The sequence below is a fragment of the Dehalobacter sp. DCM genome, from assembly GCF_024972775.1.
Classification (GTDB): Bacteria; Bacillota; Desulfitobacteriia; order Desulfitobacteriales; family Syntrophobotulaceae; genus Dehalobacter.
The window spans coordinates 3,450,491-3,565,833 of the sequence record NZ_CP092282.1; the positions used below are offsets into that span (position 1 = coordinate 3,450,491).

The 115,343-nt window shown below is 45.4% G+C and carries 112 protein-coding genes, 2 pseudogenes, 3 riboswitches and 1 other annotated feature (2 of these 118 running past the window's edge); of the genes and pseudogenes, 21 read left to right on the plus strand and 93 right to left on the minus strand.

Going from position 1 to position 115,343, the window contains the following annotated elements; translation table 11 throughout:
- From LPY66_RS16020 to LPY66_RS16080, 13 genes and pseudogenes are all read right to left on the minus strand, one after another.
- Nucleotides 1–243, minus strand: partial view of a hypothetical protein gene (locus tag LPY66_RS16020; RefSeq protein WP_337985255.1) — the 5' end (the start) only. 912 nt of this gene lie to the left of the window's left edge; only the first 243 of its 1,155 coding nucleotides appear in the window; it begins with the start codon at nucleotides 241–243; its stop codon lies beyond the left edge, outside the window.
- Nucleotides 244–444: 201 nt separating this feature from the next.
- Nucleotides 445–1,113 carry a response regulator transcription factor gene (locus LPY66_RS16025; RefSeq protein ID WP_337985256.1) on the minus strand — a complete coding sequence of 223 codons (669 nt, stop codon included), beginning with the start codon at nucleotides 1,111–1,113 and terminating at the stop codon, nucleotides 445–447.
- A gap of 63 nt (nucleotides 1,114–1,176) precedes the next feature.
- A complete protein-coding gene (locus tag LPY66_RS16030; RefSeq protein WP_337985257.1) occupies nucleotides 1,177–3,516 on the minus strand; it encodes an ATP-binding protein in 2,340 nt (779 codons plus the stop codon).
- 43 nt (nucleotides 3,517–3,559) lie between these two features.
- Nucleotides 3,560–4,465, minus strand: coding sequence for a polyprenyl synthetase family protein (locus tag LPY66_RS16035; RefSeq protein ID WP_337985258.1), 906 nt, complete (start codon nucleotides 4,463–4,465; stop codon nucleotides 3,560–3,562).
- A gap of 51 nt (nucleotides 4,466–4,516) precedes the next feature.
- Nucleotides 4,517–4,702, minus strand: a complete 186-nt coding sequence (locus LPY66_RS16040; RefSeq protein ID WP_337985259.1) for a hypothetical protein — start codon at nucleotides 4,700–4,702, stop codon at nucleotides 4,517–4,519.
- Nucleotides 4,703–4,882: 180 nt separating this feature from the next.
- Nucleotides 4,883–6,208, minus strand: a complete 1,326-nt coding sequence (locus LPY66_RS16045) for a glutathionylspermidine synthase family protein (protein WP_337985260.1) — start codon at nucleotides 6,206–6,208, stop codon at nucleotides 4,883–4,885.
- Nucleotides 6,209–6,237: 29 nt separating this feature from the next.
- Nucleotides 6,238–7,017, minus strand: a complete 780-nt coding sequence (locus LPY66_RS16050; protein ID WP_337985261.1) for an ABC transporter permease — start codon at nucleotides 7,015–7,017, stop codon at nucleotides 6,238–6,240.
- Nucleotides 6,998–7,933 carry an ABC transporter ATP-binding protein gene (locus tag LPY66_RS16055; RefSeq protein ID WP_337985262.1) on the minus strand — a complete coding sequence of 312 codons (936 nt, stop codon included), beginning with the start codon at nucleotides 7,931–7,933 and terminating at the stop codon, nucleotides 6,998–7,000. The genes LPY66_RS16050 and LPY66_RS16055 overlap by 20 nt, the downstream gene beginning before the upstream one ends.
- 116 nt (nucleotides 7,934–8,049) lie before the next feature.
- A pseudogene (locus LPY66_RS16060) lies at nucleotides 8,050–9,549 on the minus strand (glutamate--cysteine ligase); the annotation flags it as partial.
- Between the two features lie 2 nt (nucleotides 9,550–9,551).
- Nucleotides 9,552–9,779: a glutaredoxin family protein gene (locus LPY66_RS16065; RefSeq protein WP_337985263.1), complete on the minus strand. Its 228-nt coding sequence runs from the start codon at nucleotides 9,777–9,779 to the stop codon at nucleotides 9,552–9,554.
- Nucleotides 9,780–9,936: 157 nt separating this feature from the next.
- Complete coding sequence (locus LPY66_RS16070) at nucleotides 9,937–12,324, minus strand: cyclic nucleotide-binding domain-containing protein (protein ID WP_337985264.1); 2,388 nt, start codon at nucleotides 12,322–12,324, stop codon at nucleotides 9,937–9,939.
- A 142-nt stretch (nucleotides 12,325–12,466) separates the two neighbouring features.
- Entirely contained in the window at nucleotides 12,467–14,275 is a 1,809-nt protein-coding gene (locus tag LPY66_RS16075; protein ID WP_337985265.1) for a MutS family DNA mismatch repair protein, read from the minus strand.
- A gap of 25 nt (nucleotides 14,276–14,300) precedes the next feature.
- Entirely contained in the window at nucleotides 14,301–14,984 is a 684-nt protein-coding gene (locus LPY66_RS16080; protein ID WP_337985266.1) for a pentapeptide repeat-containing protein, read from the minus strand.
- A gap of 271 nt (nucleotides 14,985–15,255) precedes the next feature.
- Between LPY66_RS16080 and LPY66_RS16085 the strand changes: the two genes are divergently transcribed.
- Nucleotides 15,256–15,519, plus strand: coding sequence for an antibiotic biosynthesis monooxygenase (locus LPY66_RS16085; RefSeq protein ID WP_337985267.1), 264 nt, complete (start codon nucleotides 15,256–15,258; stop codon nucleotides 15,517–15,519).
- On the opposite strand, the gene LPY66_RS16090 is transcribed toward LPY66_RS16085, so the two are convergent.
- Nucleotides 15,516–16,286 carry a DUF3307 domain-containing protein gene (locus tag LPY66_RS16090; RefSeq protein ID WP_337985268.1) on the minus strand — a complete coding sequence of 257 codons (771 nt, stop codon included), beginning with the start codon at nucleotides 16,284–16,286 and terminating at the stop codon, nucleotides 15,516–15,518. The genes LPY66_RS16085 and LPY66_RS16090 overlap by 4 nt on opposite strands.
- Nucleotides 16,287–16,290: 4 nt before the next feature.
- Nucleotides 16,291–17,148: a SatD family protein gene (locus LPY66_RS16095; protein WP_337985269.1), complete on the minus strand. Its 858-nt coding sequence runs from the start codon at nucleotides 17,146–17,148 to the stop codon at nucleotides 16,291–16,293.
- Between the two features lie 333 nt (nucleotides 17,149–17,481).
- On the opposite strand from LPY66_RS16095, the gene LPY66_RS16100 reads away from it, so the two are divergent.
- Entirely contained in the window at nucleotides 17,482–17,970 is a 489-nt protein-coding gene (locus LPY66_RS16100; RefSeq protein WP_337985270.1) for an HD domain-containing protein, read from the plus strand.
- Here the strand turns inward: LPY66_RS16100 and LPY66_RS16105 are convergent.
- The 23 genes from LPY66_RS16105 to LPY66_RS16215 form a co-directional block, all read right to left on the minus strand.
- Complete coding sequence (locus tag LPY66_RS16105) at nucleotides 17,956–19,218, minus strand: O-acetylhomoserine aminocarboxypropyltransferase/cysteine synthase family protein (protein ID WP_337985271.1); 1,263 nt, start codon at nucleotides 19,216–19,218, stop codon at nucleotides 17,956–17,958. The genes LPY66_RS16100 and LPY66_RS16105 overlap by 15 nt on opposite strands.
- Nucleotides 19,219–19,314: 96 nt before the next feature.
- Nucleotides 19,315–20,538, minus strand: coding sequence for an MFS transporter (locus LPY66_RS16110; RefSeq protein ID WP_337988117.1), 1,224 nt, complete (start codon nucleotides 20,536–20,538; stop codon nucleotides 19,315–19,317).
- A 386-nt stretch (nucleotides 20,539–20,924) separates the two neighbouring features.
- Nucleotides 20,925–21,239, minus strand: a complete 315-nt coding sequence (locus LPY66_RS16115) for a hypothetical protein (protein WP_337985272.1) — start codon at nucleotides 21,237–21,239, stop codon at nucleotides 20,925–20,927.
- Nucleotides 21,240–21,290: 51 nt separating this feature from the next.
- Nucleotides 21,291–21,668, minus strand: coding sequence for a hypothetical protein (locus tag LPY66_RS16120; RefSeq protein ID WP_337985273.1), 378 nt, complete (start codon nucleotides 21,666–21,668; stop codon nucleotides 21,291–21,293).
- A 356-nt stretch (nucleotides 21,669–22,024) separates the two neighbouring features.
- The gene (locus LPY66_RS16125) at nucleotides 22,025–22,276 is read right to left on the minus strand and encodes a hypothetical protein (protein ID WP_337985274.1); all 252 of its coding nucleotides are present in this window, start codon (nucleotides 22,274–22,276) and stop codon (nucleotides 22,025–22,027) included.
- 89 nt (nucleotides 22,277–22,365) lie between these two features.
- Nucleotides 22,366–22,503 carry a hypothetical protein gene (locus tag LPY66_RS16130; protein WP_337985275.1) on the minus strand — a complete coding sequence of 46 codons (138 nt, stop codon included), beginning with the start codon at nucleotides 22,501–22,503 and terminating at the stop codon, nucleotides 22,366–22,368.
- Nucleotides 22,500–22,790 (minus strand): hypothetical protein, encoded by a 291-nt coding sequence (locus LPY66_RS16135; RefSeq protein WP_337985276.1) that lies wholly within the window; start codon nucleotides 22,788–22,790, stop codon nucleotides 22,500–22,502. Before LPY66_RS16135 ends, LPY66_RS16130 begins: the two co-directional genes overlap by 4 nt.
- A gap of 21 nt (nucleotides 22,791–22,811) precedes the next feature.
- Entirely contained in the window at nucleotides 22,812–24,626 is a 1,815-nt protein-coding gene (locus LPY66_RS16140) for a hypothetical protein (RefSeq protein ID WP_337985277.1), read from the minus strand.
- A 138-nt stretch (nucleotides 24,627–24,764) separates the two neighbouring features.
- Nucleotides 24,765–25,331: a putative phage tail protein gene (locus LPY66_RS16145; RefSeq protein ID WP_337985278.1), complete on the minus strand. Its 567-nt coding sequence runs from the start codon at nucleotides 25,329–25,331 to the stop codon at nucleotides 24,765–24,767.
- Entirely contained in the window at nucleotides 25,328–26,389 is a 1,062-nt protein-coding gene (locus tag LPY66_RS16150) for a baseplate J/gp47 family protein (protein WP_337985279.1), read from the minus strand. The genes LPY66_RS16145 and LPY66_RS16150 overlap by 4 nt, the downstream gene beginning before the upstream one ends.
- A complete protein-coding gene (locus tag LPY66_RS16155) occupies nucleotides 26,382–26,816 on the minus strand; it encodes a DUF2634 domain-containing protein (RefSeq protein WP_337985280.1) in 435 nt (144 codons plus the stop codon). Before LPY66_RS16155 ends, LPY66_RS16150 begins: the two co-directional genes overlap by 8 nt.
- Complete coding sequence (locus LPY66_RS16160; RefSeq protein ID WP_337985281.1) at nucleotides 26,816–27,217, minus strand: DUF2577 domain-containing protein; 402 nt, start codon at nucleotides 27,215–27,217, stop codon at nucleotides 26,816–26,818. Before LPY66_RS16160 ends, LPY66_RS16155 begins: the two co-directional genes overlap by 1 nt.
- Before the next feature lie 7 nt (nucleotides 27,218–27,224).
- Entirely contained in the window at nucleotides 27,225–28,181 is a 957-nt protein-coding gene (locus LPY66_RS16165; RefSeq protein ID WP_337985282.1) for an XkdQ/YqbQ family protein, read from the minus strand.
- Complete coding sequence (locus LPY66_RS16170) at nucleotides 28,178–28,804, minus strand: LysM peptidoglycan-binding domain-containing protein (RefSeq protein WP_337985283.1); 627 nt, start codon at nucleotides 28,802–28,804, stop codon at nucleotides 28,178–28,180. The genes LPY66_RS16165 and LPY66_RS16170 overlap by 4 nt, the downstream gene beginning before the upstream one ends.
- A 21-nt stretch (nucleotides 28,805–28,825) precedes the next feature.
- On the minus strand, nucleotides 28,826–29,920 hold the full coding sequence (locus tag LPY66_RS16175) for a hypothetical protein (protein ID WP_337985284.1): 1,095 nt from the start codon (nucleotides 29,918–29,920) through the stop codon (nucleotides 28,826–28,828).
- A gap of 166 nt (nucleotides 29,921–30,086) precedes the next feature.
- A complete protein-coding gene (locus LPY66_RS16180; RefSeq protein WP_337985285.1) occupies nucleotides 30,087–30,491 on the minus strand; it encodes a phage tail assembly chaperone in 405 nt (134 codons plus the stop codon).
- Nucleotides 30,492–30,746: 255 nt separating this feature from the next.
- On the minus strand, nucleotides 30,747–31,193 hold the full coding sequence (locus LPY66_RS16185) for a phage tail tube protein (RefSeq protein ID WP_337985286.1): 447 nt from the start codon (nucleotides 31,191–31,193) through the stop codon (nucleotides 30,747–30,749).
- 106 nt (nucleotides 31,194–31,299) lie between these two features.
- Nucleotides 31,300–32,364 carry a phage tail sheath subtilisin-like domain-containing protein gene (locus LPY66_RS16190; protein WP_337985287.1) on the minus strand — a complete coding sequence of 355 codons (1,065 nt, stop codon included), beginning with the start codon at nucleotides 32,362–32,364 and terminating at the stop codon, nucleotides 31,300–31,302.
- Between the two features lie 51 nt (nucleotides 32,365–32,415).
- Complete coding sequence (locus LPY66_RS16195) at nucleotides 32,416–32,853, minus strand: phage tail terminator family protein (protein ID WP_337988118.1); 438 nt, start codon at nucleotides 32,851–32,853, stop codon at nucleotides 32,416–32,418.
- Between the two features lie 330 nt (nucleotides 32,854–33,183).
- On the minus strand, nucleotides 33,184–33,588 hold the full coding sequence (locus LPY66_RS16200; RefSeq protein ID WP_337985288.1) for a hypothetical protein: 405 nt from the start codon (nucleotides 33,586–33,588) through the stop codon (nucleotides 33,184–33,186).
- 19 nt (nucleotides 33,589–33,607) lie between these two features.
- Nucleotides 33,608–34,303 (minus strand): M23 family metallopeptidase, encoded by a 696-nt coding sequence (locus LPY66_RS16205; protein ID WP_337985289.1) that lies wholly within the window; start codon nucleotides 34,301–34,303, stop codon nucleotides 33,608–33,610.
- Nucleotides 34,304–34,380: 77 nt separating this feature from the next.
- Complete coding sequence (locus LPY66_RS16210; RefSeq protein WP_337985290.1) at nucleotides 34,381–34,926, minus strand: hypothetical protein; 546 nt, start codon at nucleotides 34,924–34,926, stop codon at nucleotides 34,381–34,383.
- A gap of 116 nt (nucleotides 34,927–35,042) precedes the next feature.
- A complete protein-coding gene (locus LPY66_RS16215; RefSeq protein WP_337985291.1) occupies nucleotides 35,043–35,576 on the minus strand; it encodes a helix-turn-helix transcriptional regulator in 534 nt (177 codons plus the stop codon).
- Between the two features lie 187 nt (nucleotides 35,577–35,763).
- Here LPY66_RS16215 and lexA point away from each other — a divergent pair, with 187 nt between their 5' ends.
- Together lexA and LPY66_RS16225 are read left to right on the plus strand one after the other, a co-directional pair.
- A complete protein-coding gene (gene lexA, locus LPY66_RS16220; protein WP_337985292.1) occupies nucleotides 35,764–36,393 on the plus strand; it encodes a transcriptional repressor LexA in 630 nt (209 codons plus the stop codon).
- Between the two features lie 262 nt (nucleotides 36,394–36,655).
- Entirely contained in the window at nucleotides 36,656–37,234 is a 579-nt protein-coding gene (locus LPY66_RS16225; protein WP_337985293.1) for an HD-GYP domain-containing protein, read from the plus strand.
- Nucleotides 37,235–37,267: 33 nt separating this feature from the next.
- Here LPY66_RS16225 and LPY66_RS16230 read toward each other — a convergent pair whose 3' ends face one another.
- The 7 genes from LPY66_RS16230 to LPY66_RS16260 all read right to left on the minus strand — a co-directional run bounded on the left by LPY66_RS16230 (nucleotide 37,268) and on the right by LPY66_RS16260 (nucleotide 42,923).
- Entirely contained in the window at nucleotides 37,268–39,613 is a 2,346-nt protein-coding gene (locus LPY66_RS16230; RefSeq protein WP_337985294.1) for a hypothetical protein, read from the minus strand.
- A complete protein-coding gene (locus LPY66_RS16235; protein ID WP_337985295.1) occupies nucleotides 39,610–40,053 on the minus strand; it encodes a hypothetical protein in 444 nt (147 codons plus the stop codon). Before LPY66_RS16235 ends, LPY66_RS16230 begins: the two co-directional genes overlap by 4 nt.
- A complete protein-coding gene (locus LPY66_RS16240) occupies nucleotides 40,013–40,573 on the minus strand; it encodes a sigma-70 family RNA polymerase sigma factor (RefSeq protein ID WP_337985296.1) in 561 nt (186 codons plus the stop codon). Before LPY66_RS16240 ends, LPY66_RS16235 begins: the two co-directional genes overlap by 41 nt.
- 148 nt (nucleotides 40,574–40,721) lie before the next feature.
- Nucleotides 40,722–40,913 carry a hypothetical protein gene (locus tag LPY66_RS16245; RefSeq protein WP_337985297.1) on the minus strand — a complete coding sequence of 64 codons (192 nt, stop codon included), beginning with the start codon at nucleotides 40,911–40,913 and terminating at the stop codon, nucleotides 40,722–40,724.
- 64 nt (nucleotides 40,914–40,977) lie between these two features.
- Nucleotides 40,978–41,880, minus strand: a complete 903-nt coding sequence (gene metF / locus LPY66_RS16250) for a methylenetetrahydrofolate reductase [NAD(P)H] (protein ID WP_337985298.1) — start codon at nucleotides 41,878–41,880, stop codon at nucleotides 40,978–40,980.
- 344 nt (nucleotides 41,881–42,224) lie between these two features.
- On the minus strand, nucleotides 42,225–42,437 hold the full coding sequence (locus LPY66_RS16255) for a helix-turn-helix domain-containing protein (protein WP_337985299.1): 213 nt from the start codon (nucleotides 42,435–42,437) through the stop codon (nucleotides 42,225–42,227).
- Nucleotides 42,438–42,449: 12 nt separating this feature from the next.
- Complete coding sequence (locus LPY66_RS16260) at nucleotides 42,450–42,923, minus strand: DUF2975 domain-containing protein (protein WP_337985300.1); 474 nt, start codon at nucleotides 42,921–42,923, stop codon at nucleotides 42,450–42,452.
- A gap of 584 nt (nucleotides 42,924–43,507) precedes the next feature.
- Here LPY66_RS16260 and LPY66_RS16265 point away from each other — a divergent pair.
- Nucleotides 43,508–44,626 (plus strand): aldo/keto reductase, encoded by a 1,119-nt coding sequence (locus tag LPY66_RS16265; protein WP_337985301.1) that lies wholly within the window; start codon nucleotides 43,508–43,510, stop codon nucleotides 44,624–44,626.
- 320 nt (nucleotides 44,627–44,946) lie between these two features.
- On the opposite strand, the gene LPY66_RS16275 is transcribed toward LPY66_RS16265, so the two are convergent.
- Both LPY66_RS16275 and safA read right to left on the minus strand, forming a co-directional pair.
- Nucleotides 44,947–45,807, minus strand: a complete 861-nt coding sequence (locus tag LPY66_RS16275) for a methyl-accepting chemotaxis protein (RefSeq protein WP_337985302.1) — start codon at nucleotides 45,805–45,807, stop codon at nucleotides 44,947–44,949.
- A gap of 169 nt (nucleotides 45,808–45,976) precedes the next feature.
- A complete protein-coding gene (safA, locus tag LPY66_RS16280; RefSeq protein ID WP_443112439.1) occupies nucleotides 45,977–46,594 on the minus strand; it encodes a SafA/ExsA family spore coat assembly protein in 618 nt (205 codons plus the stop codon).
- A gap of 418 nt (nucleotides 46,595–47,012) precedes the next feature.
- Here safA and LPY66_RS16285 point away from each other — a divergent pair, with 418 nt between their 5' ends.
- On the plus strand, nucleotides 47,013–48,008 hold the full coding sequence (locus LPY66_RS16285) for an SPL family radical SAM protein (protein ID WP_337985303.1): 996 nt from the start codon (nucleotides 47,013–47,015) through the stop codon (nucleotides 48,006–48,008).
- Between the two features lie 20 nt (nucleotides 48,009–48,028).
- Here the strand turns inward: LPY66_RS16285 and LPY66_RS16290 are convergent, their stop codons facing one another.
- The 12 genes from LPY66_RS16290 to LPY66_RS16345 form a co-directional block, all read right to left on the minus strand.
- Nucleotides 48,029–48,781 (minus strand): radical SAM protein, encoded by a 753-nt coding sequence (locus LPY66_RS16290; RefSeq protein WP_337985304.1) that lies wholly within the window; start codon nucleotides 48,779–48,781, stop codon nucleotides 48,029–48,031.
- Nucleotides 48,782–48,859: 78 nt separating this feature from the next.
- Nucleotides 48,860–51,235 carry an ATP-binding protein gene (locus LPY66_RS16295; RefSeq protein ID WP_337985305.1) on the minus strand — a complete coding sequence of 792 codons (2,376 nt, stop codon included), beginning with the start codon at nucleotides 51,233–51,235 and terminating at the stop codon, nucleotides 48,860–48,862.
- 109 nt (nucleotides 51,236–51,344) lie between these two features.
- Nucleotides 51,345–53,717, minus strand: coding sequence for an ATP-binding protein (locus LPY66_RS16300; RefSeq protein WP_337985306.1), 2,373 nt, complete (start codon nucleotides 53,715–53,717; stop codon nucleotides 51,345–51,347).
- A 51-nt stretch (nucleotides 53,718–53,768) separates the two neighbouring features.
- Entirely contained in the window at nucleotides 53,769–53,957 is a 189-nt protein-coding gene (locus tag LPY66_RS16305; RefSeq protein WP_337985307.1) for a hypothetical protein, read from the minus strand.
- Between the two features lie 333 nt (nucleotides 53,958–54,290).
- Entirely contained in the window at nucleotides 54,291–56,036 is a 1,746-nt protein-coding gene (ade, locus tag LPY66_RS16310) for an adenine deaminase (protein WP_337985308.1), read from the minus strand.
- Nucleotides 56,037–56,100: 64 nt separating this feature from the next.
- Nucleotides 56,101–57,882: an adenine deaminase gene (locus LPY66_RS16315; RefSeq protein ID WP_337985309.1), complete on the minus strand. Its 1,782-nt coding sequence runs from the start codon at nucleotides 57,880–57,882 to the stop codon at nucleotides 56,101–56,103.
- 33 nt (nucleotides 57,883–57,915) lie between these two features.
- The gene (locus LPY66_RS16320; protein ID WP_337985310.1) at nucleotides 57,916–59,037 is read right to left on the minus strand and encodes a BMP family lipoprotein; all 1,122 of its coding nucleotides are present in this window, start codon (nucleotides 59,035–59,037) and stop codon (nucleotides 57,916–57,918) included.
- Between the two features lie 22 nt (nucleotides 59,038–59,059).
- Nucleotides 59,060–59,989, minus strand: a complete 930-nt coding sequence (locus LPY66_RS16325; protein ID WP_337985311.1) for an ABC transporter permease — start codon at nucleotides 59,987–59,989, stop codon at nucleotides 59,060–59,062.
- Nucleotides 59,986–61,065 (minus strand): ABC transporter permease, encoded by a 1,080-nt coding sequence (locus LPY66_RS16330; RefSeq protein ID WP_337985312.1) that lies wholly within the window; start codon nucleotides 61,063–61,065, stop codon nucleotides 59,986–59,988. The genes LPY66_RS16325 and LPY66_RS16330 overlap by 4 nt, the downstream gene beginning before the upstream one ends.
- 11 nt (nucleotides 61,066–61,076) lie before the next feature.
- On the minus strand, nucleotides 61,077–62,591 hold the full coding sequence (locus LPY66_RS16335; protein WP_337985313.1) for an ABC transporter ATP-binding protein: 1,515 nt from the start codon (nucleotides 62,589–62,591) through the stop codon (nucleotides 61,077–61,079).
- Between the two features lie 208 nt (nucleotides 62,592–62,799).
- Nucleotides 62,800–62,902, minus strand: a riboswitch (purine riboswitch).
- A gap of 146 nt (nucleotides 62,903–63,048) precedes the next feature.
- Nucleotides 63,049–64,116 (minus strand): hypothetical protein, encoded by a 1,068-nt coding sequence (locus LPY66_RS16340; RefSeq protein WP_337985314.1) that lies wholly within the window; start codon nucleotides 64,114–64,116, stop codon nucleotides 63,049–63,051.
- Between the two features lie 63 nt (nucleotides 64,117–64,179).
- Nucleotides 64,180–66,405: an HD domain-containing protein gene (locus LPY66_RS16345; RefSeq protein WP_337985315.1), complete on the minus strand. Its 2,226-nt coding sequence runs from the start codon at nucleotides 66,403–66,405 to the stop codon at nucleotides 64,180–64,182.
- Nucleotides 66,406–66,620: 215 nt separating this feature from the next.
- Here LPY66_RS16345 and LPY66_RS16350 point away from each other — a divergent pair, with 215 nt between their 5' ends.
- The gene (locus tag LPY66_RS16350) at nucleotides 66,621–67,220 is read left to right on the plus strand and encodes a superoxide dismutase (protein ID WP_337985316.1); all 600 of its coding nucleotides are present in this window, start codon (nucleotides 66,621–66,623) and stop codon (nucleotides 67,218–67,220) included.
- 187 nt (nucleotides 67,221–67,407) lie between these two features.
- Here the strand turns inward: LPY66_RS16350 and LPY66_RS16355 are convergent, their stop codons facing one another.
- The 6 genes from LPY66_RS16355 to LPY66_RS16380 form a co-directional block, all read right to left on the minus strand.
- The gene (locus LPY66_RS16355; protein WP_337985317.1) at nucleotides 67,408–68,700 is read right to left on the minus strand and encodes a glycine/sarcosine/betaine reductase component B subunit; all 1,293 of its coding nucleotides are present in this window, start codon (nucleotides 68,698–68,700) and stop codon (nucleotides 67,408–67,410) included.
- 10 nt (nucleotides 68,701–68,710) lie between these two features.
- Nucleotides 68,711–70,018, minus strand: coding sequence for a glycine/betaine/sarcosine/D-proline family reductase selenoprotein B (locus LPY66_RS16360; protein WP_337985318.1), 1,308 nt, complete (start codon nucleotides 70,016–70,018; stop codon nucleotides 68,711–68,713).
- A gap of 18 nt (nucleotides 70,019–70,036) precedes the next feature.
- Entirely contained in the window at nucleotides 70,037–71,497 is a 1,461-nt protein-coding gene (locus LPY66_RS16365) for a sodium:solute symporter family protein (RefSeq protein ID WP_337985319.1), read from the minus strand.
- Nucleotides 71,498–71,742: 245 nt separating this feature from the next.
- Nucleotides 71,743–71,918, minus strand: a riboswitch (cobalamin riboswitch).
- Nucleotides 71,919–71,981: 63 nt separating this feature from the next.
- Entirely contained in the window at nucleotides 71,982–73,421 is a 1,440-nt protein-coding gene (gene grdC, locus LPY66_RS16370; protein ID WP_337985320.1) for a glycine/sarcosine/betaine reductase complex component C subunit beta, read from the minus strand.
- An 11-nt stretch (nucleotides 73,422–73,432) separates the two neighbouring features.
- On the minus strand, nucleotides 73,433–73,888 hold the full coding sequence (gene grdA / locus LPY66_RS16375; protein ID WP_337985321.1) for a glycine/sarcosine/betaine reductase complex selenoprotein A: 456 nt from the start codon (nucleotides 73,886–73,888) through the stop codon (nucleotides 73,433–73,435).
- A gap of 173 nt (nucleotides 73,889–74,061) precedes the next feature.
- A riboswitch (cobalamin riboswitch) is annotated at nucleotides 74,062–74,257 on the minus strand.
- Between the two features lie 95 nt (nucleotides 74,258–74,352).
- Nucleotides 74,353–75,888: a cell wall-binding repeat-containing protein gene (locus LPY66_RS16380; RefSeq protein WP_337985322.1), complete on the minus strand. Its 1,536-nt coding sequence runs from the start codon at nucleotides 75,886–75,888 to the stop codon at nucleotides 74,353–74,355.
- Nucleotides 75,889–76,328: 440 nt separating this feature from the next.
- Here LPY66_RS16380 and LPY66_RS16385 point away from each other — a divergent pair, with 440 nt between their 5' ends.
- Complete coding sequence (locus tag LPY66_RS16385) at nucleotides 76,329–76,850, plus strand: metal-dependent hydrolase (protein WP_337985323.1); 522 nt, start codon at nucleotides 76,329–76,331, stop codon at nucleotides 76,848–76,850.
- A 97-nt stretch (nucleotides 76,851–76,947) separates the two neighbouring features.
- Nucleotides 76,948–78,588, plus strand: a complete 1,641-nt coding sequence (locus tag LPY66_RS16390) for a putative manganese-dependent inorganic diphosphatase (protein ID WP_337985324.1) — start codon at nucleotides 76,948–76,950, stop codon at nucleotides 78,586–78,588.
- A 64-nt stretch (nucleotides 78,589–78,652) separates the two neighbouring features.
- On the opposite strand, the gene LPY66_RS16395 is transcribed toward LPY66_RS16390, so the two are convergent.
- The 8 genes and pseudogenes from LPY66_RS16395 to LPY66_RS16430 all read right to left on the minus strand — a co-directional run.
- Complete coding sequence (locus LPY66_RS16395; protein ID WP_337985325.1) at nucleotides 78,653–79,837, minus strand: ABC transporter permease; 1,185 nt, start codon at nucleotides 79,835–79,837, stop codon at nucleotides 78,653–78,655.
- Nucleotides 79,834–80,568, minus strand: a complete 735-nt coding sequence (locus LPY66_RS16400; protein WP_337985326.1) for an ABC transporter ATP-binding protein — start codon at nucleotides 80,566–80,568, stop codon at nucleotides 79,834–79,836. Before LPY66_RS16400 ends, LPY66_RS16395 begins: the two co-directional genes overlap by 4 nt.
- Nucleotides 80,565–81,857: an efflux RND transporter periplasmic adaptor subunit gene (locus LPY66_RS16405; protein WP_337985327.1), complete on the minus strand. Its 1,293-nt coding sequence runs from the start codon at nucleotides 81,855–81,857 to the stop codon at nucleotides 80,565–80,567. The genes LPY66_RS16400 and LPY66_RS16405 overlap by 4 nt, the downstream gene beginning before the upstream one ends.
- 27 nt (nucleotides 81,858–81,884) lie before the next feature.
- A complete protein-coding gene (locus LPY66_RS16410; RefSeq protein WP_337985328.1) occupies nucleotides 81,885–82,625 on the minus strand; it encodes a Yip1 family protein in 741 nt (246 codons plus the stop codon).
- Nucleotides 82,626–83,034: 409 nt separating this feature from the next.
- Nucleotides 83,035–83,832, minus strand: a complete 798-nt coding sequence (locus tag LPY66_RS16415; protein ID WP_337985329.1) for an ABC transporter permease subunit — start codon at nucleotides 83,830–83,832, stop codon at nucleotides 83,035–83,037.
- Nucleotides 83,833–83,844: 12 nt separating this feature from the next.
- Nucleotides 83,845–84,636: an ABC transporter permease gene (locus LPY66_RS16420; RefSeq protein WP_337985330.1), complete on the minus strand. Its 792-nt coding sequence runs from the start codon at nucleotides 84,634–84,636 to the stop codon at nucleotides 83,845–83,847.
- Between the two features lie 5 nt (nucleotides 84,637–84,641).
- A complete protein-coding gene (locus LPY66_RS16425; protein ID WP_337985331.1) occupies nucleotides 84,642–85,526 on the minus strand; it encodes an ABC transporter ATP-binding protein in 885 nt (294 codons plus the stop codon).
- 96 nt (nucleotides 85,527–85,622) lie between these two features.
- Nucleotides 85,623–85,793 (minus strand): annotated as a pseudogene (locus tag LPY66_RS16430) (ArsC/Spx/MgsR family protein); the annotation flags it as partial.
- Between the two features lie 177 nt (nucleotides 85,794–85,970).
- Here LPY66_RS16430 and LPY66_RS16435 point away from each other — a divergent pair.
- Nucleotides 85,971–86,798 carry an endonuclease VIII gene (locus LPY66_RS16435; RefSeq protein ID WP_337985332.1) on the plus strand — a complete coding sequence of 276 codons (828 nt, stop codon included), beginning with the start codon at nucleotides 85,971–85,973 and terminating at the stop codon, nucleotides 86,796–86,798.
- Between the two features lie 78 nt (nucleotides 86,799–86,876).
- Here the strand turns inward: LPY66_RS16435 and LPY66_RS16440 are convergent, their stop codons facing one another.
- Nucleotides 86,877–87,617: a type II toxin-antitoxin system prevent-host-death family antitoxin gene (locus LPY66_RS16440; protein ID WP_337985333.1), complete on the minus strand. Its 741-nt coding sequence runs from the start codon at nucleotides 87,615–87,617 to the stop codon at nucleotides 86,877–86,879.
- Between the two features lie 191 nt (nucleotides 87,618–87,808).
- Between LPY66_RS16440 and LPY66_RS16445 the strand changes: the two genes are divergently transcribed.
- Nucleotides 87,809–88,735 carry an arginine deiminase family protein gene (locus tag LPY66_RS16445; RefSeq protein ID WP_337985334.1) on the plus strand — a complete coding sequence of 309 codons (927 nt, stop codon included), beginning with the start codon at nucleotides 87,809–87,811 and terminating at the stop codon, nucleotides 88,733–88,735.
- Nucleotides 88,736–88,791: 56 nt separating this feature from the next.
- Here LPY66_RS16445 and LPY66_RS16450 read toward each other — a convergent pair whose 3' ends face one another.
- Together LPY66_RS16450 and LPY66_RS16455 are read right to left on the minus strand one after the other, a co-directional pair.
- Nucleotides 88,792–89,982, minus strand: coding sequence for a transglutaminase-like domain-containing protein (locus tag LPY66_RS16450; protein WP_337985335.1), 1,191 nt, complete (start codon nucleotides 89,980–89,982; stop codon nucleotides 88,792–88,794).
- A gap of 39 nt (nucleotides 89,983–90,021) precedes the next feature.
- Entirely contained in the window at nucleotides 90,022–91,122 is a 1,101-nt protein-coding gene (locus tag LPY66_RS16455; RefSeq protein ID WP_337985336.1) for a GIY-YIG nuclease family protein, read from the minus strand.
- 78 nt (nucleotides 91,123–91,200) lie between these two features.
- Here LPY66_RS16455 and LPY66_RS16460 point away from each other — a divergent pair, with 78 nt between their 5' ends.
- Nucleotides 91,201–91,440 (plus strand): hypothetical protein, encoded by a 240-nt coding sequence (locus LPY66_RS16460; protein WP_337985337.1) that lies wholly within the window; start codon nucleotides 91,201–91,203, stop codon nucleotides 91,438–91,440.
- Nucleotides 91,441–91,464: 24 nt separating this feature from the next.
- Here LPY66_RS16460 and LPY66_RS16465 read toward each other — a convergent pair whose 3' ends face one another.
- Nucleotides 91,465–92,253: a MerR family transcriptional regulator gene (locus LPY66_RS16465; RefSeq protein ID WP_337985338.1), complete on the minus strand. Its 789-nt coding sequence runs from the start codon at nucleotides 92,251–92,253 to the stop codon at nucleotides 91,465–91,467.
- A gap of 277 nt (nucleotides 92,254–92,530) precedes the next feature.
- Here LPY66_RS16465 and LPY66_RS16470 point away from each other — a divergent pair, with 277 nt between their 5' ends.
- From LPY66_RS16470 to LPY66_RS16485, 4 genes are all read left to right on the plus strand, one after another.
- Entirely contained in the window at nucleotides 92,531–93,022 is a 492-nt protein-coding gene (locus tag LPY66_RS16470) for a MarR family winged helix-turn-helix transcriptional regulator (RefSeq protein ID WP_337985339.1), read from the plus strand.
- A 98-nt stretch (nucleotides 93,023–93,120) separates the two neighbouring features.
- Nucleotides 93,121–94,290 carry an ArsA family ATPase gene (locus tag LPY66_RS16475; protein ID WP_337985340.1) on the plus strand — a complete coding sequence of 390 codons (1,170 nt, stop codon included), beginning with the start codon at nucleotides 93,121–93,123 and terminating at the stop codon, nucleotides 94,288–94,290.
- Nucleotides 94,291–94,303: 13 nt separating this feature from the next.
- On the plus strand, nucleotides 94,304–94,534 hold the full coding sequence (locus LPY66_RS16480; RefSeq protein WP_337985341.1) for a hypothetical protein: 231 nt from the start codon (nucleotides 94,304–94,306) through the stop codon (nucleotides 94,532–94,534).
- A gap of 12 nt (nucleotides 94,535–94,546) precedes the next feature.
- A complete protein-coding gene (locus tag LPY66_RS16485; RefSeq protein ID WP_337985342.1) occupies nucleotides 94,547–95,701 on the plus strand; it encodes an ArsA family ATPase in 1,155 nt (384 codons plus the stop codon).
- A gap of 424 nt (nucleotides 95,702–96,125) precedes the next feature.
- On the opposite strand, the gene tyrS is transcribed toward LPY66_RS16485, so the two are convergent.
- From tyrS to LPY66_RS16510, 5 genes are all read right to left on the minus strand, one after another.
- Nucleotides 96,126–97,352, minus strand: coding sequence for a tyrosine--tRNA ligase (gene tyrS, locus LPY66_RS16490; RefSeq protein WP_337985343.1), 1,227 nt, complete (start codon nucleotides 97,350–97,352; stop codon nucleotides 96,126–96,128).
- A gap of 52 nt (nucleotides 97,353–97,404) precedes the next feature.
- Nucleotides 97,405–97,636: a binding site (T-box leader), on the minus strand.
- 70 nt (nucleotides 97,637–97,706) lie between these two features.
- Complete coding sequence (locus LPY66_RS16495) at nucleotides 97,707–99,461, minus strand: ATP-binding response regulator (protein ID WP_337985344.1); 1,755 nt, start codon at nucleotides 99,459–99,461, stop codon at nucleotides 97,707–97,709.
- 125 nt (nucleotides 99,462–99,586) lie between these two features.
- Nucleotides 99,587–100,135 (minus strand): DUF2284 domain-containing protein, encoded by a 549-nt coding sequence (locus LPY66_RS16500; RefSeq protein ID WP_337985345.1) that lies wholly within the window; start codon nucleotides 100,133–100,135, stop codon nucleotides 99,587–99,589.
- Nucleotides 100,136–100,407: 272 nt separating this feature from the next.
- Nucleotides 100,408–103,479: an FAD-binding and (Fe-S)-binding domain-containing protein gene (locus tag LPY66_RS16505; RefSeq protein WP_337985346.1), complete on the minus strand. Its 3,072-nt coding sequence runs from the start codon at nucleotides 103,477–103,479 to the stop codon at nucleotides 100,408–100,410.
- Nucleotides 103,480–103,805: 326 nt separating this feature from the next.
- Nucleotides 103,806–104,414: a hypothetical protein gene (locus LPY66_RS16510; protein WP_337985347.1), complete on the minus strand. Its 609-nt coding sequence runs from the start codon at nucleotides 104,412–104,414 to the stop codon at nucleotides 103,806–103,808.
- 73 nt (nucleotides 104,415–104,487) lie between these two features.
- Between LPY66_RS16510 and LPY66_RS16515 the strand changes: the two genes are divergently transcribed.
- On the plus strand, nucleotides 104,488–105,348 hold the full coding sequence (locus tag LPY66_RS16515) for a DUF6612 family protein (protein ID WP_443112440.1): 861 nt from the start codon (nucleotides 104,488–104,490) through the stop codon (nucleotides 105,346–105,348).
- A 144-nt stretch (nucleotides 105,349–105,492) separates the two neighbouring features.
- On the opposite strand, the gene LPY66_RS16520 is transcribed toward LPY66_RS16515, so the two are convergent.
- The 4 genes from LPY66_RS16520 to LPY66_RS16535 all read right to left on the minus strand — a co-directional run bounded on the left by LPY66_RS16520 (nucleotide 105,493) and on the right by LPY66_RS16535 (nucleotide 108,014).
- Nucleotides 105,493–106,317, minus strand: a complete 825-nt coding sequence (locus tag LPY66_RS16520) for a methyl-accepting chemotaxis protein (protein ID WP_337985349.1) — start codon at nucleotides 106,315–106,317, stop codon at nucleotides 105,493–105,495.
- Between the two features lie 148 nt (nucleotides 106,318–106,465).
- Nucleotides 106,466–107,401 (minus strand): DUF1848 domain-containing protein, encoded by a 936-nt coding sequence (locus LPY66_RS16525; protein ID WP_337985350.1) that lies wholly within the window; start codon nucleotides 107,399–107,401, stop codon nucleotides 106,466–106,468.
- Nucleotides 107,402–107,551: 150 nt separating this feature from the next.
- Complete coding sequence (locus tag LPY66_RS16530; protein ID WP_337985351.1) at nucleotides 107,552–107,761, minus strand: hypothetical protein; 210 nt, start codon at nucleotides 107,759–107,761, stop codon at nucleotides 107,552–107,554.
- The gene (locus LPY66_RS16535; protein ID WP_337988120.1) at nucleotides 107,724–108,014 is read right to left on the minus strand and encodes a radical SAM protein; all 291 of its coding nucleotides are present in this window, start codon (nucleotides 108,012–108,014) and stop codon (nucleotides 107,724–107,726) included. The genes LPY66_RS16530 and LPY66_RS16535 overlap by 38 nt, the downstream gene beginning before the upstream one ends.
- 170 nt (nucleotides 108,015–108,184) lie before the next feature.
- Here LPY66_RS16535 and LPY66_RS16540 point away from each other — a divergent pair, with 170 nt between their 5' ends.
- Nucleotides 108,185–108,316: a hypothetical protein gene (locus tag LPY66_RS16540; protein ID WP_337985352.1), complete on the plus strand. Its 132-nt coding sequence runs from the start codon at nucleotides 108,185–108,187 to the stop codon at nucleotides 108,314–108,316.
- Here LPY66_RS16540 and LPY66_RS16545 read toward each other — a convergent pair.
- The 5 genes from LPY66_RS16545 to LPY66_RS16565 all read right to left on the minus strand — a co-directional run bounded on the left by LPY66_RS16545 (nucleotide 108,313) and on the right by LPY66_RS16565 (nucleotide 112,866).
- Nucleotides 108,313–109,650 carry an MFS transporter gene (locus tag LPY66_RS16545; RefSeq protein ID WP_337985353.1) on the minus strand — a complete coding sequence of 446 codons (1,338 nt, stop codon included), beginning with the start codon at nucleotides 109,648–109,650 and terminating at the stop codon, nucleotides 108,313–108,315. The two genes, LPY66_RS16540 and LPY66_RS16545, sit on opposite strands and share 4 nt — an antisense overlap.
- A gap of 268 nt (nucleotides 109,651–109,918) precedes the next feature.
- Nucleotides 109,919–111,289, minus strand: a complete 1,371-nt coding sequence (locus LPY66_RS16550) for an MFS transporter (RefSeq protein WP_337985354.1) — start codon at nucleotides 111,287–111,289, stop codon at nucleotides 109,919–109,921.
- Nucleotides 111,290–111,628: 339 nt separating this feature from the next.
- Nucleotides 111,629–111,925, minus strand: coding sequence for a hypothetical protein (locus LPY66_RS16555; RefSeq protein ID WP_337985355.1), 297 nt, complete (start codon nucleotides 111,923–111,925; stop codon nucleotides 111,629–111,631).
- A complete protein-coding gene (locus LPY66_RS16560) occupies nucleotides 111,918–112,247 on the minus strand; it encodes a type II toxin-antitoxin system prevent-host-death family antitoxin (RefSeq protein ID WP_337985356.1) in 330 nt (109 codons plus the stop codon). Before LPY66_RS16560 ends, LPY66_RS16555 begins: the two co-directional genes overlap by 8 nt.
- Nucleotides 112,248–112,314: 67 nt before the next feature.
- On the minus strand, nucleotides 112,315–112,866 hold the full coding sequence (locus LPY66_RS16565) for a GNAT family N-acetyltransferase (protein ID WP_337985357.1): 552 nt from the start codon (nucleotides 112,864–112,866) through the stop codon (nucleotides 112,315–112,317).
- 65 nt (nucleotides 112,867–112,931) lie between these two features.
- Between LPY66_RS16565 and LPY66_RS16570 the strand changes: the two genes are divergently transcribed.
- From LPY66_RS16570 to LPY66_RS16580, 3 genes are all read left to right on the plus strand, one after another.
- The gene (locus tag LPY66_RS16570; RefSeq protein ID WP_337985358.1) at nucleotides 112,932–113,831 is read left to right on the plus strand and encodes a DUF3102 domain-containing protein; all 900 of its coding nucleotides are present in this window, start codon (nucleotides 112,932–112,934) and stop codon (nucleotides 113,829–113,831) included.
- A 92-nt stretch (nucleotides 113,832–113,923) separates the two neighbouring features.
- Nucleotides 113,924–114,148, plus strand: a complete 225-nt coding sequence (locus LPY66_RS16575; RefSeq protein WP_337985359.1) for a DUF1659 domain-containing protein — start codon at nucleotides 113,924–113,926, stop codon at nucleotides 114,146–114,148.
- 39 nt (nucleotides 114,149–114,187) lie between these two features.
- The gene (locus tag LPY66_RS16580; protein WP_337985360.1) at nucleotides 114,188–114,427 is read left to right on the plus strand and encodes a DUF2922 domain-containing protein; all 240 of its coding nucleotides are present in this window, start codon (nucleotides 114,188–114,190) and stop codon (nucleotides 114,425–114,427) included.
- 48 nt (nucleotides 114,428–114,475) lie between these two features.
- Here LPY66_RS16580 and LPY66_RS16585 read toward each other — a convergent pair whose 3' ends face one another.
- On the minus strand, nucleotides 114,476–114,946 hold the full coding sequence (locus tag LPY66_RS16585) for a DUF4825 domain-containing protein (protein WP_337985361.1): 471 nt from the start codon (nucleotides 114,944–114,946) through the stop codon (nucleotides 114,476–114,478).
- A 19-nt stretch (nucleotides 114,947–114,965) separates the two neighbouring features.
- Nucleotides 114,966–115,343, minus strand: the end of a protein-coding gene (locus tag LPY66_RS16590; RefSeq protein ID WP_337985362.1) for a sensor histidine kinase. It continues 1,002 nt past the right edge of the window; 378 of the gene's 1,380 nt are visible here — the last part of the coding sequence; the start codon falls outside the window, past its right edge; it ends in the stop codon at nucleotides 114,966–114,968.

The following is a 115,343-nucleotide window of genomic DNA, read 5'->3' on the forward strand; positions in this document are numbered from 1 at the left end:
CCCTCTAAACATGCCCCCGCCACCGCCGAAGGGGCTGCCGCCGGAGCCTCTGCCCGAGCCACCCCCGAAGAGACCGCCGCCACCGCCAAAGGAGCCCCTGCTGGGACCTCCGCCAAATATGCCTCCGCTGCGACCGCCGCCGCCTCTGCTGCCTCCAAAGGAGCCTCCGCCGATTCTGCCGCCGCCAAATCCGCCGCTGCGACCGCCACCGCCACCGCCTCCGAATCCACCGCTTCTGCCCAAGTCGACACCCCCTCGATGTATGGATATTCCCCTATATCTGATACCTGCTATGCTGTCCTTTTCGATGTGAAAAGTCATTTTCCTTTGTCATTGTTTGCGATAAATATAAAAATCTTCGGTGTGTGCCTTATAACATATCCCTCAATTCTTAAAGTATGTTTAAAAATATATTGATCATTCCATTACCCGTTGGTGAATTGATTATTTTTCGATCTCAGCCCATTTGACGATGGCTTCAAGGCGCGTGTCAACGCCCAACTTCAGGAATATGTTGCCGACCTGAAAATCAATCAGGCGGGTGCGTTTGCCCATAATCATCGCTATATCCTTGTTATGAAGACCTTGTGATATCAGATGCATGATCATGTTTTCTTTGGGTGTAAGGATCGAGTCTTCGTCTACCTTTGATTCTTTCTCCCTTTGAACATGGCTCTCGCCATCCTCATCATCCATAAGGACACCCGGTATCGGGGAGAAAAAAAGTCCGCCGTGATGGACGTCAATGATTCCATCAATCATATCTCTGGCGGAACAATCCTTGATCATAAAGCCATGAGCGCCCACCCGGATCGACCGGTTAATAAAACCATGCGGGTTCTGTCCAGTGAGCATAAGAATTTTTGTATTGGGGCTCACTTCCTTAATCTTCTCGACTAAATCCGTACCGTATGTATCCGGTAGGAAAATATCCAAGAGGATAACATCCGGTGGCGTTTGTGTAATAAAATTGATACATTCCTGTCCGCTTTTCGTGATCCCAAGGACTTGTATACGCTCATCTCCGGACAGTAAAGCGAGTGTACCCTCGGCGAAGAGAGTATGATCATCAACAATCAATACGTTAATTATTTCTTTTCTTTCTGCATCCATAGATCCTTAACCTCCACAGCGATAGATGATTGCCGGTGAAATGATGAGATAAATTACAGTAAATTAGAGTTTTGCAGCAGCCTCATCGCTATTCTCGATGGGGATAGCTGCAATCAAGGTCGTACCCTGGCCAAGTTCTGAATAAATATCCAAACTGCCCCCGATGCTTTCAACTCGCTCTTTCATCCCGACCAAACCCAAGTGGCCGCCTTTCAGCACCCAGTCATCAATGTGTTTTGTATTAAAGCCCTTTCCCGTGTCTGTAACCGTCATGACCAGCCGTTGATCGCTGCATACAATAGATAGTTGTATCTTATCCACATTGGCGTATTTCACAGCATTGGTCAAGCCTTCCTGCATAAAGCGATAAGCAACGATTTCTACATCTTCATGATAGCGCGCATCATGATCTATCCCATCCCACTTCAATGAGATAACCAGCGGTTCTTTGGACATTGTCGATTCACATAATGTTTCCACTGCCGATAACAAGCCGAGCTGACTCAACGTTGGCGGCCTCAGCGTATTACAGGTTTGGCGCAGTTCGTAGTTCAATTGTTCAGTAATTTTCTGCAAATGGGCTATGACCTGAGTGGCTTTTTCGTCCGCAGCCACATTCGAATCATCCGATAAGACTTTTAACCAGCGGCTGGCATCCAAGCCAAGCTGAAGCGGTCCTGCATGTATTTCCTCCGCAAGCAGCTTTCTTTCTTTCTCAAAATTATTAAAGAAGAATTTCGGCATCCATTGAAGTCGATCTCTAAGCATTTCCTGTTTGGCTTTTCTATCCAGCTCTTTGATTTCCTGCGACAAATTCGTAATCGTATGAATGGTCAAAACGCGTTGAGCCATTTGTTTGGCAATAAGTGTAATAAATACCAGTTCATTTTTCTCATACTTGATAAAGGATTCATGATGCCCCAAAAAAATTCCGCACAGAAAGAAATCGTAACAAAACGGTATAAATACTGCGGCTGGGCCATCCTCCAGTAAGATTGCCTCATGTCCCTCATCGGTTCCTTCAAAGACGTATTTACTTGCTTCAAAATACTCGGCAAATTGCTGCTGCACTGCGACATCATCTGTAAATATTCCCGCGGCTCTTTTCATGCAGCCGGTGCTCTTGTTCTCTGCAATAAAAAAAATACCCTGTATTTTCAGGTTTTTTATCATCTGCTCGAACAGATCGTTGTCAGCAAGCAGAGCAAGGCTATCGGTGAGTTGCAGCACCTTCTTATTTAAGGTCCGGTCCCCTTCATAGATGTTGTATTTCTCAAGTAACCGTTTACTCGTTTCACTCATGAGGATAAAGCAGAACATGACAATGAGCGTGACGCTCACCACCAATAAGAAAATGCTCATGCTCAACGTCTCAATGATATGAAGATAAATGAGTACAATTGTCAGCAGAACACTGGCGATTACCGCTGCGATAAAAAAAGAAAGAATTTCCCCGAAGAGCCTTCTGCTATCCGGCAGATATTCATTAATAATAACATAGTACCAGGTGACAGGGATAAAGGCCACGAACAGACTCCCGGCTTCAAAGTTCTGGAGAAACGGTCCACTGAATACGGTTGGAATAGTAATCAAAAGAATAGCCGGACAAAAACCCAGTATAGCGCCTCCTAACAGAATAACCGCCTGATTTCTGATTTTCCTGTTTCGATCGAACGCTTTAAGGATTAAATAGAACAAAACAAAAAGGATGCCTATAGTAACGTTTGCCAGCGTCAGTCTCCTGATTATTGAAGAAATGCGGATAATCTCAAATGACTGAAGCATAATCAGGATGACAATACCCATGTAGAATAACAAAAATATTTTCTTGGCATGGCGATAGAAGACGGATTTGTTTTCTACCGGAATCACCGAAAAAAAATTGAGCAAAAGCACGGGAATTGACGCAAACGCGATTGTTTCTGCCTCCGGTGCATAGGGAATACCGCAGCTCGAAGCAGGAGATAGATTGATCGCTAAACCGATAAACAGGTTAAGCCAGAAAAAAGCGCACGCTTGAATCAAAAAAGGACGTCGATGCCACGTAATGAAACCCACTATCCAAAACGTAAATCCGAGAATGTATAGCGGCAGTTTTGCTAATACATTCTTAACCGCATCACTCTTGGGGATGTTAACGACGCGGCTGTCTGATTGACCCGGCTTACGAAATTCAATCGCAGCAGCACCTTCCGCATGATTCCATTTCTTTATGTTGGAATAATCGCCAACAGCCCCGTGGTCAATACTGACAATGATGTCGCCGACCCGTATTCCGGAGCGATAGCCTTCATAGCTCTGGTCGCTGTTGACGACAATCCAGTTTCCATCTTTATAGGCTATCTCCAGCCCGATACACGATTGATCTTTCCAAAGGGAAATAAATATTAACGTAATAATCATCGAGATAATGAAAGCAATGTAATATATGTGTTTTTTGAATTGGTTACTCCACAACAAGTTTAATCATCTTTTCTTTTCTTACTGCGTCAGCCGGGAATTCTTCCATTACTCCCAGCACCTTTTGCTTAAATTTCTCATACATAACCTGACAATAAGGGGTAACCCCTTCTTCATGAAATAAACGCATCACGTCGTTTTGTTCTTTTTCACCAAACGCCCCTCGTCCTTGACGCGCTTTTGCCGCGAGATGACTGAAGCGAACGGCCTTTTCTTCTTGTAGAACGCTCAACAGATACGTAAACGGAAGTGTTTTTGTATTGTTAAAAAAATCTCTTTTCTTCGAGAAGTTTAAGAAATCCCGTAAATCATTCCGTATTTGATTCATTATTCCATAATATATACCGACTTGGCCAAAGCCGTTAAGCACCGAATCAGAGACGCCGGCAAACAGTGCCCCAAGCTGAAAAGCACAGGACATAAGGGCTCCTGATTTTTGCTCTACTAATTCGAAATATTGCTGCAGTGAAATACGACTGCTCTCTTCATATAAAGTCTCCCTGAATTGTCCGTCACACGCAACCAAACCTGTCTGATTCAGAACGTGTTTACTTAATCGATACAACTGGGGATCTTCAACAGCAGACAGTGCTTTATCACTGAGCATAAGAAAACAAAGGCCTAGATTCAATGCCTGGGCATTGGAGATTTTACGCCAAGGAAGCTCATCGTTATCCTGATCCTGAATATCATCAAAGATATCCGCAGCCGTTGCGAATAATTCCATTGCAATAGCTGCGGACAATGCACTCATTGTATTCCCTTTGGCATAGTCACAGGCTAACAGAGTGAAATTTGCCCACCGGAATGACTTTTCATCCGTGTATTCTGCGTTCAGGGAAGAGATGAGCAGCTGCTGCATCTCGGAATTGATTCCTGCTCCAGTGATCATGTCCATAATAGTTTGTGAGATCAGCCGATTAGTCTGAAGATCGCCCATCAATCACATCCAGGCGGTTAATTCGACACTTCCTGCCAGTGTGCCATTTCCCGATACCTTAAATTGCGGGGTATTGTTGATCATTCTGATTTCTTTTTCGATCAACTCTCTTTTGCTTTTCTCAGACATAAATTTTTGAGGATCTTTCACAAACTGGTTGACTTGGGATGCGATTTCTTGATAATTCATAGTGAAACGCTCCTTTCAAAAATATAACATATAATAATTGTTTGACATCAATTTCCATATTCCTTCTTTAAAACGAGAAATAATGTTAACTTTTTATCTTTTTTCCGACATAAGTTGAATAAATGTCGCATCATAATTCCGTCACCGAATAATTGCTGTATTCCTCATAAGCATTAGAAATTATCTAACCACAAAATTAGGTACGGTGAAGCATTCTACAATACTGCCGATGATGTTCTTCGTTCCGGCTCGGGTATAGATGCCCTGGAACTTGCCGTCATAGAGATATAAGCCAATGATATAGTTGCTGTCGATAAACCGGACGTTTTCCCGGTTGAAAAAGGCCATAGGGAGTTTCGGGACGATGCAGAATTCCTGCAATAGATAGTCCTGTCCGGCTTCTTCCCGTATGATCCCCTCCCACTGTTCCGATGTATAGTCCCGGCCAATCCGAACGCCGTGGGACGCATATTTATCCATTGGTTTTAACACCAGCTGATCTTTATTTTCTCTCGCTGCCATTACCATCTGCGGGTCACCGCTATCAAAAATCCGTGTATAGGGGATATGTTCCCGAATAAAATCCCGGTCTTCCTCTGAGAGGAAAGGGGTTTTCTCAACGTCATGAAGAAGCGCAAAAATAACTTTATTGTGCGCGATTTGTGAACGGAAAGGTCCAACCACACAGACATCGCCGTTCAAATAAGCGTCGAAAAACGGCTTACAGGCATCGGCATGAGCCATGGCTTCGGCGGTGACTAAGCGGCGATAAACACAATCGATGCGAAAATTCTCATGATAAAGTTTGCCGTCGCGATAATCCAATGATCGTACGTCAACGACCCGCGTCGGACAACCGGCCCGCTGAAATGCCTTCTGGTATTCAATAAATTCACTGGGGATCTTGCCCGAAAACCAATCGACGAGTGCCACCTGCGGCAGATCGTTGCTTCTGCTGAACTCGGCATATTTATTCTTGACGATTTGTACCCAGGAATCGAATAGCTCAAAATCCTGAAGCGTATGCGTTTTTTCTATCTCCTTGATCGCCGTCGAGGCTTTAAAGATTCGGGCTAATTCCTGCTGTTCAATCATACCGGAGGAGCCATCCGTATTTAATTCACAAAATTGAAATCTTCCGCTGTCAAAATTGTAGAATATATCAAACCGGCCAATCGGAATATCCGGTTCATAACCTGGATCCTTAAGGATCAATGCTTCTAAGAGCGGATCAAAACCAAAATGAACCCGAAAGTTTTCATCTTCGAGGTACTTGCAGATAACTTTCTCCAGAATACCGTATAATTGGTGGGTCAATTGGGTGAAACGCCGGATATCGGTCTCTGTTAAAAACATGGGCTGATACAGAAATTCGACCGGTTTATCCTTATATTCGGCAACGGAATGCGCGACTTCCTCGAAAACCTGCTTATAGGAAGCAATATAGGTGTCGGCGTTGGCTAGTACCCTTTGCTGGTATTTTTCAAATAATTGTTCGGTGGACATGATTTTACCTCCTGAATATTAATTTGCTGTCAGCGGATTTTTATGCCGACCCCTTTATTGAAAAGGATGATTGCGGCCAGGAAAGACGCCAGCATCATAACCGCGGTTAAGGCAATATGAACGACGATACTGCCTTCATACAGGCCTAAGTATGCGGCACGCGTGATGCTGACCAGGGGATAGATCGGGTTGATAAAACGGATGGCCGATAAGATACCAGGCAATTTCGCGATTTCAAAAAATACGCCGCCTAAATACGCCAGAGGCGTAATCACGATAGCCAAGACAAAATTCATCTTTTCAAAATTATCCAGAACCAATCCGCAAATGAGTCCCAAAGAAGCGAAAAAAAATGAGGTCGCAGCTAACGCCATGAGAAATAGCCACGGATGTTCTAACTGCATACCGATGAAAACGATCGTAGACACATAAGTCATAATACCGACTAAAATACCGCGAAACGTCCCCCCGAGAATAAACGCCAGTGATATTTCTGCATTTGAGATCGGATAGCTGTTCATGTCCTGGAGCGTATTCTGGAACTTTTGAGATACCAACGAAAACGACGGATTCTGAAAGGCAGCAAAGATGGCCCCCATGGAAGCCAGGCCCGGTACCAGAAACTGCAGATAATTGACACCCTCAATCCCCACCTGCTGGGTTCTGAGCATACCGCCGAAAATACCCAAATACAGGATATTGGAGATAAGCGGCGCCAGTATCGTTTGGATCGGAACCTTCATAAATCGCTGAATCTCTCTGCCCAGAAGGGTAATAAAACCCACTTTATTATAAAACAGTGTGCCCATTTCCAGTCTCCTCACGATGGATAAAACTTAAATAAATATCCTCCAGTTTAGGCTTCTCTATAGTCAGATCACTATATACGAGCTGATGCTGCGAGATACGCGCCATGACCGTGGCTAAATCCGTTTTCAGGGCTGTTAGCTGAACCCGGTTGTTATCGATGATGTGCGGATCAAATTCAGCTAAACATGCCATATCCCCCGGCGTTACGGCATGTTCAAATTGGAAGCTGACCGTCACGCGGCGGGAGAATTTCTCCATCAGCTGCACCTTGGGTTCATCGGCAACAATTTGGCCGCTGTCAATGATCACAATACGGTTGCAGAGTTTTTCCGCTTCCTCAATATAATGGGTGGTCAGGATAATTGTTGTCCCGGAGGCATGCAATCGAATCAAAAAATCATACAGCGTATGCCGCATCTCGATATCAACACCGGCCGTCGGCTCATCAAGAATGAGTATTTTGGGCCGGTGCACCAGAGCTTTTGCGATCAGAAAGCGTTTCTTCATCCCTCCGGAGAGTTCCCGGATGTTGGCGTTGCGTTTGTCCTGCAAATACAGCGCTTCCAACAATTCGTCAATGGTGTCCGTGTTCTTGCGGATGCCAAAATAGCCGGACTGTTTTTTCAGTGTTTCATAGAGGGGGAACGTCGAGTCATATCCCGTTTCCTGGGGGACGATGCCGATGATCCTTTTGGTCGCCAGCGCCTGGGTATCCAAATCATAACCGTCGATGATGACCTTACCGCCGGTTTTAAGCACATTGCCGCCCAAAATATTGATCAGCGTTGTTTTTCCGGCTCCGTTCTGACCCAGCAGCGCAGTAAATTCGCCTTTCTGGATATCGAGATTGATATGTTTTAATGCCTCTTTCTTCGCGGGCTGGTAGGTTTTGGACAGATCGTTGATTGTCAGCATCGTTTTTCTCCACAGGATACTTTTCTCGGATAGGGGTAAGTATTTCTCTCAAAACTCGGAGCGAATGCCGCTACCGAATTTTCATCTAAATTCTTATCTGGATACTTTTCCGTATGTGCAGCCGCCTGACGAAGACCAAACATAAGCAAGCTCTCCTCATGCGCCATCATTTCCCGGGCGATCCGGGATGACGGTAAACGTGTTATATCCGTAAGCTTAGCGTATTCCTTGCGGACACTTTGCCGGTATAGGCTGTTTCCCGTATTTTTATCCATCAGTCCGGCGATGGCTGCTAACTTTCCAAAGATCTTTTCGCCGAATTCCCTCAGTGAAATCATTTTACCATCATACCGGTGGAGCATCAGCCCGTTCTTCCTGCCGTAAAGAGCCGTCAAATGATGATTGGCATTGATTTGTTTAAGCTCGTCTGCTGTTATAGAGTCACTATGTTCAAATAGACAGTACATCATGAATACTTGAAGAAAGTGAAGCCCGCTCAGGCTAATCCCTACTTTCTCAAAGGGATCCAGATCCAGCATCCGGATTTCAATGTAGTCCACGCCTCTTTCTACCAGTGCCTTCAATTGGGTTTCACCCTTGCGGACATTCTGTTTAACACGGATCGAAGAGTAAAATTCGCTTTCTGTCTGCAGAATATTGCCGTTTAATTGTACCGGCAGGTTGTTTTCCCGAAAGCCAAGACGTGTATAATCCGGATTTTCCTGTTCAAGCATCTCCCGTACTTTTTCTGTATATTCCCCCAGGTTGTTAAAAAAAACACTGTAACGGTTTTGATAGGTATTGGAATAGCCAAACCGGCTGACGCGCAAGGATGTTGTATATTGATACAAATCCGGAATACCCTCGCGGCAGCAGGGACAATTCTTTTTGATGACCTCGAGCTCCTTTTTGATCACCGAAAGGTAGCTCGAATCACAATAAGGTGAAGCGCCAAACAGATAAATCAAAAGCCAGCGGCTGCGCAAAAAATTCCTGGCAAGCGCGAAATAAATCTGATCCACAAACTCACGCCGCCCACGATCTTTTTCCTGATCCACGGTGTTTTTATCCTCACAAGCATGACTATCTGAAAGCGTATTTGGATTGCCATATTCGCCATACAAATAATCCAGCAACTCATGACTCAATGAAAAATTATAATGTATACCAGAAATCATCTGCATTTTCTTACCATACCGCAGCGCCAATCCGCGTCGGTAAGTTTCTTTATCGCGCCCGTATGCTGTATCAGCAAAGCGGGCTATCGGTATGCGGTCTTCATCGGGAAGTCTGGGCGGCATACTTAGCGGCCAGAGCAGTTCATCTCCGATCCCCTCATCCACTTCCTTCCATATGGCCTGTAAAGCGGCATAAGCTTCCCGCACGGAGGGATATGGCGGCGTGATCATCTCCACCTGACTTTCGGCAAAGTCCGTCGTAATCCGTGAATTGATTGTTTTGTCACCAAATTGCGCCGGATGAGGCGTCAGCGCAAGTTGACCTGAAGCGGTTATCCTTTGCGACTCCAGCTCCAGTCCGAAATTCCCTTCTCTGAGCAATCGATTTTTATTGTTATAAGCAAATAGCTGTCTCACTTCATCAAAATTCCATAGCATTTTTAATTCGTCCTCAACCAGTTAATAATTTCGTTGGATTCATAGAGGGGCTTGCCGTCGATAAATAAACATGGAACCTGATTCTTGCCGCCAATCCGCATGAGTTCCTGATAGGCGTCCGGTTCTTTATGAATATTTTTATAGGTTATCGGGATATTTTTCTGCTCAATAAATCGAATCACTTTTTGGCAATAGATACATCCATCAAAATAATACAACTGTAACTGCATCTTAACCGACCTCTTTTTTATCGCATTGAATAAAACCCTAATAATGATTGTCGATCTCATCTCCACTCATTATAAATCTTTCTTTGTATCCGCACAAATTTACCCCAGACCGGCGGCAATATTCATGATGGTACTTTTACTTATTAGATTTTACTTATTATTTCTTCCTTCTATATAAGACGATCAAAATTGCAGGTACGCTAATAAGTAATCCAATCAATGCCGCACTGACTTGAAACACTTGAAGTACCGGGACAAACACTGACTGAAATCCATTAGCCGTTATACTGCCCAGCCCAAGAACAATTGTGTCAATTCCGGGAATGAAACGTGCCTGATAAATGATATGACCTGCTATAACCAATGGTATGACAGCAAAAACCAGTTTAATTCTGGTTGAGGCCCCTTTGGTTTTAAATGGTCTTCCGATCCACCAACCGCATACTCCCCCCAACAGAGCGCACGTTATGTACGCTGCACTGAACCACATAAGCCATTTATCTGCAGACCAAACTTCACGGAGAGATTCAAAATAATTCAGCGGGAATAAAATGAAAAGGATTACGCCGATAAAGACCACATACCCTTGGTTTATCCGTGTAAGATGCCATACTTCACGAGCGGGGATCCGAATATTCACTTGAACGGAATGATGGGGACAAATACGCAAGCAGTTAAAGCAAAGCTTACAATCGAGATTATTGTCCAGATAAGGAAGGTGTTGGGACATGGGACAGCCCTTGATATCGCCTTTGCCGACATAGCATTCCAAGGTGGTACATTTATTCAGACAGACTGTCGCGTCTGCTCTCACTTCCATAAAAGACCCAATGGATGCAACCCCGATAAAACCACCCAAGGGGCAGAAGTGTCGGCACCAGTTGTGCCTCGGATAAAGTATACTGACACATATCGCGGCCAGCTGAATGACGATGAGTAATATTCCCGTATAAAGCAGGTTATACCGCATATGGCTCACAACTTCGATCCAAAAAATAAGGACAAAGAGGATACTTACAATTAAGTAATCATATTTCACAATGACAGCAGGCAACGTACGTTTAGGATGAAACCTGTTTTGAAAAAAGTCCATAATGGTTGAAAACGGACATACCGTGCACCATATTCTGCCCAGAAAAGGCGATACAACAGCGATAATCGGCCACCATAGTCCCCAGATCAGGGCCAGCACTTTTAACTCAGGCGAAATAGGCAGAGGGGTGATCATCCCCACAATAATCACGATAAATAAGACGGCTGATATTCTCCGAAGCCACAGAATGCCGGAGCTTTCTTTAAAGAATTTATTAAAGAATGACCATTGCAGCAAGTTAATTTTTCGGCCGATTTTCTCTGATGTCGGTCCGAAAAAAATTTGTTCCAGACCAATAACATCTTCCAATGCAAGAAAGAAAGCCCTCTCAATCACTTGAATCAGTTCATTGACATTGCCTTGCCGATAGTGGTGCGAGAGTAACAGCTGCATTGCCTCCGGCGTCAGGGAAGGGAGAACGCGTTTGTTCCTTTGTGCCAGCATCTCCAGGATTCCCTGGGTTATAATCGGTATATCGCGTTTCCGTTCGCGCAGCGGTTTGACATAATGTGTATGCATAAAGCATGATTGTAATTCCGGAACGACTTGTCCTTCACCGGATGTTGTGGTTTGAATGCTTCCAATAATAAAATTCTTGTTCTTGTGGTACTGTAACAACTCTGCTAATTTAAGCTGCCCGGCAATAGAAATCTGATCAATATCATGAATAAATATGGTTCCACCTAAAGCGATATCAAATAGACTGTAATGCGGCATACCTGATGAATCCGCGCTATATGTCCCTGTCTTCGATAACAGTCCTTCCCATTGCTGCTCAAAGCGTCGGCCATCAACAACAACAAAAGGGGCAGTTTCACCGAAAAGCCGCTGATGCGCATGCCACGCAATCATTTGTCGCCCGGTTCCCCTTTCTCCCCGGATAAGTAAATTCCCTACCCGATTGACAAGCTTCTCTATTGTTTGTTCCACTTCGGACGTTGTCCGAACACTGCCCCATATACCGTAATATCTTTCTTGATGTTCGGTCAACTTGATAACGGAGCTTAATACTTCTTTATACTTCTTTTCAGAAAGCATTTGGTTTGCTTCGTTAAGATATTCACTTAGCTGAATGATGATCGTCTGATAAATCCGGGGCCAACGCAACAGCATCCGCGCGAAGTCTTCTGCGGTCATTCGCAGAAATCGGCATGGTTCAAGACAATGTGCGGTATAAAAAGAAGCACTGCCTGTTACCAGCGACAAATCACCAAACACCTGACCGGGCCCAAAGGTTTGCGGCGTGTTATAGTCCTGGTTCCGGCTATTTATTTCAACCTGGCCTTCCACAAGTAAATATAAAAACTGGGCTTTTTGACCTTCTTCAATAATAATAGCCTCTTTAGTAAAGGTCTCCCATTGAAAGTCTTTCTTCAACTCGAATAATTCGTGTGTAGATAATCCGTCGAGGATGGTAACCTTTGAAAGGGAACTGAGTATCTCGTCTTGCATTCATTCCACTCCCCTTTTTGCGAAGGCCTAATATCACTATACCGTATCCCATTTTTAATGCCAATAGGTTTTTTACGATATTGTTTTAAAACGATGTGCAACGGCCTTTGGTTAGAGGAAACGAACTTAAAATTGATACGAGTTATTCAGTGACATCGATTCCTGCCATCTTCATTAAGTAAGCAGCATTTCGCGTTTTGGAAACGCCGTCTCGGAGCTTATAGTCAAAACTGATTTGCCCATTCACATAGTACTCCTGAAAATGATAATTCTTGATCCGGCTGCTTTCCTTTTCCAGCTCGCCCAGCTCCAAATCATGGGTCGAGATCAGTCCCAGGATGTTTGCCTGGGCGAACTTCTTGATCAGCACCTTCGCTCCGGTATGGCGATCAATCGAGTTGGTCCCTTTAAAGATCTCATCCAGTAAAAAGAATATGGTTTTACCCTCTTCCACCGCCCGGACGATCTCCTTAATCCGCAATAGCTCCGCATAGAATGCGGATATATTCTTTTCCAGATTATCATTGACCCGCATACAGGTATAGATTTCCATCAACGAGCATTGAAACGTTTTGGCGCAGACAGCCGTTCCGGCATAAGCCAGCACCAGATTGATGCCGACTGTTCGAAGCAGTGTGCTTTTTCCGGACATATTGGAACCGGTAATCAACAGGATGCTTCTGGGGGGGGCAAACTCCAAATCGTTGGCAACCGAAGATTTCGTCAGCAAGGGATGCCCCATTGCTTCAGCAGCAAAAACCGGGGAAGGCATTCCCCTGGACACAATCGGCATCGCCCATTCCGGGTGATCATAGGGCAATACCGCCAGACTGGCTAACGCTTCACATTCGGCTATGGTTTCCAACCAATTCGTGATGCCGTTGCCGGACTCAGCTTTCCATTTTTCCAGCGCGAACATATACTCATAATCCAGCAGGAAGAGAACGTTGAGAACTAAGAAGAACATATTGTTTCTATTGCCGATTCTGTCGACAATACCGGCCAGCTTATCAATCTGGGCGCAGGCTGTTTGTCCTTTTTTGTCTTTCAAGCCGCTTATTAAGTTGGTCAAATAGGGTGAATGATAGTTTTGTTTTTCCAGCAGACCGATCATTTTGGAATAGACCCGGATATTCTCCATATACTGAGCGGCAACACCCAGGGCCTTTCCCCTTTTTCCTGCATTAATCCGGGTAATGACCAATTGAACAAGAAGCGCCACAATGAGGGGCAGGTAATTCCGCTCGGCCTTGAGATACGTCAAAACGCCGATAACGACCGTTAAAACGGGCAGAAATCGGCAAATAAAAATAATCCACGGTGTCCTGTAGAACGCATCGATCTCCCTTGCCCAGGAAATCAGCGCTGCCGGATTATGCATCTTTGCTGTCAGCATCGCTTCCGCTTGGTACTGCTGCCGGAATTCCAGCTTAGCGGCCAGCTCGCGCACCGCTTCCTGCTTCTCCGTAATAATCTCCACCGTTTTAGGCGTCGAGATCAATATCTCCCTCAGCCGTATTCTACCCAGATACGTTTTCGCTGTATTAATAAACTGAAATAATCCGCCTTGGCCAAACAGATCCAGATCCTGTGAATACGGATGGTTATCATCCAAAAACTCTTTGCCGTCATCCGCAAACGCATGCCATTCCCCGCGGATCCGTTGAATGGCCTCTTTATTGATCTGCAGCAACATCGTGGTATATTTCTTCTTTTTAAAGTAGGACTCATGAACCGTCATTAAATAGACAAACACAATCAGGAATAAACCGAGGCCAACCCCAAATAAACCATAGCTTTTCTTCACCAGCAAGACCATTCCCAAGACTGCCGCCAGCAAAAAAACAATCAGTCTGAGGTTGCTGATCCAGTTAATGCGCCGAGTCTGCTCGGCAATTTCGGATTGGTATTTTTCTTTGAGTTGGCTATATTTTTGTTCTGGTGTAGGCAATTGATCCGCTTCTTTCTATTAATTATTATTCGTTATCCTTGACGACCAGTCCGAATAAACCGGCCAGTTCTACCGCTTGCAGCCCTGTCACCACTGCGCCGCTGACATCGGCAATATTCACTCCGATACCTTCAATATCACATGTTGTGAAGTCTATGCCTTTTAACTTGGTAAAATTGAATTGCGCCTGCCGAAGATTGGTATCGCGGAAATCAACTTTCGAAAATACAGCGTTCTTAAAATCAGCGGAGACGAATTGGCTTTGCCCGATGGACACCTGCTTGCAATTAGTGAAACTGAAAAATCCATATTGGCCGTTGCACGCGTCAAAGGTCACGTCCCGCAATGTGGCTTCCGTTAAATTAATCCCTATCAGCTTGCAGTGAATAAACTCAACGCGATGGAGAATCGCCTGACTCAGATCCGCATTGGATAAATCACAATTTTGAAAACGTACATTCATCAGGTCAATACGCCTTAAGGCGGCCTCCGCGAAAGTGACCTTCTGAAAGATGACTTCCTTGAAAGTGATCTGGTCGGCCTCCACATGATCCAATGTACATTCACTGATCTTCACATATGAAAAAAATGCGTCATCCCCTATATTTTCTTTAGTCAGGGTTAACGATTCTAACTCCGTATCAAACATGGGACGGGTAGCGCAGCATTTGTGTATGGAAGTAGTAGTGCACGATTGCGTCTTTGACATAACAGACTCCCCGTGGATACGATTTTGGTTTTACTCAATGCGATTATTCCATTTTTATAAGGGATAATTGCTTCCGTAAGCTATTATTCCATAGTATACCATTTCTATTAGAAGAGAGGGTTTCCTTCCAATTATCAAAAAAAGTTGAGTGATTAATATGATCCATTATCAACTAGTGTAATCAAATTCTCTAAAGAAAATTGAGACGATGTAAAATAGCTCGTATTGGGCATACTATTTACAAATCTATTCATTTTAGGAGGATACAGTGATGATCAATGTCTTTCATACTTTTCAATCTCCGGATCTAAATACCGTCTTGCCCGAAATTCACAACAGCCTGCAGAGCATGGGAAACGTTTCAGGATTTAAATACGTATCACTGAATCAAAAGGAAAACACGCAGGATTATCTTCTGGTTTCCAAGTGGGATGATCATGCAGCGTACGAGAATTGGAAGAGGACAATTGGCTCAAATAACCCGATTGTTCAAGCCACTCCAGAATTCCTGAACGTGATGGAAGAAAGATATTAAAATAGGACCGCATTGCCGAGCATAATGCAAAATAATGAAACAGCAGAACTCAAGAGCGTGCCGACAAGATACTTCTCAGCAAAATCTTTATCCTCCAATTGTTTGAATCGGGCCAGGCTTTTTGCCGCGAGCACGAAGCCGAAGGCTGCCATCTGCCCATTCAACCCCAGCGTGAGGAGAATAATCCGCTCAAGCACACCGATCAGATAGCCATTACTGATCAATTCGTCTTTGCGCTTATCGTCATCGTTCTTATCTGTTATGCACTTATCGGCGCTGTCAGAATGGGTATCTGTCTGAAAGGAGAAAAAAACGAATACTTTCTTGATCAAAATCGCCGTCGGTGATAAACAGATCAGATAAAGCAGGAGGTACACCAGACCGTGGTAGACCTTGTCATTCCAGATCATCCAGCTTTCTGTAATCAGACACGCCGCGGCAAAAATAATAACGAGATGAACGACTTGGTCGGCAATAAAAACGATCAGGTCCGTTTTTTTGTGGTTCAAGCCTTTTTCTGATCTTTTTAGAATCTTGATCCGGAGCAGATCAACGACAGCATGGGTACCGACGATCATCACATAGGCCCCAACAGCAGTTAAATTGAGGGAAGCGAAATTGAATAGCGCTATCAGCATAATCCCCGCATAAATCAAGCAATGAATGGCAAAAAAGCGGATACTTTGCGTCTTTTTTTGGGCTATCGCAGCGGTTTGCAGGATAAAATCACCGATAAAATGAGCGACGAGCAGCAGTACAAATCCCAATCAATCACCCCCGAAAATGCCTGTGGATCCAAACGATGGCTGTAAGATCAATATGCCGGATTGTAAGTAATTTCGAATTCTTTATCACCATATCCATATTTTGTCGGGTCGTATTGGTAATATTTGATATTTTTTTCGATAATCCTTTTTTTAGAGTGGAACCAAAGGTCATTTTCGTATCCAGGATGGATTCGGATAAAATAAAAACCGGATCGCAGGACAGATCCTTTTTCTTCAGATCACGCCAGACATTTCCTGGCAGGGTATCGCGATTTATATAATAGTTTAAGGTATATTTTCCACTTACAAGATCAGATACCTCCACAAAATGAGCATCATCCATACTCCTTTTGTCATAGAATGGCTGCATCAATTCGGTCAAGACATAAACCTGATTCTGATACGCCCTTTGTTCTTGGATGAGTAACCACGATACGTTCAGCAGCGTATTGATATAGGCATCGTTTTCCGTATCGGAGTTGAATAAAACAGAGGATCCTGCCTGTTTGTGTGAAAGGGAAATTGCGTTTCTGGCTAAATGGTAGGCAGACCCGTCCTGCTCGGCTGATGTTCCGTCAACGATTTTCACATCCCAATCGCCGACCCCGATACCGCAGCGCAATGGGAGCGGTGACAGGATCATACTTATCAGACGGAAGTACATGAAAGCCGCGTGTGGCGCAGAAAATAGTCCCTGCACTTCATCGCCGGCACTAAAGATAACAGGAAAAACCAAGGAAGGTCGGAAAAGTCGATTTAAAACCGCTAAGCTTTGTTTAATAAAAACCTGTATCTCTTCCCTTGCGTTCGGACTCATTTTCTTTGAATTGACGATATCGATAATCATGGCCGTGTGGGGCATAATAACCACCTCACGCTTTATTATACGGCACTCACAACAAAATGCAATAGATTATTATTGCAAATAAAATAAGCAATATATTAACGTTGCATTTCTCGTGTGGACAAGTGTGACGGGGGACAGGGGACAAAAGGGACGTAGACCTTTGTCTCCCTTTGCAAGGAGACAAAGGTCTACGTCCCTTTTGTCCCCTGCGTCCCCCTTTTGCCTTTATGCTTCTCTTACAAGGGATACTCACGTATAATAAGATTCATATTCCGCTTGTCAAACCATACTTCTATGCGCGTGAACGGATTGAAAATGACCTATTGGATAAATCAGGAGGTGTGTAAAATGGATATAGGAAAGATAATTAATGCGATGATCGCCTACTATGAAGGCGATGTCCGGCGTATTAACCATTTTATAAAGGTATATGGATTTGCCAAGGCCATCGGTGCGATGGAAGGGCTGGATGCTGCCACTCAGGAAATTCTTGAAATAGCCGCTGTCACCCATGATATCGGGATAAAAAACAGCGAAAAAAAATACAACAGCGCCTCAGGAAGCTACCAACAAGTCGAAGGGCCTCCGGAAGCGCAGATGCTTTTAGGAAATTTAGGTTATAGTCCGTCCGTAATCGACCGGGTGTGCTGGCTGATCGCACATCATCATACCTATGATCATATTACGGAAATGGATTATCAGATACTGGTTGAAGCCGATTTTCTAGTGAATGCTTTTGAGGATCAACTTTCACTAACAGCGATCCAACAGGTTGCCAAGAAAATCTTTAAGACGCCGGCAGGTTTAGATTTTTTGAATAAACTATATCGCGGATAAGCTTTGTTCAATATCTTCAATAATATCTTCGATACTCTCCAGTCCCACTGAAAAACGGATCATACCGGGATTGATGCCCGCGGCGACTAATTGTTCTTCCGTTAATTGGCGATGGGTCGCGCTGGCCGGATGTAAAACACAGGTACGGATATCGGCGACATGAACTTCGATCGTGGCTAATTTTAAACTATCCATGAATTTCACCGCATTTTCTTTTCCGCCTTTAATGATAATGGAAATGACCCCGCTGGCACCCTTGAGATATTTTTGCGTCAGCGGATAGTATTTATCTCTTTCCAATCCAGGATAGGATACTTTTTCAATCTTATCCGAGGCTTCAAAATACTTGGCAACCTGAATGGCGTTGCTACAATATCTCTCCATTCTGACAGCCAGGGTTTCCAATCCTAAATTAAGGAGGAAAGCAGAATTCGCTGAAGGATATGCGCCATAATCACGCATTAACTGCATCCTCGCTTTGATAATATAGGGTGCCTCACTGTAATCGTTGACATAGGAAATGCCATGGTAGGATTCGTCAGGCTCAGTAAAATCCGGGAATTTGCCGTTTGCCCAATCAAAACGACCGCTGTCAACGATAACGCCGCCGACCTGGACAGCATGTCCATCCATATATTTTGACGTGGAGTGAACAACGATATCGGCACCAAAGGCAATCGGTTTGCATAAGATCGGTGTGGCAAAGGTGTTATCGACAATTAAGGGCACACCATGAGCGTGCGCAATTGTGGCAAATTTCTCGATATCGAATACACTTAATGCCGGGTTGGCGATTGTCTCGCCAAAAACTGCTTTTGTATTGGGTTTAAACGCACGGTTTATGGTTTCCTCGTCAGCATCACAATCAACAAAGATACATTCGATGCCAAGGTTCTTCAGGGATACGGCGAATAAATTGAAGGTACCGCCGTAGATCTGAGTCGTACTGATAAAGCTGTCCCCGGCTTTGCATAGGTTGAGTATGGATATGAGCGAAGCGGCTTGGCCGGAAGCTGTACATAGTGCGCCGACGCCGCCTTCAAGCTCAGCAATCTTCTTTTCCACAGCCATAACCGTTGGATTCGCAAAGCGCGAATAAATCAATGCTTTGGTCGGATCGTCAAATACGTCGCCCACATCTTCCGTGGAATCAAACACATACGTCGTACTTTGAACAATCGGAACTTGCTTTGGCTCCGTATTTTTCGGACTATATCCTGAATGGATGCATTTTGTCTCATCTCTCATGCAAATTGATCCTCCTGAAATAAGTTTTACATCTATAATACTCTAAATCCTGGATATAGGGTAGCCTAAAAAACGATTATTCCATCTTGTCCGCTCTTAGGTTGGCTTCCCGGCTTCGATCAGCACTTTGTTGAACCGCATCAGGATACTCACGACCATCATCAACGCGCCGGTACCAATCAACAGCCATTCGATTCTGACCATATCCGCAACGGGTCCGAACACAAGCATCCCCATGGGCATCATGACGCTGGATATCATCGTCAGGACACCAAATACCCGTCCCAGGAAATCCCCTTCTACTTTTTGCTGCAGTAAAACAATAAACGGCGTATTAAAGGCCGGCATGACGATTCCGATCACCGCCATAATAGCCAAATAAACCCAAAATATCGGTACCATACCAAGAGCCAGAGTACCTAACCCGGATATAAAGGACGCCAGTGCAATCGTATGAATCTTATTCTTAAAGCCCCCCCAGGCGGCGATCACAATACCACCCACCATCATCCCCCCTGAAAAGGCCACCTCAATGGCTGTGAGCCGCCAAACGTCACTGCCGAAACTCCGGGCAACTTGTAGCGGCGTTAAGAAAGCGGCGGGGGCTACCAGGAAAAAATAGGCGGCGCAAAAGATGAAGATAGTCAGAAGGAAATCGTGATTCTTGATATACTGATAACCCTCTTTTAGGTCATTGAAATAGCCTGTTTTCTGGTTTTGCTGCGCTTTGGCGTGAATTGGGACGTGTAAAAAGAAAAGCAGTGCCGTAATGGCCACCGCGGCCGTGGCAACATCGATGAAAAAAATGGACTCCATTGGGGCAAATGTAAGTAATACGCCGCTAAGCATCGGCGATACGAGCATGATCAGGGACTGGATACTGGAGTTGGTGGCATTCACCTGCGTGAGTTTATCCTCAGGCACCATTTGCGGAATTAATGCACTGACGGCTGGCGCTTGAACTGCCGTGCCCATGGCCCTGACGGCAGAGACGGCCAAGAGCAGCCATATTTCCTTATACCCAAGAAGAAAGATGATGGCGATCATCAGCGTCATCAAGGCTATGGCCGCATCGGCCAGGATGATCAGCATTTTCCGGTTATAGCGGTCCGCCCAGACCCCGGCAAAGGGTGAAAGGAAAAAAGTCGGCAGGAAGCCGCAGATAATGGCAATCGTCAACATGACACCCGACTGAGTCGTCAGGGTGATATACCAGCTGATGGCATATTGAACCAGCGACGACCCAAAAAGTGACAGCGTCTGGCTGGCCAGAAAGAGAATGATTTTCTTCTTCCAGTCGCTATCAGTGCTTTCCGGCATCGGGTTTTCTGCCACAGATCCGTTTATTTGGTTCTCAGTGTTTCCGTCTTCTTTTATTAAATCGTCAGTCATGCTTTAATCTTTCCTAACTTTTTCATAATCATATTCTTTGGCATTAAATGATTCTTAACTGAGCCTTCGATAGGCTAATCAATAATCATGGATCATTATACCACAAAAATGAACACGCTCCATCTTTTTACATATAGGATAGCCACAGACAGCGAGTTGACAAACAAAACAAGGGCTCACCCTATAAAGGATGAGCCCATTGTCAGCCCTGCGCAACAACCACGGTGCAGCAGTCAAATCGTAAATACTGTTCAGAATAAACTGCTCAGTACGGCACAGTAATTGGGAAATAATAATGATAGATACCGTTTCGATCAGACAAGATTGGCGATGGCGGCACCAAATCCGGCAGCGATTAACAGCGTGATAATCTGGGTGATCGCACTATCCCATCTCTTCGCCGGCATAGCTTCGATACTTCGGATCCTCATTTCATGGTCCTCGTCGGTCTCCGTATGTTTCTCCAAAAGGGCGGTTAATCTGACGATAGCCTCCTGAACATCTTTTATTTCGCAGTCATGTTTCTCTAATCGTGTCTTATCATTCCCCACATATTCTGCAAGTGCCTTATGTCGTTCATCGCAGAAGTCTTTTGAAACAGATGTTACAGGATTAGCGTTTTCTGCCATCGGTGTTCCTCCCTTCTGGCAATAAAAATAGCGTCTTTGGCTCCTATCTTTTTATTGCAGTACCTCACTGATCAGTTCATTATCTTGATCATAGGTTAATACATACGTCTTTGTCGCCTTAACGGTAATACCATCGTCTCCATAGTAAGTCTCTGTCTTATTCAAATAATTAGGTGGAGTGCCCCCGCTCAAGACTGACCTCTTGGCTAAAGTGCCGTTCTTTCGTTTCCACTGGATCTCTGTAAAAACGCTAAAGGCATCTTTATTAAGCTTATAGAGACTTAAGAACTCCGCATGCGCCATTTTTTCAGTTACATGTTCTTGAATCGCGCTGTCAATGGTATCTAAGTTGTCGTTATAGTCCTTAAAGTCCACCTGTTCTGTTTCAGTAGGTTTCTTTAAGAATAATTTTTGGGTGAAGAAGGGCATTTTTCTTAACCTCCATTTTGGATTTTACCCTTAGTTACAGGCGAGTAAGTATCCGGCCAAATATTTCGCTTTTCTTGGCCTCTATTACTGCTTACGGTCCGCTTGTAAGTCCTTCATTACACGGTACCGCCTTTCAGAGCTAGAAGCTCTAAGATATGTGCGTCTACTCCTTCCTATAGCTGCGAGATTAACTGTGTAAAAATCTGAGAAAACTGTTTCGCTACCGTACATCGCTTTGCTACTAAGACGAAGGTAAAAGGGAAGCAATTTATAGCGCCCCTTTACTTCGACCTAGATTATGGCGAGGACCCGGAAGTAGCCCGCAAAGAGGCTGTACAGTGCTTAGTTGCTTGTGCTTATTTTGATAAAGCGTTTACAATTTTATCCAGTATTTTGTCCTCTAGTTTGTCTAAACGCTCTAATACCTGCTTCATGTATACCCGCGTTTCTGCATGCTCGCTTTGCAGCGCGGCTACGGCCTTATCTGTCTGCTTATGGTTCCCTTGCAGCTCTGCTACGGTTCCTACCATCTGCTGCACACGTTCCTCAAATTTTATGATTTTCTGGCAGTTACCCTTAGTCGTCGGGTTTTCGCAGCCGTTGCTCATACTACTCTAGCTTCCTTAATTCTGTCATACAAAAGAGTACAAGCGCTGGTCTGTACTCTTTGTGCTTAATATGGTCTAACCACGCTTAATCACTTCATGAGCTTTTTAAGCGTCGCTGACTTGTCTTTGACTCTACCCTTCTTTTCAAGCCGGGTCAGAATTCTATTCCATATTTCTTCTTTTTTCGATTCTATTTCGGCCTTTCGTTCTTTGGTTAACTGTTTCATACCGACGCGCCTTTGAGAGCAGCGATTTCCATGGTGAGCAGGTCGGTTTCTTCCTGCATTTGAGCAATCTGCTGTTCAGGAGAGACGTATTCAACATAGTTTGGATTATCGCTAACCACACCGTCGATTAGTAAATGCTTCTGTGGTACAACGTACGGAGCGTCTGTCTCGGCAATAGTCAGCCCAGGTTCTCCGTAAATGATGTTATCGCAAAATATCCCATTCTCCACAGGATAGACATTGGAACCTGTGGCAACAACTACATCACCGTTAAGAATAACGTACATATTTACACTTACCTCCTTCGATTAAGACATATAAACATCTATATACTGACCAGCCACCCCGGCAGTTTTGGCTATTCCGCCGATGGCTCCGCCTGCCAGCGTCTTTTTAGCGTAGTTTGTTTTTAATACTCTTGCACCAAATAAACTTGTGTATGTGTACATAGCTATACTTGTGCATGAATCAAAGGTAGCGCCAACTGCTCCGTATATAGTAGGCGTAGATATAGAGTAACCGGAGTTGACGACAAATGTTTGTTTGTCATAGTCTACGTCTATGACGTAATTAGCCATTCGTACTCCTGATTGAATACTGACTAGCAGCACAGTATTTCGCGCTAACGTTACAAGGTTGTAAGTTACGCTATCGAGAGACCCTGATGTACCGAGAGCATCTGCACCTTTCGTAATAGTGGTGCCGCTTATAGTCAGAAAACACCCGCGTATACCCGACGTAGAATAGTCTTTGCACACGACAAAGGCCCGCGTTGAATTAAGCAGCGATATTTGTAAGTTGTAATAGCCTATACCTGACACCGACGTGTTTACTGTCACTGTTGTCCCTGATACTGTAAACACAACCGCGTAACCAGTAGCGCCTACTGAATAGCACACCAGTACGCTAGACGTGTTTATCAATGCAGATGTTATATACGACGTATCTGAACTTTGGAAAACTGCTGCTGTCCCAAACGACAACGAGGTTCCTGAGATTGTTACAACCTTTACAGCTCCGTATTTAGTGGAATTATCCTGGCAATACATTACTAAGGCTTTGGTGTCCGACAAGGCTATTGCACATATACTTTGAGGCGTCAGCGTACTGTTAAACACAGAAGGCGTTCCTGCTGTAACAGTTGTCCCTGAGATAGTTAATACCACAGCCGTACCGTATGCGCCGTTGTTACTGTCTGCGTAACACACTAAAGCTTTGGTACTGGATAACAGCGCTACACTGTTAAGCGTTGCGTTAGTGGTGTACGTCAACGGAGTTCCTGCGGATATAACCGTACCTGACGAAATCGTAATAACTACAGCTTTGTTGTCATAAACAACTAAAGCTGTAGTAGCTGTAAGCTTTACGCATGAATAGTAAGCACTAGCACTCGTCGCCAGTGTATTAGCACTTCCTGTTGATATAGATTTTGAGAACCGAACAAAATCACCGGCAGCAATTGTCTCTCCAGTGTCTATCGCAAAGTTAGTTAAAACGCCTTGTGGTTCAGGTAACGTACCGTTAACCCCGAAAATACTTACGCCTGCTTTAATATTGCCTGCGACAAGGTCTGCATCACCCGCAACAACGCCTCCGGTTATATACCCGGCAGGAGCATATTGCTCTACACTTGCAGGCATATAGTACAGTTCACCGTTATTAGGAATTGTACCTTGAACTAAGCCGTTTTCTGTCCCTACGGTGTACGGGTACAGTACCTTATCTGCTGTGGCAGTTCCATACTCCCCCCCTTCACCCTGTAAGAGAAAAGACGTACCGTTCAAGCGGAAAGGATACTGCTTCCCGGCCTCCAGCTTCCCAGCTGCGAAGTCTAATCCTTTGCCGTTTTTCAAAGCTAAAGCACCTTTCCCGTTAATATTTAGGGTAGACGCCCCGGTATTTGTATGTCCGGTACCAATTTTTATGACTACCAGCATACCATCTACGTAATTATCCAGCGGAAAGTCTGACGTATAGATATTTGTCCCAGCTACTTCCCCCAGGTAGACACCTGCTTTAAGTATCAATTCGTTGATTTTTTGCAGGTTCGCCATATTTGCGGCTCTGGTGACGTTGTCATTACTGTCCGGTAAAATTATCCCACTTGGCAAGGTTTGAGCCATTGAATATTCCCCTTTCGTTTAGAGTAAAAAACTGGAGTTTTCCAGCCGTCTACTTGATTTTATTTTGGCCTCTGCGTACTTTTTGAGTTGGGCCGCTTCTACGCCTGGATTAAAATTCTTAGGCGTTGCAAGTTTTGTCTACTGACTCGGATTCCAGGCTTCAAATTCCGCCCAAGTTAACTGTGCGGCATCCAGGTCAGCCCAGGTGATTCCGGCTGCATCCAATTCTCCCCACGTCAGATACCGATAAAGATACTCGATCGTAAGATGAGCTGGGATAACGTAGTTAATGGCTGTGTCGAAATCCGACATATACGGGGGAATCCCATATACGTCGGTAAATTTGATCTGAACTTTGTTTTGTCTCGGGAATTCTACGACATCCACATTCCCGTTTTCATAGCTCTCAGCAGTGGCTTCAATTAAGGCGGGCGTGGTCGTCCCTGCCCCACGGAGCTTTGACTTGACGACACCCCGCCTGGAACTCAGCTCTTTGCTCTCATCCACTAGGATTCCCAGATATTCTTCCCAGTGTTTCATCCCCCAGGTAGCCGTATCAACGAAGCATTGGGCGAGAACATCTTTGATGGAATCCTCCGCTTGACCGGTATCCTGCCCCAAAGATTCCAACAGCGACGTGATCGGCTCCTTCTCCGTTAGCCACTCAGGAAGATACTGTTTTACGATGACTGTCCGATCGCTCATGCCAGCGTCACCGTCCCTCTTACAGCCACTTCGCAATGATCAAAGGCAGTCCCGATCAAGATATTGGAAATCCCCCCATTAACCAATAGTCCGGTGTGATCCAGGATTCCGGGAGTCTCCAATAACGTACTGGCAATCTTGGCGAAACTCACATAACTCTGTTTGAAGGCAATATCTCTGAGATGCACATCCAATAGGTCCTCAAAAGAGGCTGTCACTTGTTCCAGTGTATAATTTGGTGCCAGAGTGACCGTGGCAGCGATGGTGATATTCACCCCGACAGCCGATTCCACCGTTACCGCCGCACCAACCGGTCTGACGGATTCGATATAGGCTGCCGCGGCTGAAATAGTCTCTGCTTCGGCGGGCGTTTTCTCCGAATCAACGATAACCACTTTGACCGTCCCGGCACCATCCCATAACGGAAATACCTTCGCATCGCCAACGCCGGTGACCTCCGTCGCCCATTGCACGTAATGGGCGACATTACCACTGGTTGCCGGACTACGGACCTTAACCAATAGCCGAGTCAGAAAGTCCTCATCTGTTTCTTCATCTGTGCCGCCGGTTATCGGGCTTTCGTTTGTGATTCCCGTAACGCCCTGAAGTGCGACCTGAAGTGTAGTTACTGCCTCAGCCGGTACATTACCGGTAACCCCTTCTTCTAATGCCTGGATAAGGACTTCTGCTGTTCCTGCTGCGGGAATGGTGGTTTCTTCCGTGGATTTGAATTCGATTCCCCCATCAGTCAGGAAGATTTGTCCTTGGGCGATAATCACGCCCGGCGTACCGGATACATTGACGACACCCGCAGCCTTTGTTGCTGCTTTTCTGGTCAGCCCATGTTCCCCTGCCCGGTAATCAAGATAGTGCCCATTGGTCGTTTGCGCGAAGGCAAGGGTCATTGCCAAACTTAAATTGGTATAGAGTTGAGCCATTTCCAGGGCTGCCGGGGATAAAACATCATGAATAAAACTGCCTTCCGAATGATCGATTCCGGAAGGCACCTTGCTCTTTAAGCGTTGCAGTATTTCATCATAGGTTTGTTCTTCAAACAACCACTGCCACCTCCCCATACTGTGTAACTAAGGTACACGCGATTTTTAGTGTCGCATCTGCAAGATCGACACTCAGACTTTTCACTTCAATAATACATGGGTTAACCTTTAACGCCTCGGTGATATACCGCTTGGCTTCACTCAGCGCCGCTTCCTGGCTTAAACTCTGGCCAACCAGGTTTTCGAGCTCGTGGCCATAGGCCCAAGAGTAAGCTAAATATCTGTATCGCGGTGTCCTTAAGGCTTTCATCGCCCAGATCTTAATAGCTTCTTGCCCCGAGACTGTGCTCAATTTACCATCCACCATAAGAAAGCAGTCACGGTCAAAATCCCATGCATATTCCTTAGAAATCGCAGATTCTTCAAGCACTGTGGAACTGTCTGTCGTATACGTATCTAAAATAAATGGGAAAACCGCCTCACCCATTAAAGACTCACCACCTTGCAGAGAACGATATATCGTTGCTGGTTTTCTAAAGGAAGTAGAGCAACCCGGTCTCCTTTTTTTAGGCAGCTCTTGATGCAAAGCTCTCCTTCGGCAAAACCGACTTCATTAATACTATGGTAATGTGATCCGTGTTCACCTACGGCAGCTCCGCATGTTTCGCCACTCCCCGTTGTCACTGCCATGCTTGCCCGCAGTCCATGATCGAGAAGCGCGTCAGCCATCACCAAATTATCCTGGTCGAGCTGAAGATCCTCCAGCTTTATCCGGATTTTGGGCAATGGATTGGTGACCTGACCGATACGGATATATGGTGGGTTATACTTTTTCCCCTGGGTCTGCATGATTTTGACCAGATCCGAATAAGGATTCTTGGTATCCATTGGAATATCACCCCTTTTTTGTCTCCACATCGGTAAATTTCAGTCCCAGGTCCATGGTATAATGGCCTTCATGCCAGGTATGGCAATCCGTACCGATTTCAAACAACCCATTCATGCCGGTAACCGGTTCCTGGATTCTTACGGAAGTCCCACTGATACAGTCACTGTTTCCCAGAACGGAAATATTCCCGTTCCGTTCCAACCCATTCAGCATATTTTTAGCCACATTCTTTGGATCTTTGTATTGTTCCTTCTGGTAAACCGCCTGAAGCACACCGTACCTTCTGAGCCAGTCCGTATTTTCCACTTTGCCAAGGCTATCCCCGTTATCGTTATAGATCCTGACCCGGTTAATCATATTTTCAATGCTTTCCGAATACGTTGCCCCGATCATATTCAGATGGGAACCGAGAACGAGCGACGCGGTGACTGTCCCTTTTTCCAGAACGTATAACCTCCCGTTTTGCATACGAACGGTATATTTCTTCCCGGTTTGCTTGCCGGCTGCCGCGTAGGCTTCCGTAATACTTTCATAAGGACTTTGCGCATTGACAAGCAGATTTTGGACAATACCGGTTTTCTTCAATTCTCCGACAGAAACGCCAAAATCACCGGCTATTTTAGCTGCGATCGCTTCAGCGGTCGTCTTTTTAAAATTATATGTCCCTTTGGATTTAAGTAAATAAATCAGACCGTCATAAGCCGTCACGTGCAGCGTATTACTTGACCGGGATCGTTCCTGATAAAAAATAACCCCTGAGAACAGCTCTTTTCCATTGTCTTCTGACAGACTAAGCATATTCCCCGGGCTAAAATTCACTTTTGGTATATTCGGATCGGTTGAAGAGAGCACCTCAACATCGAGTTTTCTGGCAGCCTGTTTTTCATCCCCACTCCAACCAATTCGTTGTACAAGCTGGGTGATGTCCGTTTTTTTGTCTGTTACGATTAAATATACTTTCATAGCTTCAATACCTGCCCGACATAGATCAGATTGGGATTCTTAATCCCATTTTTGCTGGCCAGGGTAGGATACTTGGAGCCATCGCCATAATACCGTTTGGCAATAGCCCATAAGGTATCGCCGGATTTCACGGTATAGGATGAAGGGATTTCTCTTCCGGTCGATCTTGCATTTTTCGTCGTGACCGTCGTCGAAGCTGCCGAAGCAACGGTCTCAATGGTTATCAGCCGATATTCTTTCAGTTCCAGCGTAAAATAGACGTCGCCGGTCCCTTCCTCTTTTTCCCCGTACTGAAAACTTTCAATCGAAGCAGCGATGTTGATATCCGTGGAAGTAATAATCAATCGGATCGCCTTCCCGGATTTCCGCCAGCTTTCAATCCGGTGGACACAATCATACGGCGATGGGAATCCGGTATATTGGCAAAAATAATACTCTTCTTTCGGAAAAAAAGAGCTTAAGGTAATCGAGGCCAGCTTCTCTTTGCCAATGAGATTGATTTCACCGGCATCCTGGATATTGACCTTCGTGTTGATATTTCCCCGGGTAATTTGAAAGGAAGACGGCGGGACCGGGAGCTGCAGCTTCTCTGTATTATTGTCGTTCATGAGCCAGAATTCCATGAGTCTATCACCTCCGATCTTCTAAGCCATGTTAAGGGCTGTCAGCTTGATTTTACTGACCAGAGCGCCCGCAATCCGATCGATATCCGCTACTTCCCGGACAATGATGGTGTCGGAAAGCTTGGCGATACTGATTGAACCATAACCCGAACGCAGATTGTTGGTTTCTCTCTTAGTCAGGACGGATTCACCCTCGTGAAGGAGTGCCGGGTAGTTGTCGTATGGGACACGGGGGATGCCAATACTATGTGAATAGCCACTATATTTGGAGCAAGTATAATAACCTTCACCAATATTATTCATACTTGATTCTAAGGCATTCTTGATTTTCGCGATTGTGGATCTTGCAGATAACTGCTGATAATTAGCTCGCAAGATGTTTCCTTTGCCGATGTTTTCCATACTCGAATACAAGGCATTCTTGACTTTCGCGATTGAGGTTCTTGCAGATAACTGCTGATAATTAGCCCGTAAGGTGTTTCCTTTGCCGATGTTTTCCATACTTAAATACAAAGCTTTCTTCATTTTTCCAAAGTCAATGTTTTCCGCTGCTAACTTTCCAATCTCCCCTCCAACTAAACTGCCAATATATCCACCTACTGGTCCAAATAATGACCCAATACCTAATCCTACAAGTGCTCCGATAGTAGAACCTCTTACACTTTTTAATTCTTTTGCCATTTTTGCTTTGTCATTATAATCTTTGTTGATTAACCGTTTTAAAGCAAAACTACCATACTCTCCAAATATGATTCCTAATGGTCCAGCTAATCTTCCAACTAATGATATTTTTGGAGGTATTATTTGAGGTAGTCTGAAGTTAGTTTTGCCAAGAGGTAAAGTTCCCTTTCTTATTTTTATTCCAATAGATTTACCATACTTTTTAAGATACTCATAATTGTTATTTCCAAGGAATTTTTTTTCTAGAAAACTTCCCCCTTTTTCGCCAACCTTCCCAAAAACTATCTTGTTTAGCACGTCAAAATAGGCGAAATCAATAAAAGGTCTGCGTTTTTGAGGATTAATGAATAAATCATTTACTGCTTGCGCAGCTATCCTAGAAGAAGAATCTATAAACTCAGGATTCTCTCTCAGTATATTTGATACTGATGACAAGTCTTTTTCCCCCTTTCATCAAGATACGTTGATTTCATTATCTCACTCTCATAAAACGCTCTGATCACAACTTTCTCCCCATAGGGTAACGATGCGAACACGGACGGTCGGATCCCTTTGGTTACCCAATAATAGTAGAGCATCTCCGCCCAGCCGTCCGTGCTGATTAGTTTTTTATTTCTTTAACCACATCGTCTCCGAAACCGCTGATTTCTGAGATCACATTGAAAAGCATCACGATCTCACCGGGCAGCAGCATTTTTTTGATGAGCTCCGCAGGGGTAGGTACCTTGAAATGGGCCATGAGTTCCTTGTCTTTTAGATTCGGGTCGATCACGCCCGCCAGAACAGTATCCATCTGGACTTCCCCCATGTCGATTCCCTGGATCTGACCGTTCATGAAGTTGGCGGCTGCTTCCTGGATTTCATTATATTTGGAGGGTGATAAGGCTTGGCAAGTGAATACGGCCTGACCACCAAACAATTCTGATAATCTTGGAATTTCCACCTTACGAGTCGGTAGCTTGAATTGATCAGTATCTGCTTTTAATAACAATTCCAATGTGTTCATTGCTTTTTCCTTTCTTTTTTCTTATTACTAGTACATCATTCTTGAATTTTCTTCTCACCTCAAATCAGGTCTGCGTGCCACAGTTCCGGCGACAAGCGGAGCACGGATTGCGTAGCGCGGCTGTTAGCGCCATGGAGGGCGCTATCTGCCGAAAGCGGAATGTGGCATGCAGACCCTGCCCAGATTACTACGTGTTTATGTTATGGTATTTAAAGAATGATGTACTAGTTAACTTGGAGCGACGCTTTCACTTGCTTATCCCTGAATCAGACTCTCGCTGATCACATCCAGCAGATCAAAATCACTAAAGGTAAACGGTACTGTTTCCTCGCTATTTTTTCCAGCTTCCCAATCGGCCAGGGCCACTTCGTCGAACATCACGTTCTTGAGCGCAACGCGTTCTGAGCCGTAGGCATCGGGGTCAGCTAATTTGGATACGATGGTGCAGACGGTTCCTCTGCCGGCTTTAATATCCATCGCGACTTTATTGATCATCCTGCTGGAGACCTTGTGCAGCTTCAAGCTACCTCTACCTTCCCAGCCGGTTACTTTATACCCCTTTGCCATGCGGCCGCAGATTTGGACATCACTTTTTGAAAGGTTGATCTTAGCTTGAAGGCCGCTGCATTCAGCGACCTTTTCATCATCGAGCCACACCTCGCCGTGGGTTCCATTCATAATTCTTTCAGGACTTAACGCCATTTCTTTTTCCTCCTGTTCTTACTAGAACCTTATTTACTTGATTTCAGGTCATAACGAAGATTTAAACTGCGGTACATGAATTTTACTTTGATAACTGATAATTCAATTAGATACTGATCTTCAGTTCAAAGTCCTCAATTGCATCCACGATCTTAATCGGTCCGGACAGGAATATCTTGTCCCCGGTGTTGGCCTCTTTGATTTGCTGGTCTGTCATCGCGCTCGTATTCACCCCAATAGATTGCAGGTACGTTTTCTGGGCTGTTATGTCGATGTCGACGGAATTTTTCCCGCGATCCAATAACTGCTGGTTTTCCAGCGATTCATAGTACGCTCGAATCGCCGTAATGAGCAGACATTTATTATCATAGGTGTTCGGAAGTTTTCCGATATAGGCATCATTGGTGGTCTTCTTGATATCGGCGTAGATCATATCCATGATGTCGACAAGTTTTATCTTCTTAAAGGCGGCGCCTTTGTTTGACGTCAGCGTGGTCAAACTGTTGACAGCCCTTGCGATTTTGACTTTTTCCCCGTCATTCATCAGAACCAATTTTCCGGCATCGATGGCGGTGTTGAACTCGCTAGTCGTTGAATGAGGAACATCATCAACTTCGGACAAGACTTGGAAAGTAGAACTGATGGACAGGGGATTCCCCGCGAGAATTCCGGCGATCCGGGAGCTGTAATTGGCTGTAGTATATGTCGTTCCACCAGCTACAATATTGTCGGTTGCAAAGTTAATGACACCTTCATGATCCGCAGCGGTGTTGGGTAATACCGCTTTGACACTCAGATTGAGAGTGTCTCTTAACCCTTTAACCCAGGTCGCGATGGTTGTGGCATCAGCGGAACTGATACCTGGGACGGCCAGATAGTTCCAGACGGATCCCTCCAGGTAAGTCTGGGCACTGGTATAACTTGAAGCAGCTGTCGGAAGGATATAGACCAGCAGTTGTAACGGCGGATTCTCGCCGCCCATGAAGGCCAGCTCGATTTGTTTTTTATTCGCCGTACTGAGATCGGATGGAATGTCACTCAGTGTTTCATAAACATGGGCGCCATTATGAACGCTGTCTTTCAGAATTAGAGCAACAATTCCGCGTTCCCCTCTTTTGATCGCCGTACTGGCGGCCTCTTGGAATAGGATATTGATTTTTGGCAATGGCATGGTTGGTTTCCTCCTCAATAATAATTTGCATCGTGCATAACCCTATTTGTTCTATAGATCCAATTGCATACTGAGACTTCCTGCAAGTGTTCCCTGCCCGGAAGTGTCCGGCCTGCTACCGGTGGTATCTAAATTAAAGCCCAGATAAATTTCCTTGCCCTTCGGGCCGCCAGTGATTTGCCGGATTTTTACTTTTCTTTCCCCAACAGTGATGGTGCCGCAGCTGAACAAGTCCCGGATATTCTCGTAGACTTGATACTGCAATGCTTTGTCGGGGTTGCCGTTGGCATTTAGAGTCGCATTGAATATGACATATAAAATGATATTTCTGGCATAAAACCGTTGGTTTTTGTCGGTCTGCGTTTCTTGAATAAAGATCACAGAAAAAGAAGGTCTGTTAAAACCTTCCTGCATTTCTTCCATATAGATGGAATAGCCTGGATACCTTGTCAGAATCATATTGCTGACCGCGTCGATAATGGCTTGTATATTCGTGTTCCTTACCTCCTTTCAAATTCATTGTCGCTCTTCAGTCGGCGCCCTGATTCTGCCAACTTTTCTGCAGTCGTTCTTCTCACTGATCCAAGCATTTTTATTGTGCACCCCGGCCCCTCCCTGCCTTCTGGATTGCATTAAACCCGCCGTCACCGGCACACCATCGGAAACCTATAAAGAACAAAAAAAACGCCCCTGTTGAGGAAGGACGATTCGTTAGTCAATAAATTTGTTTTCAGTCAATGACCACTGTACTAAGCATATCCTAAATTTCTCTTAAAAATCGGCGACTATTCGGAAAATTATCGGAAAAAGTTCGGACTTTCAGCTCTTCATTGTTTTATCCTGATTCATGGGTGTTGAGTCATCTGTGCTCTCTCTGAGCATGGTTTGTATCAGCGCCTTTTCTTTCGCCGGCGCAACGACGTAATCATGCGCCGCTCCGGCAACCAAGGCAACCAGAAAAGCATTGATAACAGCCAGCCCAATATTTTCTGCGTTGACTACCCCCTTGATGACGATTGTCCAAATAATAATAGTCAAAGCGACAAGTACAGAGAAAGGCCGAACGATCCAGTCACCCGTTCCATTCTTAGAAATTTTTCTTCCTAATTTCTTAAGGCCGTCTTTTAAGAACGAGACAATAACATAAACTGCGATAACCATACCACCCATAGATGAAATATCCTGAAGTGTTAAAAAAGCCTGAGGTAACGTAATAGTATCCATTTTCTCCTCCTTATAGCACCTAATGACGTTGACAGATGGCGAGTACTTTTTGGCAAGTATCGTAGCGATCCGTACCGACGATGTTAATCGCTTGCGGTGATACTTTTGCCGTACTGCCAATAACATAGATTCTCTCAGCACAATAGATTGATTCTGCCGACGCGTCGGCGAGGCAGGATACGGAAGCCTTTAGGTAATCGGCCAAGTAAGCGGCTGCGCGTTCATCAGGACCGGGGTTACAAAGAATCAACGTCGGGCTTATTCCCTTTTTTTCCTCACTTAGCCTTTCTATTGCACCTTTCTTGTTCTCTATGCCAAGAAAGATAGCCGGATTGATCTCATCCCTACTACCCCAGGGCACCCTGCGAACCTCAAAATGCAAATGGGGACCGCTGCTGTTTCCCGTACTGCCCATAATGCCGAGAACTGTACCTTCTTTAATCGTCTGACCATAAACTACGTTGACAGCTGCAAGGTGGGCATGGATGAGATCATAGAGGCCATTACAGGTCCGTATAATAACATAATTTCCCCAACCTGCAGGATCAGCTCCTTTCCCCAATGCATACCTTGCTTCGATGACTGTACCGGGTACGGAAGCGTAGATCGGAGTTTCCGTCGAGGCAAGATCGATACCTGTGTGGAACCCTTTCCGATACCGCTTGTTTTTTACGCCATAGGGATAGGTCACACGTGCTGATTTTAAAGGCAACATCCTGTCCTATCCTCCTTTCGAAGTTTATCTTAGTTTAGTTTAGATATTGAGACCGCCACTTTCATTTATACTATATACTAAACTACTTTACGCGATGTCTTGAATCTTAAGTAATCGGTTAGTTTTTGATTAATATTCTTCTTACGATATCGAATCGTCTTTTCGTCCATACCAAGTGCTAGCCCAATCTGCAGATTACTTTTTCTTTTTAACCCATAATACTGTTCGCAAATTGCCTGTTCCAGGGGATCGAGTGAATCCAGTGCAAAACAAATACCCTCCATGGAAGCTTCCAAATGCATGATTTCCATTTTGAGCTTGATTTTCTTCTCCAGTAACCCAACCAGTTCCATTTGTGATTTTTCTATTGAACGTGAAAAATCATTGTAAGCTTGCACTGTCGGATCACTCATATGCCCGCTCGATCCACCTGCAGCCACACCATATTTTGCAACCATTCCATTTGAAGGTATCAGCTGATTAACATCACATAGTGTTTTTCTAATGTCTTCAACATGCATCTCAACCGCTTCCAACGCTCTCCGCTTGACTTGCAGTTCTTCCAGTTTTCGATAATAGCTTCGCAACGTCGCTTCCATTCCTTTCATTGTTGTGTTATCCATTTTTCCACTCCTCCCTGAAAGCCATTGTTCTATTTGTTGGTAAATAATCCCACCATAACAAGCATATCTTATTTTCACGGATTAATTCGGCAAAACACCGGGAAAAATTCGGAAATCTATGACTGGGAATTAAGATGCAAATACATTGTAAGCTTCAGCATTATTTTCTTCCGTCTGTTCCTAATCGTTTTCTCATCCATATTCAACTCCTGGCTAATTTGCATATTACTTTTTCCCTTAAGGCCATAACATCCTTCACAGATGGTCCGGTCTATCGGATCTAATAAACTCATGGCAAAGCTTATACCTTCTATAGCCGACTCAAGATAGACGATCTGCATCTTAAGCTTGATCCTTCGTTGTCGTAATTTCACCAGCTCCTTCTCTATCCTATCTTTGGGTGGCTTAAGTGCGGGATAAGATTGAGCAGACGCTTCACAAACATAACCGGCTCCACCTAAAATTCCTCCATATACGGATATCACATCCTTCGAAGGCACCAGTTCATTGACATCCAATAGCATTCTTCTGAGCTCACCCACATTTTTCTCAATAGTCTTAATCACAATTTCCTTGACCTGTATTTCATCTAATTTGCGATAATAAGCCTCTAGAATATCCTCCACATCTGTACTCTGTCTGTCACTCAAGGTATCACCTCTCTCTGCCAATATTGAATATTCCAGCCGCTTCATTATGAAGTTAATTATTATATTATTGCTTCATTATGAAGCTGTCAATCATTTTTATGGAATATTTTGTCGTTTTATTTGCAATATTTCTATTGAAATGCTACTTAACGTAGAGTATACTGTTTTCATGGGAGGTATAAATAACGTGGACTTTGGAAAAATATTAAAATACTTACGGCAGACGAAAAAAATTACTCAAAACGAGTTAGCCCATGCTCTGGATGTCTCCCGTTCCGCTATTTCGTTATATGAACTAGGCTTACGCGAGCCTGATTTAAAATTCCTCCAGAGAGTATGTAGTTACTTTGATGTTTCAATGGATTATCTTTTTAACGAAGACCAAACGAATCACGAGAACATACCTAAGCCTTACAGCAACAAAAACCATTCCTTAGTCATGGTTCCGATCGTCGGTCGGGTTCCGGCTGGGACGCCAACGATACCCTTTGAGGATATTGAAGATTATCTGCCTGTCCCGGGTTCTTTTGTTCGCGAAGACGAAACAGTTTTTGCTCTGAAGATAAAGGGCGATTCCATGATTGATCTCGGCATTAATAACGGTGACATTGTGTTGGTTAAAAAACAGGAAACCGCTCAAAACGGCCAAACTGTTATCGCAAGGATCGACGGGGAAGAGGTCACATGCAAACGATTCTACAATATCGATAATAGAAAAGTGACACTTGAACCTGCCAACAGCAAATACCGCGCACTGGAACCCGACCATGTTGAGATCGTTGGGGTTGTATTTAAAGTTATTAAAGATGTATTCTGATAGTCATCCTGCGTAATGTTAAACCCCGTATCACCTAGAATATTGGTAATACGGGGCTTTAATATGCCAATTCATGTGAAAACCAGACATCAGCACCGTTTTTCTGAAAAAGCTATCTCCCATCGCAGCAGGACTCTTTGCCTATTCGGTAACCAGGATAATATTTATAGCGAATAATAATTCCTTTGCAGGAATTTTGATTGGTAATGTCAAAAATAGTAGTATAAGGAAGCTATTCCATAAACTATTAGGAGCATATGACATGATGCAGAATGCCTTACTGGGTTATCAGGACTTGATTGAGACAATCATGGCTACGTTAGATGCACGTGACTCCTATACTGCCAGCCATTCTGAAAGGGTAAGCGATACCACAGAGTGGATTTGCGAAATGTTACACCTACCGAAAAATACATCCGAGATGATCCATATCGCGGCGCATGTCCATGACATAGGAAAAATTGGAGTTCCGGATCATGTGCTGTTAAAGTCATCCACGTTAACCGACCTTGAATGGCATTTGATGAAAAAACATTCGGAAACCGGCTATCAAATCCTGAGTAAGGTTGCCGGTTTGGATAAAATAGCGCTGATTGTCAGGCACCATCATGAGCGCTGGGACGGCAAAGGATATCCGCTGGGCCTTGCCGGCAAGGATATCCCTATCGGCTCCAGAATCATTGCCCTCGCGGATTCCATCGACGCCATGTTAAGCGACAGGAATTACCGCGAAGCCATGTCGTTAACCCAATGCAAAAGCGAAATCGAACGGAATTCAGGCGTTATGTTCGATCCCGTTATCACACGCATCCTTCTTGATAATTGGCCTGGCTTTGTTTAAAATCCATTGATAGCTGCACACTGCCGTACCCCATTAATACCGATCTCGAACTAATTCCAGGAGAATCCGGACAAGGATATCATTATCCTCTTTTGTCCTGATTTTTTCCTGGAATATCTTTATCTGCCCGGATCGGTCGCTGCCGGTGATTTGCATGATTTCACACAGAGCGTTCTTAAATTCCGATCGGGTGAGTGTGCTGGGAGCGCCATTGGCATAGCTCTGGAGAAGGGTAACGATCAAGTCGATATCTGCCGTTCTTACTCTCTCCTCACCGCCATCCGAATAACGCGGCTGTTGGGAGTAGGATTTGCTCCGAAGCAAATCCAATGCCGCCTGATTATCGCTAACATACAGCATGGCCATGATTGGCCCCAAATCAGCCAACATGTCCTGACTATCCAGGTATTTCAAATAATAACCAATCGCCTTTTCCGGATGACCGGTCAGAAAATACAGTTCACCCATAGAATGAAACCAGAAACTATGAGGATCCATTCTCTCCTCAAAGCGTCTATAAATCTCCAGCGCCATATGATTGTCACCGGCCATACGCGCAGCGGATGCCGCTTCCTCCAGGATAAAGGTTTCATCGGTCAAGTCCAAAAGTCGTTGATAATAGACCAAGGCCTGCTGCATATCCCCCGTCTTCTCTCCCCACTGATAATTGTATAGTCGGGCCAAGGAAAGCAAGGTATAGACATCCGTGGGGTTTTGCGCCAGTGTGTCCTGATATGATTTCAAGGCTTCTTCGTGCTTATCTTCCAATAAGAGCTTATCGCCGGCAGAGAAATGATTGATTGCCGCTATTTCCACTGAGGGATAGTTTTCATCCAACTGCACGAGATACCCCTCGCTGTCCGAGATGGCATTTCCCGCTTTATCCAACGCCTCCACCTGGAAATAGACTTGGGCTCCCGGATAAAAACTGCCCAGGATCGCCGACGAACTTACTCCCTCTTGTGGATTGGCGTAAAAGACAAAATTCATGTCTCTTAATTGCAGCCCGGCAGGAGCAAATGAATAGGACGTGTCCTTTATCCCTGTCTTGTACGCTCTGGAAACATATCCCCCATCTGCTTTGAGCGTCAAATTGATCGTATAGGAAACAGCTCCTGGCACGGCCTCCCAAGTAATATCGATTTCATCACCTTCCCGGAAGGATGACCGGCCGTTGGGAGCGGTAATCTTGACCCGCGGCTGCAGGGTATAGTGCAGTTGCATCGTTTTCCCGTCTTCCACCGCAAAATAGCCCAATCCTTTAAAGCGGCCCAGTCCTTCCAGATCCTTCGGTATAAAACCAAGAACGACGAAATACCTGCCGGGGCTGACTTTAGAGAAGCTGAACTGACCCTTATCATCGGTTACGACCGGGGTCTGTGACGCGATGTCTTCGAGATGGTTGCCTCGCCCGTCGTATTCCTTATCATTGATAAGGTAAACCTGAACATTGGCCATCGGCGACGTTCCAACATAAATTGCGCCTGCAACTCCTCCTTGCCGGCTTGAACCCTCCGCTAAGGACTCGATCTGGGCAAGTTGTATTTTGGCATGCTTGTAAACTGGTTGCAGCTCTAAACTTGCATTGATTTGTTCCGCATCATTCATGTTCTTTGTATCTACATTATTTGAGCTATTATTTTGCGCAGCCATTGACTCGCGCCAGTTTATCTCTTCGAGTTCCATGGCTTTGGTATAAGCTGCTTTGGCCTTTTCATAGTCGCTTTGAGCATAATATAGATCCCCTTGCCAGTCGTAATACTTTGACAGTTCGTATATTTTTGCGAATTCTTGTATTCCGTTATTAATCAGAGCCTCCGCCTTGCCATAGTCCCCCTGCTCCAGATGCAATCCAATAAGGCTTCCCGTTATCTCGGCAATTTTCCATGTTTGCTCGGGGTAATATTCCCTGTATCCCTGCAAGGCAAGATTGAGCCAGTAGTCTGTTTGCTTAAAATCCCCCAGTGTCTGGCACAACTGGCCAACCATATGAAACCCGCTATATTTCCACTGCGTATTTCCCTGAGCTTGTGAGACCCGTTTCAGATAAGCGATGGCCTGTTCAGTACTGATAGTTAACGCACCGCCCCCGCCACCGCTAAAGGTCGGGCCGACAAACACTCTGTTCTCTGAGGAAAGAACTGTGACAGCCAGATCAAAAGCGACATCCCGGGCTTGATTACTTTGTGGAAAATACTGCATCAGTCGTTCCTTAACGATCATCGCTGCTTCCGGTTTATTTCCTTTCTGATAGTGACTGACGGCAGCAGCCATTAGTGGCGGCGTGAAAGTATATAAGACCCCCAATAGAATCATCAGGACAACCAGGATCATGACAGCGGTTTTGGTTTTTATCTTCAAACTCTTCGTTCTATTCATTTTTGGTTACCCCCATTATCCGGCATATGCAGAACAGCCATCTGCAGGGCTCCGAAGGGTGTGTTATCGCTGGGAACAATGACCTGCGGTCTGTCAGCCTGAAACTGTGCAATCTCCTGGGGTGCAACGTAGAAAAAGGTTGTGGTATACACACCGGTAATGAGCAGTAAAATGATCACACAGGCAGCGAATATGCCCCGAGGCAGAGCAATGCGGTGTTCCCACCAAGATATATCTCTGTCACTCAGGCCAACTATCTCCGCGGCGTTCGGCTTTACCCTACCATCTATCGCGTTCACTTCGTTGATGCTTTTTATCCCCTTGCCTGTGATAACTGTCTTCTTGACCTTGGCTCTTGCTTCCGTTGAAAAATGGACAGCGCGCAGCTCTTCCTCCAGATTATCTTTCAGCCAATTCTTTAATTGATCCTGCTCCTGCATCTGCCATTCCCTCCTTTCGCATCACTTTTTCCAAGGCTTTTCGGCCCCTGGCCAGATGACTCTTGACTGTGCCTTCCGGCATTTCCAGAACATGAGCGATATCGCCTATCTTTAAATCCTCGTAGTAATAAAGTACAACCACTTCCAGGTAACGGATGGGAAGCTGCCGGAGACAGCGCCTGATCTGCCTTCCTGTGTCCCTGCGGATAATATGATCCACCAAAGGTTCTTCCAACACATGGAGTGGGTAGACGTCGTCTTCCCATGGCACAAGGCGGAAGCGGCGGCGACGCCGAATATTGTTGCGGCTGAGATTCAGCGCAATGCGGTACAGCCAGGTATACGGCGCAGACGCACTGCGGAAATTGTCCGCATTTTCATAAGCTTTGATAAATACATCTTGCGTGATTTCTTCTGCTAAATGGATATCGTTAACAACAAGGAAGACGACGCGCATAATCCGGTCACCGTAAAGGCCCATCCATTCCTCTACCTGCTGCCAATGCTGCCCAAGCATCATCTTCCCCCCTTTTCATTCTTTAGACAAATAAGCCGTTAAAAAAGTTGCAAAAAAATCCGCAAGTCAGCTTAAGCTATACTCACGGATTCATTATATACTATATAACTTATTTGAAGTTAATTGAGATTGAGACCATACCTATTGTGGTTTATGACCAGCATTCAGAATGAAAGCAATTTCCCCGTTTATCGCACGCCAGACATTCTGAGTCATAGCCGTCATAGCCAGTGTCGTCTACCGGATCACGATCATAAACACGATTTATTGCGTTGCGCATCCTGTCAGTATCCGTTCTCTCTGTTGCTTCCAAAGTCATTGAAATAACGCCTTCATATGCCATACCATCGTCCCCCTCCCAAAACTTTTCATATTATCATCACATTTCACTTACCATCTTGATGGCGCTATGCCGATATCTGATTATCGGCTTCATTTAGCGCATAAACCATAGTTCCTACATTCTTCATAATGTCTTTCGCCGTCTGAGGCTTATTCATTGTATACAGATGAATCCCGTTAACATCATTCGCCAAAAGTTCAATAATTTGTTCGGATGCATAGGCAATGCCGGCATCTTTGATTGCTTCCTGATTGTGTTCAAATTTTTCTAAGGTTCGGGCAAGCTTTTTAGGGATTCGCGTATTGGAGAGCTTTACCATTCTCTCAATAAGCTGAACATTCGTCACCGGCATGATACCGGCTTGAATTGGGACAGCTATCCGGTTTTGTTCAAGCTTATCCCGGAAGCGATAGAATTTTTCATTATCAAGGAAAAGTTGTGTTATCAAAAATTGCACGCCTGCTTCTATCTTTCTTTTTAGATTGTCAACGTCTTGATTTATATCCGGGCACTCCGGATGGGTTTCAGGGTAACATGCCCCTCCAAGACAGAAATCGGATTTATCTGTGATATAAGCCGCTAAATCCGATGCGTGTTTAAAATCTTGAAAAACATTTACCGGATCAGCATTTTGGGGCAAATCTCCTCTCAGCACCATAATGTGGTTAATGCCTTTATTTTTTAAATCCATCAGGATCGTATCAATCTGGGCTTTCGACGATCCCACACAAGTCAGATGGGCCAGCGCATTGATGCGGTACTTATTGCGAATCTTCGATGCGATTTCTATTGTATTGTTACTGGAGCTTCCGCCCGCACCGTAAGTAACACTGATATAATCAGGTCTAAGAGGAGCAAGCCCGTCAATCGTCTCATGGATCATATCAATAGAAGCAATTTGCTTCGGAGGAAAAACCTCAAAAGATACGACCGCTTTTTTTGTTTCGAATTTTTCTAAAATGTTCATTACTAACTCCCCCTCGCTAACTTGTTTACGTTCTGTCTTTCCTACTTGCTAACCTGTTAACTTATTATACTCACGCATAAATGATTTCCGTATGTTTTTGGTATGAACAGGTTAAATCAGAACCCGAATGGTAGTTACCGCCACTTAAAACTTGCCTAAATCCACATCTGTTTTGTATTGTTGTTACTGATTCCATATCAAAAAGGCGACCCTAAGGCCGCCTTCCATCTATAATTGCAAATAAAATAATTGCTGATATCAAATACATAGAATAACCCATCCTTGAACCTCCTAATTGATAAGTTATATCCGAATCCCTCATCAACGCTGGTTAAGTAGTCGGTCTACTCATCGTCACGCATATATTCGATAATATCTCCGGGTTGACAGTCTAAAGCCTTACAAATGGACTCCAACGTGGATAAGCGAATGGCTTTCGCCTTTCCATTTTTTAATATAGATAGGTTCGCCATCGTTATTCCAACTCTCTCGGAAAGCTCTGTGACACTCATTTTTCTTTTTGCCAGCATCACATCAAGATTAATGATAATTGCCATATCCGTTTCACCTCAGATCGTTAAATCGTTTTCAGATTTTATATCGATGGCATTTCTTAATAATTTTTGAAGAACAGCCGCAAAGACGGCGACCACAACAGAACCAAACGTAATGACCAATCCGATCAATATGAGACCCGGAGCGTCGTCCAGCTCCGCCATCAAATACATGAAAGGCGTAATCGCCGCATACAAGATACCAATCATACTAGCGCAGTATTTAATATATTTTAAAGATTTTACCGATGATTCCGAGAAAGCTTTGTTCATATCGATATCGCATAAAAGTTTAAATGCACGATACAAAGCAAAATAAAACGGTATTGCAGATAAATACATACCGATTATTACAGGATATAACCAATACGTCGGAAAATATCCTTCGTTCCCGCGCACTACCATAGGTAACCCCAATACACACAAAGCAAGAACGGGCATGCCAATAAGAATGACAGCTATCTTTAAAAAAAGTGTTTCTCGTTTCATATGAGCACCTCACAAAATAAATTATTAAAGTGATTTTACTCTATTCTTTATCGATTTACAATAAATTATTTTTATTTATCGTTATATTATTATTGAAATCTTTTTTTAAACTTAGCTCAAACACTTAATTGAAAGGCGAGATGCCATTTTGTAAATCGAAATGCTGTCTTTGTAACTGACAACTCACTATTTGTAAACGAAACGCAGAGTTTGTATTCGGTATGCATGCGATGAAAACAAAATGCAGATTTTGTAATCCACTTGCAGTTTGATTTCTTCGTTCTTCCAGCGTATTTTGTAAAAAGGAGATGCAAAATGGCAATCGATTCTAACAGAACGGTGAGAAGCCAAATAGCCAAAGCACATACTGTAAAAGCCTAGGCGCTTTGGCATCTTCATTTAGAACCCTTAACATTATTCGGAGCGATATGGTTCATTATTTCTTGTGAGATAACGTCGATGGGTTAACCGATAAGGGCTTTTACCATGAATTCATACCCGCCAGTTTGACAAAGCGGTCAAATTCACTTTATTCTTATACTGTTAAGTTGAATACATAGTGATAGATGACAGGAGATAAAAACATGGACTATTTAGGGAAAGATATAAAGAAATTGGGTTTCGGTCTGATGCGGCTTCCGATGAGCGAAAAAGACGTTGATATTGAGCAAACGAAAGAAATGGTTGATCTTTTCATGGCCAAAGGATTTACTTACTTTGATACGGCTTATGGCTACATCAAAGGGAAATCCGAAGAGGCCGTTAAAACCGCTCTGGTGGAACGCTACCCACGGGAGAGTTTTCAGCTGGCCACCAAGCTGCCGGCATGGGAAGCGGATACTGCCCACAAAGCGAAAGACATGATCTATACCTCACTGGAACGGACAGGTGCGGGCTATTTCGATTACTACCTGCTGCATAATGTCAGTGCCAGCCGAAATAACACGTTTAACGACTTTGGTATCTGGGACTATGTCCAAGAGCTGAAAGCAAAGGGACTGGTACTGCATGCCGGCTTTTCCTTCCATGACAAAGCCGATGTACTGGATCGGATACTTACAGAACATCCCGAAGCTGAATTTGTGCAGCTTCAGATCAACTATGCTGACTGGGAGAGCGAATCTGTCCAGTCGCGTTTATGTTATGAAGTGGCTCTGAAGCATAACAAACCCATTATTATCATGGAGCCCATCAAGGGCGGCGCTTTGGCCAACCCTGCCCAGAGCGTTCGAAAGATACTCCAGGAAGCGAATCCGAAAGCCTCATTTGCTTCCTGGGCTATTCGCTTTGGTGCATCGCTGGATAATATCATTACTGTCTTAAGCGGCATGTCGACACTGGAGCAAATGAAAGATAATCTTTCCTATATGGACGATTTTAAGCCTTTAAGCACGGAAGAAAAGGCCGTAATCAGCCAAGCCCAAGCAGCTATAGCTGCTATTCCCTCTATCCCCTGCACCTCCTGCGGCTATTGTCTCGAAGAATGTCCGCAGCACATTAACATTCCCCAGGTTTTCGAAGCCCGAAATCAGCACATGGTCTTTGATGATCTAAACGGTGCCAAAATGTCGTACCGGATCGCGATGATGTTTGGCAGCAGTAACCCCTCCAAGTGTATTGCCTGCAGCAACTGTGAAAATGTCTGCCCGCAGCAAATCAATATTATCGAAACGCTAAAAGAGACGACGGCACTATTAGATTAAGGTTCTCCGTATTCCGCATTCTTTGACAAACTAAATATATTGGTATCAAAAACAGTGAGATAAAATACAACAGCGCTGCCGGAAGCTATCAACAAATCGAGGGGCCTCCGGAAGCGCGTTTTCTTTTAGAGAATCTGGGTTATGGTTCCACTTTGGTTGATCGCGTATGCTGGTTGATTGCGCATCACCACACTTACGATCCTATTAGAGAGATAGACCATTTTGTCAGGAAATTCGTTAAGACAGAGACAGCAAAAAAACTTGTTGCTAATGTTTATACTATAAGATAGCGTCAGACGCATGATTCGTTTTAGTAGCGATTAATTATCCACCTTATATTTCGTCAGCTCGACCAGTTTTAAAGAGTTGTCGCTGATTCCTTCAATTGATGCCGTTATTTCTTGCGTCGCGGCAGCTTGGTTTTCGGCGATGCTCCCTATTTGATTAATATCGTTGATTATCTTTTCAATGGAACTTTTCATTTCGGTCAGTATGTCCGTGACCATAACAGCGGAATCTTTGCTCTGGGCGGCCAGCTTACGCATTTCTTCCGCAACGACCGCGAAGCCGCGTCCTTGTTCCCCTGCCCGTGCAGCTTCAATCGCCGCGTTTAATCCCAAGAGGTTGGAATGTGAGGATATGTCCGTTATTGCCCCAATCACCCGATTAATCTCATTGATCTTTACTGCAGATTCATTCGCCGATTCAACGACACTATGGATCGTATTCGAGAGCCCTGCAGAGCCCGAAGCCACTTCCTGAAGTCCGGCGTTGACTTCCTGGAGAGTTGCAGCTAAATCTTGCGACGATTCTTCGATCTTTGCCATTTTTTCATAACTTCGGCCGATGGAAAAACAGCCAATCGCTTTACCGCTGCCGTTTGATATGGGACTGGTCATCGACATAAACGGCAGTCCGTTTAATTGTTTCGTAATAACAACACTGGATCGTCCCGTTTGCATGCATTGGGTAAATTCCGGACTTAACGTGCTGACATCGCTTCCTTCATCCGGTGTATAATGGCCAATTTCATATCCCGGAAAGAAATGAATCGGACGCGTCGTGTTGGTCACAGCAACCATCATATCTTCGTGCATCAATTCTTTTAATCTGGATCCGACAATGGCATAGGCATCGAGAATCTCTTCATCCGTTTTTGTCTTAATATCCAATAAATCCATGCAGCCACACCTCTATTTCTTTTTGTCATTCTTCACCGGTTAAATGACATGCATATTTTATGCCATATTTAACCATGGGCTTCGCGGCAGATATTCTGCATTTTTTATTACACGTTTATTCCATAAAGATAGTCATTTTGGTAATTAATTTTCTAAATGGAAATTTTTCTTATTTTTGGATAAACAGTTGGGTCCAATGGTATTCTGCTTGTTCCAGTCCCACGCCAATTTCAGTGAAGTTCGGGTTAAGAATATTCTGCCGGTGTCCCGCCGATGCCATCCAAGACTTCACAACTTCTTGCGCCGATCGCTGCCCCTTGGCAATGTTCTCCCCGGCCGACCGATAAGTGATGCCAAAATTCGTTAACATCGTAAATGGCGAACCGTAGGTTGGTGACGTATGGCTAAAGTAATTTTTCTGAGCCATATCCTGACTCTTGATCCTGGCGACCCTTGACAGCTCCCAGTTCTCGACTAAGGGTTTCAGTCCGTTCTTTTGCCTTTCGATATTGCATAAACGGATCACTTCTTTTTCTGCTGCCCGAATATCTTGTCCGACGCCGGGTATGTTCAGCTTTTGGTTGGGATAAATCAATCTGGGATTTTCCACTTGCGGATTCGCATTGATAATTTCACTGAGCCCGACTTGATACTTCACAGCAATCTTCCACATGGAGTCGCCCGGCTGGACAACGTAGGTCGTTGTCTGACCTAAGACTGTTGCCGGAAAAAACAGCCATACTAGTACTATGGTTAAGACTCTTTTCATCGTAATAGTTTTGTTCATCTTATTTCCTCCCAATGCTATTTGGTAATAAGTTAACTGGTACATTGAGATTATTCTTCGTCGTTTGTTGGATTATCATGTACTGAAATTGGATCATTTTTAAGTAATCGAGCCGACGATTTATCCGTTTGTCCACAGTTCACTATCTTATCTGAGAAAATTTACAAACTATAATTCGATACTTCTTTTTGCATAATAAACCAAAGGAGTTCCTTTGAAACCTCCTATTTCAACGAATGCCAATTTAGGTCATCCATGACCTTGTCGCTCCTGCACCCTCCATGGTGCCCGCGACATTAGGTCATCCATGACCGTCACAGATGGGCTAATTAATATGTGCTCCGCTTGTCGTGGGAGCTGTGGCACACGGACCTAATTCGAGGTCAAAACGGCAACGGCATGAAAGCGAGGTGGGACGATGGTTCCGGACAAAATCTTCTATGAACCGGCAGCCCTTGATTATAAACTGGGCCAAAAGTTAAAGACAAAATTTGAACATTTACCGTGGATTCCCATTGAGAGCCACAATAACATTGAAGCGCTGCGTCAAAACGAAAACCGCGAATTTGCTCGAATGAAACGGCATCTGATCATCGGCGTCAGAAAATCCTTAACGTATACACCCAATCAGAAGGTCTCCGATTATCTGGTTCCGTATACCTCGTCTGGCTGCAGTGCCATGTGCCTTTACTGTTATTTGGTCTGCAATTATAATAAATGCTCCTATCTTCGGCTTTTTGTAAACCGGGAGCAAATGATGGAAAAGCTGCTTAAAACGGCACGCAATTCGGAGAAAGACCTTGTCTTTGAAATTGGCAGTAACAGTGATTTAGTTCTGGAAAATACCATTACCGGAAATTTAGAATGGACCATCGAGCGTTTCAGTCTGAGTGAAAGAAGCTTTTTGACCTTCCCCACGAAGTTCGATCATATCGATTCATTGCTTCCGTTAAATCACAGAGGCCGCATTATTATGCGCATGAGCATGAACCCGCAGGAGATCATTCAAAAGGTCGAGTTCGGGACCTCCTCATTACACGCACGGATCGAAGCCCTTAATCGGATGGGTGATGCCGGATATAAAATAGGGATGCTCATTGCTCCCATCGTCCTGGTAGACAACTGGCAGACGCTCTATGCTCAGTTGATTGATGAATTAGCCAACTCGCTTTCCGAGACTACCAAAAAGCAATTGTTTATTGAAATGATTTTTATGACTTACAGTTATGTGCATCGCGCCATCAATGTGGAAGCTTTCCCTAACGCCGTGGAGTTATATGACAAATCCCTGATGACCGGACGCGGCAAAGGAAAATACTGCTACCGCCCTGAAGCCCGAACAGAAGCAGAGCAATTCTTAAGAGAACAGCTCGAACAGAAACTGAAGAATGTACCAATTATTTATGTGGTATAGGAACTATTTCCAGAAACCAATTATCCTATTTTCATGCTATCCATAAAATTCTTGTGATAGCTATCAAAATCTTTTAAGCAAAGGGAACAACCTTTTTCATATTGAAAGGGCAACTTCTGTTTGAAAACTAGTAAATCCTGAAGATCAATATTTTCTATATTTCCGAATTCCAACAGCGAAGGCGGGCATATGCTCCACGCCCCATTGGGCAATATTCCTACTGAATGATGTTTTCCATTACTGCAGCAACAGATACTCGAAGAATTTATGGCATTCACATTTAATCTGTCTTTATTTAAATCTGAAATGATGAGTTCGTCCTCGCAATAATCTTCAAGTTTTACATGATATCCATAATTCTTCAGTTTATTAGCGATAAACGTTGAATCAAAATATTTCTTATGGTATTTGTCGTACCCGATGCAAAGCATGATCCTTTCTTTATACCTGTGAGTAACTTCATGAAAAGTATCAAAGAGACTATCATTATTTAGGAAATAGCCATTTGTCGCCAGAACCAGATCAAAATTATTTTTAAGAGTATAATCAAGCATATTGAAAATTTGAAAATTGAAAAATGGTTCTCCTCCAAAGAAATTTATTTTCTTTATATTGTTATCCTTTGCAATATGAATCGATTTTTCAAATATTTCTAAGGACATATCTTCACCCCGATCAGGGCCACACGCATAGACACAATGCTCACATTCATTGGTACATCGGAGTGATATAAATAGCGTTAAGAATTTCATTTCGTTTAATGTGCGCTCCATAACCATGGACTCCCCCTCTTTCAATTAAGTAAAATTTGCTTGTATCCAATTTAGACTGTTAATGTCCTGTCGTTTCGGCTATTCGATTGGAATCGCGGCATTGAGAACAGTCCCTTTGCCGATGACAGAATTGATCTGAAAAGTACCACCCATACTTTCGATCCGTTCTTTAATCCCAATCAGGCCTAAGTGAACGCCATTCAAGGCCCAAAGTTCCAATTGTTTCGTTTCGAATCCTTTGCCCGCATCCTCAATACTGATCGTCAACTGCGATTTTGTGTGGAAAAGATTAATTTGCAAGCGGTTTACCCCGGCATGTTTCAATACATTGGTGATCCCTTCCTGAATAAACCGATAAGCAGCGATTTCCACCTCTTCCGAGAACCGACTGTCTCTGTCGAAGCCTTCAAAATTTAATGATGTCAATAGTGATTCCTTAAAGATAATATCTTTACACAGTAATTCGACAGCAGACAATAAACCTAATTGGTTTAACGTTGACGGACGTAATTGATTACAGGTTTGATGCAATTCCACATTCAATTCAGCAATGACTTCCTCTAAATGGGTAATGACTTTAGCTGTCATTTTATCTTTTGTGACAGAGGGTTGATCAGCGAGAACTTTCAACCAGCGGCTTAGATCCAATCCCAGCTGTAAAGGTCCGGCATGTATTTCTTCGGCGATCATTTTTCGATCCTTCTCTAAATTCTTAAAAGCGGAACTCGAACCAATTAAAAATCTTTGATGCCGCATTCCAAGCTCTGATTTCCGTTCAATTTCTTCGATATCTTGAGAAAGCTTGTTAATGGTATAGGCGATTAGATAAATCCGGGCTATTTCTTTAGCCGCAATGGCAATGGCCATCAACTCCCTTTGTACCGGGATCATATTGGGATCCTTATATGTAATAAATATCCCGCAGACAAAGTTATCAACGGTATGGGGAATATAGAACGTGGCCGGAATATCTTCCGGAAGCATAACAATCTCCTGATCTCCCTGATCTCCCTTATTTCCCCCGCATACGGGTTTCGTTTCAAAATAAGACATGAGTTTATCCTGGGTTGTCACGTCTTCCGGAAAATGTCCAAAGGTCTTTTTTATATATTCAACCCTTTGGTCACAAGCAATCAGAAAAATACTATCGGCATTAAGGTCCTTTATCACTTTTCCATAGGGAAAGACCTCGTCAAATAATGCCAGGTTAGCCGTAATCTGACTTAATTTATCGGTAAAGTTCGGATCGGCTTTTTTCTTTATAAATTTGGCTAATAGACGATCGATGGTTATATAAATAAATGACGACCAGATGATTACCCAAATGGCTAAGCTTACTATTTGCAAAAAGGCATTTAAGTCAGATGTTTTTAGCAAATCCAAATAGATTGCCGCTAAAAATAACACGCCGCCGGAAATTAACGCCATTATCAAAAATGCGCCGGCTTTGCTGAACAGGATATGATAGTCCGGTAAAACCTTAGTAAAAATCACGTAATACCAGGTAACAGGAGCAAGGGCAAGGAATAAGTAAAAAAGACTAAAATTAATGGAAAGTATGATATTAAACACCGTTGGAATAACCTTCAAAAAGAAAAAGGGAAGAAAAGCAAGCAATGTGCCGCCGAGAAAGATAATGGCTTGATTTCTGATTTGACTGTCTTGGAAACAGACAAATCGAACCTGGGTGGCAATCGCGAAAACAAATGCCATAGAAACAGAAATTAAACAAAATTTTCGCAGGATCAAAATCATGTGGATAATACCGAATGATTGAAGCAGAGCGAGAAAAGACAGGGTTACGAAAGATATTAAGAATAGTATTTTTATATACCGGACCCATGTGCTTTTGTTTTTAGCAGGTATCATCGAGAAAAAATTGACTAATAGGTATGACGACAGTGATACCAAGATAAACTCCGCTTCTTTGGCAAATAGAATAATGCCGGCTGAAGCAGGAATGTTAATGATAGCCAGGCCAATGCAGAGGTTAAGCCAGAACAAAGCACGGGCTTGAATCATAAACGGCCGCTTCAAGCAGGCTATAAACCCAATAATCCCAAAAATAGCGGCAAGCATCATATACGGAAATTGTGTTAATACATTCATCAAGGTGTTTTTGGGGTGTATATCCAGAATCCGTATCTCGGATTGTCCGGCTTGCCGATATTCAATAGCAGAGGCGCCTTCCGCTTCATTCCACTTAATAATATTGGGGTATTTCTCTACTGGCTCATGGTTAATCCGAATGATGATGTCCCCGGTTCTTATTCCCGAATGGTAAGCCTCTCCGTTGGGGTCACAATAAGTAGCCGTCCATTGCCCGTTAAGATTATGGATGGTTACACCGATATAGGTCTGGTTTTTCCATAAGAAAACAGTTACGAACGAGATAATCAGAAAAGCGGCACTAACAATATAGTATGTCTGCCGCTTAGATAGTATATGACGCAAGCTTCATCATCTTTCCTTAACATACCTCTGTAATTTATTTCTATATTTGACATTAATCTTAATTCTCCTTCTATTATCTTTAAAATTTACAATTTTTTAACATTTTATATTAATCAACAGGGAGCACCGCTTTAAGAACTGTGCCCTTACCAATGAGTGAATTAATCTGCAAAACGCCGCCCATGCTTTCGATCCGTTCTTTTATCCCCATCAGCCCTAAATGGACACCACTGATGGACCACAGCTCCAGTTGGTCCGTATCAAAACCTCTTCCGCAATCCTCAACGGTTATCGTCAGCTGAGAGCCGGTCTTGACAAGGTGAATCTGCAAGGTATTCACTCCGGCATGTTTCAGGACGTTGGTAATCGCCTCCTGAATAAACCGGTAGGCTGCAATTTCCGCATCTTCCGGGAAGCGATCATCTCTGTCAAAGCTTTCGTAATTGAACGATATCAGCAGTGACTCCTTAAACATAATGTCTTTAAACAGTAATTCGAGAGTTGACATCAAACCCAATTGACTTAACGTGGCCGGGCGAAGATTATTACAGGTTTGACGCAGTTCATCATTCAACTCATCAATTAATTCTTCCAGATGGGTGATGACTTTAGCTGCCATATGATCCTTTGGGGCATTGCCTTGTTGAGCGAGAACTTTTAGCCAGCGGCTTAAATCCAACCCCAGCTGCAAAGGTCCGCCATGAATTTCTTCAGCGATTAGTTTTCTTTCTTTCTCAATATTCTTATAAACAGAACTCGAACCAATTACGAAACCTTGGCTTCTCTTAAGTTCAAGCTGGGATTTTCGATCAATTTCTTTGATGTCATGGGAAAGCTGGTTCATGGTATAGAAGATAAGGTAGATCTGAGCCAATTCTTTAGCCAGCGTGGTGACGGCCAGCAATTCAGGTTGTTCCAACATTCGATCGGAATCCTGACATGTTATAAATATCCCGCAGATAAAATTATCGAAGCCATGGGGAATATAGAGCGTGGCCGGAATATCCTCTAGGATTCGGACTGCCTCCTGATCTCCTAAAGCTCCCCCTGGCATTGGTTTGTTCGTTTCGAAATAGGATAGCAGATTATCGTGGATTGCTGCGTCTTCAGAAAAATCACCAAAGGTTCTTTTCAAGTATTCATTCTTGTGATTCTGTGCAATCAGAAAAATTCCGTCGATTTTATATATATGCATCATGTGCTTATAAGGAATAGACTCATCAAACAACGCCAGATTGGACGTGAGTTGATTCACTTTTTCCGTTAAACTCTGATTGGGTTTTTTTGTAATGTATTTAGCCATGATTTGATCCGTTAAAAAGAATACACATAGCGAACAAACGATTATCAAAATGGTTAAGCTCAATACTTGAAGATAGGCATTTAAGTCTATTGATTTTAACAAGTTGAAAAATATCGCTGTAAAAAATAAGACCAAACTGGAAATAAACGCTGTTACAGAAAGTGAAAGCATTTTTCTGAATAGTACTTTACTATCAGGCAAAAATTTATTGATAATAATGTAATGCCATGAGAAAGGAATAAAAGCAAAAAATAAATAACTCATATCTCTATAAACAGGAAGTGTGGTATCGAATACTGTAGGAATAACCTTCATTAAGACAAAAGGAAATAAGCCAAGTACCGTACCCCCGAGAAGGACAATGGTTTGATTTCTTATCTGCATATCTTTAGAATGAATACGACTTATCAGAGTAAAAATAACGAAAATAATTGCCAAAGAAATTGCGGATAAAATAAATTTCCTTAGAACTGAAACAATGTAGATTATACCTAATGATTGAAGCCCCGTTAGGAGGGTAATTGTTACAAAAGAAAATACGAAAAAGATCTTAATGCAGCGAATGATGGTGCTTTTGATCTCTTTAGGCATAACAGAGAAAAAATCGATTAAAAGCAACGGCACTAATGAAATAACGATATATTCCGCTTCCCTGGCAAACAGGATGAGGCAAGTTGACGCAGGCATTAATACTATAGCCAGGCCAATGCATAGATTTAGCCTGAATAATGCACGGGCCTGAACAAGAAACGGACGTTTAAACCGTGTAATAAACCCAATTATTCCGAATAGATAACCCAGCATAATCAGCGGAAATTGGGTAAATAAAGTTAAAACAGTATTTTTGGGTAGTATGTCAATTGTCTGAATCTTGGATTGTCCGGCTTTACGAAATTCAATGGAAGATGCACCTTCAGCCTCATTCCACTTACGAATATTAGAGTAATTATCCACTGCGTCATGGTTAATACGGATTATTATGTCGCCAGTCTTTATTCCCGAACGATAGGCTTCACCGTTGGGATCACTGTTCGTCACATTCCATTGTCCGTTAACATTTTCCACCCAAAGACCAATGTAGGGCTGATTTTTCCACAAAAAAATGTATACAATCGAGATAAGCAGAAAAGCGGCACTGACAATGTAATATGTCTGCCGCTTATTTACGAAATTCCACATGCTGCATCATTCTTTCCTTTGCAAGCCTTGAGCTAGAATTTAGTTAGTGTCTTAACCCCAAGTCTCTAGTACAGTCGAATCTACAGCCATAACATTTCCGGAGGCTACACTTTGTGTCTTTGTGTTTTTCAGAAAGCCCATTTCTTTGTCAGTTAAGGAAGTCTCTTTTTTTGAGGATAAAAATTGTTGAGGGTCTGTAACGAATTGATGAACCTGCGAAGCAATTTTTTCGTAATCCATTGTAAAATTCTCCTTCCACTAACATAATTTTACTTGATTAATTTGACATGATTGTCAAAACTCCTGCTAGTTTTTTTAAAATATTGAAATTCTTACATTATTTTTTTAACGTTCCCTAACACGTGATCTGCTACATTTTGATTTATTTTAATTGAAAAATAATTCTCTTCCCTCGGTACGTAATCGCCCCTAACGAGTCAATTATCCCCAAGAGCCTCTTATTCTAGACCAGACCATTATTAGAATTTACAAAAACCGGGACACAGAGTTATTCCTGTAATCCCGGTTTGCTTTGTAGACGTTACCCGCTATATGCCATCCTGCAGTGCTTGATTAAATCACCACATCCGCTTCCAGCGGGATGAAGGCAAATTGGGTCACATCGAAAAGTCCCTGATCCGTCAGCTTCAGCTCGGGGATAACCGCCAGGGACATAAAACACAGGGTCATGACCGGCTCTACGTCACGGCGGATGCCCAGCTCTGCATAGGCCTTCTCGTGAATCTGTTTCAGCTTCTCGCTGACCCATTCCCCGGTCTGATCACTCATGATCCCGCCAATCACCATGGGCATCGCGTCAATCACGGCCTTGTCTTTAACCAGAACAATGCCGCCACCCTGGGCAATCAGCTGCTCGACGGCAAAGGCCATTTCCTCATCCGTAATGCCCACCACAATGATATTGTGCGAATCATGGGCGATGGACACCGCCACGGCGCCATGTTGAATCCCATAACCACGCAGCAGGGCAACCGCCACGTTGCCGGTATTCTGATGGCGCTCAACGACGGCCACCTTCACAATATCCTGCTCCGGTTGGTAGATAAATTCGCCCCGTTCGTTGCGTTGGACGTCCGCTGTGCCCTTCCCTGTCACGACCCCGCCGGGGAGAATATCGATCACATGGACGTGACTGGATTGAAGCGGCAATTGTAACTTTGCCATGGAAAAATCCTTGACATGGAAGCTGCCCCGGACCGCCGTACTGTCACATCGTTCAACGGCCGGTAAATAGGTACCGGCTCTGGCAATCTCCTCGCCTTGGATCCAAACCCGCTGTACATGGAAATCCTTTAGATTATCCACCAACACAATGTCGCCGCGCAGGCCGGGCGCAATGGCACCCCTGTCGTTCAGACCAAAGCATTCCGCCGCATTGAGGGTGGCCATCTGGACGGCCAGGATCGGATCAAGGCCTTCTTCCACGCAGATTCGCAGGTGGTTATCCAGATGCCCCAGCTTCAAAATGGTCTCGGGCTGACGGTCATCCGAACACAAGATACAGCGGCGGCTGTTGGCCGGGGTCACGGCCTTGAGCAGCGTACGCAGGTTGTGACAGGCCGAGCCTTCCCGCATCAAAATGTACATGCCCCGGGAAAGACGATCCAGCATTTCTTCCGTGGTGGAGCATTCGTGATCCGTATGGATCCCGCTCCCCACATAGGCATTCAGGTCCTTGCCGCCGATGCCGGGGCTATGCCCGTCAATGCGTTTTCCCGCCCGGATCGCCACCAGCAATTTATCCAGTACATCATCCGTTGCCGAGATAACCCCCGGATAATTCATGAACTCCGCCAAACCCAGGATCTGCTCCTCAGTAATCGGATTCTCCATGGCGGCGGCATCAATCACCGCACCGGCATGCTCAAAAGGCGTTGCCGGAACACAAGACGGGAGCATGAAACGGATATCTAGCTTGGTCTTCTTGGCGGCGTCAAGCATGAAACGCAGACCGTCCAAGCCGCACACATTGACGATCTCATGCGGATCCGCGATAATCGTGGTCGCCCCGTGGGGAACCAGAAGCCGTCCGATTTCCTCCGGCGTCACATAGGACGATTCAATGTGAATGTGACCGTCGATGAAGCCGGGAAGAGCATACTGTCCATGGGCATCAATTTCCTGCCGGCCTGTATAATCGCCAATTCCTGCAATGCAGCCATCCACAATCGCGATGGCTTGGCCTTCGATGATGGCAGCATTATAGACATCCACCACCTTGCAGTTTTTGATCACCAAATCCGCAGGTAGTCTGCCTGCCGCGACCTCAATTCGTTTTTTTAACGCTTCTTTTTCCATAAAAACGTCTCCTCTATCTATCCAAAAGCGTACCATGCTAACTTAGAAAAGACAAACGTCCCCTTTATCCTTCTTTTAACCCCAGAATCGGATCAAAGGTGGTGAGTTTCACACAATCCACCGGGCCGACATCGGTGATCGCATAATCGGGAATCGCCGTAATCGGCAAAAAGAACATATACATGAGCGGCTCCGGTAAGTTGCAGCCCAACTGCTTGGCTGCAGCAGACAGCTCTTTTTCCTTGGCTGCGACCGCTGCAGGCTCCGCGTCGCTGGCAATCCCGCCAACCGGCAGCGGCAGAAAGCTCAACACGTCGCCGTCAGCGACCAGAACCTGACCGCCGCCGTTTGCGATGAGATAATTGACGGCGATCGCCATGTCTTCGGCACTGACCCCCATGACAATCAGGTTATTGTCGTCGGGTGCTGCTGAGGAAGCCATCGCGCCGCGCTTCAGATTCCAGCCCGAGCAGAAAGCCAGGGATCGGTTGCCGTTCACGCCGAAACGTTCAAGTACGGAAACCATGGCGACATCCTGTTCACTGTCCGGAAGCACCACACCGTTTTCCACTCGAAGGGTCACATCCCGCCGTTTGCGGACAAAAGGTCCTTCCACGTTCATCGCCAGAACACGTGCGGTTCCTTTCACGATCGGTACCTTGTATTGAAAATCTTCTTTGGTGGTTTTTTCGCACTTTAATTGACTGCTTAAGACGGCACTGCGCGGGGGCGCTTCCAAGTTGAAGGTCAATGCGCCGTCCTTCGCCACCAGCTTGCCGTTGGTGATCACAGCCTGTACCCGGAACTGTTCCGGGCTGTCAATCAGCAGAATATCGGCGATTCTTCCTGGAGAAATGGAGCCGACCTTGTCGTCAATGCGGTAGGCCTCAGCACTGTTGATGGTCGCCATTTGAATCGCGGTCATCGGCTCAACACCGGCGGCGATGGCGAGGCGAACCAAGTGATCCACATGTCCCTTCTCCAACACATCGGAGGGGGTGACGTCATCGGTACAGAAACTGACGCGTCTGGCCAGCGCGGGGTTTACTTCCGTCACAGCCCGAATGTTCTCAGCCAGAAAATGGGTGACGGAGGATTCCCGAATCAGCATATGCATCCCTTTGCGCATCTTTTCAACTACTTCTTCGTGGTCATAGCTCTCGTGATCCAGCCGGACCCCTGCACACAGATAACCGTTTAGATCGTTGCCCCGCGCCATGGGTGCACAGCCGAAGATCGGCAGGCGGTTCTTGGCGGCCTCGGCGATGGCCCCCAGGGCATTCTCGTCCTCTTCCTGAATGGCTTCCCGCACGGTTTCCCATACACCATAGCATTCCTGCCATGGTTGAACTACCCGGTGGATTTCCGGATTAAAGTTGCAGGCGATGGTGGAGGTCGGAAAGGTATAGGGGGTTTTATAAGGAGCGCCCCAAAATACTTTCAGGGGACTCCTTTCCGCCTCGGCCAATACCTCCCGCAGGCCTTCCAGTCCGGACACAGAAATATACTCATCCAGCCCGGATACCATGCTGGTGGTCCCACACGGCACCACCGCTTTGGCAAAGCTCGTGATACTCAGCTTGCTGCATTCGCTGTGAATATGTCCGTCGATGAGTCCCGGGACAAGGTATTCTCCGGAGGCGTCAATAATTTCTGTCTCCGGCCCGAGATAGGCCTGCACATCGCCTACAGCAACGATTGTATCCTGATAAATAGCCACATCCGCCGGATAGATCTCGCTGGTCATCACATTGACCAGTGTCCCGTGCAGAATCGCTTTTTCCGCCGGGATCAACGCTCTTCCGGCGCGAATCAGCGTTTTTAAGTTCTCGACTGTTTTCTCCATGAATCTGTCATCTCCTTGTTGCGCTGGGGGCTATTATTTCCAAGTGCCGATGACATTCTCCACCAGGAATTCCTGGGTGTTAATCTTATCATCACTGAGGGTCTGACCCGCCGGGACCAAACCATTTCCTTCGTTGTCCTTCAACTCACCGCCAAAGACGGTAATTTTACCGCTCTCGATATCGGCCTTGGCTTGCAGGACTTTGTCTTGGACATCTTTGGGGACAATCGCGTCATTGAAAGCAGTAATCTTGGCACAGTCGCCACCTTCGTAATAATAGGTGTCGCTGCTGGCGGTTCCGTCAACCACAGAAGCCATAATATCCTTAAAGATCGGTGCGAAGTTCCAGACATAGGAGAATAGCACGGCCTTAGGTGCCAAGGCCTGCATATCGACGTTGTACCCGATACAGTATGCCCCATTGGCTTCGCACGTCTGCGGAATTGCCGGCGAGGATGCTTCCATGCCCATGTACTTGATGCCTTGATTGATCAGGGTCTTGGCACTTTGAGTTTCAATATCGACATCGTACCAGCTGTTAGCCCAAACCACTTGAACCTTGGCTTTGGGATTGGCGTATTTTGCCCCCAGCGCATACCCGTTAATCGCTGCACGTACTGAAGCTTCCGACATGCTGGCTGCAAAGCCCAGGGTATTGTTTTTGGACATGAGGGCACTGGCATATCCAGCCAGGAACATGCCTTCATAATTGCGGATCTGATAGCCGATCAGATTCGAAACCTGATCCCCTTGCTGGGCGACGATGATATCCGGGTTTTGCGCAGCCAGTTCGGAAAGGAAGGTGGCATAGCCGGCGCTGGCACCGATGATCAGATTGACCCCTTCACTGGCCAGAGCGTTATACGCGTTACTTACAGAGGTCTGATCTTCCGCGACATTTTCAATCACTTTTAAATTCTCTTCAGGAATTCCGAGCTCAGTCATGGCCGCGAGCAGGCTTTCATGCGTGGCCTGGCACCAGCCGCCGTCATTGACGACCAGCGAGGTGATTTCACCGATTTTGATGCTGGAATAGTCAAGCTTGGTTCCCGAGGCTTTCTCCGTTGCGCTGCCGGAGCATCCGGCCAGGAGTGTGACGGCCATGGCCACGATGAGTAACATACTGATCCATTTTTTCTTCATACTGACTTTCATTTCTTTTCTTTCCTCCTTGTTTTTAACGTTCTTCACGAACGTATTTTTGACACAATGCTGCTGGTTCTGCCGTATGTATCTTGCGAAAACTGCCCGTGGTTATGATTAAGGCAACGACGGTTGCCGCATACGGAAGCATACTGTAAAACTGGGTTGGGATTCCCGGTAGGTACACCTGCAGGTTCATGCCGAGGATGCTGATGCCACCGAAAAGCAGGGCACCAAGGGCAGCAAATCCCGGGTTCCAGCGAGAGAAGGCGACCAAAGAAAAGGCAATCCAGCCCTTCCCTCCCGTCATGCCTTCATTCCAGAAATTCGTGTAGGACAGGGTGATACAGGCGCCGCTGATGGCGGTCATCGCACAGCCAAACATCACATAGAGATACCGCAGCCGAAATACATTGGTACCTGCCGTGTCCAAAGAAGCCGGGTTTTCTCCGAGCGCCCGCAAGATCAGTCCCGGCCGTGTTTTCTGGATGTAAAATAGGCTCAAAGGCACGATAATGTACATGAAATAAACGAGAAGATCCTGATGAAAAAAGATCTCGCCGACTACCGGGATCTTACTCAGCAGCGGAATCGCGATTTTTTCAAATTTGACTGCCGAAGCAATTCCTGTGACGTTCTTGCCAATGAAACCGCTCAAACCGCTGCCAAAGATCAAAAAGGCCATGCCGCACACCGTCTGATCCGCCTGAAGGGTCACAGTCAGAAAGGCAAACACCAGACCCAACACCCCACCAACCCCGATGACCGCCAGCAGGGCAAGTGCCAGATTGTTGGTATGGACCACCGTTAAGAAGCCGGAGACCGCTCCCATGAGCATGATGCCTTCAATCCCGAGGTTCATGATTCCGGCACGCTGGGAAAAAATCTCGCCGATGGCCGCATATAAAATCGATACGGCGTAAACAATGGCTGCGGCACAAATGGAAGTGATAAGCACACTCATCGTTTCGACACCTCCCTATTGCCCGCCGAATAATATGTTATTTTATAGTGATTCAAAAATTCACCGGCAATAACAAAGATCATAATCGTTCCTTGAAGCATGGTGGCGATTTGCGACGGTACACCCATGAGCTGGACAGCCGCACAGCTGTTTTGCAGACCGCCGAATAAGATCGAGACGAGGATGACCACCAACGGGTTAAACTGGCTGAGATAGGCGACGACAATACCCGTATAGCCGCTGCCGCCGGGCAGCTGTGCCTGTACGCGATGCACGATGCCGGTCACTTCCACAAAGCCGGCCAGTCCCGCCAATGCCCCACTTAAGGCGAAGACGATTAAAATATAGCGTTTCACTGGTATACCGGCATACTCCGCGGACCGGGTGCTGTTCCTGATCACGCCGATCTGATAGCCACCGGTGGTATGTTTCAAAAATAGCAGCAAAAGAATAGCAATCCCGATGGCGAGCAAAACGCCGGAGCTTGTTCCACCCAGACTTGGAAGATACATGGACTTCGGAATGGTCGTGGTCATCGCGGTGGTTTGCCGGGGTGCCATCCAGGGACCGTAGCAGAGATAATCCAGAAATAGCAAGGCGATATAATTGAGCATCAGGGTGACGATGGTTTCATTCACCTTCCAATACGCCTTCAGCACCGCGGCAATCATCGCCCAAAGACCGCCGCCCAGTGCGCACAGCAAAAACATGACGAGCAGATTGAGCGGCGTCGGCAAGGCCGGTCCGAAAATCGCAAATCCACCGCCAAAAATCGCGCCGATGGCATACTGCCCTTCCGCACCGATGTTATTCAAATTCATTTTAAACGCCATCGCCACACTTAAGCCGCAAAACATCAACGGCAGCGCTGCATTGATACTGTTATAGAGTCCTCTGGCATTCAGAAAAGAGTAGGAGATCATTTTGGCATAGACGGCAATCGGATCAAATCCATTGGCGATGATCAAGAGCGAGCTGAAAACCAACGCCAGGACGACACACACGATGGGATTAAGTATGCGTTTGCGTAGTGAAACGGTTTGCTTTTTTTCGAATTGAATATTTCCTATCTTCATCGTCTTCACCCTTAAAGTGACGCACCGGACATCAGGCGTCCGATTTCATCATAATTGGTTTCTGCTGTATGGCGAATTCCCATCAGCGTGCCGTCACACAGCACCGCAACCCGATCCGACATCGCAAAGATTTCGTCCAATTCTTCGGAAATCAGCAGCACACAAGCGCCTCTGTCCCGCTGCGCCAGCAAAATACGGTGGATGGCTTCCGTTGCCCCGATGTCCAGTCCGCGCACCGGATACGCTGCAATGATCAGCGTCGGGTCGCCGTTAATTTCCCTGGCGATCAGCAGCTTCTGCTGATTGCCGCCTGACATAAGACTGACGGGCAAATCCAGCCCACCATGCTTAATCGCATGGGCTTGCACATGGCGCTCGGTCAAAGCCGCAATGGCCTGATTCCGAAGAATACCGCCTGTGCTGTAGGCCGGCGCACTGAATTCCTTTAAGATCGTATTTTGTTTCATATTCATGCCTGGAATCAAGCCCATTTTCAAACGATCCTCCGGGATAAACGCGATCCCCCGGGAGATTCTATCTTTGGCACTGGTTTTGGTTATGTCTGCTCCGCTCATGACAATGCTGCCTGAAGTGACCTTTCTTAGCCCAGCAAGCGCTTCAGCCAATTCACGCTGCCCACTGCCGGCGACACCGGCAATTGCCAAGATTTCACCGGTATGCAGCTGGAAAGAGATATCGTGCAGCGCAACCAGTCCCTTATCATTGAAAACCCGAAGCTGTTTCGCCTCCAAAAGCAGGTTTCCTTGTTCCTTTTGGGGCTTTAGCTTGATTTGCTCCATGCCCCGTGCTCCGACCACGGCTTTGGTCAGACGCGGAATGGTCGCTTCCGCTGCGAGCATTTCATCCTCCACTTTGCCGTTCTTGAGAACCGTAATGCGATCGGCATGCGCCATGACCTCATTCATTTTGTGGGAGATAAAGATCACGGATTTTCCATCGTTGGCCATCTTGCGCAACGTTTTAAACATCTCACCGGCCTCTTGGGGCGTCAAGACCGCGGTAGGCTCGTCCAAAACCAAAACCGCGCTGTTCCGACACAACAGTTTCATGATCTCCACCCGTTGCTGCTCACCCACCGAGAGCTGCCAGACTTTGGCACCGGGGTCCACCGGAAGAGCAAATTTCTCAGAATACGCCCGAATTTGATCCTCCATTTTTTTCTGATTTAAGAAGAAAGCGCATCGCGACATACTCAGAAAGATATTTTCCGCCACGGTTAACGTCGGAATCAGCGCAAAGTGTTGATGTACCATCCCAATATGTAAGTCCGCAGCTGTTTTTGGACTCTTCATATGGACTCTTTCACCTTGGTAAAGGATCTCACCCGTATTGGGTTTGTAAATCCCCAGCAAGATGTTCATCAACGTACTTTTTCCGGAACCGTTCTCTCCCAGCAGCGCATGGATCTCCCCCGGATACAAGCTCAGATCAATGTGATCGTTGGCCAGGGTATTTTCAAATTTTTTCGTAATCCCTTTCATTTCCAACAGAGCAGGTTTTGCCATCGCGTGATTCTCCGTTTCGTGCCATAAAATAAAAAAGACAAATCACAGTTAGGAGTGTAGGCTTCCCGTCCTGCAATTTGACGAATTTTAGGTACGCTATTGAATTGTAAACCAGACAATACTATAAATAGACAACAAAAAAGGATCAGAACCGGTGTTCTCATCCATTTAGACAACCAACGTTGCGTTTTAAAACCAAAAAACAACATTGCTGAAAAAGGAACACCATAGCGTAGGTAATTCATGGTTACCACGTAGAAACTTCCACACCGTATCTGTGGACTCATATGGCTCTTTGTAATCCAAAATATTCTATTCTTCTGAAGTTTAGCATATCATTCGACAAATATCAACAGCGAGTCAAACATTTTCCGAATTGTCTCACGGGTCTCACGGGTTCGTAGGCTGGATTCATGCATCTTTTCAATTTATGTACTTGGTGATGCTATCCTATTGACTATTTCTTCCAGATCTTCGAAGCGGCTTCCCCTGTCAGGCGGTAAACTCTTTCGGCAACTATAACGGAACAATTCCCCAGACCGCACGTGGGTGTAATCAAGGCTTGCTGAAGCAATCGCTCTTTCGGTACGCCCTTCCCGGCCAGCTCATCCACTCCCCTGTAAAAACACGCCAGTACTTCCTCGGAGGTCAGGGCCAAGGCGATCTCGTTGGTCGGGATCAATCCCCAGGCCAGCGTCCCGCCTCTTTCCAGAAACGCCGCCACTTGCTCCGGGTAACAGGTTATGGCGGCAAAATAATCGTAGCCATCAAAGTTGACGATATCGGTTTGGGATGCAAAAATCATACTCCAATCGGTACTGGCACAGACGTGGATTCCGGCAAGACCATCCGCTTGATGAATCGCGTCGATCAACACATTCAGTTCTGCCGTGATTTGTTGTTTGTGCACCGAGTTCGCTCGTTTGCCGGAAAACGCATATAAACCGGGTTCATCTATAAAGAGAATGACTTGTCTTCCGAATGGGCTTAAGGTCTTAGTCTGCCAGTAGGCTTGCAATGCAAGGGATTTGACGATGATATCCCGTAATTCAGCGGAGTAGTAGGCCGATTGATGAGCCGAGTCTGTAATTTGCGTGGCCAACGTGATCGGCCCGGTAATTTGCCCTTTAGTATAAAGCGGCTCTCCCAGCTCTCCTCTTTGGCCCTTGCGGATAAAGTCATAGAATCCCTGTGCGGCATCTTCCGGAATTGCAAAAAAATCCAAAGCATCCGGATTGCCCGCTTTAATTGCGTTAACGCGTTGATAAAAATTCGCCACAGCGTTCTGCCAATGATCTTCCAAAGGATCAAAGAACAGTTTTCCTTCTATGTCCGTCACCAACCCCGAATTAATCAGCGGAAACGCATACTGCTTCACCATCGTATCCTGAGCATTGCGGTGAGGCAGTTGGGGCCAATGCGGGGTCTGAGGCATTGTCTCCCGAATAAGAGTAATTGCACTTTCTGTATCGGCATGCGGCAGACTGCCGATTGCAAGCGGCAGCATTCCAATATTTTTTCTCATAGTCATTCCCCAAAAATCAAAATTATGCTTATTATTGTAGCATGAATTCCTTAGTGACAATACTTATTCGTCCATACTCATCAGTCTTCTAGTAAATGTGTTAATACTTTCAAACCGGGTTTGGACGGTTTTTTCTTCACTGCAATAACAGCCGAGATCACTGATCACATAATCAACACTGCCTATACCAATTGAATCTTCCCTTGGGTTGTAAAATAACAAACTGTCATTAACCTTTCGCATCTCGTCGAACGTTTGAAACCAAATATGATCCCGGGTAGAGATATTTTCCGGGCGTAAGAAACGATAACCGCTGGTTTCGGCCGGTTGCCGATCTCGGAACGTATCCGGATGGTCGCCGTAGATCCGCATGTCCGGATGAGATTCGTCCTTTATCTGCTTCGGATCATCATTTTCCTGATGGCTGCACCCGCTTTTTTCAAACTTATCGCTCGTAACTACCAGGACCACTTCCGGAGATACTTTGTTATTGACGTGTTCTTTCAGCTTGATAATGGAATGATGCCCTGCAGAATGCTTGAATTGATCTTTGGTAAACCCGTTGGCACCCATCATAATAAAGTCAATTTCATAGTGTTCCATTACGTTACCGGCAATGATGTCCGGAATTAAAATGACATCGGTAAAGTCCATTTTTATCAACTCATAGGCCAAAGAAAAACCGTCATGAAATAAAACCCCGTTGTTCAGGTTCAATTGCGTCTTGGGTTGCCCATCACAGACAAAAATCCTGAATTGTTCTGAGATTTCTTTTTTCAATTCGGTACTATAGATATTGTACCGTTTACGCTGGGTATCCTTACTGAACTGCTGCGTAATCAGACAGTCCCTAAAACCGCATAGTGCCTGTACCACCAGATTGCTGTAACCAAACAACAGAATATTGTATTTGAATTGGGAGACGTCCCTTTCTTTCGGGAGAACAAAATCCCAAAAAAACAGTCTGGCGGATTCCCGTATTTCGCTTTTTCTTTGGAAATGCAGCTGGTAAAGCGTATTAATTTCGGTGATGAAGGTTGATAAGTTGGCTGGCAAATTTTGATCACATAGCAATTCACAGCGATCGATCAAGTGTTTTAAGCCAATATGACAGGGCCTTTTTTCCAACAAGTTCTGGCGGATTTGGGCAACGAATTTTTTTAGTTCACTCTTGATCTCTTCCTTGGGAATTTTGGATACTTGGGTGGCTTTGGTGTGCTCTTTGAGGTAATAGCCGGACATATTTGCGATGGACATGAGCACCATTTCAATCAGATTCGAAGCGCTTGGATTGCGCAAAATATTATAATTGATAACCATGCTGAGCAGATCATTAAGCAGCTGCCGTTCGATGTAGTCCGTCACCCTTTCCGCCTGAATATCCAGATAATACGCGAGACCGCCTTTGGCCAGGATATGCATCACACTGGCTAATTCGGTGTGAAGATCGTTCATGACATCCTTGATAATAAACTCGATCTTTTCTAAAACCCAGGTCGGATCATCGACATTCCTTTCTTTGAGCTGTTCCAGCGTTGGGATTCGGAAGCTGACAGTGATTCTGTGTTTTTCTTCATCGATAATGACACCCAGCACCAATTTGCTTTTGATCCAATGCATTTTTAATTCCGAAGGGATATCATAGGCCAGACATATTGCGTACCCATAATCGGGCGCCCGTGACGAATCGATATGTAAGGCATCGGCCAGCCGCAGAAAGGCCGCCAGTAGCTGGACATGATACGCCTCATAACGGATCGGCAGTGTACGGGCACACTCATTGATATCCTCGCGTTTGCGGTGATAACGACAGATCTTGCCGATAATCTCCTTATCTTCCGTATGGTTGGTGTTATTTAATTTATGCTCAAGCCCGCACCGGTCATAATACTCGTAAATGTATTTCTCCGAAGTCAGATGGTGCCGGTCTCGGATTTCTGAATCGGTTAGTTCGATTTGATCTTTATCCGTATTGAATTCGTTGGCCACGGAACGCAGCATCCCAATATCATGCAGCCAGGCCGAAGCCAATAAATAGAAACGTTCCTCTTCCTTTAGTTCAGCAAAACGCGGTATCAACTTCATAATCAAACTCTCAACCGCCCTGCAGTGTTCAGGCCCATGGGTGGTATAAAAAGGCAAAGGCTTTTCGTTGGGAGCATTCCACATTTTCTCAACTCTTTTGCGAATCTTAGCAAGACAATCCTGATGTTCCTTGCACAGAAAATCTTCTGCGCGCATCTCATGTTCTGAGCCTCCCCACTTATTCCCTCCCGGATAATCTGACATTTCTGAACCCTCCCCTCAAAGAATATATACTATTATTCGATTAATTCCTTAATATTCCTTTTTCTAAATTATATGGCGGCCAGAAGGCCGCCATAATTGTTTATGCAAAATACTTATTTTAAGCAAAGAGCCTGAATCCGATTGTAAGTTAATATATTAATAACGAAGACGAATTCAGTCCGATAAGAAATGATGCAATGGGGAGGAGCGAAAACATGACTTATTATCTACCGGATCTGCCGTATCCTGTGAATGCCCTGGAACCTTGGTATGATGCCGAGACGGTCAGAATCCACCATGATTTCCACCATAAAAGTTATGTAGATGGTTTAAACAAGGCAGAGGAAAAACTGAAAGAAGCTCGGGCAAGCGGTAATTTTGATCTGCTCAAACATTGGGAGCGGGAACTCGCTTTCCATGGCTCAGGATTCATTTTACATAACCTTTTTTGGACTAATATGTCGCCCCATGGCGGGGGAGAGGCTTTTGGTCCTATCGCCCAACATATACCGCTTGATTTTGGATCTTTTGCTGTTTTTAAGAATCAGATGAGTGCAGCAGCGGGATCTGTTGAAGGTTCCGGATGGGCCGTGCTCGTATGGAATCCTTTCCTGCGGAAGCTCGAGATCCTTCAGGTAGAAAAACACCAGGACCTCTGTCTCTGGGGATCATTTCCTTTATTAGTGCTTGATGTTTGGGAGCACGCCTATTATCTGAAGTACCAAAACAGGCGCAAAGAATGGATCAATGCCTGGTGGAATCTGGTGAACTGGAACGATGTGAATTATCACTATCGTTATGCCATAAAAGCCTAAAGCAAAATGTGTGGATAATCCATTGCTGACTTAAATAATAAAAATCAACCGTTCGGTTATTTGAACGGTTGATTTTTGTGTTGGGCGGGTGGATATCCTGCTTTCTTTATTACAGCAGATCTTCAAATGCGCTGATGAGTCCGCCCAGTCATTTCTCGATTCCTTCTGAAATTACTGGGGAAAAGGGTTAATACTCGTCACAACTTAGTCTGGAGAAGCCAAACTCATTTGCAGCTGTGAAATATTCCAGACGATCCACGAGCGCAATCTCATCTCTGGCGGGTAAATAAATTCCTCCCTGTTCGGGACGAATCCTCAGATATTCACCGCCTACTACCCTCTCCATTGCAGGCAAAGTGATCGGAGGATCCCAACTTCCTAAGCTGACGATGGCATTTACTTCCGGCTCACTGTAAAACAATGGGTCGTCAACTCCTTCTGCCCCGCCGTGCTCAAAAGTCATCAATGCGGTCTTGATACCTTTTTCTTCACATCTCTTTAGGCTCAGCATGGTCTCGATAAATGCATTACCATCTCCTTCCCAGGTAGCCACGACGCCATCGGCGTTTAACAACTGTGCTGAAGCGGCAACGAGATTGGCACAGCGTTTTTTGCCTTCCATTTCCTCGAAACGGCCTCTGAATAATACCACTCCGACAAAGTTAAGGGACTTCCCGTGTCTCTGGTACAGTTCCCTGATTAATGGATTATTGGTATGAAACCAAGTCGGCGTTTTCACATTGGGGTGGCTCCAGTTACCGTCGACCACAGCGCCATCCAGGATTTCATTTGGGTGAACGATGACAGGAAGCAACTGATCAAAGCGCATGTTGTAAAAAAAACTGCTTAGGTTAAGTCCCACTGAGTGGACCTGGTAGAGGTAAGCCACTTTGGGAAGACCTTCCTTCGCGCCTTCCAATGTATAGGACGTGATGCTGTCCGGCACCCCGCCGCGCAGAACTTCGCCCAGATACCGGGCTGCCCGGATTCCGGCTAATCTGACCGATTGTTCATATTGTACCTCATCCAACCCCGGTTGTAATTTCAGAATACATACCACATTCATCATCGAACTAAAAGGGGTAATAGGTCCGCCTGGTCCCACCATATCCAGAACACTGTCTCTGACGATGTTTAACCCGCCATGTCTGGTAAGCGGAAATTCACAGGAAGTGAGCACAGCGACTCCTTCCATCCGGTAAGTCGTCCCCTCACCCAGTTGCCCCACCGGGGAGGCCGTTCCTGCATAAGGCGCTACATTCCCGGCCTTGAACCGCGGCTCAACCGCATCGATCACGTGCACAATGCGGGCCTTTTCTCCTGGGAACACGATATCAACATCGGCTTCAGAAAAGGTTTTATCTTCCTGAAGGCAGTCAATCAAAGCTTCACGATTGATTTCTAATATCCCGTTGTGTAAGCAGGTCTGACTGCTGAATTTGACTTGTTCAACTCGAAAAGTACCCATTTCTAATCTCATAATTTACCCCCTAGAGATCGTTTATGACAATTGGTGATGTTCCCAGTTTTTGCTCCAGCGTTTCCAGCGCAGCGGCTAACAACTTGCGGCTGATCTCCTTACCGCCTTGAGCCGGTAACGCCGGATCGCCGCAAGGATGCGGAATCTTTGTACCTGCCACCACCCGATTGGCTCCCACATTGACGGCCAGGGTGTACATGGCGGTAATCACGCATGTCGGAATCCCATTTTTCTCTAATTCTTTGGCGAGCGTTGCACCGCAACGCGTACAGGTCCCTCAGGTCGCAGTCAGGATCACCCCGTCCACGCCTTCCTGCTGCAACTGCCAAGCCATTTCCTGGCCGGCTTTTTGGCTGACGTTGACCGCCGCACCCACACCGGAAGTTGAATAAAACTTACTGTGCAACTGCCCGTATACCCCTTCTGCTTCCATTTCCCGCATCAACTCCACCGGCACAAGAACATTGGGGTCTGCGTTCACGTAAGTTGGTGTATACCCTCCGTGGATGGTCTCGTAGTCCGAGCCGTTCAAAAGCTGTTTTCCGGAAATATCATAGACGCCCCACGTTTCCGCCCCGAAAGAACGAATCCCGTCAGGGTTCCCCCGTGGCACGAGTCCTCCCGTCGTTACAAGCGCGATTTTGGCTGTTTTGAGGTCAGCAACCGGGGGTGCCGGTTCTGCGCTGTCCATCTCCTGGATCGGGAGTTCGGTGAGAAAGGGTTGGCCCTTCAGTTTTGCCTCCAACATATCCACCAATCGCTTCGCTGCATCTTCCTGGCGATAGACCAGTTTTCTGAAGCCGCGAGGGATATACCCTTCTTCACGGGCAGATCCCAAAGGTGTATCGGACGTCATTTTTTGAACCAATGCCGCCATTTTTTTGAGTGCATCTCTCATCCCGGCTGCTTTCCCGGTAGTAGGGACAATGTAAACCGAGCGGCGGTACAGTTCCACCATCGGGTTTTCCACGTACATTCCAGTGATCGCAGGTATCCGTAGCTCCCGAGCCACTGCCTCGCCTATTGCCCCACATGCCTGACCATATCGGCCTGCGTTGAATGCAGGGCCGGCGATGACCATCTCAATACGATGCTCTTTCGCCTTGGCAACCACTTGCTGCAATACTTCCTCTTGATGGCTGTGAAAATAGTTATCCCCGCAAACTGCGACGAGCGTCACCATCAATGATTGATCCAGAAGAGAGCCAAAACCGATTGCCGGTCCAATTGGCTCCTCCATAAAAAGCAGAGAGGTGTCCGCTTTTTCTTCGCCGCCGATCCCGGCAAAGAATTGATTCATATAGTAAAGTATTCGCACGAACCGTCTCCTCCTATTTTAAGCCTTTATTTTTTGAAAATAGGTTTCCTGATATTGCCGGAAATAGCTTTGCTGATTTGCCGGTTTGAGCAAACTCAGGATGATGGACACCGTGAGTACTACGATCAGGGTACCGGGAAGTTCACCAAGGCCGGTGATATCTACCAAAAAATAATGCCACAGGATATAGAGGATGGGCCCTGCAATCGTGCAGAAAAAGGCGGCCTCCCGACTGGCCTTATCCCAGAACAATGCCAGGATCATCGGCACGCCAATCACAATGACAAAAGCACCAAAACCAAAGGCATTGACAATGGTAATCAGAGGGATCTGTATTTCGCTCAGAATAAATGCGATGATTCCGATCACGGCCGTTGCAATCCGCGCAAAGCGCAGCTCTTGTCTTTCTGTCAAACTGACTCCTTTAATCCGGCAGAGAACATCGTGCACGATGCTGGATCCGGCTGCCATCAACAAAGCATCCAAGGTCGTAAAAACAGCCGCGAGTAAACAGAAAATCATCAGCAATCCGACAAATCCAGGCGCTACTTGCGCCAAAAATACAGCGAAGGCTTTATCCGATGTTTCGACGGCGATGCCCAGCGCCCGTGGAATCAAACCAATCAAGACTGCGGCAAACGTCCAATACAGGGAGATGACGACCCCCATAGGAAAAGCTAATCGTGCGGTTTTGCCGTCTTTCATCCCATAAAAAGCCGGAATAATATGCGGACTGCTGAATAAGCCGAACATATAGACAAACGCTAAATTAAACCAGAGCGAACGCGGCATTTCTCCAAAAAAGGTCGTTAAACTGTAGTTTTTCTGCGCCAATAAAGTATCCAGTCCGGAGATACCACCAACCGCTCTCCAACCAACAATAATAGCCGCTGTAACAGCAGTAATCATGATCATGCCCTGGACGACATCCAGATAGGCAATCGCCTTACGGCCACCCAACGAAGAAAAAACAACCAGTACCACACTAAATATGATCAGCGCCCAAAGGTACGGTATCCCCAGATAGCTCTCCAGGGTTAATGCTACCGATCGTAATTGGACGACAAGCATAGGAATGCTGAAAAGAACAATCCAAAATGCGACGATTGGATAAAAGTGTTTGGATCCATACCTTTTCACAAACAATTCCGGTGTCGTAATGGCTTGGATTTTATGGGACACCTCACGAATCTTTGGCGCAATCAGAAACCAACTGATAAATACGCCCAAAGCTGCTCCAAGCTGCCAAGTAGCGCCGCCCCAGCCATACTTGTAAGCCATACCCGCTCCGCCGACAAACAAGCCTGCACTGGTAGCTGCAGTTGCAGCCGTGAAAGCCGAGGTGACAGGCCCTAACATCCGGCCGCCAAAAACGTATCCTTCCAGACTTTTCATACCGCTTCGTCCATAGTAAACCGCCCAGCAGGGCAATACGATAAAAAAGATAAATAAGGCAATGTATTTGCCGATTTCCATCATGAATTCCCCTTTCATTCACTCGTTCTAAATGATGCGTTGCTAGTCAAACTTTTTAAAGAAGCCCTTGCCGAAGATGGATATGCCTATCGCAGCAAAACAAAAAAACAAGATTGTTCCAATAAAAATAGTACTCGCATGCATGTTGATCCCCCCTTTCAAAATAAATGATAAATAAAAAACCCGCATCTCAAACAGAGTGCGGATTTTTCCATCATCCATCACCTAAACCAGCCCGTTCGCGAAGCTGGCATAGAAATTTGCAGGCAGGTCTCCTGGCTTGGATCATTGCGTATTACACCTTCCCCCATCATAACCGGAGTGGTATCTGTATACGCTCCTCTTTACAGTGGCGGGTCCGTCCGGGAATCACACCCGGTTCCCTATTCTCCCCAAAAGGGGCACCTGCAAATATACGAAGTTATTTATATTATTCTGAAGTATTCAATCTGTCTTTAATTGTCCTAATATGATTCTTCCTGGCTTTTCAAACACCGGAATATTTTGGGTTTCTCTGGATGAGCAAGGAAAGAGCGTCGTAAAGGCGCGTGAGTTTTCCCAAAAAAAGGCTCCCTTTCCCTATGATCATCACCTGCTTCACGTTGTCCCTCAGTATTAGTTCCCGCGCAGGCCCAATGTACGGCACTCCTGAAGGAATGTGCCCCTGACTTGGCGCAAAGCCAGGCACTCCAAAGCGGCGGATCTGTTCCTGAATCTCGCTACGATCGATCTCTTTATTTAGCACACCCAAGGAAGCGATCATTTTATAGTTCTTTTCAGCAATATCACCACACCCTGTAGGCTCAAGGATTTCTGGATTCACAAGCTCTGCGGCATAACGATCAATCTCTGATATTTTATAGCCGCCTTTTGTTAAAGGCTCCGCGATAAGGGAACGAAAAACCTGTTGCGGTGAATCGCCACAGCCTACATTCATTCTGCCAATTAGATCCGTACGCAAAATCGGATTGAAACCGTCATCCTTACTGATATGAATGGCAAAGGCTCCTAACATATCCTCCAGGACAGGCATCCCGTGTTTAAGGTGGATTCCTGCATTGAGGCCAAGCTTCGCACAGCAGCCGCCGCCTACGACAATCACGTTTGCAAAGATCCCTGACTGTACGAATGCTGCAGCTTGCAGCAAGGCATGCATTGGGGCTGCACAGAATGCACGCGTATCGGCGCCGCTGGCATTTGAACAGGTGCAGGCTTCGGCAATGGACTTGGCGAAACCACCGCCTCCCTTTTGCCGGATATCTCCACAGGCCTCCTCAGATGCTTCAAAAATATAGTCTACGTCCAGAGGATGAAGGCCAGTATTGTTGAAGAGGAGCTGCAGCGCTGCCGTTGCTGAAGCCTTGGCAATGAGGTTCTCTGCGATCCGTGAGGCGGCTAGGGCAGGATCCGAAATGCTTGCCTTCTGGATACACCCGATGGTACTTCCGTCAAAGGTCAATGGCAAGGCTTCCCTTGTTTGAATCGATTCTGCAATCTCTTCATTAGAAAGTGAATCATTTTGGGCAGAGGATATCCCTTTGAGCATCGATACAGCAGGATGTGCACGAAGTTTTGGGAAGACGGCCTGTTTAAAACCCGTTTCCAAGCACACAAGGCCATTGACGTCAACCGCAGCTAGCAATCCCAAAAATTCATCTTCTGGGAAAATTTCGCCGAAGCGCCCGAAACGCTTCGCATCGGGCAAAGCATGATGATACCAGGGACGGGGGATATTCAATAAATCCTTGGGAAAAAGATTCCCAATAAAAGCCTGATTCGGCGGATAACATACAGCCTCTCCAAAACTGCGCAGTTCATCCGCGAGCAAATGCGTGGAAACATTACCTTCTGCGCTTGCCTGCTGCAAAAGAAGTCCGGGTGTATGAAATAAGGCATAACTTGCTCCTTTGATGACCGGAAAGCTCATACAGTCACTTCCTAAGGAAAGAATTGTTTCCGTACATTGGAAACCTCTTGAACAATCGCTGGAATGTCAAGGATCATTTCGCTCATTTCCATATGCCGTAAATAAATCTGCTGATCAACAAATGCTTTGAGTTCTGCAATATGATAAGACTTCAGCCCAAACTGGGCTTCTGCAAACGGATCAAAAAATGCAGGGTCACAGCCCGCTACCGTTTCAGCAGCGATCACCGCCATTTCAGGATCCGAACTCCCCAGTACAGCGATGAGTTCCTCACGGCCGAACTTCTGAGCAAGTTTCCGGATTTGTGCCTGATTTTCTTGATCCATTGCCCCAGCCGATGTTCAAACGTAACAATGCGTCATCGCATAGATCACTTCACCGCCCGCGCTCATAACACATTCTTCCAATGATTGAGCCGGAATGCCATCCCGGTCACCGATAATAATCACTTTTTTCCCTTTTAACATGACATTCTCCCCTCCTTTGATTTACCTTTTTCTCAAATTAAGTAAAACTTGGCTGGCGTCAAGTCTTTGGCACGTGAAGGCGATCATAGCCTTCACGCCCCAGTTGCACTGATATACAAAAAAAAGTCCAGTGATCAAATCAGAAAATTTGATCGCAGGACTTTACCTTCATCCCCGATGACAATTTAAAGGCAGGTCTCCTGGCTACGGGTCATTGCTTGTTTCGAAGGCCTTCCCGGCTTATACCAGTGGCTATCCGATCGCTCGCCGATTACAGTGGTGGGTCCGCTCCGTTCATTGTCCAGATTTGACAATGTTTGGATTCCCTATTCTCCCCATGCGCGGGGCACCTTAATCATCATATAGAATTTGAGTTTACTTTACAATAAATCCAATAGATTGTCAATGATTTCGTACAGGAGATGTTCCGATTCGGATGATTGATACATACCATATGATTTAACTTATTCTAATTCTGATTCTAGTTCTCCCAGCAGATCTTCAAATGCGCTGATGAGTCCGCCCATGATCGCATCCACTAATGCGTCATCCATGGTAATGGTCCAGCTATTATTATTCTTCACCAGAGTCACATCGATTGTTGTTGTTACCATTTGCTCCTCATTGGCAATGGCGTCAAATAGGAGCTGCTCTACCACCTGTAAAATTTCCTCATCAGTCAATTGTTCTTCTTCAGGCAATAATGACTGTTCCAACGCCAATTCAGCGACCGCATCGAGGTAGGCATCCAAGACGGCTGCGAAATCCGTATTGGTAATTTCTGCTGTTACGGTTGCTGTATCCCCGTTAATCGTTGTCGATACAATGTTGTCATCGAGATAGGCATAAAACAAAGCAATATTTTCATCTGTGATTGTGGCACTTGTTGCTTCATCCGAATTGATGAATTCATCGTAACTGAAATAGCGGTTTACAGTATCCTTATCCAGCGCTTTGATCGCATTCATTGCGTTGGCAAACGCTTCGTCGGGTTGCTCCAAAACGATACACGAATAGATCTGATTCAGAGCCAATGGCTTCACAACAGTGGTGCCGCCGACAGAATAAATTTTATTAATTTGTCCTACCTTACCTAATAAAAAGGTTTGTACGGAAGGGTCAATGCCGTTGCCGACGAGCAAAATGGCTTTACCCTGCTTAGCCGCTAACGCGGAACCTGCCAAGGCATCGGGGAAGTTGAGCCCGGTGGCAACAAAGAGGGTATCCGTCGCTTGACCAAGGCCATTGATAATGCTGACCGCTGTTTCATAACGATTATTTCCGCCATAACGGATTGGGTTCGGAAGCTTGGACTCCACTTGCGCGCTGATGACGCCAGTCCCGCCGGTAATAATCGTGTCGGTTACTTGCAGTGTCGATAAAGCGTCACTTGTCGCTGCCGGCAGGGAATTGGTTTCTGATAACAGAATCGGTACGCCGTTTTGCGCTGCCCAAGATGAAATCGCTAAGGCATCGGGGAAATTCTGCGCATAGGCGATAACAGCCTTCTTCGTCAGTAGTTTCTGATTTTCATGCAAATATTTGGCAATATTTGCGGAGGTTTCATAACGGTTGCCGCCAGTGATCCGCTCAACCGTATAGTCAATATCTAGATTCTCCTCAATTGCAGTGGATACCGCGCTAATACCGCCAAGAATATAGATCGTTTGCGCTTGGAGTCGTTCGATCTCCAGCGCTGTATCAGGAGATAATGTTTTACTGTTCGTTAAAAGAATCGGTGCATCATAGGCTGCTGCCAGGACAGCCCCAGCTAATGCATCCGGAAAATTGTTATCACGAACTAGGATAACGGCATTTGAGCCTGCATTCCATCCCTCTTTTGAAATTTCAATCGCAGTCAACGTCCGGTTATTCCCTGCGAGCCGTTGATTTTCAACTGTCTGGGCAGCGTATGCTGACAGCGGCATCGCAGGGATAGTGAATGTGAACACCAGTGCCATCGCGAGCAGGAACTTTAGCCAATTTCTTCGAAAACTCATTCTTTCTTCCTCCTAAAATAGTAAGTAAGTAAATAGTATATTAAAAAAGAATACTGAGAAGAATTATATAGCAAATCCTGTTTTACTTCCTTCTGAAATTATAGGAAAAAAGTCTAGCAAAGTTTGGTAATAACAAAAAAAGATGTTGCATTATACCAGGCAGCATCTATATTTAGAGTTTTTTATCCCTTTAGTGATTTTTTTATTATTACGCTGTTTTGTTTTATCTGATTCAACACATGACCGGCTGACCGGGGTAAAATACCCCTTTGTCAGCCGGTCGTTTTTTCGAATATTTCCAATATGAACGGAATATAAACGCATAGTATTGACAATAAGGACTGATCCACCATATTCTTAATTGACTATTCTTAATTTGACTATTCTTCTTGATTCGCTAACATTGTTAATTACCCATATTTAACCTGGGGGCATACGCTATGATTTTCTTTGGACATTTGGGACTAACCGGTTTGGCGGCTAAGGCAGCCGAGAAATCATTGGGGAAAATCACCATGGATTACCGCGTCGTCTTCATTGGATCCATTTTACCCGATGTGATCGATAAACCCATCGGCCGAATTCTCTTTGCTGAAACCTTCCAGACCGGCAGAGTATTTGCCCACACCCTACTGTTTATCGTGCTCTTATTGGGGATTGGAATCGTTCGTTATTATCTGTGTCGGAAAAATGGCTGGCTGGTACTTGCCGGAAGCTGTTTAATGCACGACGTCTTTGACGCCATGTGGCTGATTCCGCAGACATTTTATTGGCCGTTTTACGGTTTGGATTTTTATGCACCGCCGAACAGCGCCTGGATCAAAAGCGGCTTGCTCCGGCTAATAAGTGATCCGACGCTATACATTCCGGAAATTATCGGGTTTATCATTATCCTGTATTTTATCATAAAAATTATTGTCCGCCATCGGATTAACGTGTTCATAAAAAACGGTGTCCTCTAAAAAGGAATCGCCGTTTTTTGAAAGCCCGGACAGGTGATACCGTCGGCTTTCGGTCAGTTTAGGATAGCGAAAAAATAAGTGTGAGGAGTAGTATGTAATGAGTACATCCGTATTTGTTATCGGTCATAAAAATCCGGATTCGGATTCTGTTTGTTCGGCGATCGCTTATGCCGAGCTAAAAAAGAAAATGGGCATTGATGCCATTCCGGCCATACTGGGTGACATCAATCGCGAGACGGAATTCATTATTCGTTATTTTGGTGCAAAAATACCGGAACTCATCGGTACGGTAAAAACTCAGGTCTGTGATATCAATATGGATCAGGCCTTTCCGGTGTCTTCCGATATTTCAATCAAAACGGCATGGAATCTGATGAAACGAAACAACGTCAAAACCATACCGGTGGTGGATGAACACGAGAAGCTTCTGGGGATAGTCACCTTATCCGACATCACCAATAAGTACATGGACGCCATGGATAATAACATCATCGCTTCCACATCCACGACATTACGGAATATTGCCGAAACATTAAATGCCAAGCTTCTGTGCGGATCGCAAGAGGACTTTAAAACTACCGGCAAAGTGGTCGTCGCGGCACTGGATGCCTCCGCTTTGCAGTCATATATCGAAAGCGGCGATATTGTGATTACGGGCAACCAGGAGGTGCTTCAACTCAAGGCGCTGGATTCCGGAGCGAATTGTTTGATTATTACTTGCGGAGATACCCCGACACAGGCCGTATTGGAAAAAGCCTCCGGTTTAAAGAGTATCGTTATGACCACGCCCACCGATACGTTCACCTCCGCCCGTCTGGTCAATCAAAGTATTCCTATCGGCGCCATCATGACGGATCAGAATATTATCCTATTTGACATGGATGATTTTATCGACGATATCCAGGATAAGATGTTGAAAACTCGATATCGGAGTTATCCTGTTGTCGATGACAATCACCGCATTAAGGGGTTTATATCCCGGTATCACCTGATATCCCAACGCAAGAAAAAGGTGATCCTGGTCGACCATAATGAAAAGTCACAGGCCGTTGACGGCATTGAGGAAGCAGAGATTCTAGAAATTATTGATCATCACCGTTTAGGGGATATCCAAACTAACAGCCCTGTTTTCGTGCGCAATGAACCGGTTGGCAGTACGTCTACCATTGTTGCCAATATGTATTTCGAAATGGGATTCCGACCTTCAAAAACCATCGCTGGTATCCTTTGTTCGGCAATTTTATCCGACACCCTCAAATTTAAATCACCAACAAGCACCTATATTGACCGGATCACCGCAGAGAAACTCGCGGAAATTGCCCGAATCGCCAATATTGATGAATTTGCCTATCGGATGTTTAAGGAAGGGTCCTCACTGCAAGGAAAAACGGTCAAAGAGATTTTTTACCAGGACTTTAAAGAATTTAATTTTGGCAAATATAAAGTGGGGATTGGTCAAATATTTACTATGGATCGTGAAAAAATAGCGGAAATGGAAGAATCCCTTGTCACCTTCATGAAACAGCTCTGTATGGACAACGGCTATCACCTGTTGATGCTTTTTGTCACGGATATTATTAATCAAGCGTCAGAAGTATTTTTTGCCGGTGAAAAGAAGGAATTAATCGCCATGGCGTTTAATGTGGATCTCGGGGAAAACAGGGTCCACTTACCCGGTGTGGTATCCAGAAAGAAACAAGTCATTCCGCTGATTTCTGCTGCGGCTGATAGTCATTAGCAAAATGAAAAAATCCAACCACTAATATTTCTATTATTTGGAATTGAGAATAACAAGAAGTTATTTATTCATATCTTAACGCATCGATCGGGTCAAGTTTTGCTGCCCGGTTTGCCGGATACAGACCAAAAACCATACCGATGACTGCTGAAAAACAAAATGCAAACAGAATGGTTTTCACAGAAATAATAACCGGCATATTAAAGACAAGAGAAATGATTGCGCCGATGCCAATCCCCAAGATCATGCCGATGATCCCGCCGATCACGGATATTGTCGCGGATTCCACCAGAAACTGCAGCAATATATCCTGACGCCGGGCTCCGACTGCCATGCGCAGACCGATTTCCCGAGTGCGTTCCGTTATGGAAACGAGCATGATATTCATGATGCCGATACCGCCTACCAGTAACGCGATTCCTGCCAGAGCGCCGAAAACCGAGGTAATCACAGTCAGGATGGAACTATACATTTCCATTGTCTGTTCATTGGTTTGGGCCATGTATACTTTTTTCATTGAATGACGCATTTCCAAGAGATTAACACTTTGGCTGGTGGCCGATTGTAACTGTTCCTTACTTTTGACTCTCACGATAACCTGCTGAATTTCCTCAGTCCCATCCATATTCATCAGTGTCTTAAGCGGGATGTAAGCAACAGATTGCTGCATACCCATTAAGGAACCTGCAGGTTTCGTCACCCCACAGATTTCAAACGATACCCGGTTGATTTTCACGGTTTTGCCGACAGCTTGACTGCCGGAGCCGAATAACTCATCCGCCATGTCCTGGTCGATAACAGCCACTCGTCGACCGATCTGGTTTTCGGTTTCATTGAAAAAACGACCTTCATTGAATAATGTTGTTTGTATTTTAGTTAGATCAGAGCCCGTTCCGATCAAGGTGGCGTTTATTTTTTTACGCGGTGTTTGCAAAGCCGCCGAATAGGTCTGGTATTTGATGGGCACGACGAAGTCGATGCTATCGATAGAACGCGCTAGAAGCGTGCAGTCATCCAAGGTGAGTTTGCCCCGCTGTCCGTTGTCGTTGGCTGTTGCCATTAACGTAAAAGAGTTCGCTCCCGCTCCTTCGACTTGCTGCGTAATTGCTTTATTCATGCTTTGCCCCAACGTGACGATAATAATAACGACCATGACACCGATGATCATCCCCAGCATTGTCAGGGTCGAACGTAATTTGTTCACCCAGATCCCCTCCAGGGCTACAAGCAGCATTTCGGTAAACTTCATACCAACCCTCCTTGCTGCAGCCACTGCTCCAACAAATCCTGTGCATTCAGCGGAGCATCGACCATTTCATCACTGACCAGACGGCCATCGCGGAAATGGACGATCCGCCGGGCCAGCTGGGCAATGTCCGGCTCATGCGTAACCAGTACGATTGTACTGCCCTTAGCGTGCAGTTCTTGAAATAACGCCATGATTTCGTAGCTGGAAGCGCTATCCAGGTTACCTGTCGGTTCATCGGCTAGGACAATACTTGGTTTATTAATGATCGCCCGCGCAATTGCTACCCGTTGTTTCTGACCGCCGGACATTTCATTGGGTCGGTGATTGGCATGACTTATCAAGCCCACCTGTTCCAGCGCTTCAGCAGCACGTTTTTGTCTTTCTTTGCTGCTGACACCGGCGTATAAAAGCGGCAGTTCCACATTGCGCAAAGCACTTAATCTAGGCATTAGATTAAAATTCTGAAAAACAAAACCTATTTTGCAATTGCGTACCATCGCCAATTGATACTCATCCAGTCTCCGGGTATCCACATGATCTAAATGAAAGTTTCCTCCCGTCGGACGATCCAATAAGCCGAGGATATTCATCAGGGTGGATTTTCCTGATCCGGACGGTCCCATGACGGCTACAAATTCGCCGTCCGCAATATGCAAGTCGACTTCTTTAAGGGCTGTAAACGAAACACTTCCGGTTTTGTAGACTTTATGCAAATTATTAATTTCTATCATTTTACTCGGACCCTGCTTCCATCCTTAAGCTGATCGGAAGGACTGAGTATAACCTGTTCGCCCTTGCTCACCCCAGATTTGATCTCCATGGTGAGGCCATTGCTGATACCGGTTTCCACCGCTGTGAGATGCGCAACGCTATCCTTGATGATATAGACACTGTCGCCCCCATCGGCATCGATTAATGCTTCGACCGGAACGACCAGTGCCGTCCTGTCGGCGGTAGTGATTTCCAGATCAACATTGGATCCCGGGAACAACATCGAACCACTATCGATACTGATGATGACCGGAAGGCAGGTATCCATTTGGTTATTGGTGACTTTATTGATAAGCTCCAACCCCACCTGGACGACCTTGCCCTGATATTTTTCCCCAGGATAAGCATTTCCGCTGAATGTTACCGCTTGCCCCACTTTTATTTTCTTCGCCTCGCTCTCGGTAACACTGGCCTGTATATGAAGCGTCGACAAATTGCCAATCGTTAGGAGCTGGGTTGCCACAGTAATTTGATCACCCGTATTGACAGCAATGGACAATACTTGCCCGTCCCGGGGGCAAATCAGGCCGTTTCTGCCGACTTGGTTTTCAATTGCTTCTAATTGAAGTCTCGCTGAATCAACATTGGCTTGAAGCGATTTCAGCTTAGCCGGGGCGGCAGCCTGCGCCCGTTTTAGATCTTCCTGTGCTTTGGAATACGTGAGCTGGCTGAGATCGTAATCAGATTGGGCTTTATCCAGTTCTGCCTGGCTGGCTCCATCTATCTGAAAAAGCTCCTTCATTAATGTCAGGTTTTTTTTATTCTGGTTATAGGTGCTTTCAGCTTGAACAAGGGCAGACTGAGCTGCTGCCACTTCAGTCGACTGATTACCGGAACCAGCTTGGTAAAGTGCTGCCTCGGCCGAAGCTAGGCTGGCCCGCGCTGCCGCCAGTCTCTGATCCGCATCTGGGATGTCAAGAATCATGAGAACCTGTCCGGCTTTTACTTTATCACCCATTTTCACTTTAACATCGCTGACAGTGCCACTGACTTCACTGAGAACCGTTTCCCGGTTAGAAGTAAACACAGTGCCTGAGGCCGGTACGGTTTCCACTAAATGTTCTTCGGTTGCTGCGGTCGCGGAAACCTTGACAACATCTATATTATTCACCCGATAAATGTTGACAGCAACCAGGATAATGACCAGTATGACCGCTGCCAAGATAACGATTTTCTTCTTGGGACGGCGTTTCTTCCGGCTTTTCTCTGGTATCATATATGTTTCTTCTATTCCTATCGGTGTTCCCACGCAGTGTATCTTCCCTTCTCCATTCTGTTATACAGCCGCTCTGCCGCCTACTAAGGTACTGATAACGACAAACACAATCCAGATAACGCCAATATAGATCGCCAGGCCGCGGGGTTTCTTTTTCATCGCAATGGCTCCGCCGAGAATAAACAGGATTATGCCCCAAATACTAAACAGTTCTATTCTCTGAAGCACTCTGTAAAGAAAATTTGTCGTATCTGCCGTTCCCATAAATATGGCCAGGCTTGTCGTCACCTTCATCGCTGATTCATAACCGAGCGTTTTGATCAGTACCGTGGTAATAATTCCCAGTATAGTCCCGGGGATCCCGGAAAAAACAGCAACAGCAAATAATTGTTTAAATCGGGCTTCTCCCAGACTGAGATGATTATAAAGGGCCAAAATGGCAGCTTGGATTAGCCAGGTTACCGGCAAGGCAAGCGCTCCGCCAACAACCGCACCGATCATGATAATATTCATACTCATAGCAATTTGATCCGGTGTCGAACCGCTTTGAAGAAGTACTTTTTCCGTCATGGCCTTTGTCTCCGGAATAATGGCTAAAACGGATAGAACAGTAATAACGATGAGAATCAGTGCCAGCCATAAAAAACGCGGATCCTGTGCAATTGCCGTAAAGGCTTTGCGCGGTGACGTTATGACCTTGATACACTTTTCCCCAAGTGACATTTTTACTGCATCACCTGTTTCGTTGCCTGTTTCCATGTTATTATCATCTCTTGTTTCTTTTAAGTCTAAATCATCCATAGTGCACTCTCTCCCATTATCAAAATCTATAAAACTGTCAATTGTTACCTATTCTACACCATCGTCTATTATCCTCTCACCCATGAAATTTTCAGTCCAAATTATCAGGCACATTTCAGAATTAAATTTACCTTCCAAACCGACAGCGCATTTGTCCAGACCGTATTAGTTATCTTATTTTATCGGTTATCGGAACCGTTCGTTGGATTATCGAAAGAAGCATTTATCAAAAACGGCGTCCCTCTAGAAAGAGATCGCCGTTTATAATTGATGGTGTCATTAATTGGGGACTTTCACTTATTTTCGGCGTAAGACCATAGCTACAAAATTCATATATTTCCCTGCACCGGCCGCCATGGATTTGCGATCACCGACAGCATAGTCATTGTCACAGGCCAGCCAATCATTTCTACACATTCATATCCCTTTTCTGATACGCTCCATACGTCACAACCACGAGCAGGGCAATGATCACCAGCGACAGGATCAAAAATACCGGTTCGAAACCGCCGCCATTCAAGAGCTGGTCTGCCTTGAAATATTCAAATGGCGTAATATATCTTAACGGGCCGAGGCTGCTGTTGATATTAATCGCCGACGAAATAACGAAAGTAACAAGCAGAATGGCCGTCGAGACGGAGGCAGCGGATTTCGGACGTTTACTTACGGAAGCTGTCGCTGTTCCGATAAATAAGAATATAAGCTGTACCATGAACATGCCAACCATGAGTATTCCGATTTCACCTGTAATATCTTCGCCCTTGGCGTACTTCCCCATTAGCGCCACCGAAAAGATCAGGGTCACCAGGTTGAAGACAATCACATTCAATAGCGAAGCCAATAATTTTGCCGTAACTATTTTTGCTCTGGAGACAGGCTTCACCAGCAAAAATTCCGTCGTTTTATCCCTTTCTTCCTTGGCAATGATATTGGCGCCCAGCAACGAAGCGTGGACCGTCGCCAATAAAAGAAGATACAAATAGAGCATGCCGTAAAAGCCGCTGACTTGGGTCAGGTCGAAATTGCCCATCCCCAATACCGCTTTGATCGAACTGGGGATCTGCGACAGTAATTCATTCATGGATTGGCCCGTTTCGGCATAAGCGGTAAACTTGCCGATTGAGGAGACGATCATTAAGAAGATAGCGATGCTCCATATGATCAATGCTTTTCGATGCGCTTTTAATTCTCTCCAGAATATATTCATCGTCTTCCCTCCTCACACTGCGTGGATATCTTTCCTCAGGTAGACCTGGTAGCTGGCAATGATGGCGATTATGGTCACGGCGATGCCTGTCGCGAGAAACGGTGATTCATAAGCGGCGTGTTCAATGATATACACCGGATCAAAATACCGAAACGGCGAAAAATACCGCACGGTTTCTTCACCAAGAATCGATCCCAGGGAACCTAAAATGTAGAACCCGAAAACCGTACTCAGCGATACGGAGATCACCGACTTAATCTTACCGATCACGGAAATCATCATTCCCAGCGCCAGGAAGATTAATTGGACAAAGAACAAGGTCAGCGAAATCAGCACGAATACTCTGGAATTAAACGTACCGACAATGGTGTTCGCTGCTAAAAGCGTCAATCCCAGATAGAGGATATTGGTAATGACCAAAGCAGAAAATGCGGCCAGCAGCTTTGCGGTCATGATCCCCTTGCGGCTAACGGGTTTCGTCATCAAAAAATCTGCTGTCTTATCGCGTACCTCTTTGGAAACGATAGCCGTTCCGAGATTCATCGCCTGAACAGCCCCACATAAAACCACAAAGGAAAAAACAAATGAATAAAACCCTTCCAGGGTAGAAATGCTGTCAACCAAAATGTTGAAACCCTTTTTAATCACATCGGGCATGTTATTGAGAAACGCCCTGAAACTTTCAATGTCATGGCCGAGCCCTTTAAAAAGAGAAATATACGCCACTGCCTGAAGAGTCATAGCACATGCCCAAATGATGATCGATTTCCGATAGGCCCTCAGTTCATGCAGATAGATATTCATGATCATCAGGCCTCCTTTTCATAATAATGGATGAAAATTTCCTCCAAGCTCGGCTCCTCGATTAAGATATTGGTTATTTCTACCGCCGAAAGCTTTTTCATGATAAGGTTGAGATTGCCCTTGAACAAAAAGCTCACTTTCTTACCATCTATCTCCAGGTTATTGATACCGCTAAGTTCGAAGTAATCTTTGTCCATTTCCTCTTTCATGTCAATTTTGAATTTCTTGTAATTATTTTCCGTCAAATCACTGATCTTTTCCAGCCGGATAATTTTGCCGTCTTTAATGATGGCCACACGGCTGCACAGCTTTTGGACCTCGCTTAAGACATGGGAGGATAAAAGAATGGTAGCCCCTTTCTTGTTTTCTTCCCGCAGCAGTTCAAAGAATTTCTGCTGCATCAGCGGATCGAGACCGCTGGTTGGCTCATCCAAGATAATCAGTTTGGGTTCGTGGAGCAGCCCCTGAATGATGCCGACTTTCTTTTTGTTGCCGAAAGATAAATCATCAATTTTCTTTTTTAGATCCAAATCCATGATTTCTGCCAGTTCGTTGATTCGCTTACTGCAATCCTTTTTATAAAAACTCGCCGCATATTTCAGAAGATCGATGACCTTCATTTTGTCATAATAAAATACTTCCGAGGGTAAATAACCGACTTCCTTGGCGATTTCCGGAGCATACTTAATGCAATCCTTGCCAAAGATAGTCGCGCTGCCGCTGGTGGGATAAATCAAAGACAGCAGCGTCCGGATCGTGGTGGACTTCCCGGCCCCATTCGGCCCGATAAAGCCAAAAATCTCACCTTCCTCCACAGTGAAACTGACATTTTCGATTCCCCTGGACTTGCCGTAGTATTTGGTCAAATTCTTGATTTCGATCACGTTCACGGCGATACCCTCCCCGTAATACAAATTACACTGTTACATCAGATTATATTCTACATACGTCTTTATATCAAAATAAACTTTCGCGATCCGTGTCAGTTATTTCAAGAGCTTTCCCCACTCTGCCGGTTTAAACCCAACTAGCACCATATCGCCGCTGACAAAAATCGGACGCTTTACAAGCATACCGTCGCTGGCCAACAATGCGTACTGCTCGGCTTCACCTAAGCTGGGAATCCTCTCAGCTAACCGGTTGGAACGATATGCCTGCCCGCTGGTATTACTTCATTCCGTTCACTCCTTTTTTAGTAACCCTGTAAAATTCCATGGTATAATTACCTTAATATCCTGCTCGATTACCTAATTATATCACATCGGCGTAACATCCTTTAGATAAACGCTGTGTCTAAAAATAGCTTATTTGATATGATGCGGAGGTACTGAACAATGATTGAAATTCCGGAAAGTACGACCATTGCCAGACAGTTGAATGACACGGTGCGCGGCAGAACGATCCGCAGCGTCACCGCGAACGCCTCTCCTCATAAGTTTGCGTTTTATCACGGTGACCCGGTAGATTACAGCACATTACTAGGCCATCAGGTCATTGGGGACAGCTTCGGTATCGGAGCGATGATTGAAATCACCGCCGGCGAGCGGCGTATTGTCCTCGGCGACGGGGCTAACCTGCGTTATTATACTGACCAGAATCAGGTGCCGCCGAAACACCAGCTCCTAGTCGACCTGGACGACGGAAGTGCCCTTGTCTGCTCGGTTCAGATGTACGGAGCAATTCTTGTGTTTATGGACGGCGATTATGATAATAAATACTATCGGGTTGCCCACGAAAAACCGCTGCCCCTTACGGACACCTTCGACAGCGCTTACTTTTATGCGCTACGAACCACCGGTACGGATAAGCTGTCCGTCAAAGCCTTTCTCGCTACAGAGCAGCGCATCCCCGGCCTCGGGAACGGCGTACTGCAGGATATTTTGTTTTATGCCGGCATCCATCCCAAGCGTAAAATAGGTACACTGTCCGAGGAAGAGTATGCGAGGTTGTTCCAAGCCGTCAAAGAAACCCTTAGTGAAATGACCCGACTGGGAGGCCGCGACACCGAAAAGGATCTGTTTGGCAACGCCGGCGGATACACAACTATTCTCAGTAAAAACACGGTCGGCAAGCCCTGCCCTGTTTGCGGCAGTGAAATAAAAAAAGCCGCCTACATGGGCGGCGCGATCTACTGGTGTTCCGTGTGTCAATTGATTACATAAACATAGCTGGTAAATAAGAGAAATCAATGTTTTTGCGAACCAAAACTGCCCAGGCCGGAGAAGGCTTAAGGCAGTTTTTTAACGTCCATCGATAGTGAATAGTTCAGCCAAAGGTATCTGTAAGTCGGGAAATACAGCCGATTGAATCGTATCGTCCAGCTGGTGGCTTACAGGGTAATTGATTTCTCTATCGTTGGAAAAAGCGTATTGAAGAATGCTTTTGTTTTCCAGATTGACAATCCAATATTCCAAAACTCCGCTTTTCATATAGAGATTCAATTTGGCCACCAGATCTTTGCTCCGGGTGGACGGCGACAAGACTTCAACCACCAGGGTCGGTATACCCTCATACTTGTTCTTGTCATTCACCTTGTCTTCATCGCAGATGACGACGACATCCGGCTGAACAACATTCGGATCTTCCTCGAACTTAGTGGCATAACCAAAAAGTCGGATATCCAACGGCGCAGTTAAGGACCGGCAAGGTTTCCCCTTAAAACAGTTATAAAACTGACCTGATATTTCGTTGACAACCACCTGATGCGTAAAGGAGGGTGAAGCCAACAGATAAATCTCACCGTCGATCAGTTCATAGCGTTGGTCAGAGGATTCCACCAGCTCCATATATTCTTCATAGCTAACTTTTTTGGTCGGGTGATACTTCTTTGCTTCTTCATGGACCAGATAATAGTCCGGTTCGGTATAGCGAATAAGCTTGGCCACACTCTTGCCGTTTTTGGTAATAATAATATCTTCCTTCTCCACCAGCGCAAGATATTTACCAAAGGCATTTTGCATATCCGTGGTGTTAATGCGCATTCCATCACCTTCGTTCCAGAGTCTTAACTAGATATTATTATAACAAATATTAGCTATAATAACAATTAAATTATAGCTAATACATTACCCTTCGATGTCTATTCGATTTCAATTCATTCTTCGTAACATACCCCTCCAGGAAACTGTAAATACTACCTGTTATTACGATTGCAGTGAAGGGGTTAGATTCTATGATTAAGAATCTCGGATTATTTGGTACAGAAAAATTAGCTCGTTTACGCAAAGTGATTCTCCATACGTCTGAGCGGTCTTTGACGATGGTTAATCCGGAAAATTTTCAGCAATATCTATTTAATTCTGTCCCTGATATTCCTCAATTTCTGTCGGAACATCAACGTTATGCCGACCTGCTGCGCGCTCACGGAGTCGAAGTGCTGCAACTCCAGGATTATGTCCGGAAAAATAGTGAACTGATTAATTCGTTACCCAATTTGCCTTATCTTAACGACACGTGTTTGATTACGAGCCATGGAGCAATTCTCTCCAAGATGTGTCCCGGCAGTCGGGCAGGAGAAGAAACGGTTGTCGGAGAAGCACTGGAGAATCTCGGTATTCCCCTCTATCATGCCTTTACAGGCAGCGATCAATTTGAAGGATGTCTGGCGGTTTCACCTGAAATTCTGTTCATAGCCGATACGGAAAGGCATGACAGAAAGACGATTGAGGGATTTTTCAGTCAAGCTCTCCGACTTTTCCCGCAAATCATTTATGCGGAAATCCCCCAGGAAAGACGGTACATGCACCCAGATATGATTTTCGGCAGAATCAGTGAAAGTCTGGCTTTGGCCTATTTGCCTGCTTTTTTAAAGACGTATCTGATTACTGAAAAGCAGCGCATCGAAATTAATCTGAAAGAAATCCTGGCCCGCCGGGGAATGGAGATAATAGAAATATCTGACCAGGAACAGCAGTTATGGGGCTGCAGTTTTGTTTCGCTTGAGGAAAATATATTCATTCATTATGATATTGCCTTGAATCTTAGAACCCAAAACGAGTTAAGCCGCAGAGGCGTTGAAATAATCCCCTTCCATCCTGAAGCCTTATTAGCTGGGGGCGGAAGTCTACGCTGCCTGACCCTGCGCGTCTGGCGGGGATAATCAACCCGAACAATTGCTATTCATCATGCGACATTGATCAACTATTGGCTAATAAATTAGCTCTCCCATTCCCCCTGCACAATGGCATCCTTATGGTCCACGTTGAAATCGGGCTTGTCGAAGTAATTGAGTACCGTTCCAAAGGTTGCATCGACATCAATCCATCTGTCTTCTTCCGGCATGTACACCTGATTCCAGGCATGGTCTCCCCATGCAGAACCGCTGTACCCGAGGCCGGTCACCAAACGGACCTTTAACCCCACTGCCCGGCACATAGCGATATAAAGACTGGCGTAATCGAAACAGACGCCGCTGCGGGTGTCGAAGGCGATGATCGCGCCGGAATCTATACCGCTGGCAGCTTGACTGACCTGAACGGCTTTCTCATCATCATAGGTTATGTTCTTGGTAATCCAGCGATAGATGAAATACGCTTGCTGCCGGCTGTTCTGTTCACTGCCCACCACTTGCCGCGCGGTGGCATCGATGTTTTGGTTTGATTTAACCGCCTCATCCAGCGTTGCACCATTAAAATAAGTGATAACCCGGACTTTGGCAGAATCCGCTACCGTATTTTCTTGCGTATTTCCTTGCAGATTTCGTCCTGTATTTTGCTTGAAATAGTCATTGACCAACACCGGTATCTTCTGGGCCAGATTGGAATTCAGAACGGGTGAGACTGCATGTTTATAGATCAGCTGATACCCATAGGACTTGGCCATCATCTGGGTTAATGTCTGGGATGGGAAATAATAGCTAGAGAAATGCAACAGCAAGGCGGAAACGAAAACAAGCATTGCCGCCCTGGGTATTTGCGCTAAAGCTCCGATGATTCTTCCAAACCAGCTGCCAACAAGCGTGATTACCTTATTCAGGCCATTGGCCAGAACCCCTAAGACAACGGTATCGATGGGATGGGTAATAAGCCGGAGCAGGCCATGGAGAAGCAAAAGGATCAGCGGCACAAAAACGAGGTAGACCACGATGTCCTGCCCCGCGACTAAGCTCTTGATATTCTCGGGAATCCAAGCATAGATCGTTGCAAATGGTCCGGCATCATGCTGAAAGAAGATCCCCCTGGTCAGATAAATTGCCAGGTAGAGTGCCACGATTAATTCAACCCCGGAGAGCAACGAACGCAAGGAAGAATGTATTTTTTCACGGGAAAGTGTGATAAAAAAACCCATGATGACAGGCAGCGCAAATAACGCAGTCAATATGACGGTTAGGAAATCTCCTTTTAGCATCAGCGTGTACCTCACGATACGTCGATAAAAATTTCTTATTTATATAATTTTGCCAGAATGGTGGGTTTTGAAAACAATGATCTTATCCAGCAGCCGATCCATTTTTACTGTTTCTCGCTTGAGATAACTGAATGGAATACCAAAACTCATGATATTCCTGTTCTTTCTTAAGTATGAATAAATAATTTGCGCCTGATCAATCTCATCGGATGACATCATATGTTGATTATTTCTTTCCGGCACGAACATATCCAGGATGATTTGCCTGATCGCTTCTTTTAATTCATGACACTCGCCAGTTAGGCTGATGACTTTACGAAAGAGCAGTAAATTTCCTTTAAAAATGAATAATTTTGCGCATTCATTATTCATAAGCTCCACTGCAACCGTATTTCGGTTTTTACCAGAAGATAATACCAATCGTTGCTTTCCTATCACATGGTTGAGTCCTGAAGCATATTCCAAGTATTTCGCAGCGAGTTCATAGTCTAACTCTTTCAGGACAGAATGCATCCTATTGGAAAGTTCCCGGACGTGTGACCTATCCTTCCCGTTCAACAAATCCTGGATTTTCTGAATATGAGCACCATACACTTCTGGTTTTACTTTCCCTGTGCACACCCCTAGACAAGTGCCAATCTGCATAAACAAACAGCCATTCGTCCGCTTTTGCAGCTTTTGGCCGGCGCATTTGCGTATAGGAAAAAAATCATTCAGGTATTCCACGGTGGTCTCTACCCGATGCCGACTCGTAAAAGGACCAAAGTATAACGCATGATCATCGCACTTTTCATTTACGATCGTAACCTTCGGAAACATTTCAGAAGGGATTTTAAGATATAAATAACTGCCCGAATTCTTCATCAGCTTATTGTATTTAGGTTTTATTTCTTTAATGAGCCGGCACTCTTCGAGAAATGCATCCAATTCTGTATCAGTGACGCTATAATCAAACGAATGAATATTCCGGATCATTTCCACCACTTTTGGCGCCCGGTTCTTTTGATTCGTAAAGTATTGTGACACCCTGTTTCTAAGGTTTTTTGCTTTACCGATATAAATAATATTGCCCAGCGAATCCTTCATCCGATATACGCCTGGATTTTGAGGAACCTCTTTCAGTAATTGTTTTATGTTCATATATTACTCCATAAAAAAACTGTTACAGACAAATTAATGCAGGAATTGGATTAAAGAATATGATTTAGAGGTATTTCAATGGATAGATATATTTATCCTGCTATATTTGAACATGATGACGAAGGATATACAATTACATTTCCCCTTACCATTCCAAAATGGCTTAATGATCTAGGCGAAGAGAAAAAGGTTAACTTTTCTCAGCTTTTACAGAACGCCTTAAAGAAAACCTCGGAGTCTATGGCTATATTACGAAAAAACCAAATAGCAAAATATAATTTTTCGATTTATCTGCAAGGATTGAGATGTTTTTGTTAGAAAAAAGGCACCGCATATGGTGCCTTAGATCGGGATAACAATTTCGGTGACATACTTTTGGGGATTGCCCTTGAAAATCATCCCGGGACCTTTATGGTAAATCTCCCGGGAAGGAATTTTGCACTCCAGCTGGTGCTCCGTGGCGTAATCAAGCAACGCCTTATAGGCCAGACTGATGGTTTCATAACTGCCCACATGGGTTGTGCTGATGGCTCTGATCCTTGGCAGCTTTTTGCAGACGATATTCGGCCCGTTTACCATGCCTTTGACCGGTACACAAAGTTCGATATCGGCTTCTTCCTGATAATCTGCATCGTAGTAGCAGCAAAAAGGAACCCCAGCCGTTTTCCCTTTTGCCTCTTTGTATATCGTACCGATATACTTCCCAACGTCACTGTACCTGCCTTTATACCGGATCGTCGCCACCATTACGTCTTCGAATTCTTTCTGTTCAATGTGGTAGTTCATATTCCCTGCCTCCATTTCTTTTGGTTGAAGGTAGAGGTTTATTTTTTTGATCAGTTCTTTTTCTTTTTTGATCTGGGCAGCAATCAGTTGCTGCTTCTCGGTCAGAAAATAGGACAAATCGTCCTGACTTTCATAGTTCACGAGAATGTCTTTAATTTCAGCAATCGAAAAGCTTAAATCACGCAGTAAAACGATCAGCCTGGCTTTGCTGAAGTCATGATCATCATAATAGCGATAGCCATTCTCAGCCCGGTATGACGGTTTCAGAATCTCTTCTTCGTCATAATAACGCAAGGCTTTCACTGTTAAATGCGTGATCTTGGAAAACTCACTGATTTTATACACAACCTCACCTCCTGCAAGCAGTATAAACCTTCCATCGCACAGGAAAGTCAACAAAAGAAATAATAATCATTCCATTGCAGAACAATTTCAAAGTTACTCGATTTTACACTATTTCTGAAGAACTTGAAACCCCTGAATTATATGCTTTAGAGTTTTCCTATGATGAGTATTATAATCCAAAGTTCATTGTTCAACTAGGCTCAATTATTTTCCAATCTGCTTGACGCCATTTTAATTCCGGTGTAGAATTAAATTACTTCGAAGGAGGAACTAAATTGTGGATCCAGAAAAACAATTACTTGAAGATACCATTTTTCAGTTCATCGACCGGATCAAACCGCTGATCTCCAATGAGTTATGGGCGAATGTTCTGATGAATGCCACAAAAAATGAATTACTCGTCCTCCTGCTCGTATACCGCCAAGAGGAGGCCACCATGTCGCAGGTTGCGCAGTACCTGCGTGTCCCACTTAACACGGCCACGGGCATAATCTCCCGTATGGAGAAGGAAAAACTGCTCAGCCGCGAGCGGAATGATATTGACAAGCGGGTCGTGACCATTCGTCTCAGTGAATCCGGCCGGACTCAAATCCGTCAGATTATTAACACTTTCATGGACTACGGCCAAAAACTTCTTGCGGATCTGACTCCTGAGGAAACCGTCCTGATCTTCACGCTCATCGAGAAAGTCATCTCTATGCTGCAAAAGGAGCAGTTCCAAGCGAATAGCAGCAAGGAGCTTAAGGTAAGAAAAATTATTATTGAATAAAATTTCTCTCAGGCTGCCGAACCGGCAGTCTCCTTAAGGAAGAAATACTTCCGCTTCGGAACTATTCGATTACCGAATTTTAGAAAGGAGTTTTGGAGATGGGTACGATTTTAGTCTTTACAGGTAAAGGGGGTGTCGGTAAAACAAGTGTCGCCGCAGCCCATGCCGTAATTTCCGCGGCTGAAGGCAAGAAAACGCTGCTCGTCAGTACTGACATGGCCCATAACCTCGGCGATTTATTTGAACTGACCCTCGGCAGTGAGATCGCAGTCCTAGACAACGGTCTCCACGTGTTGGAAATCAATCCGCATGACGTCATGGAAAACGACTTTAAGGATATGAAACATGCCGTTCTTCGTATGGTTGCCGAGAATGGTATGGGCGGCGAACAGTTGGAACAGATCAGCGTTTTCCCGGGTATGGACGAGTTATTCTCCTTGCTGAAAATTTTAGCGCTTCACCAAAGCGGCCTTTATGACCGTATCATCGTGGACTGTGCGCCCACGGGCGAAACGCTGGCACTGCTGAAGTTTCCCGAACTGCTGTCCTGGTACATGGAGAAGCTATTCCCCATCGGCAAGGCAGCCCTGCGAATTCTGGCACCGATATCCAAAACCGTCTTCAAAGTACAGCTGCCTGACCGGCAGGCCATGACCGATATCGAGAGACTCTACGCGACACTCCTTGAACTGCAGACGCTGCTGAAAGATCCGGCAACTACCGCCATCCGGCTGGTCACGATTCCTGAAAAGATGGTTGTCGAAGAAACAAAACGCAGCTTCATGTATTTGAATCTCTACGGCTTTAATGTGGACTGCCTATACATCAACCGTATCTTACCACCGGACCTGGATAATTCTTATTTCGAGGAATGGATCACCATCCAGACCCGTTACACGCAGGAACTCGAGAATCTATTTGCAGGCAGACCCATCCGTCGCATCCCTTGGTTTGACAGCGACTTAAACGGTGTCGGCGGCATCGGACGTCTCACAGCGATCCTCGCTGAAAGCGGCCCATTGTTTGAGCTGCAGCCGCCTTCTGTGGGTGAGCATTATGAAAAGACTGACACCGGCTATGCATTAATTCTGGATCTGCCGTTTGCTGCCAAGGGGGACATTCGCTTCAACGAGTCCGCAACCGATCTCATTCTGAAAATCGGCAACTTCAAACGCAGCATTCCGAAACCATCCACCCTTCGTTCTTATCTGGTCAGCTCCGCGAAATTATCCAATGGCAGGCTGACGGTACGGTTCGAACCGAAATAAAGGAGGTCGTCCTATGAATACATTCTTTCATCCCGAATTCATCCGGAAAATGTGCGAAGCGAAACGGCTGCAAATGGAAGCCTTGGAAACATTGATGCCGGAGAACGTCCGGCACCATCTCTCCGTTATTGAAAAAGAAATAAAAGAACTGCTGGTGGAATGTCTAATGAACGACTCTGCGTCCGCGAAAACCGCCGGCCAAAATGAAGCTCGCCGTAACGTTCATACGATCACCATCGATTAGGAGGGAAACAGTATGCGTATCATTTTATATACCGGAAAAGGCGGTGTAGGCAAGACCAGCATCGCCGCCGCAACCGCGATCCGGCTGGCGGGTGATGGGCGCAGCGTGCTCCTTATGAGTACCGATCAAGCCCACAGTCTGTCCGATTCACTCGATCTGAAGCTTGGAAGTGAACCCACTGCTGTCATCCCCAACCTGGATGCCCTGGAAATCGATGTCGTTAAGGAAAGCGAAGCGGCTTGGGGAAACCTGAAATCCTATATGCGGCAACTGATCCTGTCACGGGCAGAAGGCGGGATTGAAGCGGAAGAACTCCTCGTGTTCCCCGGTCTGGAAGAGCTGTTTTCGTTGTTTACGATGTTGGATTATTACGAAAACAAGAAGTATGACGTCATCGTCGTCGATTGTGCCCCGACGGGTGAAACGCTGAACCTGCTGAAATACCCGGAAATGTTCGGGGAAATATTCAACAAAGTTCTGCCCCTCAAGCGCCAGGCTGCCAAAGTGGCCGGGCCGGTGGTTGAAAAAGTCCTCAAGATGCCAATGCCCAAAGACAACGTTTTTGAAGACGTGACGAAGCTGATGGCCAAGCTCGAACGTCTTCAGGCTCTCATGCTGAATAAAGAAGTCCTCACCGTCCGCCTCGTCACTACGCCTGAAAGGATAGTGATCAAAGAAACAAAACGCAGCTTTACCTGGCTCAGTCTGTTTGATTACCAGGTAGACGCCATCATCGTCAACAAAGTATTTCCGCAGGAAGCGCTGTCCGGCTATTTCGACCGGTGGGTTGCGCTGCAAAATCAAGGTTTGAGCGAAATCAAGGAAAGCTTTGCCGATCTTCCCGTCTTTTATCTCAATCTCCTGAAGCACGAACTCAAATCCGTTCCGGTACTGGCCCAGATCGGGAATCTCTACGGCGCGTTGAATCCGGAGGACGTTTTCTGCCGGACACGCCTAATTGAGACCTTCCGGGACGACGATCAGGATGTCCTGATTTTCCGCCTGCCCTTTGCCGAAAAAACAGAAATGACACTTTCCCAGGCCGGTGGAGAGATTTATGTCGCAATCAAAAATGAAAAGCGGTGTATGATGCTGCCGCCGCATTTATTGCATAAGCAGATCACTTCCGCTAAGTTGGATCAGGGGAAATTAGAGATTCGATTTTGAGCCGATGATTTTAAAATCCTTGATTTTGTGAATATCGCTCGCTGTTTGGGACAAACCTGAGCATTGCCGAATAGTATACTATATAAACCTCAATGATTGTGTAAGAAGGGAAATGATTTTATGTATTTATCCCGTGTTATTCTGATCCCTGCCGGTATTCGTTCGCTTAGAAATTTATTCAGAGGGTTAGGCAGAGGTCCGCAAGCAGCGAATAATGTAGGCATAACGAATTCACCGGTATCTGTCGCGGCAAATGTTCAAACACCCATTGTTAATCAAGTAGCCGTTTCTAGTCTGCCTCTATTTCGTTTACGTCGGAGGTCAAGGGGTTGCTGCTGCCGTTTTTAGCCATTTCAAGCTGATCGAATAGAGATGATTGAAGAAACCTCCCGACGCTCGGGAGGTTTCTTCTAGTAAGTTTTCGTCACACCATCAGCAAAACCTTGTGGTACGCTTTCTTTCCTTTACGTATTTTCAGACCGGCTTTTAATTGTTCGGAAGGAATAGTCATGTCCACGGATAGTACTTTTTCCTCATTAATGGCGACGCCGCCTTGTTGGATCAGGCGTCTGGCTTCCCCTTTGGAAGGAGCTATCCCGCAGGCCACCATCAATTCTACTATTCCGATGGCATTATCGACCAGCTGCTCGGCAGATATTTCCGTGGTAGGCATGTGCGAATCATCGGCACCACCGGCAAAGAGGGCGTGCGCCGCACTTTTGGCATTCTCGGCTTCTGCTTCACCGTGAACCAGCTTCGTCAGTTCATGCGCCAGAATTTCTTTGGCTTCGTTGAGCTGGCTGCCTTCCCATTTGTCCATGGCGTCAATTTGTTCCAGCGGCAGGAACGTCAGCATCCGCAAGCACTTGAGAACATCGGCGTCCGCAATATTCCGCCAATACTGGAAGAATTCAAACGGGGAGGTTTTGTTCGGATCAAGCCAGACAGCGCCCTTGGCCGTTTTGCCCATTTTATTTCCTTCGGAGTTCATGAGTAGGGTAATGGTCATGGCATAGGCATCCTTGCCGAGCTTACGGCGAATGAGTTCTGTCCCAAACAGCATATTTGACCACTGGTCATCACCGCCAAACTGCATATTGCAGCCGTGATTCTGAAACAGATAATAGAAGTCGTAAGATTGCATGATCATATAGTTGAATTCCAGGAATGACAGACCTTTTTCCATTCGCTGCTTATAACATTCGGCACGCAGCATATTATTCACGGAAAAGTGCGCGCCGACTTCCCGGAGCAACTCCACATAATTCAGCTTTAAGAGCCAGTCGGCATTGTTCACCATAATGGCCTTATCCGAGCCAAATTCGATGAAGCGTTCCATCTGTTTCTTGAAGCACTCACTGTTATGCCGAATAGTTTCCGGTGTCATCATGGAACGCAAGTCCGTACGGCCGGATGGATCACCGATATAGGCAGTACCGCCGCCGATCAGAACCACCGGTTTGTTGCCGGCCATCTGTAACCGTTTCATCAGGCAGAGCGCCATAAAATGACCGACATGCAGCGAATCGGCAGTGGGATCAAACCCAATATAAAACGTGGCACGACCGCTATTAATCAGTTCTTTAATTTCGTCTTCGTCAGTGACCTGAGCGATTAAGCCCCGGGCGACTAATTCATCATAGATTTTCACCTGATACAACTCCTTACCCAAAAATTAATAATAAATGCCCCTGCTCATTCGAACAGAAGGCAAAAATTGCGGTACCACCTCTGATTCGGAAATTCCTCACAGAATTCCCCTCACCAAGTGCAAAAACACTTACACGCTGTAGCGGGCGTACCCGTCAAACCCTACGCACTGTTCAGGCTGAGGCTCCGGGATGTATTCGGTTCAGCCCGTCTGCAGCCTCTCACCAACCGGCTGCTCTCTGAATGAACGATTGCTGACCTACTTCTTCCTTTCATCGCTTTTGCAACTATCAATTGAGTATATCTTAGATGATAAATGCGGAAAAGTAAAGCCGCTGAATTCTTCAATTTATGCTTATTGCACGAAACTCCGGGTCAGAGCGGCCAGGTTTTCCGAAGTCGGGGTAATCTCGTGACCGGAATGGCGGACATTCGCCAAAGTCTTTTCCAGCGCATCTAAATTCACGGGTTTTGCCAGGTGCTGATCAAAACCTGCCGCCTTGGAGCGCTCCAAATCCTCTGCTTGCGCATAGCCGGATAGTGCAATTAAGAATACATCATGGAGATCATGATCATATCGAAAATGTGCAGCTACTTCATAGCCATCCATATCCGGCAGCCCAATGTCGCAGATCAAAACATCCGGATTGAATTCTTTTGCTTTAAGCAAACCCTCACGGCCGCTTGAAGCTGTCATCACTTTATGGCCTAAATGTTGAAGAAGTAAACAAAGAATTTCGTAAATATCCGGAATATCATCAATGATCAGGATTCGGAGAGAACTGACAGGTAACCTGCAGGTCTTCATTTCCTTCTCCTGATGATGTACCGCTGCTTCAGGTAAGCGGATGGTAAACTGTGTCCCCTGGCCAAGTCCTTGACTATATACGGAGACGGTACCTCCATGGAGTTCGACTATCCCTTTGACAATTGTCAACCCTAAGCCAAGACCTCCCTTACTGCGATCAAGCGTGCTCTCGACCTGCATAAACGGTTCGAACAAATTAGGCAGTACTTCCGGCTTAATACCAATACCCGTATCCTTAATGGTTATAACGGCTTCTTTTGTCACTTCATCCCGTGATACCGCCACACGTGTTTTATCTCCTTTGCTTGAAAACTTTACCGAGTTATGCAGCAAGTTGCCAATGACTTGAATAAGACGCGCGGGATCTGCTTCAAGATCTATTTCCGAGGTTAGGTGAGTTTCCAGAGTGACGCCTCTTTCGGAGAATTGTACGTTGTAATCCGTTACGGCCATTTGCACAATTTTGTTTAGTTCCACGCGTTCCTTTTGCAAAGTGATTTTGTTTTGTGTAATACGCGTAACATCAAGCAAATCATCAACGATACGTGTCAGCTGTTCGCCCTGACGCAATGCAATCTTGATTGCATTTATCGCCTGTTCTTCTTCAATCGGCGTGTTCTTAAGCAAGGTAAGACTCATCATCATTGAAGCCAGCGGATTTCGTAATTCGTGCGACAGCATGTTGATAAACGCATCTTTATTTTGATCCGCTTGCTGTATGTTCTTGAGACTTTCCTCACTTTCTTGTAAAGCCTCTTTTTGAGATTCGATTAATTTGAGTCGGTCTACTCCCATTTCTCCGAAAATTACCGCTAACTGAATGAAATACTGCATAATCCCATCCAGCTTTTCTTTCGAATAAATCGGGACACGATCCAATGCTTTTAAATATTCTATCTCATCAAAGTCATATTTTCTCGCTTGGTACAAAAATTTTTCTATATCCGGCTTTTCAAATAGAAATTGCCCCTGATAAATCGTGGCGACATGTTCTCCCTCGATGATGATTGGTGCTGCGGCATCAATCAAACCGTTTAAACATTCATACCAGATATAGGGTTTGACACTATCTTTCCCTTGCCTAAGATATTTTTCTATAAAAAGATCACTTTGTCTGCACAAAGCTTTTGTTCCACAATTAACCCGATGAAACTTTGTACAGATATCTCGCCAGCCTACAGCTACCAATAAATTTCCTTCAGTGTCGATTATACCTGAAGAAATTCCTGATACTAAGTATAATCTTTCCATCAGTCTCTGAAGGTTGGCGATATCAACGATTTCAGAAAAGTTATATTTCACAAAATACACCTTCCCCTAAAAATCAAATCCATGGCGCTAACCTATTCGTCAATACGCTGCATTTTCCTTCCAAATTTTATACTATATTAACGAATTTTTCAGAAAATAATGTCGAATACCCTAAGCTAATCATTGAAAAAAACCAAGCTTAAGTAGGTCACAATGTTGTTCCCGCAGTCAAAGGAAGCACCCAGGCGGCTCGCTGTTTCCAAGATCAGAATGCCATGACTCTCAATCGTAGACAACCGTTGCTCAGGATGACGGCAGGGCATGTCGGGGTACGCGCATTCATCACAAAGCATACAACCGGTGGACAACGCAAGAACCTTGCCGAAATGCTCCTCGAACCGCTTCCGTATTGCCAGTGTCATCTGTTCGTGGTCCTGCTTCGCTTCCAAACACGCAGCAAAATCCATATTGTCGGGTACCTCTGCAACACTGGTAAACAGAAAGACATGGTCAAAGGACTCGCACTCCTTGATGCAGTGTTCAATAGACGCAATAGCCGGCGGGCAGGCCCAGGACTTACTGTGGTGCGGGCACTCATGCTCGCAGATAGTGCGCACCTTGTCGGAAAAAATGAGCTCGTCACGGCCGAGATAGAAAAACTCACAGATCGGATAATCGTAGATGAATCCTTCGATGATATCTTTGTAGTCTTTTTCAACGTTCATTTTATTGCTCCTATAAGTACACTAGAAAACTTGGCTGGCGCCAAGCCTTTGGCGGCAGCCTTAGTTGCACTTAGATATATCAGAAAGGTATTATACTTTCTGATATACTAAAAAAGCTGCCGCTATACGCAGACGACAGACTTTATTCGGTTGCATGATCCGCTTTAATTATAATCGATATCGTATCCAAATCAAAATACCTATGTTAAGAACATGAAAGATCCCGGAAGTCTTCCCATCAGACTTCCGGGACCTTAAAAACCTTATTGATTTTATTTCATGCCCCTCAGGTAATCCACCATTTTCGGCATAAAATACGGAATGATCTCATCCAGCATTTTGGGCATCAACACCTCCATGGCCTTGGGCATCAGTTGCGGCATTTGCTCTTCCAAATACTGCGGCATCGGGATCGCTTCGCCGACGATCTCCAGCATTTTGGGCATGATTTTCGGCATCATATCCGGAAGCAAGCTCGGGAAGAGAGAGGGCATGACACCTTTCATCATCGTAATCATCGGTTCTTTGGCCATATCCGGGGACGCGATGATCATCTTCATCATCCCTTTATACATATCCGGCATGGCTTCGATCATGTCCGGAATCATCTCTGCCATTAGATCCGCCATACCCCAAGGCGTCATGGTCCGGATCATCCGGTCAAAGACCGCCCATTTTTCATCCATAACCGCGTCGGATTCCGGAATCTGATATCCGAACCCTTCGGCTGCCAGCGTGGCAAGGTCCCTGATCTGGATCGGCATTTGCTTGATATCCCGGGACAGTTTCAACTGCACCCGGCAGCAGGGGCAAGCGGTAATCAGGGTATCCGCACCGGTGTCAATGGCTTCCTGAACACGCATGGCGCCGATTTCTGCGGCGATATCAGGATCTGCGATGAGGGAAAGCACGGAACCACAGCAGTGGGCATCCTCCTGGTTGAAGCGCATTTCGCGGAAATTCGAACCGGGAATTGCATTAATGAGTGTACGCGGGCCTTCATAACAGTGTCCTGCACGGCCCATATGACAGGGATCATGGTAGGTTACCTTGCGCCCAATATCATTTGGGATCGTGAATTCACCGGCTTCAATTTTCTCCGCCAGCACGTCGGCATAATGTTTGGCTTTAAAGGGGAAATCGACCTTGTGCTCCCTGGCCCACTTCCGGTAATAAACATCCCAGACCAGCCAGCAGGCAGGACAGGTGGTCACGATGGTTTTCGCTCCGGTTTTCTTCATGTTCTCAATGTTCTTGGCCGCAATCTCATCAAAGACTTCCCAGCGCCCGGATACCAGCATGGGAATGCCGCAGCACTGCTCTTCGTTCCCTAGGTAGGCAAACTCAATTCCGGCTTCTTTGAGCAGGAGGCTCGCTGAAAGAGCCACATCGTTTTCCACATAGGAAGCTGTACAGCCGGCAAAGAAGGCGTAGTCGGATTTTTCGGTGATTGCCTTACGTACATCCTCAGTCACCCAGTCAGACCGGTTTTTCGCATAGCCTCCCCAGATATTCCCCTCATTACGGAGGGTGTTGACCATGATTTCAAACGGCGGGAAGGTATGGAAACCCCTGCCGTCGATTAAAAGTCCCCGCATCTTCAGCCAGGAGGATTCATTGGGCAAGTCCAGCTGACAGGTACGGTTGCACATTTCGCAGGTGGTACAGGACAATAACGTATTCACTGCCCGCTGATCAAATTCTTCCTCACCTTCCAGCACGAGCTTAATATAGGTCCATTTGCCCCGGGGAGACTGAGATTCCCACCCCCGGCCATAATACTGGTCGCAATGGTCCACACAATACCCGCACTGGGAACAGGCATAAGCATACCAGGCAACATCCTCAGGAATACCTTTTTTATTGACAAACAGTTTTTCCCCCGGAGGTTTGCTTTTGGCAAGATTGCCGAAAACCCTGAGTAAAGGTTCAAAGGTACCCGCAAGGGAAATTCCTGAGGAGATCAGGCTGCTGCCGATGACTTTGCCCGGGTTCATGATTTCCTGGGGATCGTTGTTCTTCTTATATTCTCTCAGCCGTTCCACTCTTTCCTTGCCCAATACTTCTTCGGCAAAACCGGTAAAATACAAACCGGTTGCATACGGCCTTCCGCCATACTTCTGAGCGGTTTTCAGGATGGTGATGGCCAGTCCGTAGGCCAGGTTAAAATTAAAGGTTCGCTCATCATGCAGAATAAAACCGAGTAGCACCAGTTCCCGTCTGTTGGTGCCAAAGCCTTCCAGGATAAAAGAATGGTTGATGTTATTCTCAATTACTTCAATCACTTCGGCCATATTGTCTACAGGGATAATCACTTCGCCGGGGATGAGCGAGGGTGCCATCCGCTTCGCGCGCACCGGCTCGAAACGTGTTTCCCATTCATGGGCAGTGATTGCATCGTCCAGAGCAACTCCATTGGTCTTGCCCGCCAGCTCCATGACATCCTCGGCGACAATGTCACAGCGATCCACGGTGCAGGAGAGCATGATAATGTATTTTTCAGGCAGATATGTTCTCTTTTTGTCCACAACCGGTGTCCCGTGGTGCAGGTGATAGGGCAGACGGTTTTTTAATCTGGCTGCTTCCGGATTGATAAATGACATGGACCAGATAGGAACCTTTCGGTCATAGATCCCTTTCACAAATTGCCCCAGATCCTGCGGCGTATCAAAGGCAAATGTGCGGATGGTCATAAATCTCTGTTTTTTTACACGGAAGGTGATTTGGCTGATCAGGCCGGTAATCCCATTGCAATCCGAGACCAAATCCAGATCTTTGCCTGTCAGGGTCACAATACTGCCGTCGATTTGAACCAACCGGGCTGATTCTACGATGTCCCTGAAGGTCCCGAATTCATAGCTGCCAAAGCCCGAGCCGCCCATAGCCAGCCAGCCCCCCACTGTGGATGAAGGTGCACTGGTAGGGTATAGCGCCAAGGTCAGGCCTTTTTGATTCAGATGATACTCCAACTCATTCCAGACCACACCCGCCTGGGCGGTGACAGTACGGTTATCTTCATTGATCTCAATAATCTTCTTCATCTGATTGAACTCGACGACCAGTCCGCCTTCCACCGGCAATATTCCGCCATAGCCGGAGGTAGCCTTGCCGCGGGGAATCAGATTGATTTTGGCTTCTCTTGCATCATTAACAAGATGTACGAGTTCTTCTTCAGAGACGGGCTGAACAATACCGTCCGGGATCGGATTGCCTACCAACGGCTTAACCATAGAAGGCATCACTCCCATATCCCGGGCGTAGATTTTTCTTTCCAGCCTGTCAAACGAGATGCGATTTCCCCAGAAAGTTTTCATTTCTTCCATCTTTTCCTTTTGAACAGCCACAAGAATCTCCCCTTTCCCATCTCACACAAATGCTATATTTCAAACAGTGCAGTTACCCCTATGGGGTATATAATTATCATACTACGATTACTAAAAAATTTCTATGGGGAATACTATATATAACGAAATTCGTCAAAATATCGTTGTAAATGTCTAAGGTTAATCGCCTTAGCAAGCTGGCCGATTTCATTTTTGCATTTGTTTTACAAAGCCGAGTGGAAAGCAATGAGAATTCATACAATGAGTACTATAAAGCATATGATTGCTTTTAGCCTTTAAAAAGATGTTACCGTCCTGCTGTTTTTATTTGGGACACCCGTTTCCGCCTACTTAATGGTCACTGCTATCTCTTCGGTGAAGAACCGCCGGAAGTCCGGGACTTCAGGAAAAGGCTTGATGGTTATGTTGAATTCTACCCCGCTCAGGTCGTCCGGCAGCGGAGGTGTGACGACGAAAGACTGCTGCATCACGTTCCCCTGGGAATGGCCGCTGTCCTGCCGGCACGTGTATTCCGGAGAAATAGTCAGCTCCAAGACCGCATGCCCGATTCCGCTATTGGAATCTGCCGTCTCATCCAATGATTCAATTTCCAAGGATACGATGCTGGCATTGCTGTACTGCTTGAGGTAAGTAACGGTATACATTACTCGGTTAACTTTAACGGATTTGAGCACCGGCAGAAATTTAATAAAGCCTGCCGGCTCTACCATGGGCTCAAAGTAGTGTTCATGGTACAGCGAGCTGAAGATTCCAAAGAGTAAGTTCTTATTCAGCCCATACTGTTCACACCAGGCCGTTATAGAATCTTCCGGAGGAAAACCCGGATTACCCCGGCACGCCCCTTTGCGTTCTGCAATTATGGCACACAGTTGTTGGTCGATCGGGGCCAGAGATTCACAGTAATAATCCGTCGGAGCTTGTAGTGGTAATGACATAACATAAACATTTTTCCGAATTTAACTTAATAAAATAAATCCGATGCGTATCGGGTATATTACTGCAAAGGAGATGATAGTATTGAAAAATAAAATACGGCTTCTTGTTGTCGTCCTGATTTGCGCCGTCATGCTGACAGCTTGCGCCTCAGCTTCCAAGGACTTAACCGCCGGAAAATCAGCGGAACAAATTGTCACCGACGCTTTCACCAAATGGTCTCAAATGAAAAGCTATGAACTTGATCTGACGTCAACGATAAAAATGAAAACAGGGCAGGCTGTCACGGATATGTCGATGACTGGCAATATAACTGTTTTTCAGAACCCGCTGAAAATCAAGCTGGTTATGGAAACAACCCTTCCGGAAACGGATAAGATGCACATCGTAAACTATATGGAACAATTGGACGGAAAGGTCATCATCTACCAACAAATGAACGGCCAGTGGCAAAAAACGGTGATCGATGATCCGGCGATGGCAGAACTGATGTCTATAGATCCCGCGAAAAACCTGCAATTGTTCATGGATAATCTAAAAAAAGCAGAAACCACAGGCGAGGAAAAAATCGGGGAGAAAAATACAGTCAAGATAGAGTTAATCTCTTCAAGCAAGATTTTTAATGAAATCTTGAATAGTACAGCGGGCAGTTCGCTTGGAATCCCTGAAAACCTGATCAGCAGTGAGACCTTAGCCAAAATCGGAGACATGAAGAATACGATCTGGGTAGACAAAGCCACCTTGGAAATCGTTCAATGTCAAATGGATCTTACGGAAAACATGAAAAACCTCGGGAATGCCTTGTCTGAAGAACAAAATTTACCCAAAGACATCGTTAACATCATTAAAAACATGGAAATGGCGCTAACGTATACCATACGCAATCATAATCAGGCACAGGATTTTACAATTCCTGATGAAGCTAAAAATGCTTAAATAGAAGAAATCTGGCCCCAACGCCAGATTTCTTCTTTTATCTTATAGAGGTAGGTGATCCAATGGCTGCCACCACTGACATAATATCCTATGCATGTCCTCTGGAAATGGTTACTAAGCAAGAGGCACCGCTTTTATAAACCACTATTGCACGATTTTTCGGGTCAGGGCCACCAGGTTTTCCGAAGTCGCGGTAATCTCATCCAGCGCTGCGGTCATCTCCTTTGAGGAAACCGCCTGCCTATCCGCATCCTCATTAATTTCACTCATCCGCCTGGCGATATTTTCAACCGCCTCTTTAATTTCGGTCAGTGTCATTTCTACCTTCCGCGCAGAATCACTGCTCATCTGGGACAATTTCCGCATTTCGTCGGCTACCACAGAGAACCCCCTGCCGGCCTCACCTGCGCGCGCTGCTTCAATCGCCGCATTTAAAGCCAGTAAATTGGATTGGGATGAAATACCCTGGATGGAACTGATTATCGAGTTCGTTTCCTGAATTTTCTTCCCTGTGACCTTTGTCTCCGCATCAACTTCTGAGATTGTGCCGGAAAGTTTCAGAAACGTATCGGAAATTTCCTGGATACTGGCATTAACTTCTTCCAGGGTAGAAAACAAATTCTCAGTGGATTGTTCGATCATGCTCTGTGTTTCCAGGCTTTTGCCGATATGGATCGTGCCGACAACGTCACCGTATTCATTGAAAATCGGTGTGGTAACGACCTTGAAAACAATACCATGAAACTCCTTCGGGACAATATGTACGGACTGTCTTCCCTGGGCCATGACCTGATGGACCGGATTATCCGGCGCAAAGACGTAGCCGTCGTAAAATTCAAGTTTGAGGGTTTCATTCGGGATATATTTTAGAATCTTTTCCTTATCACCGACGATGATGAAAAAATCCTCCGCCATAAATTCCCGTAATTTCGGCGCAAACTTGAGATACTCTTCTAAAATAGTGTCCATAATAACCTCCCACAGTGATCTTTCATATTCCCTGTGGTATTAATGCATGAATAATGCCAATATATTAAAATGTTTCTATTCCTTGGAAATAACTCCTTTTCCTTGCAGAACATAACCAAATTGCAGTTCCAATGTGAAACAAATCGTTCTAAAACAGTTCGAACTGAAAAGTCCGGTACGTTGGTATATCACGAATCGTTATCCTATCTTCTTCGCCGACATGACCGTAGAGCAGCGGCGATTCCCGATCATGAACCGCAGCATTTTTCTGAACCGTGCCGATGCTAAAATTGGCATAGCAATAGCGGCATCCATGCTTACAGGTATTATAAGCCCCGATGTCAATACTGGCCGCGCAGCCGCAGTCCGGCCGCTGATTCTTGTCTTTAGCCACGAATAAGGTGTAACCGCCTAAACGCGCCAAGCGTTCATTATCGATACATCGGGCCCGACCGATGCCCCACTGCCCGAAATCCATTTCTTCGGCACAGGTATCGCATACAATGCCGAACTGTCTGGCTGTCTCAGCCAAGCGCTGCATTAACTCGGTTTTCTGGTCGGCAGTCGGTGCAAAGACAGACAATGGCCGAAGGTTGCGCTCGGTTTTCTTATACATATTTAAGAAACTGATCGTGCATTTTTCTGTGTAACCGGAAAGCTTTGCCGCAAGTGACTGAAAATAGCGAAGATGATACGTCATGGAATAATCTGCATTGAGCAGAATCGGATCGTACCGCCAAATCACCTTGTCCTTGCCAATACGTTGAGATAATTTTTGAAAGGCAGGTATGACGATCTCGTTTTTTGACGGCACGTGCGGTTCAACATCTTTGCCATAGGCATTCAGGGTAAACTGAAAGTAATACGTATACGCTCTCAGTTCGTCTAACCGCGGAAGCATCGGTGCGGGATTTTTCGTCCAAAAAACTATGCCGTCAACAACGTCGGGGGATAGGTCCACTTGACTGATGTGATGAAAATTCATCGGGTTACGGACAAGCACCGTTCTCTGATGAATACGTTTGAAAAACCATTCGGCATAAAAGGCAGGTATATCGGTTCGCCTGCTTGCACTGATTATCATGGTTAGCCTTCCATTCTTTTGACAATGATATCGACAGCCAAATTCAATACCATTCCTTTAATTATAGTGTATGGGCACAGTGCATTAATCACATCATCAATTAACGATAGAGGATTTGGAATTCCAGATCCTTGAAGGCCCCCGGAGCACTTACCACCCTGCTTTTTGGTACATCTCCCTGATGGCGGCCACCGAATGTCCGCGGGTATGTTCGCAGTCCTGATGAGTATCCCGCGGACTGGATCCAGTCTCCGCCCACATCAGATTCGCCCCGGCCACAGGGCCTGCCATACTGGGTTCGTGCCAGCACATCCCGGTCATCTCATGCTGGGTTGCAAGTCGGATAACCGGCGTTGGCAATCAGAACCGTTTCCGGCTGCAAATTCCTGCGTACTTCTTTGACTGTCTCAATCAGACGCTTCATGGCATACGCGCTGGTAGTAACCAGATAAATGGCGTTAACCCCTTCGTGCTCGAATTTTAAACATTTCTCGATAATCTCATCCAGCGGCAGCACGCTGGCCTTGGGGAATACCTTATTGACAGCTGCAAAAGAGCACCACTTGCAATTATGCGGACAAGGACCAAGGTTAATGCCGACATGGCAGTGAATTTCCTGTGTTGGATCCTTTCTTTGCCATACCTAGATGTTCTTGAACAGAGCATTTGTCTTACCAATTATTTCTGCACACACAAGGCTTAGCGTATGTGTTTTCACAAATTGTCTTACCAATCAATTATAGCGATATCTCTTTTTGGAGTAAATACTTTTTTTCAATTTCTATGAATAAAAAAACGGCTCCTGCTTTGGCGGGAACCGGTATTAATGGCCTGGCCGTCGTTTCCGCTGTCATTTCCCAGCAAGCAATCGCCGAAGCGGCGCGGAAACTGATTAAACTATTCCACACTATCTAATGGACCAAACCTTTTGTTTCATGTCCGAGCAAGGCAATGGCAATCGTATAGGTTACAAACATAGCTACAGCGAAATAGAACACTGCCGGAACCCCATACGCCTGCATAATATACCCGATGATGATCGGACCCGCGATGGCGCCGATACGGCCTACGCTGCTGGCATACCCTGTGCCGCTGGCTCTGATATAGGTCGGAAATAATTCGGGAGTATAGAGGTTGTTGACCATTGCCGAACCATTAGAAAACACATTGTACAAAATACCAAAAATAAACAGGGTTGTAACCGTCGCAGCACCGCCATAGAAGTATGCCGCTATGGCAGTCAGAATGCCTCCCATAATCGCCGTCCATTTACGGCCAATCTTTTCGACAGCATAACGAACAAAAGGAATTCCGATAACACCCGCCGCGTACATCAGAGAAACATATCCAATGGATTTGGAAACCGTGAAGCCTTTGCCAATAAGAAGTGTGCTGAACCAGGTCATTAAACCGTAGATGGCGGCGAGCGCTGTCGGCCACCAAATGGTAACCATCAGCGTTGACTTGATATGTTCTTTTTTAAACAGGTCTTTAAATGTTCCTTGTTTGACAAAGCTTAACGACGTTACATGTTCCAGTATCTTCACCTCGGGGAGCGGCTTGCCGGTCTGTTTTTCAGTTTCTTGCTCAACTTTTGTGATAATAGCATCGGCTTCATCGATACGCCCTTTAGATTCAAGCCAGGAAGGAGACTCGGGAACTACCTTCAAAACTAATAACCCGGCCAGAGCTGGAATTGCTTCCACAATCGCCACCCCGCGCCATCCGATGGTCGGTACCAGGAAAAAACTCAGCAAGCCGGCAATGCAGGCCCCCAAGGGGAAAAATGCCAGGCAAATGGAAAAATAAAGGCTGCGCAGTTTTGAAGGAAGCAGTTCGTTAAGCAAAGCGAGTACCGGTGGGACTTCCGCACCGACACCGATGCCAATGAGGATACGACCGATCAACAGAACGTATATATTCGGTGACCAGGCAAGGACCAACCCGCTGAAACCCCAAAAAAACATCGAAAAGGCAATTAATTTTTTTCGGCCCAGTCTATCAGCTAGAATACCTGACGAAATCGCCCCAATCATCACGCCGACATTGCTGATTGCGCCCACATATCCCAGCTGGGTTGCATTAAGGGCGAATTCTTTGGCGAAAAACGGCAAAAAATACCCTACCGCGCCATTGTCAATCGCTTCAAATAGATACGCTAAAAGCAGAACGACGGAAATCTTGGAAAGGTAACGCGAAGCAGGAAGACGGTCAATCCGATATGGAATAGCGGCGCGTTGCGTACTCATTTAATTTCTCTCCTTTATTAGTCTGACTTCTTTTTTAATATCCATGAAATGCAAACTATTTATTCATTAGCTTTCATAAACTTTTTTTGCCTGATCAAATAATTATCAAAGCTACGCGTAAAAAATGCTAACTGCGAACAAAAAAAGGAACCATGCTAAAACATGATTCCCTCTATCTATGCACCGCCAGCACATTACCGCGATACTGTTCATATTAAAAAAGAGAAATGCACAAAAGTATTAAGCCCGCAGGAGATATGTCACGCTGCTAATCCACCGTTTTTCGGGAAGTTCCAAACTGTTTTTTATACAGAAAAGCGACGATAACGATTAAAAAGGCAAAGACGAAGAATATATTACTGTAAATATAACCGGCACTGCTTTCAATCAAGGGATTAAAATGAAACTCGGTTATATTCTTATCCAGGATCTTGCCGATAAGGCTGGTTGACGTTGCGCCGGAAATAAAATTCAGCATGGCGTAAAGTCCCATCCCGATTCCGACTTGCTCCCTGGCTAACGTTTGCGAAACCGTGTTGGACATGGCAATGGACATAAACGTCTGGCCCAGATTGCCGAAAATCAGAATAAATACGATGAATACCGGGGATACGCCCACAACAGAAGACAGTAAAATATAGCAAAAGAAAATGAGGGATGCCGCCGTATACACGAGCAACTTATTCCCCTTCTTATCCGCCAACTGACCGCCCTTTCGCCCCATCAGCGCCGATGACAGTGCTCCGGGAAACATAATGAGACCAATCAAAGCGGGGGTAAGATGATTGACTTTGGCCAGAAACAGCGGTGTCATGAAAGGCATCGCAAAGGCAAACGCATTCGTCAGAAAGACAAGAATAAGGCCAATGGCATATTTTCTGTTTTGAAAAAGGCTGGGCTGAATAAACGGCTCTTTCGCTCTCTGTATCCAGAACACGAATAAACTTAACACCGCAACAAAGGCAGCAAACAGTAATCCTTTACCCATCGTAATTGCTAAAAGCAGCAAGGTAACTGTTCCAGCCAATAACCCCCCGCCCAAAAAATCAATTCTGCCGGCCTGTTTTCTCTCATTGTCCAGGTATTTTCGAAATAAGGGCAGGGTGATCAACGGCAACAGGGATAAGAAAAAAAGGAAATGCCAATTCAAGAAGGTCGTCACCAGTCCGGCCACAATGGGTCCGATCGCACTTCCCAGTGCCAAGCCCATGGCTGAAGTTCCTAACGCTTTCCCTCTTCTTTCCGGAGCAAAGTAACGGACCGGAATAATCATCGCGGTGGCCGGAATGACGGAGGCACCCACAGCCTGCAGCACCCGTGCGAGAATGATCATCCAGAACTGGTTGGCCAGAAATCCGACAATGGAACCAATGGCAAAAAAGAGCAGTCCGAAGGTGAGCAGATCTTTAAGGCGATATTGATCCGCCAACTTGCCATAAATCACAGAGCCAACGGCATAGACGATCATATAGCTTGTGAGGATCCAGCTGACCTGAGAAGGCGATAAGTGATACTCCAAGCTGATTACAGGTAAAACAATATTAAAGATTGTCGCATTCATCACTGAAAAGACAAGGATCAAAGCCAAAACCCGAATTAATATTTCCCCGTTATTTTTCTGTTGTGCTATGCTTTCCACGGAAGACCTTCTTTCACGTATTATGATGTCACTCTTCAATAATTCAGCAATAAACGGTATATTCCTTCTTTTCCTGCACTTTAATCAGCACACGATACTATTTATATACAAAAAATCCACTCTTTATAACATTTTGTCATTTTGAACAGCTTGGCCTGTTCTTACATCAAAACCGGAACCATGTTAATTACCATCTTATATGTAAAAGAAGAAACCTGGCAACTCCATACCAGATTTCTTCTTTTCCCTTTTAGGAAAGGAGGGCGTAATATGGCGGTTTCGATAACCACTATATCCTATGCATGTCCCGTGGTATTAGTTACTTTTATTTATCGAGCGTTAAAAAAAGTTTGATATTCTTCTCCTATTATGAAAAAACCGGTGAACCACAACCTGCTTTTTCGATTCATTTACTTCGAAAACGAGCTTAAACCTTTCCTGAATAGGATAATAAAGAAAACTGGGGTTTTTTGAAGCTAAGGCACCAATCCCGGGAAATTCCTTCAATGTTACTTCGAGGTGATAATTTACTTCAGTTGCGGCTCTTTCTGCAAATAGAGGATCTTTATGAGACCCGAAATCGAGTTCTTTTAATATTACCAGCTGTACTTTTATCGGAACAATCACCTTATACATTTCTTTTTTCCTGTTTGGGGGTGTATTTTGCCTTTAGTTCAGCAACGAGTTCAGAACTATCATTTTGAATATATCGCCGTAATAAATTGCCAACCTCTTCCCCGGTCTTATAATTACCCTTAGCAATATCCTCATAATTTTCTGCTATGCTTTTATAGAACTCCAATTCTAATTCCATTTCCTCGAAATAATCCATACTCATCGCCACAATATCGCTCTCCCCTTTATTGGAAATAATCACGGGTTGGTGGTTATCTTTTAAATCTTGAGAGATCTCGGTATATTTATTTCTTAAGTCGGAACTGGGAATTATTCTATACACAAATTAGCACCTCCCTCGCAGGATATATCAAAATTATATCATAGATTTATCAATAAACAAATTGATTTTAATCACGCATTATCCAGTACATATTTATCGGCTTTCCATCCGGGTAAAGCTTTGACTCAGTGAAAATTCCGCCGCACTTGGTTATAGTCCTGACCGAGGCAGTATTATCCGCATAGCAACCAAGCATGATCTTCGTAATACCCAACGCGTGGGCATACTCCAGGGCCATTTTTAACATGTGGGTGGCATATCCCTTTTTTCGCTCACTCGGACGTACCGCGTAACCAATATGACCGCCATATGCCGCCAGAAACGGATGATCCAAATGATGCCGGATATCGACCATACCAACGATACGATCATCGGCTTTTCTTACCGCAAAGAATGTGGTCGCAGGGACCCATTCCGGGCTGACTGTCGCCGGGTTACGATTATTCCGGTTATAATCAAGCCATTCCTGGTATTCCATTTGATCAAAAAGCGCACTGCCGTTGATGACCGGTTCGTTGTTCCGGACGAATTCTTCCTTAAATTGGTTCGCTCTTTCTTCTCTCAACATTTTACCATCGACGGCAGTTGTTCGGAAAGAATGGTGATGTAATCTAGACATTTTGTCACTACTGTCAGGCTTATCCCATATGATGTCACTAAAGTACAGGAAAGAGCGGGATAACGATGAGTGATTTACAGACAAAACGCACGCCGCCTGTTATAGCGGCTGAAATCAATACAATTAAACGCCAAACCAGTAAAATTCTGCTGATCAGCGCCGTCGAAGTAGGAAAACGTCTGAAGGAAGCTAAAGCGCTGCTGCCCTATGGGGAATGGGGCAAGTGGCTGGAGGAATTCGTAAGTTATTCGCAAAGAACTGCAGATAGGATGATACAAATCTTTGAAGAATATGGGGCTAAACTGCTTGTCTCATCCGAAGATCAGGAAATGTCAGATTCGTCACCAGTGACGAATCTAACCTACACCCAAGCACTCATTATTCTCGGGCTCCCGGAAGAGGAACGGGATGAATTTATCGCTGAGAATGACACAGGCAACATGAGTAATCAGCAGCTGCAGCAGGCAGTATATCTGAGAAACCAGGAGCTTGCCGAGAAAGAAGACCTGCAGAAAGTCTGTGCCGAGCAAAAAGACAAACTCGCCAAATTATCCGATGAGCGCGATCGGGCGAAGAAAGAAGCCATTGAAAACCTGCAAGCGGTATGGGCCGAGCAGGGAAATGTGTTGAAGCTGCAGCGGAAGCTGGACATCCTGGCAAATGAAAATGCAGATGCCAAGCACATCGCCGAGATAGAACAAGAAAACAACCTCTTAAAGCTCAATCTCTCCATGAGCCAGGCAGATGCTCGTTTTGAGCTGATAGCCAAAGGATTCGATGATCTCTTTATCGCCATCAAAGAAATGGCCGCAGCGGACCCGGATGCGTGCAGATTATATATATCCCATGCCAATCAGTTATTGACTAAAACGATGAACAAACTAAAGCGAATGGAGAAAGCGTCCCGGGCTGCTCCGAAAGTACAGGAAAATCCTGATAAAGATGAAAATGAGGCAAAAGATTAATTCCTTTACCCGGAACCCCCGGAAAACAACGGGCATATACTAAAAAGGACATGCTCTTCGGACAAGCAAAAAACTAGAAAAGAGGTACGCTCATGGCTTTAGTAGTAACCGCGTTGGACTCCACGCTAGCAACCCGCTTTCAGACAGGAACAACCGCCGGCGGCGGCCCGGTTCTCCGGCAAAAGAGTCTGACCGGCGTTAAAGCAACGGCGACGGATCAAGACGTATACGATGTGGCTGTCGCCTTGTCAGGCCTGGTGGATTATCCATTAACAGATATCCGCCGCATGAATATCTTCGAGCTCGCCGACGAATAAACCGGCTGCAGCAAAATAATTCCAGGGTGGTGACAGCGCATGGCAATAACTAACCAGAAAGTTTTAAGAATGGTATTCACAACCGCAGGGGGTAAGGCGTTTACCATTACCCTTCCCCAGCCCAAGGCAGGCCTTACGCTTGCTCAGGTCGAGGCGGTCATGGACCTCATTATGGCAAAAAACATTTTTGCCACTTCCAGTGGGGATCTGACAAGCAAGAAAGATATTAAAGTGGTAGATACTACCACCGACGATCTCTACGATCCCCCACAAGGATAAAAACTCGGACAAGCTGTCCGGGGAGCATGGCTGGTTTCAAGGCATAATTTAGAGAGATAGGCGGCCGCAAGGCCGCCAATTGTCCAAATAAAGCGCCCCATCCTGCGGTTCCTGGTATTGGAGTAAAACATACGCACCGTTTGCATTTTTAGCAAAGGTCATCACCGTTGGAATGGCGCCGCTGCCGCTGACCGTGGTGAAAATACCGTTTTCAAAACGAAACCAGCCATAACTGGCAATGGTGTAGGCTTTGATTTTTCCGTCTTTTTCCTCGGTATCCAGGATGATATGTCCCTCGGTGGCTGCTTCTCCGGCCTCAATCAGCGCAAAAATGATGATCGCATTATTACTCAGCGTCGTTTCAACATGATTCAAATTCACTTCGACATTGCCATCGGTATTTTTGGCCTGACTGAAATCATAATTGAAGTTTATCCCATAAGGAGTATTTTCAGTTTGGAGGGAAATTCCTTCCTTGAGAAATTGGGCATAAGGCAAGCTTCGAAGAAGGTTTCCCACGTTAACATTTTTTCAATTCTTACCCGCCCTTACCCGCTAGACCCGGCAGCGACAGTACCGCTTCACCGCCGCCTTGGGGAAGGTTATAACATGCTGTAGTCCCGCCGTGAACTTTTATGATCTGCCGCACAATGGTAAGGCCCAAGCCACGGTTTGGCAATTCGCTTGGGTTCTGAGACGTGTTCAAATTCTCTAATAAATCTTGCCTGAAGCCTGTTCCGTTATCCGAAACCTGAAGAGTACACACCATGCCATCTCTTTGCAGAGCAACTTTGATCGCACATCCGTCCGGGTTATGCTTGATGCTGTTGCCAATCAAATTAGAAAGCGCACGCTTTAAAAGCTCCTCGTCCCCTTCCACAAAAAAATTCTGTGTATTATCGTTAATTTTGATATC

Bases quoted from the DNA above. Each gene is read 5' to 3' on its own strand.
- LPY66_RS16265 (WP_337985301.1), top strand. From the start codon at position 43,508: ATGGACTATTTAGGGAAAGATATAAAGAAATTGGGTTTCGGTCTGATG.
- LPY66_RS16325 (WP_337985311.1), bottom strand. From the start codon at position 59,989: ATGAGTGTGCTTATCACTTCCATTTGTGCCGCAGCCATTGTTTACGCC.
- LPY66_RS16080 (WP_337985266.1), bottom strand. From the start codon at position 14,984: ATGTCAAAGACGCAATCGTGCACTACTACTTCCATACACAAATGCTGC.
- LPY66_RS16480 (WP_337985341.1), top strand. From the start codon at position 94,304: ATGAATACATTCTTTCATCCCGAATTCATCCGGAAAATGTGCGAAGCG.
- LPY66_RS16125 (WP_337985274.1), bottom strand. From the start codon at position 22,276: ATGAGCAACGGCTGCGAAAACCCGACGACTAAGGGTAACTGCCAGAAA.
- LPY66_RS16315 (WP_337985309.1), bottom strand. From the start codon at position 57,882: ATGGAGAAAACAGTCGAGAACTTAAAAACGCTGATTCGCGCCGGAAGA.
- LPY66_RS16320 (WP_337985310.1), bottom strand. From the start codon at position 59,037: ATGAAAGTCAGTATGAAGAAAAAATGGATCAGTATGTTACTCATCGTG.
- LPY66_RS16040 (WP_337985259.1), bottom strand. From the start codon at position 4,702: ATGAATTATCAAGAAATCGCATCCCAAGTCAACCAGTTTGTGAAAGAT.
- LPY66_RS16570 (WP_337985358.1), top strand. From the start codon at position 112,932: ATGAGTGATTTACAGACAAAACGCACGCCGCCTGTTATAGCGGCTGAA.
- LPY66_RS16455 (WP_337985336.1), bottom strand. From the start codon at position 91,122: ATGAACATAAAACAATTACTGAAAGAGGTTCCTCAAAATCCAGGCGTA.
- LPY66_RS16065 (WP_337985263.1), bottom strand. From the start codon at position 9,779: ATGCAGTTACAGTTGTATTATTTTGATGGATGTATCTATTGCCAAAAA.
- LPY66_RS16545 (WP_337985353.1), bottom strand. From the start codon at position 109,650: ATGAGTACGCAACGCGCCGCTATTCCATATCGGATTGACCGTCTTCCT.
- LPY66_RS16390 (WP_337985324.1), top strand. From the start codon at position 76,948: ATGAGTACATCCGTATTTGTTATCGGTCATAAAAATCCGGATTCGGAT.
- LPY66_RS16055 (WP_337985262.1), bottom strand. From the start codon at position 7,933: ATGCTGACAATCAACGATCTGTCCAAAACCTACCAGCCCGCGAAGAAA.
- LPY66_RS16200 (WP_337985288.1), bottom strand. From the start codon at position 33,588: ATGGATACTATTACGTTACCTCAGGCTTTTTTAACACTTCAGGATATT.
- LPY66_RS16275 (WP_337985302.1), bottom strand. From the start codon at position 45,807: ATGGATTTATTGGATATTAAGACAAAAACGGATGAAGAGATTCTCGAT.
- LPY66_RS16110 (WP_337988117.1), bottom strand. From the start codon at position 20,538: ATGCCGGAAAGCACTGATAGCGACTGGAAGAAGAAAATCATTCTCTTT.
- grdC (WP_337985320.1), bottom strand. From the start codon at position 73,421: ATGAGCTTTCCGGTCATCAAAGGAGCAAGTTATGCCTTATTTCATACA.
- LPY66_RS16475 (WP_337985340.1), top strand. From the start codon at position 93,121: ATGGGTACGATTTTAGTCTTTACAGGTAAAGGGGGTGTCGGTAAAACA.
- LPY66_RS16335 (WP_337985313.1), bottom strand. From the start codon at position 62,591: ATGGCAAAACCTGCTCTGTTGGAAATGAAAGGGATTACGAAAAAATTT.
- ade (WP_337985308.1), bottom strand. From the start codon at position 56,036: ATGGAAAAAGAAGCGTTAAAAAAACGAATTGAGGTCGCGGCAGGCAGA.
- LPY66_RS16140 (WP_337985277.1), bottom strand. From the start codon at position 24,626: ATGGCTCAAACCTTGCCAAGTGGGATAATTTTACCGGACAGTAATGAC.
- LPY66_RS16415 (WP_337985329.1), bottom strand. From the start codon at position 83,832: ATGAATATATTCTGGAGAGAATTAAAAGCGCATCGAAAAGCATTGATC.
- LPY66_RS16105 (WP_337985271.1), bottom strand. From the start codon at position 19,218: ATGAGAGATGAGACAAAATGCATCCATTCAGGATATAGTCCGAAAAAT.
- LPY66_RS16385 (WP_337985323.1), top strand. From the start codon at position 76,329: ATGATTTTCTTTGGACATTTGGGACTAACCGGTTTGGCGGCTAAGGCA.
- LPY66_RS16130 (WP_337985275.1), bottom strand. From the start codon at position 22,503: ATGAAACAGTTAACCAAAGAACGAAAGGCCGAAATAGAATCGAAAAAA.
- LPY66_RS16485 (WP_337985342.1), top strand. From the start codon at position 94,547: ATGCGTATCATTTTATATACCGGAAAAGGCGGTGTAGGCAAGACCAGC.
- metF (WP_337985298.1), bottom strand. From the start codon at position 41,880: ATGAACATTTTAGAAAAATTCGAAACAAAAAAAGCGGTCGTATCTTTT.
- LPY66_RS16410 (WP_337985328.1), bottom strand. From the start codon at position 82,625: ATGGATGATTTAGACTTAAAAGAAACAAGAGATGATAATAACATGGAA.
- LPY66_RS16500 (WP_337985345.1), bottom strand. From the start codon at position 100,135: ATGAACGTTGAAAAAGACTACAAAGATATCATCGAAGGATTCATCTAC.
- LPY66_RS16185 (WP_337985286.1), bottom strand. From the start codon at position 31,193: ATGGCGTTAAGTCCTGAAAGAATTATGAATGGAACCCACGGCGAGGTG.
- LPY66_RS16155 (WP_337985280.1), bottom strand. From the start codon at position 26,816: ATGGGTGAGGCGGTTTTCCCATTTATTTTAGATACGTATACGACAGAC.
- LPY66_RS16050 (WP_337985261.1), bottom strand. From the start codon at position 7,017: ATGGGCACACTGTTTTATAATAAAGTGGGTTTTATTACCCTTCTGGGC.
- LPY66_RS16460 (WP_337985337.1), top strand. From the start codon at position 91,201: ATGGATAGATATATTTATCCTGCTATATTTGAACATGATGACGAAGGA.
- LPY66_RS16300 (WP_337985306.1), bottom strand. From the start codon at position 53,717: ATGTGGAATTTCGTAAATAAGCGGCAGACATATTACATTGTCAGTGCC.
- LPY66_RS16450 (WP_337985335.1), bottom strand. From the start codon at position 89,982: ATGCTAAAAGGAGATTTCCTAACCGTCATATTGACTGCGTTATTTGCG.
- LPY66_RS16245 (WP_337985297.1), bottom strand. From the start codon at position 40,913: ATGGCATATGAAGGCGTTATTTCAATGACTTTGGAAGCAACAGAGAGA.
- LPY66_RS16260 (WP_337985300.1), bottom strand. From the start codon at position 42,923: ATGAAACGAGAAACACTTTTTTTAAAGATAGCTGTCATTCTTATTGGC.
- LPY66_RS16540 (WP_337985352.1), top strand. From the start codon at position 108,185: ATGAATAAAAAAACGGCTCCTGCTTTGGCGGGAACCGGTATTAATGGC.
- LPY66_RS16045 (WP_337985260.1), bottom strand. From the start codon at position 6,208: ATGTCCACCGAACAATTATTTGAAAAATACCAGCAAAGGGTACTAGCC.
- LPY66_RS16115 (WP_337985272.1), bottom strand. From the start codon at position 21,239: ATGGCAGAAAACGCTAATCCTGTAACATCTGTTTCAAAAGACTTCTGC.
- LPY66_RS16035 (WP_337985258.1), bottom strand. From the start codon at position 4,465: ATGATCACTGGAGCAGGAATCAATTCCGAGATGCAGCAGCTGCTCATC.
- LPY66_RS16565 (WP_337985357.1), bottom strand. From the start codon at position 112,866: ATGTCTAGATTACATCACCATTCTTTCCGAACAACTGCCGTCGATGGT.
- LPY66_RS16555 (WP_337985355.1), bottom strand. From the start codon at position 111,925: ATGTATAAGGTGATTGTTCCGATAAAAGTACAGCTGGTAATATTAAAA.
- LPY66_RS16575 (WP_337985359.1), top strand. From the start codon at position 113,924: ATGGCTTTAGTAGTAACCGCGTTGGACTCCACGCTAGCAACCCGCTTT.
- LPY66_RS16145 (WP_337985278.1), bottom strand. From the start codon at position 25,331: ATGAGCGATCGGACAGTCATCGTAAAACAGTATCTTCCTGAGTGGCTA.
- LPY66_RS16225 (WP_337985293.1), top strand. From the start codon at position 36,656: ATGATGCAGAATGCCTTACTGGGTTATCAGGACTTGATTGAGACAATC.
- LPY66_RS16520 (WP_337985349.1), bottom strand. From the start codon at position 106,317: ATGGACACTATTTTAGAAGAGTATCTCAAGTTTGCGCCGAAATTACGG.
- LPY66_RS16285 (WP_337985303.1), top strand. From the start codon at position 47,013: ATGGTTCCGGACAAAATCTTCTATGAACCGGCAGCCCTTGATTATAAA.
- LPY66_RS16235 (WP_337985295.1), bottom strand. From the start codon at position 40,053: ATGCAGGAGCAGGATCAATTAAAGAATTGGCTGAAAGATAATCTGGAG.
- LPY66_RS16525 (WP_337985350.1), bottom strand. From the start codon at position 107,401: ATGATAATCAGTGCAAGCAGGCGAACCGATATACCTGCCTTTTATGCC.
- LPY66_RS16305 (WP_337985307.1), bottom strand. From the start codon at position 53,957: ATGGATTACGAAAAAATTGCTTCGCAGGTTCATCAATTCGTTACAGAC.
- LPY66_RS16170 (WP_337985283.1), bottom strand. From the start codon at position 28,804: ATGGAATTCTGGCTCATGAACGACAATAATACAGAGAAGCTGCAGCTC.
- LPY66_RS16290 (WP_337985304.1), bottom strand. From the start codon at position 48,781: ATGGAGCGCACATTAAACGAAATGAAATTCTTAACGCTATTTATATCA.
- LPY66_RS16355 (WP_337985317.1), bottom strand. From the start codon at position 68,700: ATGAGATTAGAAATGGGTACTTTTCGAGTTGAACAAGTCAAATTCAGC.
- LPY66_RS16345 (WP_337985315.1), bottom strand. From the start codon at position 66,405: ATGTCAGATTATCCGGGAGGGAATAAGTGGGGAGGCTCAGAACATGAG.
- LPY66_RS16365 (WP_337985319.1), bottom strand. From the start codon at position 71,497: ATGATGGAAATCGGCAAATACATTGCCTTATTTATCTTTTTTATCGTA.
- LPY66_RS16350 (WP_337985316.1), top strand. From the start codon at position 66,621: ATGACTTATTATCTACCGGATCTGCCGTATCCTGTGAATGCCCTGGAA.
- LPY66_RS16190 (WP_337985287.1), bottom strand. From the start codon at position 32,364: ATGCCATTGCCAAAAATCAATATCCTATTCCAAGAGGCCGCCAGTACG.
- LPY66_RS16510 (WP_337985347.1), bottom strand. From the start codon at position 104,414: ATGTCATTACCACTACAAGCTCCGACGGATTATTACTGTGAATCTCTG.
- LPY66_RS16255 (WP_337985299.1), bottom strand. From the start codon at position 42,437: ATGGCAATTATCATTAATCTTGATGTGATGCTGGCAAAAAGAAAAATG.
- LPY66_RS16580 (WP_337985360.1), top strand. From the start codon at position 114,188: ATGGCAATAACTAACCAGAAAGTTTTAAGAATGGTATTCACAACCGCA.
- LPY66_RS16440 (WP_337985333.1), bottom strand. From the start codon at position 87,617: ATGCGCATTAACACCACGGATATGCAAAATGCCTTTGGTAAATATCTT.
- LPY66_RS16160 (WP_337985281.1), bottom strand. From the start codon at position 27,217: ATGGATACCAAGAATCCTTATTCGGATCTGGTCAAAATCATGCAGACC.
- LPY66_RS16435 (WP_337985332.1), top strand. From the start codon at position 85,971: ATGATTGAAATTCCGGAAAGTACGACCATTGCCAGACAGTTGAATGAC.
- LPY66_RS16230 (WP_337985294.1), bottom strand. From the start codon at position 39,613: ATGAATAGAACGAAGAGTTTGAAGATAAAAACCAAAACCGCTGTCATG.
- LPY66_RS16340 (WP_337985314.1), bottom strand. From the start codon at position 64,116: ATGAGAAAAAATATTGGAATGCTGCCGCTTGCAATCGGCAGTCTGCCG.
- LPY66_RS16515 (WP_443112440.1), top strand. From the start codon at position 104,488: ATGATAGTATTGAAAAATAAAATACGGCTTCTTGTTGTCGTCCTGATT.
- LPY66_RS16095 (WP_337985269.1), bottom strand. From the start codon at position 17,148: ATGCCCCACACGGCCATGATTATCGATATCGTCAATTCAAAGAAAATG.
- LPY66_RS16165 (WP_337985282.1), bottom strand. From the start codon at position 28,181: ATGAAAGTATATTTAATCGTAACAGACAAAAAAACGGACATCACCCAG.
- LPY66_RS16210 (WP_337985290.1), bottom strand. From the start codon at position 34,926: ATGGATAACACAACAATGAAAGGAATGGAAGCGACGTTGCGAAGCTAT.
- LPY66_RS16420 (WP_337985330.1), bottom strand. From the start codon at position 84,636: ATGAATATCTATCTGCATGAACTGAGGGCCTATCGGAAATCGATCATC.
- LPY66_RS16400 (WP_337985326.1), bottom strand. From the start codon at position 80,568: ATGATAGAAATTAATAATTTGCATAAAGTCTACAAAACCGGAAGTGTT.
- LPY66_RS16380 (WP_337985322.1), bottom strand. From the start codon at position 75,888: ATGAGTTTTCGAAGAAATTGGCTAAAGTTCCTGCTCGCGATGGCACTG.
- safA (WP_443112439.1), bottom strand. From the start codon at position 46,594: ATGAACAAAACTATTACGATGAAAAGAGTCTTAACCATAGTACTAGTA.
- LPY66_RS16100 (WP_337985270.1), top strand. From the start codon at position 17,482: ATGGATATAGGAAAGATAATTAATGCGATGATCGCCTACTATGAAGGC.
- LPY66_RS16205 (WP_337985289.1), bottom strand. From the start codon at position 34,303: ATGTTGCCTTTAAAATCAGCACGTGTGACCTATCCCTATGGCGTAAAA.
- LPY66_RS16135 (WP_337985276.1), bottom strand. From the start codon at position 22,790: ATGTACGTTATTCTTAACGGTGATGTAGTTGTTGCCACAGGTTCCAAT.
- LPY66_RS16240 (WP_337985296.1), bottom strand. From the start codon at position 40,573: ATGATGCTTGGGCAGCATTGGCAGCAGGTAGAGGAATGGATGGGCCTT.
- LPY66_RS16085 (WP_337985267.1), top strand. From the start codon at position 15,256: ATGATCAATGTCTTTCATACTTTTCAATCTCCGGATCTAAATACCGTC.
- LPY66_RS16445 (WP_337985334.1), top strand. From the start codon at position 87,809: ATGATTAAGAATCTCGGATTATTTGGTACAGAAAAATTAGCTCGTTTA.
- LPY66_RS16025 (WP_337985256.1), bottom strand. From the start codon at position 1,113: ATGGATGCAGAAAGAAAAGAAATAATTAACGTATTGATTGTTGATGAT.
- LPY66_RS16030 (WP_337985257.1), bottom strand. From the start codon at position 3,516: ATGATTATTACGTTAATATTTATTTCCCTTTGGAAAGATCAATCGTGT.
- LPY66_RS16070 (WP_337985264.1), bottom strand. From the start codon at position 12,324: ATGCAAGACGAGATACTCAGTTCCCTTTCAAAGGTTACCATCCTCGAC.
- LPY66_RS16330 (WP_337985312.1), bottom strand. From the start codon at position 61,065: ATGAAGATAGGAAATATTCAATTCGAAAAAAAGCAAACCGTTTCACTA.
- LPY66_RS16395 (WP_337985325.1), bottom strand. From the start codon at position 79,837: ATGAAGTTTACCGAAATGCTGCTTGTAGCCCTGGAGGGGATCTGGGTG.
- LPY66_RS16120 (WP_337985273.1), bottom strand. From the start codon at position 21,668: ATGCCCTTCTTCACCCAAAAATTATTCTTAAAGAAACCTACTGAAACA.
- LPY66_RS16180 (WP_337985285.1), bottom strand. From the start codon at position 30,491: ATGAACACATTGGAATTGTTATTAAAAGCAGATACTGATCAATTCAAG.